A 115,343-nucleotide genomic window follows, 5' to 3' on the forward strand; every position below is an offset into this window, starting at 1 on the left:
GCCAATCACGATCTGCGACTGAAGTGCAACATCCCTGACATTTTTCATATCGTCCCCATTGCATTCCCCCATCCTCACGGTAATTGTCAGAGTATAGATAGGCCCAATCAAGGGCCTGATCGGGGAGAGTTTCATGGTCGTCAGGGCCGGGATGCTGGTGTCGGCATCTGCAATCGCTTTGTTCCTTGGCATGCCCGCCTATGCGCAGGTGACCGGTGCAACGCCCGGCGTCCCCGCCGATGGCCCGGAACAGGCCGGCGACGGCACCGTTTCGCGCGACCCCGCCACCGACGAAGGCGACGAGATCATCGTCACCGGCGTGCGGGCATCGATCCTCGGTGCGCTGAACGTAAAGCGCAACGCAACGCAGGTCGTCGACTCGATCGTCGCCGAAGATGTCGGCAAACTGCCCGACAATAATGCGATCGAAGCGTTGCAACGCGTCAGCGGCGTGCAGGTGACGAACCGGGCGGGCGGTGAAGCCGCCGCGATCTCGATCCGGGGTCTGCCCGATGCGTTGACGACGATGAATGGGCGCAACATATTTACCGCGTCGGGGCAAAATTTCTCGCTGGCGGATATTCCCGCGAACCTGGTCAAGCGGATCGACGTGTACAAGACGCGCGCCGCCGACCAGATCGAGACCGGCATCGCCGGCCAGATCGACGTGTTCACCCGGCGTCCGTTCGATTTCAACGGCTTCGCGCTTTCGGGCGTCGCGCGCGGCATCTATAACGAACAGGCCGACAGCATTAATCCCAACGTGTCGGGGCTGATCAGCAATCGCTGGGAAACCGGGATCGGCGATATCGGCGTGTTGGTGAGCGGCAGCTATGCGCGCACCAAATATCGCGACATGAGCGTGACGGCGGGTGCGATGGTGCCGTTCGCAACGACCGCCAATCTGCCGCGCGGCAGCGGCGCGGCCAATGTTTGCGTGCCGTCCAATCCGAACGGCTGGACCGTGCTCGAACGGATTGCGCCGACGGATTGCCGTGCTCCGGGGCAATCGCTTTGGCAGCCGGGTCTCGAACGCGGGTTGCCAACCGCGCCCGGATCGACATTGCGGATCAACGGGCAGGACGTCCCCTATTATCTCTCGCGCGACGCGGTGTTCAGCCCCGACGTCGCGGGCACGCGCGAACGTCCGGCGGTGAACGCCGCAGTGCAATGGTCGCCGAACAGCAGTTCGACTTACACCGCCGAATTCTTCTGGAACCAGTTCCGCGCGACGACGCAGAACAGCCTGTTCTTCAGCTTCGTCGACTGGTGGGGCGGGCTCGGCGCCAATCCGGCCTCGACGATCGAACTCTATCCCGACACCAACATCGTCAAGGCGCGCTCGGTCGGCGACGTGTTCGGGTTCAACAGCGGCGACTATACCCGGTCGAAGACCGACAGCTTCGTCTATGCGCTCAACGCCGACTGGAAAGTGGGCGATAACGGCCGGATCACCGCCGATCTGTCGTATCAGAACAGCCAGTTCGACACCCAATTCCTCGCGATGCGCCTGAACCGCGTCGCCAGCCGGATCGATGTCGATTTCAATACCCGGGGCGGCATCCCCGCCTATAATTTCGACAATAACGACCTGCTGGTCGATCCGACCCGGTGGACCGTCGGCGAATTCTACGACAATGCCAACCGGTCGAAGGGCGATGCCAAGACGCTGCACCTCGACGGTGAGAATAAGTGGGACGAAGGTTTCCTGCGCCGGGTGAAGGCGGGCATCCGCGTCGACGATCGCAACGCCGTCGATTCGGTGCGGTCGCAGGATGCGGGCGCATTGGGGCGGCGCTTCTCCGATCTCGATCCGGGCCTGCAACTGACCAACAAGGACTTTTTCGACGGGCGTGCCAGCGTGCCGACGTCGTGGCTGGTCCCCAACGGCACCTATATCTACGAAAATGCCGACGCGATCCGGCAGTTGTACAAAAGCACCGTCGCCCCCAATTTCCTGCTGTCGGATCAGCTGCGCCTGACCGACGTGTTCGACATCAACGAAATCACCATGAGCGCCTATGCCATGGCCGATGGGCAGTTCGACCTGTTCGGACGGCCGTTCCATGTGCAGGCCGGCCTTCGCTACACCGATGTCGACACGAATTTCGTGTTCACCGACCGCTATAACGGCACCGTCACCCGCGCATCGAACGGCACCGCGCGGTTCCTGCCGAGCGCCACGTTGCGCTACGACGTGGCCGACGATTTCCGCATCCGCTTCAACTATGGCGAGACGCTGCGCCGGCCGGCGTTCGGCGATCTCAACCCCAATCCCAATCTGGTCGGCGACCTGACCAATATCGGTCGCGGCAGCGGGTCGTCGGGCAATCCGAACCTGCGCCCGACCATCGCCAAGAATTACGACCTGTCGGCCGAATGGTTTTTCGAACGGGGCAGCGCGATCTATGGTACGCTGTTCCGGCGGGAGATTGACGGGCTGGTCGTGCCGCTGACGTCGGTGCTGACCATTCCCAATACCGGGCTGAACACCAACGTCTTCGCCGTCACCCGTCCCGAAAACGCCTCGAACGGCGTGCTCAAGGGGATCGAGCTGGGGCTGACCTATTTCCCGACCTATCTGCCCGCGATCCTCGACGGGTTCGGGTTTCAGGGCAGCCTGACGCTGCTCGATTCGAACCAGAACATCCCGCTGACCGACAGTGCCGGCAATGTGACCGGCGAGACGCAGTCGGCCTTCTTCGGCGTGTCCGACCTGTCGTACAATGCGACGCTGGCCTATGAGAAGGGCGGCCTCGGTGCGCGTCTGTCCTATGTCTGGCGCAAGGCGTTCCTCGCCAACAACGAAGCGCGGCTGTTCGCCAATCCGATCGGCGTCTGGCGGCGTCCCGAAAGCAGCCTCGACTTTCAGCTGACCTATGCGGTCACCAACCGGCTGGGGCTGACGCTCGACGCGGTCAATCTGACCAGCCAGACGCAGCAGAATTATTACCGGTTCGAGGATGCCGGCAATGCCGACCAGTTCAACCTCGGCACCACCCTGCTCTCGCGGACCTTCGCGGTCGGGCTGCGCTACTCGTTCGACTGACGCGCATCGCCCGCTGTGATCCAATCCCTTTCTGACGGAGTGACCCCCATGATCCGGTCCACGCTTCCGCTCGCCGCCCTCGTCCTGCTCGCCGGTTGCAACGGTATTTCGGGTACCGATGCCAGCGGCAATATCTCGGCACCGGTCGCACCGGCTCCGACTCCGACTCCGACGCCGACTCCCACGCCGACCTCGACCGCGACGTCGGGCCTGCTGGCGCTGACCGGCGACACGATGCCGGTCCATGACCCGGCCATCCTGAAGGACGGCAACACCTATTTCCTGTTCGCGACCGGGTCGGTCACCGATCGCGAAGGGTTGCTGGCGACGCGGACCTCGACCGATCTGACCGCATGGACGTGGCGCGGTCCGGCCTATACCGCGCTGCCGGCATGGACCGCGACCGCCGTGCCCGGCACGTCGGGTATCTGGGCCCCCGACATCGTCAAGCGCGGCGGCGAATATCGGCTGTATTATTCGGTCTCGACCTTCGGCAGCAACCGGTCGGCGATCGGCCTGACCGTCAACAACGCGCTGAGCGTCAACAGTCCCGCGACCGGCTGGGTCGACAAGGGGGCGGTGATCCAGTCGAACACCACCGACAATTTCAACGCGATCGACCCGGCGGTCTTCACCGACGCCGATGGCGGCGAATGGATGGCGTTCGGCAGCTTCTGGTCGGGCATCAAGATGGTCCGGCTCGATCCCGCCACCGGCCTGCGCCTTGCCAGCGACCAGACGATCTATCCGCTGGCGACGCGCCCGGCACCGGGTGCGATCGAAGCGCCGTTCGTCGTCCGCCACGGCGACTATTACTATCTGTTCGCATCGTTCGACGCCTGTTGTCAGGGGGCGGCCAGCACCTACAACACCGTCGTCGGCCGGTCGCGGACGCCGACCGGGCCGTATCTCGACAAGAGCGGCAAATCGATGCTCGACGGTGGCGGTTCGCTGGTGCTGGCATCGGGGCAGGGGACCGATTCGCGCTATGTCGGGCGCGGCCATGTCGCGGTGCTGCAGGAGGCGACCGGCGATCATATCGTCTATCACGCCTATGACCGCGAACGGAACGGCGCACCGACGCTACAGATCCAGCGGCTGACATGGGATGCCGATGGCTGGCCGGTGGCGCAGTAACATGGGGTTCGCGCGCATGCTGTCGTCGTTCGCGGCGGTGTTGCTCGCCGGGGCGGGGGTCGCACAGACCGCCGCCCCGGAAGGCGATATCCGACCGGTCCATGATCCGGTGCTGATCCGGCAGGGGGCGACGTGGCACGTCTTTTCGACCGGCATCGGGCGCGACGGGCAGGGGGTGCTGTCCGAGCGGACCTCGCCCGATCTGGTCCATTGGCAGGCGGGCACGCCACCCTTCGCCAAGCTGCCCGACTGGGCGACGCAGGCCATTCCCGGCGCACGCAATCTGTGGGCGCCCGACATATCCTTCGTGAACGGCCGCTATCGCCTGTATTATTCGGTCTCGACCTTCGGATCGAACCGGTCGGCGATCGGCCTCGCCACCAACGCGACGCTCGACCGCCAAGCACCCGGCTATGGCTGGCGCGACGAGGGCATGGTGCTGCGATCGATGCCGGGCGATGCCTATAACGCGATCGACCCGGCGTTCATCGCCGACAAGTCGGGCCGCCACTGGCTGTCGTTCGGCAGCTTCTGGAGCGGGCTGAAACTGGTCGAGCTGAACCCGCGGACCGGCAAGCCGCTGAACCCCGACGCCAAGCCGCTCGCGCTGGCCAGCCGTCCGGTCCCGGCGGGCGCGCCGTCGATCATCGAGGCACCCTATATCTTCGAACGCGGTGGCACTTACTGGCTGATCGCCAGCTACGACTATTGCTGCAAGGGCGTGAACAGCACCTATTACACGGTCATCGGCCGGTCGAAGACGATCACCGGGCCGTATCTGGGCAAGGACGGCAGTTCGATGCTCGCCGGTGGCGGCACGGTGCTGCTGCGGGCCGATCTGGAGGAAAAGGGCCGGTTCCGCGGGCCCGGCCATGCCGGCCACAGCCGGGGGGACGACGGCATCGACCGCATCGTCTATCATGCCTACGACAAGGAAAATGCCGGTGCGCCGACCCTGCGCGTCGCGACCCTGCAATGGGGCAGCGATGGCTGGCCGACGGCCCGGTGAAGGAGAGAATGACCATGAACGACGCCCTGTCCCGCCGCCTGTTCCTCGGCGGGGTTGCCGCCGCCGGTGCCGCGACGGCCATGCCCGCATGGGCGCAGCGACGGCGCGGGGCCGCGACCGGCATCGTCAACCCGCTGGTCAAGAACCGCGCCGATGCGCAGGTGTTTCGCCACACTGACGGCTGGTATTACCTGACCGGGTCGGTGCCCGAATATGACCGGCTGGTGCTGCGCCGGTCGAAGACGATCGGCGGCCTGACCACCGCGCAGGAGAAGGTCCTGTGGCGGCACGAGGCGTCGGGGCCGCGATCGGGGTTCCTGTGGGCCCCCGAACTGCATCAGATCGACGGCAAGTGGATCATGTATTTCGCCGCCGGTCCCAGCGGCGGCGGCGAGGACGTGTTCCGCATCCGCACCTATGCGGTGGTGTGCGACGGTCCCGATCCGATGACGGGCAACTGGTCGGTGCTGGGCCAGCTCGAAACGCCGTGGGACAGCTTCAACCTCGATTCGACCAGCTTCGTGCACCGCGGCACCCGCTATCTGGCATGGGCGCAGCGCGAGCCGGGGGTCGAGACCAATTCGAACCTGTATCTCGCCCCGCTCGCTACGCCGCTGACGCTCGCCGCCAAGCCCGCCCGGCTGACCGTGCCGACGCTGCCATGGGAGATTCGCGGCTACAAGGTTGCCGAGGCCCCGGCGCTGCTGGCGCGAAACGGGCGGCTGTTCCTGACCTATTCGGCCAGCGCCACCGATGCGCGCTACTGTCTGGGGATGCTGACCGCGCGCGACGATGCCGATATCATGGACCCGGCGGCATGGACCAAATCGCCGCTGCCGGTGATGCAGACCGACGCCGCGCGCAAGATCTTCGGCCCCGGCCACAACAGCTTCACCGTCGACGAACGCGGTCGCGACATGTTGGTCTTCCATGCGCGCGATTATGAGAAGATCACGGGCGACCCGCTGTTCGATCCGAATCGCCATACCCGCGTACAGCCGGTGCGATACGATGCCGCCGGCGTACCGCAGTTCGAACCGCCCGCAGCGAACGGGCCGCTGCGAATCTGAGCATCGAGTAATTGGTCCGTATTATCACGGGCGCGAACGAGGTCATCGATCGACTGTCGGAAACGGCAGCCGGTCGACCGGTGACATCGTTTCGCGCCCGTATTGCATCTACCGCAACTTGCGGCTTTTTTGATTACCTCTCTCCGGCATTAACTATCTGGTATCCGATACCCCCCTATTGCTTCGTTTCTGATGCTATTGGCGCGGACGGGGGTTGGAATGCGGAAATCGGGCTATCTGCTGGCGGCGACCGCGTGCGTCGTGGTCGCTTGTCCGGCCGCGGCGCAGGGGCTGCGCGGCGTGGTGACCAAGGCCGGCGAGAAGCCCGATGCCCCTGCCAGCGAGGAAGCGTCGGCGAATACCGCCGACATCGTCGTGACCGCGACTCGGCGGTCGCAGCGTTTGTCGAACGTGCCGATCGCGGTCAGCGCCTACAGCACCGCCGCGCTCCAGAATTCCGGCGCGACCGACATTCGCCAGATGGCGCAATTGTCGCCGTCGCTGATCGTATCGTCGACCGGGTCCGAAGCCAATGCGTCGGCGCGCCTGCGTGGCATCGGCACGGTCGGCGACAATCCCGGCCTCGAAAGCTCGGTCGCGGTGTTCATCGACGGCGTCTATCGCAGCCGGACCGGTTCCGGCCTCAACGATCTGGGCGAGGTCGAGCGAATCGAGGTGTTGCGCGGGCCGCAGGGTACGTTGTCGGGACGCAATTCGTCGGCCGGCGCGATCAGCATCTACACCAAATATCCCTCGTTCGACTTTGGCGGCTATGGCGAGGCGAGCTATGGCAATTTCAACGCGGTGCGCCTTGCCGGTGCGCTGACCGGGCCGATCGTTGCCGACAAGCTGGCGTTTCGCGTCGACGGCGTTTTCGGCAAGCGCGACGGCTTCTATCGCGATGTCGTCAACGACACCGACTACAACGACCGCAACCGCTATTTCGTGCGCGGACAGCTGTTCTTCAAACCGGTCGACAATTTCTCGATCCGGTTGATCGGCGACTATACGCACCGCGACGAAAAGTGCTGCGGCGCGGTCTATGTCGATACGCAGGAAAAGGTCGATCCGACCCCGGGCGTGGCGGGCGACTATGCCCCCTCGGCGCAGAACCGGATCGTGTCGATCCTGCAAAGCCTTGGCAGGGTGCTGCCCAGCGACGGCAATCCGTACAACCGCCGCATCGCCAATACGCGCGGCCGGGCCTACAGCAATGTCACGACCGATTATGGCGGCTCGGCACGGATCGGCTGGACCCTGTCCAACCTCCAGCTCATTTCGATCAGCGCGTATCGCGAATATAAGTCGGGCGGTGCCGCCGACGTCGATTACGGCAATGTCGACATCGCCTACCGTCCCGATGACGGCAACGCCTATCGCCAGTTCCATACCTTTACGCAAGAAACGCGGCTGAGCGGCGGGCTGTTCAACAACCGGCTCGACTGGATGGTCGGCGGTTATTACGCGCACGAAAATCTTACGGTCGCCGACAATATCCGCTTCGGCACGCAATATGGCGCGTTCGCCGCGTGCCGGGTCGTCGCGACGATCAACCCGCTGGCGGCGCTGCGCAATCCGGCGGCCGCCGGGTGCCTGAGCGCCACCGGCCGCGCCGCGCTGACCCCGGCGGTCGGGCCGCAGATCATCGGCGGCATCGACCGGCTGAGCACGCTCAACGACCTCGGCAGCATCCGCGACCTGTATGACCAGACCAGCAGCAACTATGCGTTCTTCACCCACAATATCTTCAAGGTGACCGATGCGCTCAGCCTGACCGGCGGGCTGCGCTATACGCATGAACAGAAGTCGCTGGACGCCAGCTTCCTGAACAACAACACCGTGTGCCCGACGCAGCAGGCGGCGATGGCACCGTTGCTCGGCAGCAGCAACGCGACGCTGCGTTCGCTGGCGGCCGGGATCGTCACGTTGACCTGCACCGGCAATTCGACCGCCGCCCTGACCGGCGTGCCGATCCGCGACAAGCTGAGCGAAGGGCAGGTCACCGGCACCACCGTGCTGTCGTGGAAACCGGTGCCGAGCACGCTGCTCTATGCGTCCTATGCGCGCGGGTACAAGGCGGGGGGCTATAATCTCGACCGTTCGGACCTGTCGGTGACGGTGTTCGCCACGCCGACCGCCGCATCGGCGCGCAATCTGCGGTTCGACCCCGAAACCGTGCAGGCGCTGGAAATCGGCGTCAAATACAGCTCGGCGAAATTCACCGCGAACCTTGCCGCATTCCGTTCGGCCTTCCGCAATTTCCAGCTCAATACCTTCAACGGCACCAACTTCATCGTCCAGAACATCAGCGCATGCGCCCAGTCGCTGGCCGGTGCCGATCGCGACAACAATTCGGCGACCGGCGCATGTTCGGGCAAGGTCGGCGCGGGCGTCGTCACCCAGGGGTTCGAATTCGAAGCGGGCGCCTATCCGGCACGCGATGTCGCGTTCAACATCGGCTATACCTATGCCCACACCCAGTATCGCGACAATCTGGTCGGCAGCGAGGCGGGCGAGCCGCTGAACGCGGCATTGTTCCTGTTGCCCGGCAACCAGATGTCGAACGCACCGCGCCACACCATCACCAATTCGGCGGTGTGGACCCCGCCGGTCGGTCGCAACCTAAGCGCGCTCTTCTACATCGATAGCCGCCTGACCAGCGACTATAACACCGGATCGGACCTATTCGCCGAAAAGCGGCTCGACGGATTCTTCCTGATGAACGCCCGCATCGGTCTGCGCGGACCCGAACAGCGCTGGGCGATCGAGTTCTGGGGGCAGAACATCCTCGACACCGACTATCAGCAGGTCGCGTTTGCCGCGCCGTTCCAGGGGGCAGGAAGCGTGTCGCAGGTGACGCGCTTCGGCGCACCCGCGTTCGGCGTCGGCAACGCCGTCACCTCATCCTTCCTGGCCGAACCCCGCACCTATGGCATCACGCTGCGGTCGCGGTTCTGATCATGCCATTCCTGCCTGCAACGGATGACCTGAAACCATGAAAATTCCACGCAAGCTGGGGCTGTCGTTCCTTGCCGTCATCGCGTCGGCGGCGGTGGTGATGCTGGTGTTCTTCACCAGCATCATGATGATCGCGCGGTCGGCCGAGCGGAACAACCACAGTCGCGACGTCTATGCCAAGGCGCTGACGCTCGAAACGTCGATCCTGCGGCAGAACAGCCAGTTTCGCGGGTTTCTGGTGACCGGCGACCCGACCTATCTGAAGTCCTATGACGAGGGGCGGCAGGAGTTCGACGAGACGGCGGCCGCGCTGGCGGAGATGCTGACAATCGCATCGGAGAAGGACCAGCTGGAGGAAGCGCGGCGCGAGACGCTGGCGTGGCGCAAGAACTGGGGCGACCGGCTGATCGCGAAGGTGAAGGCTGGCGAACGCGACGCGGCGCAGGAGGAAGTGCGCGGCGCGGGGCAGAAGGTGCTGGTCAGCAAGGTCGCACTGCCGCTGCGCTCGTTGCGCGCAACCGAGACCGGGGAGATGGAGGCGAATACCGCGGCGCAGGAAAGCGCGATCACCACCGCGCTGATCGCGCTGGCGATCGGCGGCGTCGCGCTGATCGGGATCGCCGTCGCACTGTCGATCATGCTCAGCCGTCAGATCGCGCGACCGATCACCGCCCTGACGCAGGCGATGGCCGATCTGGCCAATGGCCGGCACGATATCGCCGTCGATGCGGCGGGCCGCAGCGACGAACTGGGCGACATGGCGCGCGCCGTGCTGGTGTTCCGCGATACGGCGGCGGCGAAGGTCACCGACGATCGCGACCGGGCGGCGGCGATGACCGCGATCGGTGGCGGTCTGCGCAGCCTGTCGCAGGCCGATCTGACCGCCCGCGTCGCCGATGTGCCTGACGCGTTCCGGGCGCTGTCGGACGACTTCAACAACGCGACGTCCAGCCTGAACCGCGTGCTGGGCGAGGTGCGCGGCACCGTCGACAGCATCAAGCATAATTCCGATGAAATCTCGCAGGCCGCCATGGACCTGGCGGAGCGGACCGAGCGGGAGGCGGCGGCATTGCAGCAATCCTCGTCGGCGCTCGACGAGGTCACCCGGTCGATCCGCGAGGGTGCGGGTGCCGCGACCGGTGCCAGCAGCGCGATGGTCGATACGCGGAACGAGGCCGAACGTGGCGACGCGATCGTCCGGCAGGCGATCGGCGCGATGCACGGCATCGAACGCGCCAGCAACGAAATCGCCGAGATCATCAGCCTGATCGACGGGATCGCGTTCCAGACCAATTTGCTGGCGCTGAACGCCGGCGTCGAGGCGGCGCGTGCCGGTGAGGCGGGCAAGGGTTTTGCGGTCGTCGCGTCGGAAGTCCGCGCGCTGGCGCAACGCTCCGCCAACGCCGCGACCGAGGTCAAGACGAAGGTGCAGGCGGCATCGACCCATGTGAAGGCCGGCGTCGAACTGGTCGAGCAGACCGGCGAGGCGCTGGGCCGGATCATCGAACGGGTCGCATCGGTCGGCGGGTCGATCGACGCGATCGCGCGCCAGTCGGATCATCAGGCGACCAGCCTTGGCCAGATCAACGTCGCCATCGCCGAGATGGACGCGATGACGCAGCAGAATGCGGCGATGGTCGAACAGACGTCGGCGGCGGCCCGGCAGCTGGTGTCGGAGGCGGAGGCGCTGGCCGGATCGGTCGCGACCTTTGCCATCGATGGCGGCGCGGCGTCGAACGTGACGCCGTTCACGCCCCGCCGGCAGCAGCGCCGCTGGGTCGCGCCGCCCGAGCCGGCTCCGCGCCGCGCCGTGAATGCGAGCGACGACTGGGACGCGTTCTAAGGACATGCCGGGTCCATTGGGGCAATATGCGCTGGTCGTTCGCGACCTGGGCTCGGCGTTCGTCGCGGCGGTACTGGGGGCGGGGGAGCGACAGCTGTCCCGCGCGCCCCTGACCGCGGCGCTGATCGCCGACTGGCCGGGCGATGCCGCGGCGGATGCGCTGGCGATGCGGTTCAACGGTGCGCTCCACGCGCTGGCGCGGCGGGGCGACGATCCGATGCTCGGCGCGCTCTATGCCACCCGGACCGGTGATTTCGATACGGTGATCGGCGACGCGATGGCGGCGGCGGACGGCTTCATCGCCGACTGGATGCAGCAGCCGCCGCAGACCAACGAGGTCGGGCGCGCCGGCGCGGTCATGGCGGCGCTGATGACACTGCGCGGATTGTACGACCTGCCGGTCGAGTTGCTCGAACTGGGCGCGAGTGCCGGGCTGAACCTCAATCTCGGCCATTATGCCTATGATCTGGGCGGGGTGCGGGTCGGGCGCAGCGATTCGCCGGTGCGGATCGCGCCCGAATGGTGCGGGTCCCCCCCGGTCGCGCGGCCGGTGGAGATCGTGGCGACGCGCGGCGTCGACCTGCGTCCGCTCGCCGCCGCCGATCATCAGGCGCGCGAACGGCTGATGGCCTATGTCTGGGCCGACGAACCCGAACGCGCCGAACGGCTGCGCCATGCGCTGGCGATCGCCAGCGACGTGCCGCCGCAGATCGCGTGCGACGACATCCTGCGCTGGCTGCCGGCCGAACTGGCCCGTCCGCCTGCAAATGGGATGTGCCGGGTCGTGATTCACACGATGGCGCTGCAATATTGCAGCCCGGCGACGCGGGCGGCGGTGACCGAGGCCATGGCGACCACCGACTATCCGCTGGCGCGCATCGGGTTCGAATGGACCGACGCCCGCGATGCGGTGCATCTGACGCTCACCACCTATCCCGACGGCATTGTCCGGCATCTGGCGACCTGTCATGCCTATGGCCACTGGATCGACTGGCACGGTTAGCCCGCCGCGAACTGCTCCGCGCTGAGGCTGTACAACCCGCCGGCACCCGCCATCGCCGCCATGCCGAGGCCACGCGCCTCCGGAACGATCCGGTCGAGGTAGAAGGTGACGGCGGCCCGCTTGCGCGCGGCGAAGTCGGCGTCGTCCACGCCGGCCAGCGCACGCCCCTGCCGCTCCAGCAGCCAACCGCTGACGCAGGTGGAGAGCATCGTCAGGAACGCATAGCTGCCCGCCAGCCGGTCGTCGACGCTGGCCTCCAGCATCCAGCGTGCCACTGCCTGCGTATCGCCGAGCAGGTCGCCGAGCGCGGCATGTTCAACGTCGCCGCGCATGTCGGCGAACAGCGCGTCGATCGCGGCACCGCCGTCGCCCGACAGCTTGCGCCCGACCAGATCGGCGGCCTGGATGCCGTTGGTCCCTTCGTAGATCGGGGTGATCCGCACATCGCGATAATGCTGTGCCGCGCCGGTTTCCTCGACATAGCCCATGCCGCCATGCACCTGCACGCCGAGGCTTGCGACCTCGCAACCGATATCGGTGCCGTGTGCCTTGGCCAGCGGCGTCACTAGATCGAGCCGTGCCTTCGCGCCGACGATGCCCAGCGTCGCGCCATCGACCTGTCCCGCCGCATAATAGACCAGCGCCCGCCCCGCCATGGTCTGCGCGGTCATCCGCAACAGCATCCGCCGCACATCGGGATGCTCGATGATCGCGACCGGCGCGCCGCCCGACGAGGCCCGCGCCGACTGGACGCGATCGCGGGCATAGGCGACGGCGCGCTGGGTCGCCGCCTCCGCCACCTGCACCCCCTGCAGACCGACATTGAGGCGGGCGTTGTTCATCATCGTGAACATCGCGCGCATCCCCGCGCCCTCCGCGCCGATCAGTTCGCCGATGCAATCGCCGGTATCGCCGAACGACAGCACGCAGGTGGGCGAGGCGTGCAGCCCCATCTTGTGTTCGATCGACACCACGCGGATATCGTTCGGCTCCCCCGGATGGCCATCGGCGTCGAGCCGGAATTTGGGCACGAGGAACAGCGAGATTCCGCGGGTCCCCGCCGGCGCGCCGGGCGTGCGGGCCAGCACCAGATGGACGATGTTATCGGCCATGTCGTGGTCGCCGAACGAGATATAGATTTTGGTGCCGCGAATCCGCCAGTTGCCGTCGCCGACCGGATCGGCGCGCGTCGTCAGCGCGCCGACGTCCGATCCGGCCTGCGGCTCGGTCAGGTTCATCGTGCCGGTCCATTCGCCGGTCGCCAGTTTCGGCAGATAGCGCGCCTGTTGGTCGGCGCTGCCGTGATGGGTCAGCGCCTCGATCGCGCCGACCGTCAGCGTTGGGGCCAGCGCGAAGCCGAGATTGGCGGTGCCGAGCGTCTCCAGCACGGCGGTCGCGACCGCGAACGGCATCGCCTGCCCCCCGACATCGGCGGGCGACCCGATCGTGCCCCAGCCACCCGCGACATAGGCCTGATAGGCGGCGCGATAGCCGTCGGGCATCACCACCCCGTCGGGGGTCCAGCGCGCGCCGACGGTGTCGCCGATCCGGTCGAGCGGCCGCCATTCGCCGGCGGCGAATTCGCCGATCCCGGTCAGGATCGCATCGAGCATGTCGGGGGTCGCATCGGCAAATCGCGCGTCGGCGGCCAGTTCCTCGATCCCGGCGGCATGGGTCAGCACGAAACGCTGTTCGGCGGTGGCGGGGATCAGCTCCATTTGCCCTCTCTCGATTACGTGTTTTTGCCGGTATAGCGCCCAAATCATGACCGCTTCAAACGCCCGCATCGCCACCGTCACCTTACCGTACGGCATCGCGGCGATCGACGCGGCGGCGGCGGTGATCGCCGACGGCGGCTGCGTCGCGGTACCGACCGAGACGGTCTATGGCCTCGCCGCCGACGCGACCGATTCGCACGCGGTCGCCGGCATCTATGCCGCAAAGGGGCGGCCGGGCTTCAACCCGCTGATCGTCCATGTGCCGACGATGGCGGCCGCGCAGGCGCTGGCGGTGTTCGACGACCATGCGCTGCGGTTGGCCCGGGCGCTCTGGCCGGGACCGCTGACGCTGGTGCTGCCGATGCGCGACGGGGCGGGGATCGCCGCGCTGGTCACCGCCGGACTGCCGACCGTCGCGATCCGGGTGCCGGCGCATGATGCGATGCAGGCGTTGCTCGAAAGGACCGGGCGGCCGCTCGCTGCGCCCTCGGCGAATGCCAGCGGATCGATCAGCCCGACCCGTGCCGACCATGTGCTGCGCAGTCTGAACGGGCGCATCCCGCTGGTCATCGATGGCGGAGCGACGCTGCGCGGCATCGAATCGACGATCATCGCCTGTGTCGGCGGGCAGGTTCGCGAATTGCGCCCCGGCCCGGTGACGCGCGCCGCGGTCGCCGACCTGCTGGCCATGCCGATCGGCGGGGCGGGGGCGGAGATCGAGGCACCGGGACAACTCGCCAGCCATTATGCCCCGTCGAAGCCGGTCCGGCTGAACGCGACCGATCGTCGGTCCGGCGAATGGCTGATCGGTTTCGGTCCGGTCGCGGGCGACGATACGCTGTCGGCGAGCGGCGATCCGGTCGAGGCGGCGGCGCGGTTGTTCGACCTGCTGCACATTGCCGATGCGTCGACGGCGAGGGAAATCGCGGTCGCGCCGATTCGGGACGACGGACTGGGTGCCGCGATCAACGACCGGCTGCGCCGTGCCGCGACACCGGTGTGAGATTCGTCGAGAAATCTTAGAATTACCGGGACTTGGGCAACCTATCGGGATTTCAGGCTACGCGACGTTAACCTTCGATCGTTAGCTGTTTCGGTACGGGAGGGTACCGACAGTGAGCGCAACCGACGAGATCGACTTCGACAAGAGACTGGCCGCCTTTGCCTATGACGAACGCAGTTACGGTGCGTTCCCCAGGGTCAAACGTGCGATCGAACGGCATGCGCCCGCTGCGCTGACCGGCCTGTACCGGCACATCGCGGCGACGCCGTCGATCCGTGTCATGTTCCAGTCGCAGGCCCGGATGGACCATGCCCGCGACAAGCAGCTCGAACATTGGCGCAAGCTGTTTTCGGGACCGATCAACCGCGACTATGCCGCCGCCGCATCGAACATCGGGCAGGTCCATGCCCGGATCGGGCTGGCACCGACCTGGTATATCAGCGGCTATGCGCGGATGCTGGAGCATGTCCTGCCGCGACTGGTGCTGGGACCGATCGGCTGGCCGTTCGGGGCGCGGGCGCGCGCCCGGGCGGCGACCGCGCTGGTCAAGGCGTCGCTGATCGACATGGACATCGCGCTTGCCGCCTATTTCGAGGCGGAGCAGGCCGGACGGCGGGCCGTCATCGAACGCTGCGGCGTCGCGTTCGACCGGATGGCGCAGGGGGATCTGACCGTATCGCTGAGCGGACTGCCGCGCGAATATCAGGCGCTGGCCGACAGTTTCGAAGCGATGCGCCAGCAGATGTGCGAGACGCTGGGCATGGTCACCCGGTCGGGCGAGCAGATCCGCATCGGAACGGGCAATATCCGTCAGGCGTCCGACGACCTGTCGCAGCGTACCGAACAGCAGGCGGCGAGCCTTGAGGAAACCGCTGCGGCGATGGACCAGATCGTCAGCACCGTTCGCGAAACCGCCGAAGGCGCGTCGCGCGCCGATCGCATCGTCGGCGAGGCGCGGGGCGAAGCGGAGGAATCGGGCAAGATCGTCCGCCGCGCGGTCGACGCCATGGGCGGTATCCAGCGGTCGTCGGCCGAAATCAGCGAGATCATCAGCGTCATCGATGGCATCTCGTTCCAGACGAACCTGCTGGCGCTGAACGCCGGTGTCGAGGCGGCACGGGCGGGGGAGGCGGGCAAGGGCTTTGCCGTCGTCGCATCCGAAGTCCGCGCGCTGGCGCTGCGTTCGGCCGAAGCGGCCAAGGACGTGAAGACCCGCATCCTCGCATCGTCCGAACAGGTCGATGTCGGCGTCGATCTGGTCAATGCGACGGGGCAGGCGCTGCAACGGATCATCGGGCGAATCGGGGAGATCAGCAGCCTCGTCTCCGGCATCGCCACCTCGGCCTCGCAACAGTCGACGGGCTTGCAGCAGGTCAATACCGCCGTCTCCGAAATGGACAATGTGACCCAGCGCAACGCCGCGATGGTCGAACAGGCCACCGCCGACGCCCGCGCACTGGCGCAGGAGGCCGAGGTGCTGGCGAACGAGGTGGCCCGGTTCCGGCTCACCGGTCCGGGCGAGAGCGGCACCAACGAAGTCCATCGGATGCAGCAGCGGCTGGCGGCGGCGTAAAGCCGGAGCGGCTCCCTCCGTGAAAGGGAGGGGGCGGGGGTGGGTTGGCCCGTTAGCGAGCGTGGCTTTCTCCAAGGCCGATCGACATTCAGCGATACCCACGGAATTTCGTCATTCCCGCGCAGGCGGGAATCCATAGACGCCGAGGGCTTGGCTGGATCCGCGACGCTGGCGTCTATGGACTCCCGCCTGCGTGGGAGTGACGAACAGGGATCGAACGCTATTCCTGCGTCCAGCGAACTGAATGTCGATCCCGCCTGACAGCCCGACCGCCTCCATCCTCTCCCTTCCAGGGAGGGGAGGAAGAGGTCCGTCGATCACCTGATGCACGGAGAAACCCTTCGCATCCGCACCCATCCCCGCAAACCGGTTGCACCCGCGCCGCCCGCGTGCTTGGGAATGGTGGGGATTTGGGAAACGCTATGGCCAGCAGCGCGATCAACGGACGGTTCGATGCCGGCGCGACGAGTGGGCGCTGGCTGGACGAATATCGCGCCCGCGCGCCGCACGGCGACATGCTGTCCGCCGCCACCGATGGCGACCGCGCGGCATGGGAGGTCGCGTTCGAGGAACTGGCCGGGCTGCCGGGCAGTACCCTCGCCGCCGCGCGCGAACGGGCGCAGCGCCATGCCGACGATATCGGCACCGCCTATCGCGCGGCGGGTGAGAGCGAGGAACGCCGCTGGCCGCTGTCGCCGGTCCCGCTGCTGATCGGTGCCGACGAATGGCGGACCATCGCCGAGGGGATGGCGGAACGCGCCGACCTGTTCGAAAGCGTGATCGCCGATATCCATGGCGATCAGCAGCTGGTCGCCGACGGTATCTTGCCGGCGATGCTGGTCACCGGATCGCCGCTGTTCCTGCGGCCAATGGTCGGGGTCGTGCCGCCGGGCGGGCATCAGCTGCATTTCGTCGCCGCCGATCTGTGTCGTGGCCCCGATGGGTGCTGGCGGGTGCTGGCCGATCATGTCCGCGTGCCGGTGGGGGCGGGCTATGCGCTCGAAAACCGGCTGGCGATGGGGCGGACGCTGGGCGGGCTGCCGTCGCGACTCAACATCGAACGCCATGCGCCTTTCTTCGCGGCGATGCGGGCGGGGATCGCCGCTGCCTGTCGCCGGGCCGAACCGCGAATCGGACTGCTGACGTCGGGCAAGCTCAATCCAAGCTATCCCGAACAGGCGCATCTGGCGCGGTACCTCGGGTTCCTGCTGGTCGAGGGGGCCGATCTGGCGGTGCGCGACGACCAGCTCTATGTCCGCACGATCGCCGGCCTGAAACGCATCGACGCGCTGTGGCGGCGGATCGATCCGCGGCTGATCGACCCGCTGGCGTTCGATGCCAATTCGACGATCGGCGTGCCCGGCCTGATCGACGCGATGGCGGCGGGCAATGTCGTGATCGCCAATGCGCCGGGGGTGGGCGTGCTCGAATCGCCGGCCTTCGCCGCGTTCCTGCCGGCACTGGGCGAAAGGCTGCTGGGACGGGCACCGCGTCTGTCGTCGATCGGAACGTGGTGGTGCGGGCGCGCGGCGGACCGCGATCACGTGCTGTCCTCGCTCGACCAGCTGGTGGTCGGACCCGCCTTTGCCGGGACGACCCCCGAACTGGCGGGGCCGGTACTTGGTGCCTCGCTCGACGCCGATGCCCGCGCGCGGCTGGCGGCGGCGATGGTGCTGCGTCCGCAGGATTATGTGGGGCAAGAAGTTGCCGAACTCTCGACCATGCCGACCGCGTGCGGGGAAGGGCTGCAGCCGCGCCCCTTCTCGCTGCGGGTCTTTGCCGCGCGTGGTGCCGATGGCCGCTGGGTGGTGCTGCCCGGCGGGTTCGTCCGCATCGGCGACCAGCCCGATGCCCGCGCGGCGGTGATGGGCGAGGGGTCGTGGTCGGCGGACGTGATCGTCCACGGCCCCGATCCGGTCGCGCCGGTGTCGCTGCTGCAACGTGCCGACAGCGTCGAACTGCGCCGCAATCCCGGCACGCTGCCCAGCCGGGTCGCCGACAATCTGTTCTGGCTGGGCCGGTATCTGGAGCGGGGCGAGGCGTTGCTGGGCGTCATCCGCGTGCTGTTCGGCCATTCGATCTCGGCCGATACCGGCGCGGCGCTGGCCCCGGAAACCGTCGAGCGGCTGGTGAAGATCATCGCCGACACCGGTGCCGCCGCGCCGCCGCCCAGCCACCGCCGCCGCGATCTGGTCGATTTCGGGCGCGAGGCGATGGAGTCGGTCGACAGCTGGGGCAGCGTCCGCGCGATCAACCGCATGGCGACCGGTATCGGCGGCGTCTCGCGCGACCGGTTGTCGGTGGACATGGTGCGCCTGCTCGATGCGCCGCATCCGACCACGGGCACGCTGCTCGACCGTGCGGGCACGTTGCAGCGTCGCTATGCCGCGCTGGCCGGGCTGTCGGCCGAACATATGGGGCGGACCGATGCGTGGCGGTTCCACGATCTGGGCCGGCGGATCGAACGGGCGATGGCGACGACGCGAACGCTGCTGGCCGTCGATCTGCGCCGGGCGAGTGCCGAGGATTTGTCGACGCTGCTGGACCTTGCCGACAGCCAGATCAGCTATCGCCAGCGCTATCTGATCGGCTTTGCGCGGGTGCCGGTGATCGACCTGATCGCGCTCGACCCCGGCAATCCGCGCGGGATCGCGTTTCAGGTGGATACGATCGTCCAGCATCTGTGCAAGCTGCCAGTCCTGAACGATGCCGGCATCGCCGAACCGCAACAACGCATCGCGGCCCGGTTGACCGCCGGCATCGCCATGGGCTCCGCCAACCGCCTCGACCGCGGCTGGGTTTTGGAAATAAATCAGCAATTGCAATTACTTTCGGATGCGATCGCCACCCGCTATTTCCTGCAGGGTGCGCAGGCGTTGCGCGAAGCCGGGTTGACCCTCGCATGATGCGCTATGCCATCCGCCACATCACGCGCTTCGATTATGCCGAGGCGGCAGGGTTCGCGCGCTGCAACCTGCGGCTGCGGCCGATCCTGTGGTCGGGCCAGGAACTGGAGGACTATGCGCTGCTGGTCGAACCGGGCGGTCGGACCGCCCCGGCACGCGCGCAGGCGGGGCTGGCCAACGTCACCCGGCTGGAAGTCGATCGCCCCGAACGCACGCTGACGATCGAGAGCCGGGCGACGGTTCGCGTCGAGCGACCGATCCCGTTCGCATCGCCGGGCGACCCGACGCTGGCCGAGATCCGCACGCTGGCGGCCGGGGTGAACGATGCCGGCCCGGCCAGTCCGGTGAGCTATCTGTTCCCCTCCGCGCACGTTCCGATCGTGCCCGACATCGCGGCATGGTGTGCCGAGGACCTGTCCGACGATCGCGGTATCCTCGACGCGGCGATCGCGCTTGCCCGGCGTATCCAGCGCGACTTTGCCTTCGATCCGACCGCGACGCTGGTCGATACGCCACCCGCCGAAGCCTTCGCCAAGCGCGGCGGGGTGTGTCAGGATTTCGCCCAGATCATGCTGTCGGGCCTGCGCGGCGCCGGGCTGCCTGCGGCCTATTGCTCGGGCTATCTGCGCACGCTGCCCCCGCCGGGGCAGGAGCGGCTGGTCGGGGCCGATGCGACCCATGCGTGGGTGCTGGTATGGGCCGGGCCGGTGCTCGGCTGGGTCGGGGTCGATCCGACCAACGGCATCTGGATGGCGGAGGATCATGTCGTCATGGCGATCGGTCGCGACTATGCCGACATCGCGCCGATCGACGGCGTGGTGCTGGGGTCGGGCGCGCAGACGATGCACGTGTCGGTCGACGTCGAGCCTCTGCCGGTCGGGTAACCAAGTACCCGCGAACATGCCAAGAAAACCCTTTTACGTGGCACCTTCGTCAACATCGTGCCCAACCGGATTGACGACTCCATAGCGGTTGGGGGATATAGAACAAATCATGAACGCAGAGTCGCCCATCCTGTCCGCGCTGAAGCGTCAAGTCGCCGCCATGGAGCGGCGCGCGCCGACGGGCAAGGCGGTGCGAGTCGCGACCGGGCATGGCGATATCGACGCCGCGCTGGACGGTGGAGTCGCGCGCGGGCGGCTGCACGAGATATTCGCGGTTGAGGCAGGCGATGCCGGCAGCGCCACCGGTTTTGCGGGCATGCTGTCGATCCGGCTGGGCGGCGGCATCGTCTGGCTGCGCGAGGAATCGGCGGTACGCGGCGGCGGGCACCTGCATGCGCCGGGCCTGGTCGAGATCGGGCTGGACCCGGCGCGGCTGCTGCTGGGGTTGCTGCCCGACGCGCTGTCGGTCCTGCGCGCCGCCGCCGATGTCGTGCGCTGTGCCGGAGTCGGGGTGGCGGTGATCGAATTGCACCGCGATCCCAAGGTGCTCGACCTGACCGCCAGCCGCCGCCTCGCGCTGGCGGCGGAGGAAAGCGGGGTGGCGGCGCTGTTGCTGCGCATCGCGGCGACGCCGGTGGCGAGTGCCGCCGATACCCGCTGGGCGGTGCGGTCGTGCGCGTCGCAACCCTTGCCCGCCAACGCGCCGGGCCACCCGACCTTCGACCTCGAATTATTGCGTCAGCGCGGCCGGGGTGCCGATGGCCGCTGGCAAGTGGAGTGGAACCGTGAGCAAGCCGTCTTCACCAGCCCGACCCAGCGGTCGGCGCCATCTGGCGCTGTGGTGGCCGTTCCTGCCCGCCGACCGGCTGCTGCGCCAATCCCCCTGCGCCGTACCGGATGATGCGCCGTTCGTCTGTGTCGAAATGGTGCGCGGCGCACTGCGCATCGCCTCGGTCGATCGTCAGGCACTGGACAAGGGGATCGCCCCCGGCATGGCGCTGGCCGATGCGCGGGCACAACTGCCCGAACTGGCGGTGGTCGATGCCGATCCGTTCGCCGATCATGGCTGGCTGGAGCGGATCGCCGATGCCTGCGACCGGTTCACGCCGCTGGTCGCCCTCGATGGCGGTGACGGGGTGACGCTCGACATCACCGGCTGTGCGCATCTGTTCGGTGGCGAAGGCGCGCTGGTCGCCGAGGTCGAGGCGCGGCTTGCCCGGTTCGGCGCGCTGCGCCACGCGCTGGCCGACACGCCCGATGCGGCGCAGGCACTGGCCCGGTTCCAGAGCGCACCGGCGGCGAGCGAGGCGGCGGCGATCCGGCGGCTGGGGGTGGCGGCGCTCAGGCTGGACGACGAGATCGCGGTCGCGCTGCGCCGAGCGGGCCTGCGCACCATCGGCGATCTGGCCAGCCGCCCGACCGCGCCGATCGCGGCACGTTTCGGCGAGGAGACGGTGGCGGCGCTGGCCCGGTTGCTGGGCGATGCCGATCAGCGGCTGCGGCCGCGCCGGGCGTTGCCGGCGTTGTTTTTCGAACGGCGCTTCGTCGAACCGATCGCGCGCGATGCCGATGTGCTGGCGACGATCGGCGAACTCGCGGCGCAGGCGGAGGCGGAACTGACCGCGCGCGACCGCGGCGGGCGGCGTTTTGCGGTACGGCTCTACCGGGCCGATGGCGCGCTGCGCGATCTGGCGGTCGAAAGCGGACTTCCCTTGCGCGATCCGCCGTCGATCGTGCGGCTGTTCCACGAACGGATCGATGCACTGGCCGACCCGATCGATCCGGGGTTCGGTTTCGACATGATCCGCATGAGCGTTCCCGCGCTCGAACCGCTGGCACCCACGCAATTGCAGCTGGAGGGCGGTACGGTCAGCGAGGAGGCGATGGCGGCGCTGGTCGACCGGCTGACCACCCGGCTGGGGCGCGGGCGGATCGCACGGGTCTGTCCGGGCGACAGCCATCTGCCCGAACAGGGGGTGCTGACAATGCCGGCGATCGATACGCCGGCCCCGATCACATGGGACACGCCCGAAATCGGCGAGCCGCCGCTGCGTCCGATCCACCTGTTCGACCCGCCGCAGCGGATCGAGGTGATGGCCGAAGTTCCCGACGGCCCGCCGCACCGCTTTCGTTGGCGGCGGGTGCTGCACGACGTGATCCGTTTCGAAGGGCCGGAGCGGATCGCGGCGCAGTGGTGGCGGCGTGGACAGGCGAAGGTACGGACGCGCGACTATTACCGGGTCGAGGATGTGCGCGGGCGGCGGTACTGGATTTTCCGGCACGGGTTGTACGATCGCGAGACGCCCGATCCGCTGTGGTATGTGCACGGGGTATTCGCGTGAGCGGGTGTCTCGCCGCCCTTCGTCCTCTCTTCGTCATCCCGGCGCAGGCCGGGATCCAAGGTTCCGCAAGCGCCGAAGCCATCGGATATGCGGGCCGGTGGATCCCGGCCTGCGCCGGGATGACGAAGATAGGGGCGGAGTGTCATTCCTCGTCCGTCACCCCGTGACATGCCCTTCGCCGAACTGATCGCTGCGACGCATTTCTCGTTCCTGCGCGGGGCGTCGCCGCCGTCCGACATGGTGGCGCAGGCGAACGAGCTGAAGATGGCCGGGATCGGGATTGCCGATCGCAACACCGTGGCGGGGGTGGTGCAGGCGCATCTAGCGCTGAAGAAAGCGAAGGACAAACGGTGCGAGGCGGGGCTGCCTGACTATCCCTTCGACCTCGTCGTCGGTGCGCGGCTGGTGTTCGCCGACGGCACGCCGGACATCGTCGCCTATCCCATCGACCGGGCAGCATGGGGACGGCTGACGCGGTTGCTCAGCGGCGGTAATCTCAAGGCGAAGAAGGGCGACTGTCACCTCGAACTGGCCGACCTGTTGGAATGGCAGGAGGGATTGCTGCTGATCGTCACCGCGCCCGATGGCGCGCTGCTGGCGCGGCTGCGCGATGCCTGTCCGGGGCGGGTCTGGCTGGCGGCCACGATGCCGCGCGGCGGGCGCGACCGGCGGCGGCTTGCCGGCCGGATCGCGCTGGCAGCACAGATTGGCGTGCCGCTGCTGGCGACCAACGATGCGCTGTACGCAACGCATGAACAACGCCCGTTGCATGACGTGCTGACCTGTATTCGCGAAGGAACGACGATCGCCGCTGCCGGCAAGCGCTTGGCCGCCAATGCCGAACGCCACCTGAAATCCCCCGAAGAGATGGTCCGGCTGTTCCGTGATTGTCCGGAGGCGGTCGCGGAAAGCATCACGCTGCTCAAGCGCATCACCTTTCGCCTGACCGACCTGAAATATGAATATCCGCACGAACCGGTGCCGGACGGTTGGGCGGCACAGGACTGGCTGGAGCATCTGGCGACGACCGCCGCGCACGAACGGTACGGTCCCGATCTGCCCGATGGCGTGCGGCGGCGGCTGGACGAGGAATTCGCGCTGATCCGTCAGCAGCAATATGCCCATTATTTCCTGACCGTCCACGACCTCGTCCGGTTCGCGCGCAGCTGCGACCCGCCGATATTATGTCAGGGGCGCGGATCGGCGGCCAATTCGATCGTGTGCTTCCTGCTGGGCGTGACCTCGGTCGATCCGAGCGAGCACGATCTGCTCTTCTCGCGCTTCGTGTCCGAGGAGCGCGACGAACCGCCCGACATCGACGTCGATTTCGAACATGAACGGCGCGAGGAGGTGATCCAGTATATCTACCGCCGCTATGGCCGCGAGCGGGCCGGCATCGCCGCGACCGTCATCCATTACCGGCCGAGAAGCGCGGTGGGGGAGGTCGGCAAGGTGCTGGGCCTGACCCGCGACGTGACGCAGCGGCTGGGCAGTACCGTATGGGGCAGTTTCGCCGGGCAGATGGAGGCGCGGCGCTATACCAGTGCCGGGTTCGACATCGACAATCCCGACATCGCGCAGCTGCGCTGGCTGGTCGACCAGATCCTCGAATTTCCCCGGCACCTGTCGCAGCATGTCGGTGGGTTCGTGCTGACGCAGGGGCGGCTCGACGAAATGGTGCCGATCCACAACGGCGCGATGGAGGGGCGGACCTTCATCGAATGGGACAAGGACGATATCGACGCGCTGGGGCTGATGAAGGTCGATGTGCTGGCGCTCGGCATGCTGACCTGCATCCGCAAGGCGTTCGACCTGCTCCGGCAGCATGGGTTGGGCGATCACGACCTGACCGTCGACCTGAAGGCCGATGACGAGGACGTTTATGCCATGCTGCACCGGGGCGACAGCGTGGGCGTGTTCCAGGTCGAGAGTCGCGCGCAGATGAACATGCTGCCGCGGTTGAAGCCGATCAGTCTCTACGACCTGTCGGTGCAGGTCGCGATCGTGCGACCGGGGCCGATCGAGGGGGACATGGTCCATCCCTATCTGCGGCGGCGGTCGGGGGTGGAAGCGGTGACCTATCCGTCGCCCAAGCCGCCACACGATCCGGACGAACTGCGCATCCTGCTCGGGCGGACGTACGGCGTGCCGCTGTTCCAGGAACAGGTGATGAAGCTGGCGATCACCGCTGCCGAATTCACCCCGAACGAGGCGAATGCGCTGCGCCGCGCGATGGCGACCTTTCGCAATCCGGGCACGATCGACCGGCTGCGCGACAAGCTGATCTTGGGCATGACCCGGCGCGGGTACGAACCCGATTTCGCCGAACGCTGTTTCCGCCAGATCGAGGGGTTCGGCAGCTATGGCTTTCCCGAAAGCCATGCGCTGTCGTTCGCGCGGCTGGTCTATGTGTCGTCGTGGATCAAATGCCATCATCCGGCGGTGTTCGCCTGTGCGCTGCTCAATTCGCAGCCGATGGGGTTCTATGCCCCGGCGCAGATCGTCCGCGACGCGCGCGACCATGCGGTCGAGGTGCGCGGTATCGATGTGAATGTCAGCGATTGGGACAACAAGCTGGAGGGATGTGCCTATGATCGTCACCCCGGACTTGATCCGGGGTCCCGCTTTCCTGCCGGTGCCGCAAAAGAAGCAGGACCCCGGGGCAAGCCCGGGGTGACGAAGGAAGGGATGCGTCTCGCCCTCCGGCTGGGGTTTCGGCAGATGGACGGGTTTCGCGAACGCTGGGCCGAGGCGATCGCCGAGACGCGGCCGTTCGCCAGCGTCGAGGAACTGGCGCGGCGGGCGCGGTTGCCGCAGCGCGCGCTGCGACTGCTGGCCGATGCCGATGCGTTCCGGTCGATCGGGTTCGACCGGCGCGAGGCATTGTGGGAGGTGCGGCGCACGCCCGATGCCGAATTGCCGCTGTTCGCCCATGCCCGCGCCGCCGAGCTGGGCGCGGAGCCCGACATGGCGCTGCCAGCGATGCCCGCGGTCGAGCATGTCGTGACCGATTACCAGACGCTCCGCCTGTCGCTGCAAGGGCATCCGATGCAGTTCCTGCGCGTGCCGTTGCAACGCATGGGGGTAACCAGCTGCGCCGATATCATGGCGGCGAAGGCGGGGGCGAAGGTCGTCGCGGCGGGCCTCGTCCTCGTCCGGCAACGACCGGGCAAGGGCAATGCGATCTTCGTCACGCTGGAGGACGAGGGCGGCATCACCAATGTCGTGCTGTGGGCGCGGCTGTTCGAGGCGTATCGGCGCGAGGTGATGGGTGCGCGGCTGATGCTGGTCGAGGGTGAGGTGCAGCGTACCCGCGAAGGCATCGTCCACCTGATGGGTTCGCGGGTCCATGACCGCAGCGACCTGCTCGACATGCTGGGCGAGACACCGCCGCCGGTGCCGTCGTCGCGTGGCGACGAAGCGGTCCGCCCGGTCGCCTCGCGCCATCCGCGCGACGTGCGGCTGGTGCCCAAGTCGCGCGATTTTCACTGACAGCCTGTCCCTGCCGCGCGTAGGACGGCGATCAGGATTTCCTCGTCACCCCGGGCTCGACCCGGGGTCCCGCTTCTTCTCTACGGTGGCAAAGAAGCGGGACCCCGGGTCGAGCCCGGGGTGACGGAAAAGGCGACGGTTGCGCTTCAACGGCTTGCCGTGGGAGTTCTCAGGTCGATCGCTGCAGGCGGGAGGGTCGGCATGAACGGATTGCTGCTGTTCGCGGTCGCGATCGGATATGCCGCATCGCTGTTCGCGGTGGCATGGGCTGCGCGCCGGCGCGGATGGACGCCGCGCGACCGGCGGCTCGTCTATACGCTCGGGCTGGCGGTCTATTGCAGCAGCTGGACGTTCAACGGCGCGGTCGGCAGCGCCGTCGCCGATGGCTGGGCGTATCTGCCGATCTATCTGGGGCCGATCCTGATCTTTGTGGTGGGCGGGCGGTTGCTGGTGCGGATGGTCGCGGCGGTGCAGGCCGATGGCGCGACGTCGATCGCCGACTTCATCGGGTCGCGCTTCTCGCGCAGTCGGGGGGTGGCGGCGCTGGTCACGCTGATCGCGCTGACCGGCACCATTCCCTATGTCGCGCTGCAATTGCGGTCGGTCGCGACCAGCTATGCCGCGCTGGCGGGGATGGCGGACGTCACGCGGCCGGTCGTCGTCACGGCGCTGGTGCTGGCAGGCTTCGCCATCGCGTTCGGACCGCGCGGCGATGCCGAGCCGCGCGCCGAATCCGGGCTGCTGGCGGCGGTCGCGATCGAATCGGTGGTCAAGCTGGCGGCATTCGCCGGCGTAGCGCTGTTCGCGATGCTGCTGGTCGCGAAGGCGGCACCCGATGCGCGCAGCGCCGGACTGGCACGGCTGTCGGCAGGGTTTGCGTGGGCACCCGACGCCGCCGATTTCGTCGTCGCGACGCTGCTGGCCGCCGCCGCGATGCTGTGTCTGCCGCGCCAGTTCCAAGTGACGGTGGTCGCCGCGACCGAACCGGCCGATCCATGGCGCGCGCGCTGGCCGTTCGCCGCCTATTTGATGCTGACCGCGTTGCTGGTGCTGCCGATCACGCTGGCGGCGCTGGTGCAGGGCGGGATGGCGCGCCCCGATCTGCTGGTCATCGCGATGCCGCTGGCGGCGGGGGTGCCGGCGGTGGCGCTGCTCGGTTTTCTGGGCGGGTTTTCGGCGGCGACGGCGATGGTCGTGGTCGAGACGGTGGCGCTGGCGACGATGGTGTCGAACGACCTGATCGCGCCGCTGCTGCTGCGCAGCCCGCGCCTTGCCGCCGCCGAGCATCTCGGGCGGACCCTGGCATGGGTGCGGCGGGGGGTGATCGCCGGGATCATCGGCGTGGCGACCGCCTGTGCGCTGCTGATCCCGCTGACCCGCGGGCTGGCCGCGATCGGGCTGGTCGCGTTCGCGGCGATGGCGCAGTTCGCGCCGGCGCTGCTGCTGGCGATCGCGCGCGGCGGTCGCGATCCGCTGGCGGCGAAGGCGGGGCTGACGACCGGGCTGATCGGTTGGACGGTCCTGCTGTTCTTCCCGACGCTGACCGGCGCGCCGTTGCCGGTGTCGGGGGTGCCGGGACTGGGGCCGCTGTCGGCGGCGGCGGTGGCGACGCTGGCGGCGAACGTGATCGTCCATGCCATCGTCGCGTTGTCGCGGGCACCGCGCCTGCCCTTCGCCCGTGACGAGCGGGTGCCGCCGGTACGCGATCTGGGTGAACTGACCCGGCTGGTCGCGCGCTTCGTGGGCGAGGAGCGGGCGGTCGCCGAACTGGGCCAGGGCAGCCATGTCGACGCCCGCGCCGCGCGCCGTGCCGAACGGCTGGTGGCGCAGGTGGTCGGGGTGTCGTCGTCGCGGCGGCTGATCGCATCGGCGCTGTCGGGCGCGGCGTTGCGGGCCGAAGACGTCGCGCGGATGCTGGATGAAAGCGGGCAGAGCCTGCAATTCTCGAAAGGGCTGCTGGCGGCGACGCTGGAACACATCGATCCGGGCGTCAGCGTGGTCGATGCCGAACTGAACCTCGTCGCGTGGAATCAGCGCTATCTCGACCTGTTCGGCTTTCCGCCGGGCATGATCCGGGTCGGTGCGCCGATCGCCGATGCGATCGCGTTCAATGCCGTGCGCGGCGACTGTGGCCCCGGCGAGGTCGACGACCATGTCGCCCGGCGGCTGGCGCATATGCGGCGCGGCACGCGGCATAGTTTCGAACGGGTGCGCGACGACGGACGGGTGCTCAAGACCATCGGCGGGCCGATGCCGGGTGGCGGCTATGTCATGTGCTTTTCGGACATCACCGTCGAGGCGCAGGCGCTGCGCGCGGTGGAGACGGCGCGGGCCGAGCTGGAAGCGCGGGTCGCGGAGCGGACACGGGCGCTGACCCATGCCAACGCGGCGCTGGCGCGGGCGACCGCCGACAAGACGCGGTTCCTCGCCGCCGCCAGCCACGACCTGTTGCAGCCGCTCCATGCCGCGCGGCTGTTCACCGCGGCGCTGGCGCGCGGCGCGGACGATCGGGCGAGGCCGCTGGTCGAGCGGATCGACCAGTCGATCGCGGCGGCGGACCAGTTGCTGCGCGCGCTGCTCGACATATCGAAGCTGGATGCCGGCGGGATCGTGCCGGTGCCGACGCGGTTTGCGGTGCACGGGTTGCTGGGCGAGCTGGTCGACGGCTTTGTCGATCAGGCCGGGGCCAAGGGGCTGACGCTGCGGCTGGGGCCGGGCGATGCGGTGGTCGAGACCGACCCGGTGCTGCTGCGTTCGATCGTACAGAATCTGCTGGGCAATGCGGTGCGCTATACGGCGCGGGGCGGCGTGGTGATCGGGGTGCGGCGGCGTGGTGACATGGTGCGGATCGAGGTCGTCGATAGCGGACCGGGGATCGCGCAGAGCGACCGGGCGCGCGTGTTCCGCGAGTTCGAGCGGCTGGCCAATGCCGAGGATGCCGGGCTGGGGCTGGGCCTTGCCATCGTCGCGCGGACGGCGGCGTTGCTGGGGGCGGCGGTGACGCTCGACAGCCGGATGGGGCGGGGGAGCCGCTTTGCGGTGACGCTGCCGATGGCGGCGGGTGCGGTGGCAACCGCGCCGGTGCGGGCGGTGGCGCAGGCGGTGCGGCCGATCGAATGCCTGATCGTCGACGACGATGCCGGGGTGCGGCGGGGGATGGCGGCGCTGGCCACCAGCCGGGGGCATGGCGTGCGGGTGGCGGTTACGGTCGAGGAGGCGCTGGCGCAAGCGGAGGGTGTGGCGGTGGCGTTCGTCGACCATGATCTGGGCGGGGCGGTCGACGGGCTGGCGCTGATCGCGATGCTGCGGGAGGAGGTGCCGGGGTTGCGGGCGGCGCTGGTTACGGCGGATGCCGGGCGCGCGCTGGCCGAGCGGGCGCGGACGGCGGGGGTGGCGGTGTTGCTGAAGCCGTTGTCGGGGGAAGCGTTCGACGCGTGGCTGGCCGCGCCGGGCAAGGCGTAGCAAGGCTACGCCGAGCCAAAAGGTGCGGCCGGCCGACGGCGCGAAAAGCGCCGTCCGACGACGCGGGCTTTGCCCGTGGCCAGTCCTGAAACCCGCGGAAAACCGCCAAAGGTCACGAAAGTCACACTCGCCACGCTTTGCGCCATGTCGCGTTTCGATGGTGTCGTGCGCGGCAGGTTGCAGCGGGCAGGAAAACCCAAGGAAAACCGCCAAAGGTCACGAAGGTCACATTCGCCACGCTTTGCGCTGCGTCGCGCATCGGTGGCGTGGTGTGCAGTAGGTTGCAGCGGGGAGAAAGAGCCGGAGGTGAGGGTGGCAGAGGATGCGGCTGTAGGAAAGGGACGGGAGGATGGTTGGCGGTCGCCATCTTCGGAGCAGTGATCGGCGAGTGAGATCGGTATTCCTGCGGCTCCCGTCGTTCCCGTTTCGCCATGGTGGCATGGTGGTTTCGGGAATTTTGAATCGGAAACAGATTTCGGGAAAACGACACCCGCAGGCGTCCGTCAACGCGATCGGTGCGGCCGGATTCTCGCCACAGCTTCCCAAACGGTAAAGGACTTGCCGTCAGACATACGGCAAGTGTCTCACACTCAAGCCCTTGCTTTGACTGGCATTGTCGAGGCCGTGCTACACAGCCCTTGCTTCACAAGTGCGAGAGCGCAACAATATGCCGATCGATTACAGAAGGGGAGGAGTTTTTGCGTATTAACGTACTTGCCTCATTGGTAGCGCTGTCCTCAGCGGCTAGTCTTCAGGCACAGGCTCCAGTTCAGCAAGCCACTTCACCCCGTAACCCCTCGGTTTCCCACTTTGAGCATACCGTTAACATATTGCCGGTTCAGCAATCAGCACCGACGCCGTTCCATAGTTTCAAGGGTATTATTTTACTTGAGGTCAAAATAAACGGGCGGGCCGGTTGGGCCATGCTCGACAATGGTTTCGCGCACACCGTAATCGACCTCGGTTTTGCCAAGACTGCCGGTTTAAAGATCGGACCTGTCGTAAACAATATTGATCTTGGCCCAGTATCGGCTTCGGAACGGCTTGTTGAGGGTATGAGGATTGATGTGCCAGGTCAGCTCATACTGTCTGGGGCGGCTATGTCAGTTGATCTAAAGTCATTTTCGAATACCGTAGGTCATCCAATTGATGCCGTTATCGGAGGAGACTATCTCGACAAACTTTGCGTATTAGTCGCATTTAGTAACAAGACACTCATTTTCGCGAAAACTGGAGACATAACTCCGAAGGGCCGGGCTGCGATTATTCCATTGGAAAGTGGGGCTCAATTGACGGCCGAGGTCAACGGCAAGCCCGTGATTCTGTCTATCGACTTGGGTTTCAATGGTGTCGTACAGCTTAAGGAAGAAGCGTGGAAAAGGGTGATCCCATCCGGGTCGCCAAAAAATGAGGGCATGATAAGTTCTGCTGATGGGGTCCTACGTCCAAGCCGATCCGTACAAGACGCCACTCTAAAGGTCGGTCAGATCAGCGCCGATGGCGTTGGTGTTGCTGTTGGTGACCGTATTGCTACAGGCGCAGACGGCCTCTTGGGAACCGGATTTCTCGGTAAATTCGATTTCATCCTTGATGTTGGAGCAAGTCGGCTTGTTGCAATACCCTTTGGCTAGTTGCGGATAGGCCAATCGAGCAATCGCAAAATTCCCGTTTCTCGATCCCAAGGAGAACGCCTCGGCTGTCTCGCGTGCCGTTTGTTTTCGACAACCCGTTCGCCGACCCTATCCCGCCACCTCCAGCCCGAGTGCCCGCGCTGCTACGGCCGCCTGTGTGCGGTTGCCGACGTCGAGCTTGCGCAGCACGGCGGTCATGTGGACCTTCACCGTGGCTTCGGCCATGCCGAGCTCGTGGGCGATCTGTTTGTTGAGGCGGCCGGCGAGAACGCCGAGCAGGACGCGTAACTGGGTCGGGGTGAGCGCGGCGACGCGGGCGGCGATGTCGTCCTGCGGGCCGTCGTCGGGTGCCATGCGGTCGCCGGACAGGGCGGCGGCGATGGCGTTTTCGATCTGCTCGAGCGGGGCGTCCTTGCCGACGAAGCCGACCGCGCCGAAGCGCGCGACCTGTGCGTAGGCGACGGTCCGGTCGGCGCCGGAGATGACGAGGATCGGGACGGCGGGTGCCTCGGCATGGAGCAGCGCCACGCCGCTATAGCCGACCGCGCCGGGCATGTTCAGGTCGAGCAGGACGAGGGCGAGGTCGCCTGCGTCGCGGACCGCCTGTACTGCGCGGTCGAGCGAGCCGGCTTCGAGGATGCGGGCGTCGGGGCGGACCTGCGTGACGGCGAGGGTCAGGGCCTGCCGGAACAGCGGGTGGTCGTCGGCGATGAGGATGGTGGGGGCGGTCATCACATCCTTTCGGGTCGTCGTGCCGTCACCCTCACCCTTCCCACCCGGCTGCGCCGGGCGGGTCCCTTTCCTGTCCCAGTGGGAGAGGGAGGGAGCGGCAACGCCGCGGAAGGGGCAGGGTGATTCTAGGCGGGATCGACATTCAGTTTGCTGGGCGCAGGAATAGCGTTCGATCCCCTTTCGTCACTCCCGCGCAGGCGGCAGTCCTTATACGCCAGCGTCGCGGATCGAGCCAAACCGTCGGCGTTTATAGATTCCCGCCTGCGCGGGAATGACGAAATTTCGTGGTTATCGCTGAATGTCGATCGGTTCTAGGGTACTTCGATCCTCATGCCGGCCGGATACGCTCTGCGACCAGCGTGTCGACGACACTCGGATCGGCGAGCGTCGAGGTGTCGCCGAGGTTGGACGTGTCGTTCTCGGCGATCTTGCGCAGGATGCGGCGCATGATCTTGCCCGAGCGGGTCTTGGGCAGGCCCGGCGCGAATTGCAGCGCGTCGGGAGTGGCGACAGGGCCGATTTCCTGCCGGACCCATGTCCGCAGTTCGGCGCGCAGGTCGTCGGACGGTTCCTCGCCCGAATTCAGCGTGACATAGGCGTAGATGCCCTGGCCTTTGATGTCGTGGGGCATGCCGACGACCGCGGCTTCGGCAACTTTTTGATGCGCGACGAGGGCGCTTTCGACTTCGGCGGTGCCCATGCGGTGGCCGCTGACGTTGATGACGTCGTCGACGCGGCCGGTGATCCAGTAATAGCCGTCGTCATCGCGGCGCACGCCGTCGCCGGTGAAGTATTTGCCGGGATAGGTGGTGAAATAGGTCTGGAAGAAGCGGTCGTGATCGCCCCACACCGTCCGCATCTGTCCGGGCCAGCTATCGGCGATGCATAGATTACCTTGCGCTGCACCGTCGAGCACCTTGCCCTCGGCATCGACGATCACCGGCTGCACGCCGGGCAGCGGTTTGGTCGCGCTGCCGGGTTTCAGGTCGGTGGCGTAGGGGAGCGGCGAGATGAGGATGCCGCCGGTCTCGGTCTGCCACCAGGTATCGACGATCGGGCAGCGGCGGTCGCCGACGACGCGGTGATACCAGTCCCATGCCTCCGGATTGATCGGTTCGCCGACGCTGCCGAGCAGGCGCAGCGACTGGCGGCTGGATTTGGTGACCCAGCTGTCGCCCTCGCGCATCAGCGCGCGGATCGCGGTGGGGGCGGTGTAGAAGATGTTGACGCCCAGCCGGTCGATCGTTTCCCAGAAGCGGCCATGGTCGGGATAGTTGGGCACGCCGTCGAACATGACCGTGGTCGCGCCGTTCGAGAGGGGACCATAGACGACATAGCTGTGGCCGGTGACCCAGCCGATATCGGCGGTGCACCAGAAGACCTCGCCGTCGCGATAGTCGAACACGTCGCGGAAGGTGGCGTGCGCCCATACCAGATAGCCGCCGGTGGTGTGGAGCACGCCCTTGGGCTTGCCGGTCGAGCCACTGGTGTAGAGGATGAACAGCGGGTCTTCGGCGTCCATCGGTTCGGGCGGGCAGTCAGGCGAGGCGTCGGGCAGCAGGTCGTGCAGCCAGTGGTCGCGGCCCGCGACCATCGGTACGTCGGCACCGCTGCGGCGAATGACGATGACGGTCTCGACGCCGGGGGCGTTGGCCAGTGCCTTGTCGACATTGGCCTTCAGCGGGATGCGCTTGCCGCCGCGACAGCCTTCGTCGGCGGTGATGACCAGCTTGCTGTCGCAATCGACGATGCGGTTGGCGAGGCTGTCGGGGCTGAAACCGCCGAACACGATCGAATGGATCGCGCCGATGCGGGTGCAGGCGAGCATCGCCGCCGCCGCTTCGGCCATCATCGGCAGATACAGGGTGACGCGGTCGCCCTTCTTCACGCCCTTTGATTTCAGGACGTTGGCGAAGCAGCAGACCTGTTGGTGGAGTTCGCGATAGGTGACGTTGCGCGTCTCACCCGGTTCGTCGCCTTCCCAGAGGATCGCGGTCTGATCGCCGCGGGTGGCGAGATGGCGGTCGAGGCAGTTGACCGAGACGTTGGTCTGGCCATCGGCGAACCAGCGGATGCGGAAATCGACTTCGTCGAACGAGGTGTCCTTGACCTCGGTATAGGGCCGCGACCAGTCGATGCAGGTGCCGCCCTCGCGCCAATAGCTTTCGGGATCGGCGACCGACGCGGCGTAGCGCGCTTCGTACTCGGTCGCGTCCACGCGCGCGGCATCGTCGTGCGGGGCGGGGTGAATCGTCTGGGTCATGTCTCTCTCCTATGCCCTTGATCCGTGGTCGAGGGGGCGGGCGTCAACCCGTATACCGCTACGACCAAGGTCGTACTGGCCGCCATGGCCCGTGCAGATGACACTGGCGCGGCAGGGAGATGCGGCGAACGATCGCGCCCCGGCACCGGGTTGGTTTCCTCCTTACTCCCCTCCTTGGATAAGGGAGGGGCGGGGGCGGGTGGGCCCGCGAGGGAGGGGTGGGCGCGCTACAACGGGCCTACCCACCCCCAGCCCCTCCTTTGTCAGGGAGGGGAGTGAAACGCGTGGATCGGACAACGGTCGGGCAAAAGAGAGGATGCCGCCATGGCGGGAACAAGGACGGCCGGGGCGACCCCCAAGGGCCAGAACGAGAAGCTGGTGATCGCCGCGTCGTCGCTGGGCACCGTGTTCGAATGGTATGATTTCTACCTGTACGGGTTGCTGGCGACGTACATCTCCAAACAGTTCTTCTCGGGCGTGAACGAGACGACGGGGTTCATTCTCGCGCTCGGCGCCTTTGCCGCCGGTTTCGCGGTGCGGCCGTTCGGGGCGCTGGTGTTCGGGCGGATCGGCGATCTGGTCGGGCGCAAGAACACGTTTCTGGTGACGATGGGGATCATGGGCCTGTCGACCTTCGCGGTCGGCCTGCTGCCCTCCTATGCCAGTATCGGTGTCGCGGCACCGGTGATCCTCGTCGCGCTGCGCATCCTTCAGGGGTTGGCGCTGGGCGGCGAATATGGCGGCGCGGCGACCTATGTCGCGGAGCACGCGCCCGACGGGAAGCGGGGGCTCTACACCAGCTTTATCCAGACGACGGCGACGATGGGGCTGTTCGCGGCGCTGCTGGTCGTGATCGGGTTCCGGACATTGCTGGGCGAGGAGACGTTCGGCGGGTTCGGGTGGCGGTTGCCGTTCCTCGTGTCGATCCTGCTGCTGGCCGTATCGATGTGGATCCGGTTGCAATTGTCGGAAAGCCCGGTGTTCCTGAAGATGAAGGAAGAGGGCAAGACGTCGAAGGCCCCGCTGACCGAGGCGTTCCTGCGCTGGCCGAACCTGAAGCTGGTGCTGATCGCGCTGTTCGGCGCGGCGATGGGGCAGGCGGTGGTGTGGTACACCGGGCAATTCTATGTCCTGTTCTTCCTCGAAAAGATGATGAAGGTCGACGGCGCGACGGTGAACGTGCTGCTGGCGATCTCGCTGGCGCTGGGGACACCGTTCTTCGTGTTCTTCGGCTGGCTGTCGGACAAGATCGGGCGGAAATGGATCATCATGGCCGGCTGCGCGCTGGCGGCGCTGACCTATTTCCCGCTGTTCGGGGCGCTGACCAACGCCGCCAATCCGGCACTGGCGGCGGCGCAGGCGGCGTCGCCGGTGCGCGTCACCGCGCATGACGATGATTGTTCGGTGCAGTTCGATCCGATCGGCCGCAACAAGTTCGACGCGAAAAGCTGTGACATCGCCAAATCCTATCTGGCGAAGAACGGCATCAGCTACACCAATGTCGAGGCACCGGCCGGCACGATCGCCAGCGTGGCAGTAGGCAACCGGATGCTGGTCGCCCCCAATCCGGCGGAGGTGGCCGGGCCGGCGCGGGCGGCGGCGATCACCGCCTATCAGGGCGAGGTCGCAGCGGCGCTGGCGGAGGCCGGCTATCCGGCAAAGGCCGATCCGGCAGCGATCGACAAGCCGCTGGTGATCCTGATCCTGTGGTTCATGGTGCTGCTGGTGACCATGGTTTATGGCCCGATCGCGGCGTTGCTGGTCGAACTGTTCCCCAGCCGCATCCGCTATACGTCGATGTCGCTGCCCTATCATATCGGCAATGGCTGGTTCGGCGGGTTCCTGCCGACCACGGCCTTCGCAATGGTCGCGGCGACCGGGGATATCTATTACGGCCTCTGGTATCCGGTGGTGCTGGCGGTGGTGACGCTGGTGCTGGGCGTGCTGTTCCTGCCGGAGACGTTCCGGCGGAATATCCGGGATTAGAGCGGTCGTTGAAGCAGGTGCGCCCCCCGCGCACGCGGGGGCCAGAGCCAGGCATGACCACCGCCTGTGCCCGGGACCCTGTACCCCCGCCTGCGCAGGGGTACGCTTGGGGTTTGCGGCGGGGGCCGGAGCTGGTCAGGGCACCGGGGTTAGCGGGTCGGGCGGACCGTTGCGTTGGGCAGCGGCGGCGTTGCTGTCGGTGCCGTGCCTGCCGCCGGGGGCGGCGGGAGCTGGCCGTTGGCCGGGGGCGGCGGCGGGGCTGCGCCGTCGGCGGGCGGGGGCGGGGGCATTGCGCCGGGGACACAGGGAGCGCCCGGTCCGCCGGGGCCACCCGGACCACCCGGACCACCGGGACCGCGTGCGCCCTCGGGGCCGTGCTTCGGGCCGTGGCCGGGACGCGGCGGGGGTGGGCCGACCGGAGTGACCTTGCCATTCGCGTCGACCAGATAGGAGGCGCGGAGCTGACCGTTGTCGTAGCGACCCTGCACCTGCACCGGTGCGCCCTTCGTCACCGAGGCGTCGCGCCCGGCGTCGACCATCGTCCGGCCGGTGCCGTCCTGTACCACGAAGCGGTCGCCGAAGACTTCGGCGACGCGGCCCTTGACCGTGACGACGCCGTTGCCGCGCGCCAGTTTCGCGACCGGGGTGGCGATAGTCGGGGCCATTTCGACCGCCGGCCGGGTCAGCGACACCGCGCTCGCCCCGCCCGCCGCGCCGATGGCGAGGCCGATCGCCACGCCCAGACCCAGCTTGCCCGGACCGCCGAGAGAAAATTTCGCCATGTGTTTCGCTCCATTCGTTGTTCGATGAAGCCGTTCTAGCGATTCGCCCCCTCGCCACGCTGAACCCCGCGGTTCAGTTTCGGTTTAAGCGCGGTCGGCATGGGCGGTACGGTTCGTGCCGGTGCCGTCGGGCCTGTCGAAGAATTTTCGCGCCAACTGCTTCGATACGGGTCGTCGACGTCGTCCAGCCCCGGCGCAGCGGGAACGGGTGTCGCCGGGAAGGAGAGTGAACGATCATGCGTATCCTGCTTGTCGAGGACGATCCCGATCTGGGGCCTGCCATCGCGCGGGCGCTGCGCGCGGAGCATATCGCGGTCGATCTGGTGGCGAGCGGGATCGACGCGCAGCATCTGGGCGATACCGAACGCTATGACGTGGCGGTGCTCGATCTGGGGCTGCCCGATCGTGAGGGGACGGCGGTGCTGAAGGGGTGGCGCGAGGGTGGCCGTGACCTGCCGGTGCTGATCCTGACCGCGCGCGACGGATGGTCGGACAAGGTCGCCGGGTTCAAGGCGGGGGCCGATGACTTCCTGACCAAGCCATTCCGGGTCGAGGAATTGATGATGCGGCTGCGCGCGCTGGTGCGGCGGGCGGCGGGGCATGGCGCGACGCGGGTGACCTGCGGTCCGCTGGCCTATGAGACGCAGACCGGGGTGTTCGAGCTCGACGGGCTGCCGATCAAGCTGACCGCGCTCGAATATCGGGTGCTGGCCGCGTTGATGCTGGCGAAGGAAGCGGTGATCGAACGGCTGGATTTGATGGAACGGGTCTATGAGGGCGATGCCGATGTCGATTCGAACAGCCTCGAAGTCATTATCGGGCGACTGCGCAAGAAGATCGGCGCGTCGCTGATCGAGACGGTGCGCGGGCGAGGATACCGGCTGACGGCGGGCGCGGCGTGAGGCTGGCCCGGTCGATCCCCCGTTCGATCCATGGCCGGATGCTGGCGCTGTCGGTGGCGACGACGCTGGTCGCGCTGCCGGTGGCGGGGTTCGCGATCGGCGGGGTGCTCGACCATTTCGTGACGCGCAATATCGACGCGCGGCTGGGTGACCGGTTGCGGTTGTTGCGCGCGGTGGTGCGCGAGGACGGGACGATCGACCGGGCGCTGCTCGACCGGTCGGGACTGGCGACGGCGATCGGCGCGGATGCGGTGTGGCGGATCGATACGCCGGGCGGCACGGTCGGCGTGGGTCTGCCGATACTGGATGCGGTGCCGGCACGCGGGCCGCCGGGCCGACCGGAGCGCGGACCGCCGCCGGGGTGGGGGCCGGGATTCGGCGCGCCGTTCGACCTGACCCTGCCCGATGCGACGCGCGTGCATGGGCTGATGCTCGACCTGCCCGGCGATGGCGGGCGCGTGGCAGTGGCGGTTCCGCGCCGTCAGATCGACCAGCCGTTGCGCGGGGCGATGCTGCCGTTGCTGCTGACGCTGGCGATCGTGGCGGTCGTGCTGGCGGTGGCGACCTTGGTGCAGTTGCGGCTGGGGTTGCGACCGCTGCGGGCGCTGCGCGACCGGGTGGCGGCGGTGCGCGGCGGGGCGGCGGCGGATGTGCCCGAGGATCAGCCCGACGAATTGCGCCCGCTGGCGATCGAGCTGAACGCGCTGGTCCGCGACAATGCAGCGGCGCTGGCGACGGCGCGGGCGTCGGCGGCGAACCTTGCCCATGCGCTCAAGACGCCGGTGGCGACGCTGGCGATCGAGTTGGGCAATGACGCGCGCGCAAGTCAGGTGGCGCGGATCGATGCGACGATCCGGCACCATCTGGCGCGCGCGCGCGGCGGGACGGTCGACCGGCGGGCGGCGACCGCGCTGCAACCTGCGGTCGAGGGGTTGGTGGCGGTGGTGGCGGCGCTGCACCGGGATCGCGGGCTGACCATAGGCACGGATGTGCCGGCCCTGTCGGTAGCGGTCGATGCGGCCGATCTGGACGAACTGGTCGGCAATCTGATCGACAACGCCGCGCGCCATGCCCGGTCGCGCGTGCGGCTGTCGGCGGCGGTCGAGCGGGGCATGGCGGTGCTAACCGTCAGCGACGACGGCCCCGGCATCGCCGCCGCCGACCGGGTGCGGGCGACCGATCCCGGCGTCCGGCTGGACGAGCGCGGCGACGGCCATGGCTTCGGCCTTGCCATCGTCCGCGATCTGGCGGCGCTCTATGGCGGGGGCCTGACGCTGGGGGAGGCGGACGGCGGCGGGCTGGTCGCCACCGTCACCCTGCCGCTTAGCCGGGAAGCTGGAACCGGAATCGCTGGATATTAGCCGAACAGGCGGTGTTGCCTTCGGGGCGGAAGCTGCTGCGATAGCGGGTCGCGCCGACCATCTTCTGCGCGGCATCGCCGAAGACGAACGGCGGATAGGCGGCGATGGTCCGCTGGGTCATGGTCCGGCCGTCGGCGGCGATGTCGAATTCGACCTGCGCCCAGCCCTGGAATCCCATCTGCACCGCTTCGGTCGGGTAGAGGCTGCTCATCGCGCCGCTGCGCTGCACGACCGGGCTGGGCGCGATCAGCGCGCACTGGTCGCTGGTCAGCCCGGTGCGATCGAATACGGCTCGCGCCTGCGCCACGTCGCCACGCTGCGCCAGCAGATCGGCCTGCCGCAGCAGTGCCGCGACCTTGAGCGGATGATTCTCCGGTAGCGGCGAGGCGATGACGGCGGCGAGCAGTTGCTCGGCCTCGCCCTTCGGCGCGGGCGGGTAGGAGCGGTTGGCGAGCATCATCCGGATCGTCGCGGCCGACAGCGGGTCGCCGTTGATTTCCGGGCGGGTCAGCAGCGCGGTCCGCCTGCGCACGCTCTGATCGTACTGGCTGCGATCGGCGTCGATCTCGATCAGCGCGAGAAAGGTGGTGACGGGCGCGGGGGCCTGCATCGTCCGGGCCAGCGCGACCGCTTCGGTGGCGGCGGCCATGCGCTCCGCCTCGGTCGGGAGCGACGAATTGGCGATCCACGCATCGGCGGCGAGCAGCGCACCCTTGTCACCGGCGGCGCGGGCGCGGGTCGCCTCTGCCCGGACCAGCGGGTAGGCGCGCGCCGGGGCGACGTCCGACCAGTCCTGCCGATGGCCCCGGGTGCGGACCCAGGCGTCGAACGCGTCGCTCAATGGCTGACCGAGCCATGGCCGGTCGGCCGCGGTCGAGCATTTCAGTTCGATGCGGGTCGCGTTGCGGAAGAAGGCGGGAATCTTGACCGATTCGGTCGGCGACCATGACCAGTCCGACACGGCACGGGCAAAGGCCACTGCGACGTCGCGCCCGCCGGTGGTATAGATCGGGTTCACCGCCTCGACGGTGCCGGTGTCGCTGACCGAAAATTCGACGACCGCGAAATCGTCGGGCTTGAGGCCGGTCGCCGATCCGCATGGCGCGGATTTCATGTCGATCGCGGCGGCGAAGGCGTCGTCCTTCATCCGGCCGGCACCGGTATAGGCCATGTAGACCTGCGCCTGTTGCCGGTCGCCGTTGAGCAGCGCCGCGAGCGCGAGGTCGGCGCGGGTGGCGACTTCGGAGGAACTGACCCGCTGGTCGAGACCGCCCTGCTTGCGCAGCGAATCCTTCAGGACGGTATAGGCTTCCGCCTTCTTGCCTTCGTTCAGCAGGACGCGGGCGTAGCGCGTCTGGATCAGCGCCAGCACGTCCTTGCCGACGCCGGGCGTTTTGGTCGCCAGGTCGCGCGCTTCCTGCGCATAGGCCAGCGCCTTGCCATCGCGGTCGAAGGCGAGCGTCCGCGTCAGCGCGAGCAGCGGGGCGACCCGGTCGATGCCGGTCGCGAGCGCCAGCGCGTCGCGGTACGACGCTGCCGCCGCGTCATAGTCGAACGCATCGGACGCGGCGGTGCCGAGCGCCAGATGGGCGTCGCGCAGGTCGGCGGTGAATTCGGCACCGTTCTTCGTCAGCGCGGGCAGGCCCTGCCGGATGAGCGCCGCGCCGCCCTGCGTATCGCCGTTGCGGGTGACGCAGATGCCCTTGCGCACCTTCACCGCGCCGACCAGCAGCGCGTTCGTCGACCCGGCGGTGCGTGCCTCGATCGCGTCGTACAGCTTGATCGCGTCGCTGCACCGACGGGCTTCATAGGCGGCGTTGGCGGCGTCGAACTGTGCCTGCAGCGTTGCCGGTTTGGCCGGCGCGGCGGGTGCGGCGGGCGCGGTCGCCTGTGCCACTGCCATCAGCCCGTGCAAAATCGCGTCGATCATTCGTCATCCCCTTGTCCCCCGGCAACAAAGCACGCCAATGTGACAGCGTCGATGGGCGGGATGGACGAATGCGACGATATCGGACCTTGATCGCCGGCGCGCTGCTGCTGACCGGAGCCGCCCCGGCCGAACCGGCGCGCTATCCCCCGCGATCAATCCTGCTGTTCGTCGCCTCCTGGTGCGCGCCGTGCCACGGCGAGTTGCGGCAGTTGCCGGCGATCGCGGCCGGTGCGGGGGCGTACCGCGTGCTGGTGGTGCCGATCGATCGCGGGCGCGCGACCGACGCGATGCTGCGCGCGGTGCCCGCCGAGCAACTGTGGCGGCCCGACATGGAGCGACTGACCGAACTGCGTGGCGATTTGCTGGCGAAGACGGCGGGGCTGCCGTTCAGCGTCGCGATCGGCGGCGACGGGCGGGCGTGCGCGATGCATCGCGGCGGGATGACGGCGGCGAGTGCGCGGGCGATGCGCGTGGAATGCGAGGGGTAAGGACCTGCGCGAACCCTTCGCCGTTGCCGCGTGTGCGGGGGCTGTGGGAGAGCCGTTTTGCCCGTAGCCCCGCGCTGGCGGGGGGGGGGAACACGAAACCGTTGTTCTGCCTGGCTCTGGGCCCCCGCCTGCGCGGGGGTACGGCCGGGTTTCGCGGTACTGCCCGATTTATCGTCATTCCCGCGCAGGCGGGGAATCCATGGACGCTGCCGCTTGGGCAGGAGGGGCGACGTCAGCGTGTATGGACTCCCGCCTTCGCGGGAGTGACGGGGGCGGTGGTTACAGCGTCACACTACCCGTGCCCGCGCCGCGCAGGGTCAGCGATTTCACCGTGTTACCCTGCCGGACGTTCACCTGATTGACCTGTCCGCGATAGACGTCGGTCAACACGCTCGAGCGGACTGCGACCGACTTCGGCTTGCGCGGTGCGCGGCCGGTATAGTCGATGCGGACTTCGGCGTGCGACAGGTCGGTGGTGGCATAGGTGAGCGGGACCGGCTTTCCGTCGATCATCAGGACGAAGCGGCGCTGGATATAGGCGCGCAGTGCCGCCATCGCTTCGGGATCGTCGAGGCTGGTCTGCGCCTTCGGCGCGATCTTTGCCAGCGCCGGTTCGATGTCGTGCGCTTCGAAGCGGTGCGACACGGTGACCGTGCCATCGGCCAGCGTCACGACACTGAGCGAGTCGTGGCCGCGATGCGCCTGTGCCGGGGCGATCACCGCGACGACAGCGAGGAGCGCGAGCGCCCCCCTCATTTCGCCACCGGCGCGGGATAGGTACGCAGCGAGCCGGGTTTCACCTGCACGTCGAAGTCCTTCATGCGGTTGGCCAGATCCTCGATATCCTCGATCTCCAGCACCGCCGGGCGGATGGCACCGCGATAGACATTGTTCGACCGGTCGGCATCGGCGATTTCGAGTAGCGGATCGACCTCCGCCCCGGTGATCGTCTTGGCCGTAACATATTGCCACGTCACCGCCTTCGGATCGTAGCGCCATACTTCGGCAGGAATGCGGACGATCGCGTTGCTGCCGTCGCTGAAGGTCAGTTTCAGCGGGATCGGCATGACCAGCCCGCCGAGGTTGCGGAACGAGAAGCGGTAGAATTTGTCCTTCACGTCGAATGCGGCGCGTTCCTCGGGCGTCAGCTTGTCGAGCTTTTCGGCAAGGTCGCGGCGCTGCTGCGGGCTGACGGCCAGGTCGTCCTGCTGGTCGTAGAAATCGCGGGTCGACGGATCGCGTTCGGTGACGGTGCGCTGCCCGGCATTGTTGCGCACGGTCAGCGAGGTGTTCTCGGCATCGCGCAGTGCGCGGCGTTCGCGGGCATTGGCGTCCAGATCGCGCCCGGCGATGCGGCCCTCGACCACCTTGTCCAGCGCGATGTCGACATGGTCGGTCGAATAGAACCAGCCGCGCCAGAACCAGTCGAGATCGACGCCGGAGCTTTCCTCCATCGTGCGGAAGAAGTCATAGGGTGTCGGCCGCTTGAAGCGCCAGCGCGTTGCATATTCGCGGAAGGCACGATCGAACAGCTCGCGGCCCAGCACCGTCTCGCGCAGGATGGTGAGCGCGGTGGCGGGTTTGCCATAGCCGTTGGCACCGAATTGCAGCACCGAATCCGACTGCGTCATCAGGGGGACCTGATTGTTCGACAGCATATATTCGGCGATGTCCTTCGGCTCGCCACGGCGCGACGGGAAGTCCTTGTCCCACAGCTTTTCGGCCTGGAACTGGAGGAAGGTGTTCAGGCCCTCGTCCATCCATGTCCATTGGCGTTCGTCGCTGTTGACGATCATCGGGAACCAGTCGTGGCCGACCTCGTGGATCACCACGCCGATCAGCCCGGTCTTGGCGCGTTCGGTATAGGTCAGCTGGCCGGTCTTGGCGTCCTTCACCGGGCGCGGCCCGTTGAAGGTGATCATCGGATATTCCATGCCGCCGACCGGTCCGTTGACCGACTGCGCCACCGGATAGGGGTAGGGGAAGGCGAACTTGCCATAGACGTCGATGGTGTGGGCGATCGCCTTGGTCGAATACGCGTCCCAGAGCGGACGTGCTTCCTTTGGGTAAAAGGACATTGCCATGACGTTGGGATTGGCGGCGAAATCCTGTCGCACGTTCATCGCGTCCCACGCGAACTTGCGCGACGATGCCCAGCCGAAGTCGCGGACGTTCTGCGCGGCGAAGGTCCATGTCTTGCTGCCCGATGCGCGGCCGCGTTCGGCGGCGGCGGCTTCGTCGGGGGTGACGATGTACATCGGCGCGGTTGCCGATTTCGCCGCTTCGAGCCGTTGGCGCTGCGTCGCGGTCAACACCTGATCGGCATTCTGCAACACGCCGGTCGCCGAGACGACGTGATCCGACGGCACGGTCAGCGCGACCTTGTAATCGCCGAATTCGAGGGTGAATTCGCCGGCGTCGAGAAACGCCTTGTTATGCCAGCCTTCATAATCCGAATAGACGGCGAGGCGCGGGAACCACTGTGCCCCTTCGAAGATGCAGTTGCCGTCCTCGCCGGCCCCGGTGAAGCATTCATAGCCCGAGCGGCCGTCGACGACCTTTTGTTCCGCCATCGGGAACGACCAGTCGATCGATAGCGTGACCTCCCCGCCATTGCCCGCGACCGGGGTCGGCAGCTCGATGCGCAGCAGCGTGTCGGTGACGCGGTGGGCGAGCGGCTGTCCGTCCGGCCCGCGGACGCCGGCGATGGTGAACCCGCCTTCCCATTTCTGCATCGCTTCGGCGCGGCGGATGTCGCCGATGCTGATCGTCGTGGCGTCGGGCACGGTCTGCGACATCTGCGCGATCGAGCTGCGCTTATACTGGTTCTGGTCGAGCAGCAGCCAGAGATAGGGCAGCGCGTCGGGCGAGTTGTTGCGATAGCGGATCGTCTCCGTCCCGGTCACGACCTTGGTCGCTTCGTTCAGCGATACCTTGACGTCGTAATCGACCTTTTGCTGCCAGTAGCGATAGCCCGGTGCGCCCGATGCGCTGCGATAATCGGTCGGGGTCGGCCAGTCCTCGCCCTCCAGCTGGCGGAACTTGTCCTGCCAGTCGCCCTTGGTCTGGCGGATCGGATCGGCGAAAGCGGGCGTCGAGGCGAGCAACAGCGCGACCAGCGCGAGACGGGATACGGCGGGCAAGGGGTGGCCTTTCGAACGGACGGACGGGTGATCGTTGCCCGTGATACGATGCGCGTCAACCGTGCGGGGTACGAATACCGGCCATGCTGTGACATTGGCGCACCGATGGTTGCGGTCGACCCCCGACTGCGGCAATCGTGCCGTTCGACAGGAAAAGGACGAGTGCGCGCATCATGCGATTGAACCGGCGGACGATAATCGGCGCGCTTGCTTCCCTGCCGATCGCGTCGGGGGCATTGGCCGCGCGCAAGGACGATCCGCTGCTCTTCGCCTATTTCGGGACCGGCAAGGGCGAGGCGACGGGCCTGAAGCTCGCGATCAGCGACGATGGGTTCACCTTTCGCGAACTGGGCGGCGGGCAAAGCTATCTGGCACCGATGGTCGGCGAGGCGAAGCTGATGCGCGATCCGTTCGTGTTTCGCGGGGCCGGGCGCGACGCCGCGTGGCACATGGTGTGGACGACCGCATGGGACGGGGTGACGATCGGTCACGCCACCAGCCGCGACCTGCGCCACTGGTCGCCGCAGCGCGCGCTGCCGGTGATGGCGGGCGTGCCGGGCACGCGCAATTGCTGGGCACCCGAGGCGATCTGGGACGCGCGCAGCAAACGCTTCGTGATCTTCTGGTCGAGCACGGTCGCCGGGCGGTTCGCGGAGACGGCGGGAACGTCCGAATCCGGGTACAACCACCGGCTATGGTACGTGACGACGCGCGATTTCGTGACGTTCAGCGAAGCGGCGGTGCTGTACGATCCGGGGTTCAGCGTGATCGACGGGACGTTCGCGACCGGGCCGGGCGGCAAGTTGCACCTGATCGTCAAGGACGAGACGCTGACCCCGCCGCGCAAATATCTGCAGGTCGCATCGGCCGCGTCGCCGACCGGGCCGTTCGGGAAGCCGGACACGCCGTTCACGCCGTCCTGGGTCGAAGGACCGATGACGACCGCGATCGATGGCGAGACGGTGTGTTACTGGGACGTCTATCGCGACGGCAAATGGGGCGCGGCGGCGACGCGCGATTTCGTGCAGTGGCGCGACGTCAGCGCCCGACTGTCGATGCCAGCGGGCGCGCGGCACGGGTCGCTGGTGCGGATACCTCGGGCGACGGCCGTTGCGCTGGCGCAAGGGCCGGCATGACGATCGCGCCGTTCCTGAACGGCGGCGGCCGCGCGGCGGAGATGGTCCGCGCCCGCGATTGGTCGGATCATCCGCTGGGGCCGCCGGAGGGATGGCCCGACGCGCTGTGCAGCGCGCTCAGCCTGGTCGTCAATTCGCCCGAATCGATGATCCTGTGCTGGGGACCCGAGCTGTGGTTCTTCTTCAACGACGCCTATTTCCCGTTGCTGGGGCCACGGCTCGACTGGGCCATGGGCGAACGCTTCGACCGGGTCTGGGCCGATGGCCTCGAACAGGCGATGCCGATCATCGAGGCGGCCTTTGCCGGCAACAGCCCGCGCTATGTCGATCTGCCGTGGAAGCTGGATACCGATCGCGGGGCGGCGGATACGTGGTGGAGCTTTTCCTATTCGCGCATCCTCGACCGGCAGGGCGATATCGCCGGGCTGTTCATCTTCACCAACGAGACGACGGCGCGGGTGCTGTCCGATGCGGCGCTGAAACGCAGCCAGGCCGAGCTGACTACGGCGCTGAACGACCTGCGCCAGTTCAACCGCACGCTGGAATTGCGCGTCGATCAGCGGACGGCCGAGCGCAACCTGCTGGCCTCGATCGTCGAGACGACCGATTCGATCGTCAACGTCATCGACCTCGATTATCACTGGATGGCGATCAATCGCGCCGGGGCCGAGGCGTTCGAGGCGCTGTTCGGCAAGCGGCCGCAGGTCGGCGACAATATCCTCGATCTGCTCGCCGACCTACCCGATCAGCAGGCGGCGGTGCGGGCGGCATGGGACCCGGCGCTGGCCGGCGAGGAATATACCGCGACGGCCGAGTTCGGTGACGATGCGCTCGGCCATATGCGCCGCGTGTACGAGATGAAGTTCAATTCGGTCCGCGACGGTTCGGGGCGGCAGATCGGCGCGTTCCAGTTCGTCACCGACGTGACCGAGCGCCGCCGGGCCGAAACCGCGCTGGGCGAGGCACAGGCCGCGCTGCGCCAGGCGCAGAAGATGGAGGCGATGGGCCAGCTGACCGGGGGTGTCGCGCATGATTTCAACAATCTGCTGACCCCGATCCTCGGCAGCCTCGACCTGTTGCAGCGGCGCGGCAGCCTGTCGCCGCGGGAGGCGCGGCTGGTCGACGGTGCGCTGCAATCGGCGGAGCGGGCGCGGACGCTGGTCCATCGGCTGCTGGCGTTCGCGCGGCGGCAACCGTTGCAGTCGGGACCGGTTGATCTGGCCGCGCTGGTCGGTGGCATGGCCGATCTGATCGGCAGCACCGTCGGGTCGCCGGTCGCCGTCCGGACCATGATCGCCGACGATCTGCCGCCAGCGCTCGCGGATGCGAACCAGCTGGAAATGGCGATTTTGAATTTGTGTGTGAATGCGCGCGACGCGATGGCCGATGGCGGCACGCTGACCATCGCCGCCGATGCGCCCGATCCGCAAGCGACGGCGGCGGCGGGGGTCGAGCCGGGCCGGTATGTCCGGCTGTCGGTGATCGATACCGGCACTGGCATGGATGCGGAGACGGCGGCGCGCGCGGTCGAACCGTTCTTTTCGACCAAGGGCATCGGGCGCGGCACGGGGTTGGGCCTGTCGATGGTCCATGGGCTGGCGCTGCAATTGGGCGGCACGATGGCGATCGTCAGCGCGCCGGGCCTCGGCACGCGGATCGACCTGTGGCTGCCGGTCAGTGGCGAGGTCGCGCGGCCGGCGGAGGCGAGCGACGACGAGGTCGGCGGCGAGACCGGGTTCCGGGGTCGGGCGCTGGTGGTGGATGACGAGGCGCTGGTGCGGATGACGACCGCCGACATGCTCCAGAGCCTCGGCTACGAAACGGTCGAGGCCGACAGCGCGACCGAGGCGGAACAAATGCTGGCCCAGCGGCGCTTCGACCTGGTGGTGACCGATCATCTGATGCCCGGCCGGACCGGGGTGTGGCTGGCGCGGGCGATCGAGGATCGGCATCCCGGACTGCCGGTGCTGATCGTATCGGGCTATGCCGATATCGACGGCCTCGCACCCGACCTGCCGCGCCTGACCAAGCCGTTCCGCGAGGCCGAACTGGCCCGTGCGATCGCCGGGCTGGCGGGCACCCCCACCGATCGTTGAAGGAACTTGCGATGACCCGACCCGAAGGGACCGAGGGCTTTACCCTCAACCAGACGATGCTGCGCGTCCGCGACCCGAGCGCCAGCATCGCCTTCTATCAGGACGTGCTGGGTATGACGTTGTTGCAGAAGCTGGATTTCGAGGAGGCGGCGTTCTCGCTCTATTTCCTCGGTTTCCTGCGCGATGGCGAGACGGTGCCGGCCGATCCCAAGGAACGCGCGCGGTTCGTGTTCAGCCGCGAGACGACGCTGGAACTGACCCATAACTGGGGGACCGAGGACGATCCCGATTTCGCGGGCTATCACAACGGCAACGACGATCCGCGCGGGTTCGGGCATCTGGGCATCAGCGTGCCCGATGTCGTCGCTGCGTGCGCGCGGTTCGAGGAACTGGGCGTCGATTTCCGCAAGCGGCCCGACGAGGGGCGGATGAAGGATATCGCGTTCATCGCCGATCCCGATGGCTATTGGATCGAAATCCTGTCGCCGAACGGCATGACGCAGGCGGTGGTCGATGCCGCGGGAGACGACGCATGAAGGCGGTCGAACTGCGCGCGCCCGGCGGGCTCGACCGGCTGGAACTGGTCGATCGCGCCGACCCGGGGCAGCCGGGGCCAGGCCAAATACGGGTGAAGCTGCATGGCAGCTCGCTGAACTTCCACGACTATATCGTTGCCAGTGGCAAGTCGCCCGCCGAGAACGGTCGGGTGCCGATGGCCGACGGGGCGGGCACGGTCGAGGCGGTGGGTGAGGGCGTCCGCGACTTCGCGGTCGGCGATCTGGTCGTGTCGTGTTTCTTCCCCGACTGGCAGGACGGCGCGCCGTCCATCGGTGACTTTGCGCGGACGCCGGGCGACGGCATCGACGGGTTCGCGCAGGAAGTGGTCGTGCTGCCTGCGACCGCCTTCACCCTAGCGCCCAAGGGCTGGGACGCCGTCGAAGCGGCGACGATCACCACTGCCGGACTGACCGCGTGGCGCGCCTTGGTCGTCGATGGCGGGCTGAAGGCGGGCGACCGGGTGTTGCTGCTCGGCACCGGTGGCGTGTCCATCTGGGCATTCCAGATCGCCAAGGCGATGGGTGCGAAGGTCGCGATCACCTCGTCGAGCGACGACAAGCTGGCGCGCGCGGCGGCGATGGGCGCGGATTTCACCGTCAATTACCGCAGCGATCCCGACTGGGGTGCGACCGTCGCCAAATGGGCGGACGGGCGTGGCGTCGACCATGTCGTGGAGGTCGGCGGCCCGGCGACGCTGGCGCAGTCGATCGCGGCGGTGCGGGTCGGCGGGCATATTTCGCTGATCGGCGTGCTGACCGGGCGCGGCGGCGAGGTGCCGACCGCGGCGCTGATGGCCAAACAGGCGCGGTTGCAGGGGCTGATCGTCGGCAGCCGGCGCGAGCAGCAGGACTTCGTCCGCGCGCTGGAAGTGACCGGGATACGGCCGGTGGTGGACCGGCGCTTCGGGTTGGGCGAATTGGCCGAGGCGTTCCGGTATCAGGAGGGTGGCGATCATTTCGGCAAGATCGGGGTGGCGTGGTAGGGTTTCGATCTTCGCCACTTGCAACCGTTCGTGCTGCGTAGGGCCTGAGCGAAGTTGAAAGGCGTATCGAAGCCTCTTTCGCGGTCCTCCGATACGCCGTTTCGACAAGCTCAATGGGTACTCAGGACGAACGGTCGCGGGATGTTTTCGAGTCTTTCCTCATTCCCCCGTTTGCTTCGAGCGGGGGTTCGAGCCTCTCGAGAACCGTAGTCGAGAAGGGGGTGCCCCAAACGACCGAGTTCTCGACGGACGCTTCTCGACAGGCTCGAAGCTGCTCGAACCGAACGGGGTTTGGGGAAGCGGTGCGTCCGTTTTTTGGTCACCGCCCCCGCATCTCCGATGCCAACGACAATAGTCGGCTAGTCAGACCAGCACCTTCTCCGGCGTCGGCACCGCGCCCAGCGGCGTCGTCGCGTCGATTTCCATCAGCGGCTTGAGCAAGCCGTCGCGCAGGTCGTAGACCCATCCATGCAGTTCCAGCGGCTGGCCCGCAGCGAACGCCCGTTGCACGATATCGGTCTTGGCGAGGGCCACCAGTTGATCGCGGACGTTCAGTTCGACCAGCCGGTTGGCGCGCTGTTCGGCGGGAAGCGCGTCCAGTTCCTCGCGGTGGCTGTAGATCACGTCGCGGGCGATCGCCAGCCAGTCATGGACATGGCCCTGCACGCCGCCTTCCAGTGCCGCGTGGATGCCGCCGCAGCCATAATGGCCGCAGACGATGATGTGGCCGATCTTCAGCACCTCGACCGCGAATTGCACCACCGACATCAGATTCTGGTCCTCGGGATGGATCAGATTGGCGATGTTACGGTGCATGAACATGCCGCCCGGCTCGGTGTTGGTCAGCTGGTCGGGGGCGACGCGGCTGTCCGAACAGCCGATCCACAGAAACTCGGGCTGCTGGCCGGCGGTCTGGCGCGCGAAATAGTCGGGATTTTCCTCGAGCCGTTCGGCGGCCCATGCCTTGTTGGCGAGGAGCAGATGCTTGTATTCCCTCATGCGTAGGCGACCTCCTTGCGCGGCGCCATGATCTGCGGCGCGGTCTTTTCACCGATATCGCCGCGCACCAGTACGTTGATCCCGCGATACTGGGCATTCTTGATGAAGCCGTTGATGATATCGATATTGTCGAGATCGACATAGCTGGTCGCCGACAGATCGATCACCACGGTGCACTCGTCGGGCACCTTTTCCAGTTCGCGGGTCAGTTCGACCTTGTGGATGAAATACAGGTTGCGCTTGGCGCGGACCATGCAGCTGGCACCGGGACCTTCGCCGTCCTGCACGAACGTGACCGCCGGGCGGAAATTGCGGGCGATGACGAACACGAAACCGACGACCAGCCCTACAACGATGCCCTTTAGCAGATCGGTGAACAGGATCGCGACGATGGTGACGACGAACGGCACGAATTGGGTCATGCCCTGTTTCCAGCGTTTGGCGAAAAGTTCCGGCTTGGTCAATTTATAGCCGGTCTGGATCAGCACCGCGGCGAGCGCCGACAGCGGGATCAGGTTGAGGAGGAACGGGATCAGCAGGACGCTGAGCAACAGCCACGTGCCGTGCAGGATCGTCGACAGTTTCGACGCGGCGTTCGAATCGACATTGGCCGACGACCGGACGATCACCGACGTGACCGGCAGGCCGCCGATCAGCCCCGAGACGATGTTGCCGGTACCCTGTGCCAGCAATTCGTGGTTCTTGTTCGTCACGCGGCGCTTGGGATCGAGTTCGTCGACCGCCTTCACCGACAGCAGCGATTCGAGGCTGGCGACGATCGCCAGCGTGACCGCGACCGTCCACACCGTCGCGTTGCCGATCTGGCCGAAGTCGGGCAGGCTGAACAGCTTCACGAACCCGCCGATCCCGTCGGCGATCGGCACGCTGACCAGATGGGTCGGCTTCACCTGAATGGCGGGGGCGACCAGCCCGAGCAGCGCGTTGATCGCGATCGATCCGAGGACGACGACCAGCGGGCCGGGAACGAAGCGCAGCGGCCCGTCCTTCGGCTTGTTCTTGTCCCACCAGAACAGGAAGGCGATGCTGATCGCGGCGATGATCGTGGCACCCCACACGACCTGTTCGCGCGCGACGAAGAGGATGGTGTTGAAGGTGTTCAGCCCGTCCCCCTGGCGAAAGGCGAAATCGCCGCCGGGATCGCCGTCATAGCCGATCGCGTGCGGCACCTGCTTCAGGATCAGGATCAGGCCGATCGCCGCCAGCATGCCGGTGATGACCGACGACGGCACGAATTCGCCCAGCACGCCCGAGCGGGAAAAGGACAGCAGGATCTGCAGGCAGCCGGCAAGGAACACGGCGAGCAGGAACGCCTCGAAGCTCGGCAGCTTGGTGATCGCGTCGAGCACGATCACGGTCAGGCCGGCGGCGGGGCCGCTGACCGACAGCGGCGACTTGCTGATCGCCCCGACGACGATGCCGCCGACGATCCCGGCGATCAGCCCCGAGAACAAGGGCGCGCCCGATGCCAGCGCGACGCCCAGACACAGCGGCAGGGCGACGAGCGCGACGACGATCGAGGCGGGAATGTCCTGGCGCAGATTGGCGAGCAGGGATGGTTGCGACATGGCAGGCATTGCCTTGTTCTGAAACGTGGTGCGCCGGGCGCGCTTGGGGGAAGCGCGCCCGGCGCGGTGCCCGGGATCGACGGAACGGGGGAGGGAAGGTTCGCCCCGCCGATCTCGCGGGAACGGCTATTCGGCGGCTTCCGCCGTCACGAAATCTGCGGCCAGCCGCTTGGCGGCGGGCAAGGCCACCGGCAGGGCCCGATCCGGGTTGATCGGCGCGAACCGGCCAGTCGTGCCGTCGAGCGCGAGGATCGAGCCGGTATGGATATCGACGAACCAGCCGTGCAGCGTCAGTTCGCCCCTGGCGATGCGCGACGCGACCGCCGGATGGGTGCGCAGGTGCGAAATCTGGACCACGACATTTTCAAGGCTGGCGGCGCGAACCGCGGCGGCATCGTCGAGATCGGGATAGCTGTTTTCGACCACCGAGTGGGCGGCGTGGCTGTGGCGCAGCCATGCGGCGACGCTGGGCAGTCCCTCCAGCGTCTCGGGCTTCATCAGCGCGCCCATCGCGCCGCAACCCGAATGGCCCGACACGATGATGTCGGTGACGCCGAGCACGGCGACCGCATATTCGACGGTCGAGGTGGTGCCGCCATTCTGCTGGGTGAAGGGCGGGACGATGTTGCCGGCGTTGCGGATGACGAACACGTCGCCCGGCTTTGCCTGAAGAATATGTTCGGGCACGACGCGCGAGTCGGAACAGGAGATCATCAGGACCTTCGGGCTCTGCCCATCGGTCGCGAGTTTCGAATAGAGGTCGGCATCGCTGCCGAACACGTCCTTTTCGAACCCGAATACCCGGCCGATCACGTCGTTCACGCTCGTCTCCCTCAAACTTTCGGCCGGTCGCACGCTTGCGCCCTTCGGAACTTGTATAGCCGGGAGATTCTTGCTGCGTTCGCCTGCTGCGTAACGAATTATTGCTGAACGTTGAACGGGGCGGGCAGGATGATGGCGGCGCACAGCCCGCCGCTTTCGCGGTTCCGAAGCTCCAGCCGCCCGCCTTCGCCGTCCACCGCGCGCTGTACGATCGACAGGCCGAGACCGAAGCCGACCGTGTCGCGTTTGCGTGCGGTGTCGAGCCGGACGAACGGTTCGAGGACGTCGCCCAGCGATTCGTCGGGAATGCCGGGGCCGTCATCCTCGACCCGGACGACGGTCGCGCCATTCTCCACCGCCAGCGATACGGTGACGCTGCCGCCATAATGGATCGCGTTTTCGACCAGATTGACGACGGCGCGGCGGAAGCCGGAGCGTCGCACGGCACGCTCGAAATGGTCGGGGCCGGTATAGCGCGCGTCATGGCCATGGTCGGCGGCATCGTCGACGATGCTGGCGCACAGCACCGCGAGGTCGACCAGCACCGGGCGTTCGGGCTCGCTCTCCCCGCCGAGGAACGCGAGCAGCGAGGTGATCATCGCCTCCATTTCGGCCAGATCGTTCTGCACCGTGTCGCGGACGTCGCGGTCGGGAATGGCATCGGTGCGCAGCCGCAACCGGGCGAGCGGGGTGCGCAGATCGTGGCCGACCGCCGCCAGCGCGCGGGTGCGTTCGTCGATCAGGCGGTGGATGCGCGCCTGCAACCCGTTGAACGCGACGACGAGGCGGCGCACCTCGCTCGGCCCCGCTTCCTCGACGATCGGCAGCGACGATCCGCTGCCGGGGCCGAACCGGTCGACGGCATCGGCCAGTTGCCGCATCGGGCGCAGCGTCCGCCGGATCAGCAGCCCGCCGACCACCATCAACGCGATCGCCGGGATCAGCGCCAGCAGGATGCGGCCGATGGCAAGGTCGAAGGCGCGCAGCGGTTCGAGCGTACGGAAATACAGCCAGCTCTTGTCATCGAGCCGCAGCGCCCCGCTGACCACCGATCGGCGACCCTGTCCGATCAGCGTCAGGTGCAGGCCGGTGGGGGCCAGCGTCGGTTCCCACGCCACCACCTGCTGTTCCATCTCGCGCAGTTCGGTGCCGCTGGCCGGCAGTTCGGGCGCGGTCGCGCGCCATTGGACGGCATAGCGTTCGGTGGTCAGTTCGGCCGCCATGCCGGCGCGTTCGCCGACCGTGCGTTCCTCGACGATCCGCCGCGCGATCACCAAATGTTCGGCCAGCCGGCGGGCTTCGTCGTCGCGCACCGAAAACTGGCTGGCGCGTTCGTACAACAGGACCGACACGCCGAATTCGATGACGATCGTCAACAGCAGGATCGCGACGATCCGCCCGATCAGGCCGACGGGAAGCGTCGGTATCCGCCGCGCCGGCACGGCGTCAGCGCCGCTCGACCGGTACGTTCAGCATATAGCCGACACCGCGCACGGTGACGATCGGCGGGGTGCCGCCCGCCGTCGACAGTTTCCGGCGCAGGCGGCTGATGAGCACGTCGATGCTGCGGTCCGACGAATCGCCCAGCCGGGTGCGCGACAATTCGATCAGCCGTTCGCGCGCGATCACCCGCTGCGCATGGTCGAGCAGCACGACCAGCAGGTCGAATTCGGCACCCGTAAGGTCGACGGCGGCACCGGTCGGCGAGGTCAGTTCGCGACGCGGCAGGTTCGCGGTCCAGCCTTCGAAGCTGTAGATGCCTTCCTCGCGCTGGGCCGCCTGCGCGTTCAATTCGCCCCGGCGCAGCACGGCGCGGACGCGGGCGATCAGCTCGCGGGTGCCGAACGGCTTGGGCAGGTAATCGTCGGCACCGAGTTCGAGGCCGATGACGCGATCGACCTCGCTGCCCTTGGCCGATACGAAGATGATCGGCACGGCGCTGTTCTGGCGGATCTGGCGGCACAGGTCGATGCCGCTGGTGCCGGGCAGCATGATGTCGAGCAGGATCAGGTCGACCGGTCCCTGTTCCAGCGCCAGCCACATTTCGGGGGCGGCGGAGCAGGTGCGGACGAGATAGCCATTTTCCTGCAACGCGCGGGCGGTGAGGGTGCGGAGCGCGGGATCGTCCTCGACGACGATGATCGACGGTGCGGTCATGCGGGTTGGCTTGCGAAGGGGATTGCGCGAAGGCGGATCATCATGGGCATCCCGGCAGGGTTGAGGCGGTATAAAGCCCCTCCCTGACAAGGGAGGGGTTGGGGTGGGTAGGGTCGGGGCGGATGTTACCGGCCCTCGCAGGCCGACCCACCCCCGGCCCCTCCCTGTCAGGGAGGGGAGATCAGCTTGGGCTAAGCACTGGCCGGCGTCCGGTCAATTCTCACGCCCGATCGGATACAGCAGGTAGCGCGCGTCATAATAGGGCGTGCGGGCATAGAACCATTGCAGCCGCGCGGTGGCATCGCTGGCAAAGGCGGGGTCGGCGGCGAGTTTGGCGTCGAATTCGGCCTTCAATTTCGGATCGGTCGCCAGCATCCGGTCGGCGAGCGGGGCGATCGCATAGCCTTCGATATATTCGGTGCGGGCGAGCATCGCCGGGGCCATGTTCCATGCCAGCACCCCGTCCTCGCTTTCGGGTTCGAGCAGGAAGGCGGCGAGCAGCCCCAGCGGCTGGTCGGCGGGGACGCGGACCGATCCGGGCGGCATGGTTTCGCGGCGGCGTTCGTGGACGATCCTGGCGTCCAGCGGGACATGGCCTTCGCTGGCGGCTTGCAGCTTCGGTTCGGTCGCACGCGCCATGTCGAGGTCGAGCGTTCGCGGCGCGTCGACGGTTTCGTAGCGGATGCCGTGCAGCTTCAGCAGGTCGATGACATGGGGCAGGGTGGCGGGCACCCACCATGCCGCCGGCAGGGTCACCACCTTGTCGGGCAGGCTGCCGAACACCGGCATCCTGAAGGTCACGGGCTTGGGCAGCCAGCGCAGTTCGTCGCGGCCCGACGCGGGCGACCGGTAGCTGTCGTGCGCCAGCCCGAGAAAGTCGACGCTGTAGAGCGGGGTCGGGTTCGCCCGCCACGTCATCGTCGCGGTCGCCGGGCGGTCGGCGCGGTCGGTATCGATCGCGGTGCGCAGTGCCGATGCCTGTCCGGCGGCGATGCGCAACGCTTCCTCGACAAAGACATAGGTGCCGAGCACGCGCTGGCGATAGGGTTTCAAGGAATGCGTTTCGACCAGCACGGTCGGGATGTGGGCGATGTCGCCATAGCCGGTCGAGAAGCGCGGCGTGTCGACGTCCTGGCTCATGCCCTTTTCGGGCTCGCGATTGTCGAGCGTGCTGACATAATAGCCGGGCGTATGGCCGCCGCGTTTGAGCGCGGCATCCATCGCCGGGCGCAACCGCGTGTCGAGGAACCGGCCGATCGCCGCCGACCGCGCATAAAGCCCACGCCAGCCGGAAAAGGCATAGGTCACGTCATAGCGATGGTCGATGCCGTCGGTGACGTGCAGATCGAGATACAGCACCGGGTCGAGCCGCCGGATCAGGCCGATCATCGCCTGCGTCTCCGGCGCATCGGCCTTCAGATAGTCGCGGTTGAGGTTCAGATTCTGCGCGGTGGTGCGCCAGCCCATGTCCCGGGGCCCGCGCTGGTTCGGACGGTTATAGGGGCCGGAGCGTTCGTGGCCGTCGACATTGTAGATCGGCACGAACACCAGATCGACCTTGTCGAGCAGGCCGTCCTTGCCGCGCAGCGCAATGTCGCGCAGCAGCATCAGCCCGGCGTCCTTGCCCTCGATCTCGCCGGCATGGATGCCCGCCTGCACCAGCACGACCGGCTTGCCCGCTACGCCCCTGCCCACCGCGCCCTTGTGCGCGCGGACGGCGTAGAGATCGCGGCCCTGTGGGCTTTTGCCGAAAGTTTCGATGGTCAGCAGCGGCGAGGCGGCGACCAGCCTGTCGAGCCACGCGCGGGTTTCGGCGTAGCTGGGGGTGGTGACGAAGGCGCTGGCCTCGGCCGGGGTGATCCACGGGTCGTTCGGCTTGGCGACCAGCTTCTCGCTGGCCCCGTGCCATGGGCGGACCGGGGGCAGCGGCGCTTCGGGCGGGGTCTGGGCGGTGGCGGTGGTGGCGAGAAGGGCGGCGGCGAGGAACAGGGTGCGCATGGCACCATGGTAGCGGATGCGGAGGAGGACGCCAGCTTTCTCCCCTCCCTGACAAGGGAGGGGGCGGGGGTGGGGGCGGGGTGGGTTGGCCTGCGAGGGAGCGGTAGTGTGCCGCAACCGACCTACCCACCCCCAACCCCTCCCTTGTCAGGGAGGGGCGCAGGGCCGCCGTCCATTCCTCAACCGGAACGATCCGTTCCGTTACAAGTTGTTGCCGAGCAATATCCCGATATGGAGCCACGGCGATCGCCACGGCCTATGAATTCAAGCCGCACGAACGGCCGTTCCTGCCCGGTTCGCCCGCCACGCCCGAGCACCCGTTCGCGCGTCGGATCGGCTATTTCGCGATCGGCATGCTGCTGGGGATCACCGGCGGGTTCAACAACGGACTGCTGATCGCCAACCTGCCGCAGATTCAGGGGTCGTTGGGGCTGACGCCGGTCGAGGGCGGGTGGCTGACCGCGATCTATTCGATGACCAGCGTGTGCATGTCGATGCTGCTCATCAAGTTCCGCCAGCAATTCGGGTTGCAGCGCTTTACCCGCATCTTCCTGATCGCGTTCCTGATCCTGAACGTGTTGCAGGTGTTCGTGCACAGCTATGGTGTGCAGTTGCTCGTGCGCGGTGCGGCGGGTGTCGCGGGCAGCGCGCTGACGACGCTGTGCTTCCTGTATATCATGCAGGCGCTGCCTGCCGCCGCGCGGCTGTCGGGGATGATCATCGGCTTCGGCGCGTCGCAGGTGGCGTTGCCGCTCGCGCGCACCCTGTCGCCGCTGTTGCTGGCCGATGGGCGGATCGAGGCGCTGTTCCTGTTCGAACTGGGGCTGACGCTGATGTGCCTCGCCTCGGTCGCGCTGCTGCGGTTGCCGCCGTCGGACCGGACGCCGGCGTTCGAACGGATCGATTTCCTGACCTTCGCGCTGTTCGCGCCGGGGATCGCGCTGTTGTGCGCGGTGCTGGTGCAGGGGCGTATCCAGTGGTGGTCGACGCCGTGGCTGGGCTATGCCACCGCCGCCGCGATCCCGCTGATCGGGGCGGCGCTGCTGGTCGAGCATAACCGCGCCAATCCGCTGCTCAACACCCGCTGGATGCTGGGGCGCAACATCGTCCGCTTCGCGATCGTCGCCGCGTCGCTGCGCATCCTGCTGTCCGAACAGACGTTCGGCACGGTCGGGCTGCTGACCGTGGTCGGCATGGGCAACGACCAGATGGTGACGCTCAGCCTCGTCATGACGCTGGCGTCGATCGCCGGGCTGGTCGTCTGTCTGAAGACGCTGAACATGCAGGACCTGTACAAGCCGGTGGTGATCGCGATCGCGCTGATCGGGTTCGGCGCGTGGATGGATTCGGATTCGACCAACCTGACCCGCCCGTCGAGCCTGTATGTCAGTCAGGCGATCATCGCCTTTGCCGCGCTCTATTTTCTGGGGCCGATGGTGATGATCGGCATCTTCCGCGCATTGGCGCGGGGGCCGAGCCATATCATCAGCTTCTCGGCGATCTTCAGCATTTCGCAGACGATGGGCGGCCTTGCCGGCACCGCGCTGCTCGGCTCGTTCCAGATTGTGCGCGAGAAGGTTCATGCGTTCGAACTGACCCAGAGCCTGACCGTCACCGACCCGCTGGTCGTGCAGCGTATCCAGCAACTGGGTGGTGCCTATACCCGCGTCCTCGGAGATCCGACGCTGCGACAGGCGTCGGGCGCGGGGCTGCTCGGGCAACAGGTGACGCGGGAGGCCAATATCCTCGCCTATAACGACGTGTTCCTTGCCGTCGCCATCCTGTCGGCGGCGATGGTGGTGTGGCTGGGGGCGCTGTGGTTGCGCTTCCGGTGGAAGGGCGTGAACCCGCTCGCCGCCGATCTCGCCGCCGTTCAACGCATGCGACAGCAGCAGATGTCATGACCGATACGAAACTCTCCGAAGACGAAAAGCAGCGACTGATCGATCCGGTCGAGGTGCCGAGCGAACCGGCGCGCGCGCGCGGATGGGCACCCCCGCGCGGGTCGCTGAAATCCACGATCGGGTTCGTCGCGCTGCTGCTGGGCGGCATCGCGCTGGCGCTGTACGCGTGGGGGTTGTGGCCGTTCGGCAGCGCCATTCAGGCGACCGACAACGCCTATGTCCGCGGGCAGACGACGATCATCGCGCCGCAGGTGAACGGCTATGTCACGCAGGTGCTGGTCCGCGATTTTCAGGACGTGAAGGCGGGACAGGTGCTCGCGCGGATCGACGACCGCATCTATCGCCAGCGCGTCGATCAGGCGCAGGCCGGGCTGGCGGCGCAGCAGGCCAACCTCGCCAATTCGCAGCAGAGCGAGCGGTCGAGCGAGGCCAGTCTGGGCGGACAGGCGGCAGCGGTCGTCAATGCGCAGGCGCAGTTGGCGCGGGCGCAGGCCGATATGGCGCGGGTCAACGATCTGGTGGCGCAAGGTTCGGTGTCGCTGCGCGAACGCGACCAGACGCTGGCGGCGCTGCGCGCCGCACAGGCGGGCGTGTTGCAGGCACAGGCGCAACGCAGCGTGGCGCAGGAACAGGTGCGCACGGTGACGGTCGGACGCGGCGGGCTGAACGCGGCGGTCGAGAATGCCCGCGCGGCGGTGCGGCTGGCCGAGATCGATCTGGCCAACACGATCATCCGCGCGCCGCAGGACGGGCGGCTGGGCGAGGTCGGGGTGCGGCTGGGGCAATATGTCACGGCGGGGACACAGATGATGTTCCTCGTGCCGCCGACCGTCTGGGTCACCGCCAATTTCAAGGAAGCGCAGACCGCGCGCATGGCGCCGGGCCAGCCGGCCCGCGTCCGGGTCGACGCGCTCGACCGCGCCGAATTGCGGGGGCGGGTCGAACGCATCGCGCCTGCCGCCGCCAATGAGTTCGCCGTGATCCGCGCGGACAATGCCACCGGCAATTTCGTGAAGGTCGCGCAGCGCATATCGGTGCGCATCGCCATCGATCCGCGCGATCCCCTGTTCGGGCGTTTGCGGCCGGGCATGTCGGTCGAGGCGCGGGTCGATACCCGCAGCGGCGTGTCGCCGGCAGCGCGATGAAGCGGCGGATAGCCTTGGCAGTGCTGGCGATGCTGGCCGCGTGCGCCCCGGCCGAACGTCCCCGGCCGGAGGCGGCGGCGGTTGCGCCGCCGGCGGGGTGGCGGACGCCGCTGCCGGGCAGCGCGCCGATCACCGCGACCTGGTGGCAGGCGTTCGGCGACCCCGAACTGACCCGGCTGGTCGAGGCGGCGCTGGCCAATAATCCCGACATTGCCATCGCCGCCGCGCGGGTCGCGGAAGCGCGCGGGCAAGAGCGGGTGGCGCGGGCGGCCCGCTTCCCGACTCTCGATGCCGGCGTCGGCCTGATCGAACAGCGCGCGCTCAACGCGTTCGGGACGGCATCGACCGGTACGTCGCTGCAACCGGTGTTCCAGTCGGCGTATGAGATCGACCTGTTCGGACGGGTCGGGCAGACGATCGAGGCGGCGCGATTGACCGGCGATGCCGCTGCGGCGGCCGCCGACAGCGTCCGGCTGGCGGTCGCCGCCGCCACCGCCAGCGGCTATGTGACGTTGCGCGGGCTCGATGCCCGGATCGCAACGGTGCGGGCGACGATCGCGTCGCGCGGCGAGGCGCTGCGGATCGCCCGGTCGCGCGCGGAGGCGGGCTATACGTCGCAACTCGAACTGCGACAGGCCGAGGCGGAATATGCCGGGGTGACGCAGACGCTGCCGCAGCTCGAACTGCTGGCGCGGCGGCAGGAAAACGCGCTGTCGCTGCTGACCGGAACGCCGCCGCGCGCGATCGATCGGGGGCGTTCGCTCGACGCGCTTGTCCCGCCGCCGATCCCGGCGGGGCTGCCCTCCGATCTGCTCCGCCGTCGGCCCGACATCGCGCAGGCCGAAGCGACGCTGGCGGCGAGCGATGCGTCGCTGGCAGTGGCGCGGGCGCAATTCCTGCCGTCGCTGCGACTGACCGGATCGACCGGCGAGGTGCTGTCGAGCGCCTTGCCCAACCCGGTCGGCATCTGGTCGATCGGGGCGAGTGTGCTGGCCCCGCTGTTCCGGGGCGGGCAGTTGCGCGGCAATTACGACGCGGTGACGGCGCGGCGCGATCAGGCGGCGTTCGCCTATCAGCGCAGCGTCCTGACCGCGTTCCGCGAGGTCGAGGATGCGCTGGCCGCGGTCGATCGGCTGGCGGTGCAGCGGCGCGCGCTGGAAACGCAGCGGACCGCGACCGCCGAAGCGTTGCGCCATGCGACCAATCGCTACCGTGCGGGATACAGCCCGTATCTGGAGCAACTGGACGCGCAGCGCGCGTTGTTCAGCGCCGAACTGTCGCTGGAACAGGTGCGCGCCGATCAGCTGACCGCGCTGGTCGCGCTGTATCAGGCGATGGGCGGCGGCTGGGGGGCGGAGACATGATCCGCGTGGCGACGGCGGCCGATATTCCGGCGCTGCACGATCTGGTCGAATCGGCGTTTCGCGGGGATGCGGCGCGGGCCGGATGGACGCACGAGGCCGATCTGCTCGACGGACAACGCACCGATCGCGCCGCGCTGACGGACGTGATCGCCGATCCCGACCGGACGATCCTGATGACCGGCGACGCGACCGGTTGCGTTCAGGTATCACGCATCGCGCCGGGGCTGTCGGCACTGGGCCTGCTGGCGGTACGTCCGGACGTGCAGGCCGGCGGGCTCGGGCGACGGCTGGTGGCGGCGGCGGAAAACTATGCGGGGCGCGTTCAGGGTGCCGGGCGGATCGAGATGACGGTCATCGCCGCGCGCGGCGAGCTGATCGCATGGTATGAACGGCAGGGCTATGTCAGGACCGGCGAAAACCGGCCGTTCCCGATGGACGACGTGCGGTTCGGCCTGCCGCGCCAGCCGCTGTCGTTCGTGGTGTTGCAACGCGACCTGTCGCGATGATGCCCCAAACGACAAGCCCCGCCCGGGGGACCGGACGGGGCCTGCGACGGCAGCGCAAGGGAGTGCGCCGGACCGGTTTAGTCCACTGCAACAAATCCGCAATGGTTCTTTTGGAGACTTGGGTACGTCCGACTGTCCAACAATTGGTCAACCCAGCGCTCTACCAGCGTCGTCAGCCGACGATAGGCCGTCGCGTCATCGAAATCGGGGTCCGCGATACGGCGATGCATGATCCCCGCGCCGATGGTCATGATCATTTCGGCCAGTTCGGCGCGCGACTCGGCCTGCTCGGGACGGGGGGCAAGGCCGGTCAGCGACCGCAACAGCGCCTGCTTCACCCGGCGGTTGACGTCATGCGCGATGGTTTTGATGCGGTCGTTGCGGGCGGCCTCGGCGATGATCTCGGGCATGAGTTGCCGCGACTCGAGGTCCCTGCCGCATTGCAGGAACATCTGGAGCCAGTGGCGGATCGCCGCGATGTCGCCGCTTTCGACCGCCTGCTCGATTTCCGCCTCATGCAGAAAGGTCGCGAGGTCGCCCTCGACGATCGCGGCGACGATCGCTTCCTTGTCGGCAAAGTCGCGATAGATCTGCCCGACCTTAATCCCGGAAACCGCCGCGATCTGCGCGACTCCAGTACCGTGAAAGCCATGTTCGGCGAACAGCGTCCGCGCGACCGCCACCAGTTTTTCGCGCCGGGCCGTTGCTTTACTCGCCCGACATGCGACTTCGCACTGCAACAAATTCACGTCAGATTCACCTGTAAGCCCTTGCCAGTTTCCACCGGGCGGCGTACGCGCAGCCAATGTGTGAGTGATCGATCACTCACGTTTAGCACATCCGTTGAGGACGTTCATGAAAAATCGCATGGCCCCATTGGCACTGGCGCTCATTCTTTCGGCCTGTGGCGGGGGTGGCGGCGAGTCGCAACAGCAACAAGGGGCGCCGCAGGGTCCGCCGCAGGTCGGCTTCGTGACCGTGCAGGCACAGCCGGTGACGTTGACCACCCAGTTGCCCGGTCGCACAGCGGCCTATGAGACGTCGGAAGTCCGGCCGCAGGTCAACGGCCTGATCCTCGCCCGCCTGTTCCAGGAGGGCGACACGGTCCGGCAGGGGCAGCCGCTCTATCGCATCGATCCGGCACCCTATCAGGCCACGGTGGCGAGCGCGCGTGCCGCCCTGTCGCGGGCGCAGGCATCGATCGCGTCCACCCGCAATCTGGCCCGCCGCTATGGCGAACTGGTCAAGATCAACGCGATCAGCCGGCAGGAATATGAGAATGCGGTGACCGGCGCGCAGCAGGCGCAGGCGGACATCGCCGCGCAGCAGGCCGCGTTGCGGCAGGCGCAGATCGACCTGTCGCGCACCACGATCACCGCGCCGATTTCGGGCCGGATCGGCCGGTCGGTGTCCACGACCGGCGCGCTGGTGTCGGCGGCGCAGACCGAGGCGCTGACCACGATCCAGCGCCTCGACCCGATCTATGTCGATATCCAGCAGTCGAGCGCCGACCTGTTGAAGCTGCGCCAGCAGATCATGGACGGCGACCTGTCGCGCGGAAGCGGCGCGGCGCGGGTCCGGCTGAAGCTGGAGGATGGCAGCACCTATCCGATCGAGGGGACGCTGAAGTTCACCGACGTGACCGTCGACCCGGCCACGGGGACGCAGGCGATCCGGGCGGTCTTCGCCAATCCGCGCGGTCTGTTGCTGCCGGGCATGTATGTCCGCGCCGAACTGGCGCAGGGGACCAAGGCGAACGGGATATTGGTGCCGCAGCGTGCGGTGACCCGCGATCCCAAGGGCAGCGCGACGGTGCTGGTCATCGGGGCCGACGGCAAGCTGGCCCCGCGTCCGCTGACCACCGACCGGACCATCGGCGACGCATGGCTGGTGACCGGCGGGTTGCAGCCCGGCGACAAGGTCGTCGTCGAAGGCGCGCAGATGTTGCAGCCCGGCACCCCGGTCAAGGGCTATCCATGGACTCCGCAGACCGCCGGCGCGGCACCGCAGGGCGCTGCCCCCGGTGCTGCGGGCGGTCCGCAGGCACAGGCGAAGTAACCGCTGATGTCCCGTTATTTCATCGACCGGCCCATCTTCGCATGGGTCATCGCCGTCGTCATGATGCTGGCCGGCGCGATCGCGATCCGCAGCCTGCCGATCGCGCAGTTCCCCGAAATCGCGCCGCCCGCGGTGGCGATCACCGCCACCTATCCGGGTGCCGATGCGGAGACGCTGGAGCGCACGACGACCCAGATCATCGAGCAGCAGCTCAAGGGCATCGACAACCTTCGCTATTTCTCGTCCTCGTCCTCTTCGGCGGGGACGGTGTCGATCACGTTGACCTTCGAACAGGGCACCGATCCCGACATCGCGCAGGTGCAGGTCCAGAACAAGTTGCAGGCGGCGACCCCGCTTCTGCCGCAGGAGGTCCAGCGGCAGGGGATTCAGGTCACCAAGTCCGCCGCCAGCTTCCTGGTGGTCGTCGGCCTCGTGTCGACCGACGGATCGCACAGCAACAACGACCTGTCCGACATGGTCGTCTCGCAGTTTCAGGACCCGATCAGCCGCGTATCCGGCGTCGGCGAGTTGCAGGTGTTCGGCGCGCAATATGCGATGCGCATCTGGGTCGATCCGCTGAAGCTGAACAGCTATCAGTTGACGATCGGCGATGTCACGGCAGCGGTGCAGGCACAGAACGCGCAGGTTTCCGCCGGGCAGATCGGCGCGTTGCCGGCGCCCAAGGAGCAGATGCTGAACGCCACGGTCAGCGTCCAGTCGCGCCTGCAAACCCCCGAACAATTCGCCAATATCCGGCTTAAGACCAATGCCACCGGCGCGGTCGTCCGGCTGGGTGACGTCGCGCGGGTCGAGATCGGGGCCGAGAATTACGGCTTCGACGTGCAATATAATGGCAAGCCGGCATCGGGCTTCGGTGTCCGGCTGGCGGCGGGTGCCAACGCACTCGACACGGTCGAGCTGGTCAAGGCGCGCGCGCAGGAAATCGGCCGGACGCTGCCGAGCGACGTCAAGGTCATCTATCCCTATGATACGACGCCGTTCGTCCGCCTGTCGGTCGAACAGGTCATCCACACGCTGATCGAGGCGGTGGTGCTCGTCTTCCTCGTGATGTTCCTGTTCCTGCAGAACTGGCGGGCGACGATCATCCCGACCATCGCGGTGCCGGTGGTTCTGCTCGGCACCTTCGGGGTGATGGCGGTCGCGGGCTTTACCATCAACACATTGACGCTGTTCGGCATGGTGCTGGCGATCGGCCTGCTGGTCGACGACGCGATCGTCGTCGTGGAGAACGTGGAACGCCTGATCCAGACCGAAGGGCTGTCCCCGCGGGAGGCCGCGCGCAAGTCGATGGACGAGATCACTGGTGCGCTGGTCGGTATCGGCCTGGTCCTGTCGGCGGTGTTCCTGCCGATGGCGTTCTTCGGCGGGTCGACCGGCGTCATCTATCGCCAGTTCTCGATCACGATCGTATCGGCGATGGTGCTGTCGGTGGTGGTCGCGCTGATCCTGACACCCGCCTTGTGCGCGACGATCCTGAAGCCGCATGATCCGCACCAGCACGAACAGGGCAATGGCCTGCTGGCGCGTTTCTTCCGCTGGTTCAACGACCGGTTCGAACGCGGGCAGAACAAATATGAAGGCGGCGTCCGGCGCACCACGCGCAACTGGAAACGCTCGATGCTGGTCTATCTGCTGATCGTCGGCGGCATGGTGTTCGTGTTCACGCGCCTGCCTTCGGGCTTCCTGCCCGACGAAGATCAGGGCACGGTGCTGGCGCTGGTGCAGGGTCCGGCGGGTTCGACCAGCGGTCGTACCGAAAAGGGCCTGAATCTGGTGCGCGACCATTTCCTGAAGCAGGAAAGCGCCAACGTCGCAGGTGTCTTCACGATCAACGGCTTCAGCTTCGCGGGGCAGGGACAGAATGCCGGTCTGGTATTCGTCAACCTGAAGCCGTGGGACGAGCGCAGCGGGGCTGAGAACAAGGCGCAGTCGATCGTCGGTCGCGCCATGGGCACCTTTGCCGGGTACAAGGACGGGCTGATCTTCGCACTGGTTCCGCCGGCGGTACAGGAACTGGGCAACGCTACCGGGTTCGACGTGCAGCTGGTCGATACCGGCGGCATCGGCCACGACCGGCTGCTGCAGGCGCGCAACATGATGCTCGGCATGGCCGCGCAGGATGGCCGCTTGGCACAGGTGCGTCCGCTCAGCCTCGACGATGCGCCGCAGCTGAAGGTCAATATCGACGAGGACAAGGCGCGCGCGCTGGGTCTCGACCTTGCCGACGTCAACTCGACGATCGCGACCGCATGGGGCGGCGGCTATATCAACGACTTCATCGACCGTGGTCGCGTGAAGCGCGTCTATATCCAGGCCGATACGCCCTATCGCTTAAGTCCGGAGGATATCGGCGACCTGTACGTGCGCAATGCGACCGGACAGATGGTGCCGTTCACCGCCTTCTCGACGCTCGAATGGGCCAATGCGCCGGTACAGCTGACCCGCTATAACGGGCAGTCGGCGATGCAGCTGCAGGGTTCGCCGGGGCCTGGCCTGAGCACCGGTGCGGCGATGGTGGCGATGGAGGAAATCCATGCCAAGCTGCCGCCGGGCACCGCGCTCGAATGGACCGGCCTGTCGTTCGAGGAACGGCTGTCCGGGGGACAGGCACCGGCGCTGTACGGGTTGTCGCTGCTGATCGTGTTCCTGTGCCTTGCCGCGCTGTACGAAAGCTGGTCGGTGCCGATCTCGGTCCTGCTGGTGGTGCCGCTGGGCATTCTCGGTGCGCTGCTGGCGGCGTGGCTGACGGGGCTGAACAACGACATCTACCTTCAGGTGGGTCTCATCACCACGATCGGCGTGTCGGCGAAGAACGCGATCCTGATCGTCGAATTCGCCGAAGAGCGGATGGCCGACGGCATGAACCCGATCGACGCGGCGGCGGAGGCGGCACGGCTGCGCCTGCGGCCGATCCTGATGACCTCGCTCGCCTTCGTCTTCGGCGTGCTGCCGCTGGCGCTGTCGACCGGTGCTGGTGCCGGCGGACAGAATGCGATCGGCCGCGCGGTGGTCGGCGGCATGTTGTCGGCGACGATCCTCGCCATCTTCTTCGTGCCGATGTTCTTCGTCGTCGTCCTGCGCCTGTTCGGCCATGGCGGCGACAAGGGCACCCCGTCCGCCAACCGGGACGTTGAACCCGATGGCGGCAACCGGTCCTCCGATGGCGGCGAACCTGCGCCGCAGGGGGCATGACCATGAGCAACCATGTGATGACGCTGCGTAGCCTGATCCTCCTTGCCGCCACCACCGCGCTGGCGGGATGCAACCTCGCGCCGGGCAATGTCCGGCCGGAGGGGGCGATCCCGCTGACCCTGCCGCAGGGCGGGGCGTATCCGCCGCTCGGTGCCGAACAGGCGGACGTGACCGCGATCGCCTATCGCGATTTCTTCACCGATCCGCGGTTGCAGGCGGTGATCGCCACCGCGCTCGACAATAACCGCGATTATCGCGTCACGGCCGCCAACGTACTGGTCGCCCGCGCGCAGTATCGCGTGACCCGCGCCAGTCAGGTGCCGTCGACCGGCGTCAATGGCGGCGTCACCTATACCAACAACCCGTTCGGCGCGCTGGGCGGGGCGGGGGGTGCCACCGGCGGGACCGGGACCGGCGGTACGGGTGGAACCGGCGGCGGTACGGGTGCCGGCGTCGGCGGCGTGCCGGCGCAGACGAGCAACCTCGAAATCTATCAGGCGTCGGTCGGCTTTTCGGCGTTCGAACTCGACCTGTTCGGCCGGGTCCGCAACCTGAGTCAGGCCGCGCTGCAGGAATATTTCGCGACCGAGGAAGCACAGCGGGCGGCGCGCATTGCGCTGGTCGGCGAAGTGGCGACGGCTTGGCTGACGATGGCGGCCGATCAGGATCAGTTGCGGCTGTCGCGCGAAACGCTGAACAGTTTCGGGCGGACGCTCGAACTGACGCGTGCGCAGTTTCGCGTCGGCGTCATCTCCGAACTGGAGGTGCAGCAGGCCGAAACCACGTACCAGCAGGCGCGCAACGACATCGCGGCGCTGACCGCACAGATCGCGCAGGACCAGAACGCGATCAACCTGCTCGCCGGCACGACCATCCCCCTCGAACAGCTGCCGACCGAACTGGGCGACCGCGATCCGGTGCTGACCGATCTGCCGACCGGCGTGTCGTCGGCGGTGCTGTTGCGGCGACCCGATGTGTTGCAGGCCGAACGGCGGCTCTATGCGGCCAACGCCAATATCGGCGCGGCGCGTGCGGCACTGTTCCCGACCATCTCGCTGACGGCGACGCTGGGCACGATCAGCACCGCGCTGGGCGGGCTGTTCGGTGCGGGAACGCAGAACTTCTCGATCTCGCCGGCCGCCTCGCTGCCGTTGTTCGATGGCGGGCAGCGGCGCGGCAATGTCGAGGTGGCGCGCGGCCAGCAGCTGGCGGCGGTCGCGACCTATGAAGGGACGCTCCAGACCGCGTTTCGCGAGGTCGCCGATGCGTTGGCGACGCGCGGCACGATCGGCGAGCAATTGTCGGCCCAGACCGCGCGGGCACGGGCGGCGGCGACCGCCGAACGGCTGTCCGATGCGCGCTATCGGGCGGGGATCGATTCGTTCCTCAACACGCTCGATGCGCAGCGGACCAGCTATGCCGCGCGGCAGACGCTGGTGCAGACGCGCCTCGCCCGGGCGACCAATCTGGTGACCCTGTATCGGACATTGGGGGGTGGGCTGAACTAGGCCCACCCGCTTGCATCGTCGCCCGATCGGCATATGCTCTCCCGCATAACATAAAGGAGAGGAACGATGAATCCGATCGAACCGGGCGATGCCGCCGGCGAGAAGAGCATGGTGATCCTGCAAAGCCTGCTCTGCCTGCTGCGCGAGAAGAACCTGCTGTCGCGCGCCGATATTGAGGAACTGGCGGCCAAGGTCGCGAGTCGGGCGGCCGAGCATGATCGCGATCCGCTGCCGTGTCAGTCCGATGCGGTCGTCGCCGCTGCGAGCGAGATGAACCGGCTGGGGGCGTATATCGGCGGGCGCTATGGCGGAAAGCATCGTCGGATGTGATCCGGCGGCCGCCACTGTAATCACCACGTCAGAATTTGCAGCGACAGGCATCCCTCGCAGCCGCCGAGCGTTTCAGTCGGGTCCGGTTGCACCGGGCGAGTATGATAGACGGGCGGCAAACGCCCTTGAGAGGTTGTCGTGTCTTTGATCGGACCGGACGAAATGTCCTATTTTGTACGCCGTGCGGAGCAGCAGTTGGAACTGGCGCAGCAGGCCGACCATGAACAGGTTGTGCATGCGCATTACGAACTCGCCAACCTCTATCTCGACAAAGCCTATGCCGATGCTGCTGTCGTGGTGGAGGTCGCTGCGCAGGCGGCTTGAACGGTGGTCGATGGTGGTTGTTGATCGACTGTCGCAGTGGACTGGGCGGCGGTGATGCGTTCCGCCCGGAAGGGTGGGGACTGGCTGATAGGTGGTCCGCGTTGACGGCTTGGTGAAGGCTGATCCGTCTGCGGTCACGTACGAACCATGCTGCAAACACCGCATCCATTCCGAACCACGCAATGCCTGCCGCAAACAGGAAGCAGCGTCAGGGAACGAGTTGGATGGCGTCGAAGCGTTTGGAAGAACGTGTGGCCGGCTCCCGATCTAGGTTTGGCTATCTGGCTAGCGAACTGCTCCCCTACCTGACAAGGGAGGGGCTGGGGGTGGGTCGGCCTGGGGCTGGCGAGCCGCTGCCTAACAGGACAACCCACTCTCGACCCCTTGTCAGGGAAGGGAGCGGTCGAAACCTTACTGAATGTCGATCGGTCCTCGGGGCCTTTGCAAACGTCTCGCGTTCCACCGTACGCTCGCAGACCCCGCAATCCCGGTACAGGCCATGCGCATGGCCTATACCGAAACCTCACTGATCTTGCTGGTTCGACATCGCGTCGTCGACCGGGGCATCCGCAGCATCGTCCGCCGCCTTGTCCTCGCCCCGCGAGGAGCGTGACGTCATGCCCGTCGCCGATGCGTCGTCGAGCACCTGCTGATCGGGCTCGATCGGCGGGGGCGGGGGGAGTTCCTCGGCCGGCGCGACCGCGCTCAGATTCTCCATCACTGGCGGAGCGGCTTCGTAATTTTCCTCGGGCAGAGGCGTCGGGGGCGGCGCTTCCTCATCGAACGCGCTGTTTTCGATCGGTGCCTCGTCGACATTGTCGTTCGAACAGGCCGCCAGCCCCGCCGTCAGCAACAGGCCGCTGCCTGCCAGCAGCATCGCACGCCATCCGCTCTTCATCGCCATCCCCTTATCGTGCCGCCAACTGGCTGGCTTCGGCGCGGGCGGCGATCTTGTTCGCCAGCACGCCGTCCCATTTATACGGATCCTCGCGGAAGCTCATCGTGCCGTTGGGCGTCGCGAACGCGGTCCAATACAGCAGATAGACCTTTACGGGGTCGGCAACGCGCGCGCGTACCGTCTTGCCCGACGCCAGCGTCGTATCGATTTGCCCGGCCGACCAGTCGGGGGTGGTCCGCAACAACAGCCGCGCCAGATCCTCAGGCTTTTCCAGCCGTACGCAGCCATGGCTGGCCAGCCGGTCGAAATTGGCGAAGCCCGACTGGGCCGGCGTGTCGTGCAGATACACCGCGAACGGATTGTCGAAATCGAACTTGAACCGGCCCAGCGCGCTCCGCTCCGACGCCTGTTGCAGGCGACGCCCGCCGCCTTCGGTTTCGATGACGCGGAACCCGTTGCGCTTCAGATAGCCGGGATTGGCGCGTTCCTTCGGCCACAATTCCTTGTCGGCGATCGACGATGGCACGTTCCATGGCGGATTGAGCACGATCGAATGGATCGTCGAGGTCAGCATCGGCGTCTCGTCGCCCGGTCGCCCGGTTACCGCCTTCATCGATGTCACCGGCTGATCGCCGTCGAACACTGTCAGCACCGCCGCGGCGATGTTGACCTGAATGCGGTTCTTTTCCAGCTCGGTCGGCAGCCAGCGCCACCGTTCCATATTTGCCTTGATCTGCTTGATCCGCTCCCCGACGGGGACGTTCAGCGAAGCGATGGTCTGCGCACCGACCTGTCCGGCAGGGTTCAGGCCATAGCGGCGCTGCGCCCGGCGGACGGCGTCGAGCAGCGCCGGATCGAAGCTGTCGCCGCTGGCCGACAATTCGGAATCCTCGACTGCCAACCGCTTGCGCAGCGCCGCGACCTGCGGACCACGTCCGCCCATGCGCAGGTCGGAACCGGCGGCGACGATCGGCCAGCCGCCATTCGCGGCGATCTTGCGATAGCGCGCAAGGCCCGCGACCAGCGTGTCATATCCGGCATAGGGCGGCGGCAGCGACGCGACCCACGCCGCCAGCCGGTCCTTCGCCACGGCATCGCGAAACGCGGGCAGCGGGTCATAGGATTGCGGGCGCATCGCCCAGTCCTTCTGGAAATCGGCGGTGTCGAGCCGACCGGCGCGGACCGCATGGGCATGGTCGAGCGCCGCCTGCACCAGCGCCGGTCCGCTCAGCGCACCCAGCAGCGGCTCGCGGTCCTTCAGCCCCTGCGCCACTGCATCGCGCGCGAGCAGCCGGGCAAGCTCGCTCTCCTGCGCGGCGGTCAGCGTCGGCAGCGGCAAGGGCGCGAGGATCGGTTGTACCATCGGCGCGGCCATCGGGACGGTCGGCACGACCGGCGGCGGCAGGACCTGCGCCGAAGCGACGTTCGCGAGCGTCAGGCCCGCGCCGGCGAACAGGGCACGCCGCAGCGCACGGGCGAAACATAGGCGGTGATCGGTAATCGCTTTCATCCCAGACTCTGTTGGTACGGTGGTCGTCCTATACGGATCCCAACCTTCCGCACGATGAACCGTTGCCCCCTGGCGACCTGTTACCACAAGCGGGGAACGGTTTCGAACCCCCATGGGTCAGGAAAGATGCCGTTTGTCCAGTTTCCGGGCAAGCGTCCGGCGATGCATGCCCAACCGGCGCGCCGCTTCGGAGATATTGAAGCCAGTATCGGCCAGCGTCTGATGGATGTGTTCCCATTCCAGCGTCTTGATCGAGGTCGGCGCGGCGGTCAGGTCGGCTTCGGGGTTGCCGTCGACCTTGGCGAAGGCCGCCTCGATTTCGTCGGTATTCGCGGGCTTGGTCAGATAGTTGGTGGCCCCCAGCTTGATCGCCTCCACCGCCGTCGCGATGCTGGCGAAACCGGTCAGCACCACGATCCGCATGGTCGGGTCGATCGCCGACAGCGCGGAGACGCAGGCGAGGCCCGATGCGCCGCCCAGGCGCAGGTCGACGACGGCATATTCGGGTTCGAAGCCGCGCGCGACATCGTCCAGCCGGTCGGGACCGCCGATCACCTCCACCGCATAGCCGCGCCGTTCGAACGAGCGGCACAGCGTGCGCGCGAACGTCGCATCATCCTCGACGATCAGCAGGCGACGGTCGGTCATTTCGTCTTCTCCAGCGCCAGCGACTCGATCGGCAGGATCAGCGTCGTCTCCGCGCCGCCACTGTCGCGGTTGACGGCTTCGATCGTCCCGCCGAGCGGCCGCAGCACGTTTGTGGCGAGATACAAGCCAAGGCCGGCACCCTGCCGATCCTTGCTGGTATTATAGGGCTTGCCCAGGCTGGAAAGAATACGGTCGGCGAAGCCGTTGCCGTCGTCGCGCACCGTCAGCCGCAGCATCGCTCCGTCGCGCAGCGCGACCAGCGCGATATTGCGCCCGCCGGCCTCGACCGCATTGTCGAGCAGGTTGGTCAGCGCCTGCGCCAATGCGCGATCGGCGACGATCGGCACGTCGGGACCCAGCCGGTCGTCGAACGCGGCGCGGGCGGGATCGGTGCCGCGCCAGCGGTCGAGTGTGGCGGTCAGGAAGGTGCGCAGCGTCGTTCGCGTCGGGGCCTCGCCCGTCACTTCCCCGGCTGCGAACAGGATGCCCGACACGATCTCCTTGCAGCGCGCGACCTCGGCCCGCATGTCGTCTACCTCGGCGGCGAAGCGCGGGTCGCGGCGGACCGCCGGTTCGTTCTTCCAGTCGCCCAGCAGCACCGAGATCGACGATAACGGCGTGCCCAGTTCGTGCGCCGCGCCGCTCGCCAGCAGGCCCATGCGGACGATATGCTCTTCCTCGACCGCGCGCTGGTGAAGCTGCGCGACCTTGGTATCGCGGTCGCGCAGATTGGCGGCGATCCGCGTCACGAACGCGACCAGCAGCGTCGCCGCCAGCACGAAATTGATCCAGTTGCCGAGCAGGAACGCGTCGGACAGGCTGCTGGCATAGGTGGGGGGCAGTTGCAGCGGACGGTGGAACGGTCCCATCAGCGCAAAGGCGACGCTGGTGATCGCGACCAGTGCCCAACTCGACCAGACGTTGAGCAGGATCGCGCCGATCACGACCTGCAACAGGTATAGCGACACGAACGGATTGCGTGCCCCGCCCGACAGATAGAGTTGCGCGGTCAGTGCGGCGACATCGAACAGCAAAGCCGCGAACAGCGGCAGGTTGGTGTCGCTCCACCGCGATCGACGCGCGAGGGTCAGGAGGTTGAGCAGCACCAGCGCCGCGAGGACCCCCGCCATCGGCACCAGCGGCAGACGGATGCCCAACAATCCGTCGACGACGAGGATCGTCGCCAGCTGTCCCCCGACCGCCAGCCAGCGCAGCTGAACCAGCAACAGCATGTTGCGGCCGACGCCTTCGGTCGGCGGCACATAGGGAGTCGGGGCGGCGGCGGGCTGCATCGGGCGCATGTTACGCCCGTTTGTTCGGCCGCGCGACAAACCACGTCATGCCCGCCAGCAGCGCGGCGAGACCGAACCAGGTCAGCGCATAGACCAGATGGCTGTTGCGGAACTTCACCACCGTCAGGCCGCCGCGCGGCCATGCCGTGCCCGGTGTCGCGGCGGCATCGATGAAATAGGGGGCGACGCCGGACAGGCCGCGGCTGGTCGCGATCGCGGCAACGTCGCGCGAATACCACCGGTCGGCGGCGGGATCGTTGCTGCGCAGGAAGCCGCCGCCGGGTTCGGTGACGCGCAACAGGCCGCGGACGGTGATGGTGCCTGCGGGTGGCGGAACCTTGCCGCGCTGATCGGGGGGCACGAAGCCGCGATTGACCATGACGATGAAACGCCCGGTATCGAGCGGGGTCAGCACCCAGAAGCCGCCACCAAGCGCGGTCGCGGCCTGGGTAAAGGTATCGGCGTTGCGACGATAACGACCGGTGACGGTGACCGGCCGGTAGACGTCGTCGGTGCCGATCCGGCCCCATGCCGATGGCGGCGGGGCGGGGACGGGGAGGGAGCGCAGCATCGCTTCGGTTCGCTGGATCAGGTCCAGCTTCCATGTCCGACGCTGCAACTGCCACACCCCCAGCGCGAGGAGGCCGGTGATGACGCATCCGATCAGCGTGCCGATCAGGATGCGTCGCATGCCCCCCGGCCGGGTCACATCCCGCTCATTTCCCCGGACATCTGCGGCATCATGTTCAGGTTCATATGGTACATGACCCACAACGACCCCGACAGCACGATGACGACGAGGATGGCGGTGAAGATCAGCGCCATCAGCGTCCAGCCATTTTCCGACTTCGTGTTCATGTGCAGGAAGTAGATCATGTGCACGACGATCTGCACGATCGCGCAGATCATGACGATCGCGGCGGTGATCCGGGTATCGGCGAAGGCGTTGGTCATGACGAGCGCGAAGGGGATCGCGGTCAGTACCACCGACAGCAAGAAGCCGATGACATATTCGCGGCGCGAGCCGTGGGCGGGCGCATGGCCATGGCCGCCATGGCCATGTCCGTGCGCATCGTGATGTGCGTGGCCGGCCATTACAGCACTCCCAGCAGATAGACGAAGGTGAAGACGCCGATCCAGACGACGTCGAGGAAGTGCCAGAACAGCGACAGACACATCAGGCGGCGCATATTGGCGGCACCCAGCCCGAACTTCGCGACCTGTACCATCAACGTCACCAGCCAGACGATGCCGAAGGTGACGTGCAGGCCGTGCGTGCCGACCAGCGTGAAGAAGCTGGACAGGAACGCGCTGCGCTGCGGACCGGCGCCTTCGTGGATCAGGTGGCTGAACTCGTAGAGTTCGATGCCGAGGAAGCACAGGCCGAACACGCCGGTGATGGCGAGCCAGCGCAGCGTCGCCGCCTTCTTGCCCTCTTCGGCGGCGATCATCGCGAAGCCGTAGGTGATCGACGAGAACAGCAGCATCGCGGTGTTGAGCGCGACGAGCGGCAGGTCGAACAGCTCCTTGGCGTCCGGGCCACCCGCGGTGCTGCCCGAATAGACGCCATAGGAGGCGAAGAGCATGGCGAAGATGAGACAATCGCTCATCAGGTAGAGCCAGAAGCCGAGCATCGTGCTCGACCCGGCTTCATGCTCATGCTCCTCCGCCAGATGGAAGGCGCGTTCGGACGCGCCTGCGGGGACTTGAACCGACGAACCCATATTCCTTACGCCCCCGCGGCCTGGAGGTCGGCGGTACGCCGGCGCTCCGTCTCGATGACTTCCTCGACCGGAATGTGGAAGTCGCGCTTGTAGTTGAAGGTGTGGAAGATGGCGACGCCGATCACCGCGACGAACGACAGTGCCGCCAGCCACCAGATGTACCAGACCATCGCCAGACCGAACACGGTCGACAGGCCGGCAAGCACGATCCCCGCCCAGGTGTTGCTCGGCATGTGGATGGCGGTGAAGCCTTCGGTCGGCCGGGCGTACTTGTGGCTCTTCATGTCGTACCATGCGTCCATGTCGTGGACGACCGGCGTGAACGCGAAGTTATAGTCGGGCGGCGGCGACGAGGTGGCCCATTCGAGGCTGCGGCCGCCCCACGGATCGCCGGTGAAGTCGCGCAGCTTGTCGCGGTTCATGATGCTGACCGCGATCTGGATCAGGAAGGCGGCGATGCCGACCGCGATGATCGCGGCACCCACGGCGGCTATCACGAACCAGATCTGGAGCGACGGATCGTCGAAGTGGCGCAGACGCCGGGTGATGCCCATCAGGCCCAGCACATAGAGCGGGGTGAACGCGACCCAGAAGCCGACGAACCAGCACCAGAAGCTGACCAGACCCCATTTCTTGTCCAGCTTGAAGCCGAACGCCTTGGGGAACCAGTAGTTGATGCCGGCGAACATCCCGAACACCACGCCGCCGATGATGACGTTGTGGAAGTGGGCGACGAGGAACAGCGAGTTGTGCAGCACGAAGTCGGCGGGCGGAACCGCCAGCAGCACGCCGGTCATGCCGCCGACCGTGAAGGTCAGCATGAATGCGATCGCCCACAGCATCGGCAGTTCGTAGCGGATGCGGCCACGATACATGGTGAACAGCCAGTTGAAGATCTTCGCGCCCGTCGGGATCGAGATGATCATCGTGGTGATGCCGAAGAACGAGTTCACGCTCGCCCCCGATCCCATGGTGAAGAAGTGGTGCAGCCACACGAGGTACGACAGGATGGTGATGACCAGCAGCGCGTAGACCATCGACGTATAGCCGAACAGCCGCTTGCCCGAGAAGGTCGACACGATTTCCGAGAACACGCCGAACGCCGGCAGGATCAGGATGTAGACTTCCGGGTGGCCCCAGATCCAGATCATGTTCACGTACATCATCGGGTTGCCGCCCAACGTGTTGGTGAAGAAGTTGGTGCCGACATAGCGGTCGAGCGACAACAGCGCGAGCACGGCGGTCAGCACCGGGAAGGCGGCCACGATCAGGATGTTGGTGACAAGCGCCGACCAGGTGAAGATCGGCATCTTCATCAGGCCCATGCCCGGCGCGCGCATCTTGACGATGGTCGCGATCAAGTTGACGCCCGATAGCAACGTGCCGACGCCGGCGAGCTGTAGCGCCCAGATATAATAATCGACGCCGACGTCGGGCGAATAATCCAGCCCCGACAGCGGCGCGAACGCCAGCCAGCCGGTGCGCGCGAATTCGCCGACGAACAGGCTGGCCATCACGATCACGACGCCCGACGCGGTCATCCAGAAGCTGAAATTGTTCAGGAACGGGAACGACACGTCGCGCGCGCCGATCTGCAAGGGCACGATGTAGTTCATCAACCCCGTGACCAGCGGCATCGCCACGAAGAAGATCATAATGACGCCGTGGGCGGTGAACACCTGGTCATAGTGATGCGAATTCAGAAAGCCTTCGTTCTGGCCGAAGGCGATCGATTGCTGGGCGCGCATCATGATCGCGTCGGCGAAGCCGCGCAGCAGCATGACGATGCCGAGGATCATGTACATGATCCCGATCCGCTTGTGATCGACCGTGGTGAACCACTCTTTCCAGAGATAGCCCCACAGCTTGAAATAGGTCAGCGCGCCGAGCACCGCCGCGCCGCCGATGGCGACCGCCGCGAAGGTCATGACGATGATCGGTTCGTGGATCGGGAAGCTTTCGATCGTGAGACGACCGAAGATCAGCTTGGTAAGGGTATCGGACATGATGTTTCTCAGCCTTGCGCCGAAGCGGGGCGGCCCGGGATCGCGGGCGGTGCGATGCGGGTCATGTTACGGTTGTTGGCGCTGCCGGGTTTGTTGCTGCCGGGTGCGGCCTTCGATCCTTCGGGGGCGTCGCCGCTGCTGTGCGGGCTGACGCCGTATTCGGACGGGGCCTTTTCGAGCGCGCCCTTGATGTTCTGACCCTGCGGCGGCAGGCGGTTGTTGGTCGGCCCGCCCAGCGCGCCGTCGGGGCCGCCGTGGTGCATGCTTTCGGTCATGCACGGCGTGCCGGGCTTCACGCACATCTGGACGATGCGGGTGAACAGGCCCTGCTCGACGCCGCTGAAGCCCATCGGCGCGACCTTCTCGCTCGGCCGTTCCAGCACCAGATAGCGGCCGGTGTCGAGCCGGTTGGGCATCGCCTTCACGCCCGCGACGAACCGGTCGAAGCCGGCCTGGTCGGTGCTGGTCGTCTTGAAGTTCATATAGGAGAAGCCGGCACCGCTGTAATGCGCCGACATGCCGTCATAGGTGCCCGCCTTGTTCATCACCGCGTGCAACTTCGTCTCCATGCCGGGCATCGTGTAGATCATGCCGGCCATCGCGGGGACGTAGAAGGTGTTCATCACCGACGACGACGACAGGCGGAAGCGGACCTGGCGGTCGACCGGCAGGACCAGCCGGTTGACGGTCGCAATGCCCTGTTCGGGATAGATGAACAGCCATTTCCAGTCGAGCGACACGACCTGGATTTCCAGCGGCTGCTGGTTTTCCGGTACCGGCTTGCCCGCCGAAATCTGGCCGATCGGCCGATACGGATCGAGCAGGTGGGTGCTGATCCACGTGAGTGCGCCGAGCGCGATGACGATCAGCAGCGGACCCGACCAGATGACCAGTTCGAGCGCGGTCGAATGGTCCCAATCGGGTTTGTACGTCGCCTTTTCATTGGTCGCGCGATATTTCCATGCGAACCAGACGGTCAGTGCCATCACCGGAATGATGATCAGCAGCATCAGGCCGACCGAGATCATCAGGACGTCGGCTTGCTGGCGCGCGACGTCGCCGGCGGGATTGAGCACGACCATGTTGCAACCGCCGACCAGCGGCAGGGCCGCGAGGGGCAGGAGCGAGCGCAGTGGCCGATGCCACGGAATCGAGCGGGGCAGGATCATGGGGGCGACCTATGCCGAGCGATGCTGCACTGCGATAGGACATTTTGTCCTATCCCCGCGTTTGGTGCATTGCGATAACGGGCGAGCAATCAGTCTTACCGCGCCTTCGTCCGCGCAACGTTTGGAGTCCCTATGGCCGAGGCCTTCGTCCATTCTCAAGAAATCGAGGCCGATGCCCGGGCCGTCAACGCATCCCCGAACGGCGAGGCGCAGATCAGCGTCCAGTCCGAAGAGATCGCGATCGGCGTCATCATCGGGCGCACGTCGGAATTTTTCGACTTCTTCGTGTATGCGATCGCATCGGTCATCGTGTTCCCGCAGCTGGTCTTTCCGTTCGTCGATCGACTGACCGGCACGCTGTATTCGTTCGCGCTGTTCCCGCTGGCGTTTTTCGCCCGCCCGCTCGGCACGCTGTTGTTCATGTGGGTCGATCGCCGGCATGGCCGCGGTACGAAGCTGACCATGGCGCTGTTCCTGCTAGGCACCGCGACGGTGGCGATGGGCTTCCTGCCCGGCTATGCCGCGGTCGGCGTGTGGTCGGCGATCCTGCTGGCGGCATTGCGCATCCTGCAGGGCATCGCGCTCGGCGGCGCGTGGGACGGTCTGGCGTCGCTGCTCGCGCTCAACGTGCCGCAAGACCGGCGCGGCTGGTACGCCATGATCCCGCAGCTCGGTGCGCCGCTCGGTTTGATGGTCGCCAGCGCGCTGTTCGCGTTCTTCACCGCCTATATGAGCGCCGAGGATTTCATCAGCTGGGGCTGGCGCTATCCGTTCTTCGTCGCGTTCGCGCTGAACGTCGTCGCGCTGTTCGCCCGGCTGCGGATCGTCGTGACGCCGGAATATACCGCGCTGTTCGAGAATCGCGAGCTGAAGGCGTCGCCGGTGCTGCCGACGGTCGGCCGTGAGTGGAAGACGATCGTGATCGGCGCGCTGGTGCCACTGGCCAGCTTTGCGCTGTTCCACATGGTCACCGTGTTTCCGCTGTCGTGGATCCTGCTGTTCACCGAACAGGAGATTGCGCGCTTCCTGTGGATCGAGACCGCCTGCGCCGTCTTCTTCATCTTCGCGATCATTATTTCCGGCGTGCTGGCCGACCATATCGGTCGCCGGACGCTGCTCGGCATCGGTGCGGTCGCGATCGCGCTGTTCTCCGGACTGGCGCCGTTGCTGCTGAACGGTGGCGATGCCGGCGAAATCGCGTTCATGATCACCGGCTTCATCCTGCTGGGCCTGTCGTTCGGCCAGTCGTCGGGCACGGTCGCGGCGAACTTCGCCAAGGATTCGCGCTACACCGGCGCGGCGCTGACCTCGGACCTTGCATGGTTGTTCGGTGCCGGATTCGCACCGCTGGTCGCGCTGGCGCTGGCCGACAAGCTGGGGCTGATCGCGTCGGGGCTGTACCTGTTGTCGGGTGCCGTCGGGACGCTGGCGGCGCTGGCCCTGAACAAGGAACTGGCGCGCAGGCTCGACTGACGGCCATGATGCGCTGGATGGTGGCGGCGCTTGCGCTGGTGGCGGGACATCCCGTCGCGGCGCAGGACGCCGCCACGGTCGTTTTGGGCGAGGCGGCGTTGGCGCAGGATGCCGCCGAGGTCGCGCGCCTGCGCGGTATCGACCCGGCGACCGCGCTGGTCCTGCTGCGCAAACAGGTCGCCAGCATCGCCGCGACCGACTGGATCGAAGGCCGCTATCGCGATCGACTTGCCGGTGTGGCGATCGAGCCGGACGGTGCGGTATCGGTGCTGCTGACCGGCAATCGACCGGTCGCCGATGGCGAGGTCCGGGCGGGCGATCTGATCGTTCCGGTCCGCTTCCGGATCGGGGCGAAATCAACCCGTATCGAGCTACTCGACGCCCTCACCCGGCATCAGGCGGCGATCCGCGCGATGCTGACCCGCCCGCCGGCGATCGGCGTCGATGTCCGACAAGGGGCGTTGCTAATCCAGATCGCGGCCGCCGATGCTGCCGGCGATGTCGCGGCATTGCGGCGTCGGATCGCCGATCTGACCGGTGTGCCGATCCGGATCGCGACGACCGGGCGGCCCGATCTCGACCTTGCCGGGGAAGTGATCGGCGGATCGCGGTTGATCGGGCCGGACCCGGTCACCGGTCGCCGCTTTTATTGCACGACCGGCTTTGTCGTCACCGACGGCGCGCAGACCGGCATCGTCACCGCCGCGCATTGCCCCGATCAGCTCGACCATATCGGCCCCGACCGATCGGTCACGCCGACGACGTTCGTCGGGCAATGGGGCTGGGGCTTTCACGACGTACAGGTCAATGCGACGCCGCAGGCGGCCCGCCCGCTGTTCTTTGCCGACGCGGCCCGGACGCAGATCCGGACGGTCGAAGGGCAGCGCAGTCGCGCCGCGACGCGGGTCGGCGATATCGTCTGCCACCGGGGGGAGAATAGCGGCTATAGCTGTGCCGAGGTGATGATGGTCGATTTCGCGCCATCGGGCGATCTGTGCGGTGGGCCGTGCCTGCCGACGTGGGTCGCAGTTGCCGGGCCGGGATGTCGTGGTGGCGACAGCGGAGGGCCGGTGTTTCTGGGCGGCATCGCGATCGGGTTGTTGAAGGGCGCGAGCTATCGGCCCGACCGGTCGTGCGTCTTCTATTACTATATGTCGCTCGACTATCTGCCCGAGGGCTGGCGGTTGCTGGTCGCGCCGCCGATCGTGCCGCCGAACTGACTTCACATCGCATCCGCCGCTTCCCAAATCGGGGTGGATGATCGCTGCCACCCCTGCTGCCATTCCCGCCGCCACGCTGATCGTCCTGCGCGACCGATCCGACGGCCCGCCCGACATCCTGATGGTCGAACGCGCGGCAACGATGGCGTTTGCCGGCGGGGCGCTGGTGTTTCCCGGTGGCCGGATCGACGCCGGCGACCATGCGTTGGCACTGGCGATGGGCGATAGTGATCTGGCACCGCGACTGGCCGCGATCCGCGAAACGATCGAGGAGGCGGGGATCGCGATCGGCATCGCCGGCGAGGTCGAGTCGATGCGGGCCGCGCTGGCGGACGGTGCCGCGATTGCCGACCTGGGACCGGTCGATCCGACGCCGCTGATGCCCTATGCGCGGTGGCGACCGACGCACGTGCCGGTACGGGTGTTCGACACGCATTTCTTCCTGGCGCGCTTGCCGGACCATGCGCCCGAGGCGCGTGTCGACGCGACCGAGAATAGCCGCGTGCTGTGGACGACGGCGGCGGCGGCCCTCGCGGCGGCCGACCGGGGAGCGGCGACCCTGTTGTTTCCGACCCGGCGGGTGCTGGAGCGGCTGGCCGAGCATGCCGATGCCGATGACGCCTTCGCATCAGCGGCGCGCTGGCCGGTGCGGACGATTTCGCCATGGGTCGAAACCCGTGCGGACGGCGACTGGGTTTGTATCCCCGACGATCTCGGCTATCCGGTCACCGCCGAACGGGCATCGCGCACGGTGCGGGGGTGAAGACGCTGTCGGCAAGCATCCGTGCGCTGGTGTGGTTCGCGATCCTCGCCGCGATCGGCTTCGCACTCTACGCATTTGCCCGCAGCCGGCCGCAGGACGTGCCATGGACGCCGCTCGACCTGTCGCAACCGGTCGGCATGTTCACCCGGGGCAAGATCGGTGCGTTGCGTGACGACTTCGCCGGCTGCCGGGCGCTGCTCGATGGGGCGGGGGTGCGCTATACCGCGCTGCCGCCGCGCGAGGGATCGGCGCAATGCGGCTATGACGATGCCGTGCGAATGCGTAGTGGCGGATCGCGCACCATCGCCATCACCCCCGATGTCGGTGTCTCGTGCCGGGTGGCGACTGCCATGGCGCTGTGGGAATGGCAGGTCGTACAACCTGCCGCGCAGAAGCATTTCGGATCGCCGGTCGCCCGGATCCAGAATTTCGGCAGCTATAATTGCCGCCGGCTCTATGGCCGCGATACCGGCGCGTTCAGCGAGCATGCGACGGCGAATGCGCTGGATATCGCCGCCTTCGTGCTGGACGATGGTCGCCGGATCAGTGTCGTCGGCGACTGGATGGCGGGGAAGGGGCGCGACGACGCGGCGAAGGCGGCGTTCCTGCGGGAGATTCGCGACGGGGCGTGCGACGTGTTCTCGACGGTGCTGTCCCCCGATTACAACGCCGCCCACCGCGACCATTTCCACTTCGATCAGGCGGCACGCGGGTTCGGCGGCGCGTGCCGCTGAACCCGCCGGTCGATCAGTGCATCGGTGCGCCGGCTTCGACCTTTTCGACCCATGCCGGATAGAAGGCAGGCTGGCGAAGCGACCAGCCCGATGCGGTCGCCGCCGCTTCGCTGAGCGACTGTAACAGCTTGCGCCGTAGTTCGGGATGCAGATGCGGCAGCGCCGCCGAGGCGCAGAAGGCAGCGGGCAGCCATGGCCGCGCCTCCGCGCCGACCAGCCGTTCGTACAGGAAGCGATAGGCGCCGAACGTCGTCAGCCGTCCCTGACCCAGATCGAAGGCGGTGACCATCAACAGCGGCGTCATGAACGGCTCGGTTGCATCAAGGCCGCTGTCTTCGGGGATGCAGGCACGGATATCGGGCAGGCGGTCGTAAATGCGGGCCTGTGCGCGGATGCTGGCGGCCTCCACGACGTCGCGCGACCAGCGCCGCATCGCGTCGTCCCGGTCGAGGCCGATGTCCAGCGAGCGACGGATGTACCGCTGCGTCGCCGACGAAAACGTCGCGAATTCCTTCATCTCGGCCAGCGTCATCGCCCCTTCGGCTGGTCTGCGTGCAATCGCCATCATCAACTCCCCGCCCAATTAGCCAACGACCGGATGTTACGCGGAAACGGTTAACAGCTTGCTGAACGAACGTGTCGTAACCCGGCCGACGACACATCCGATCATGTCGGGTGCTGCATTGCAACATCCTTGTCATGCGGTTCGTCGCATCGGCGCGAACCCGACGAAGCGTTGAAATGGTAAACGGCGGAGCAGGAAATTGCCGTGCAGATCGGTTCATCTGCCAGTCATCGCCGCCGCAACACGCTTCGTCCGAATTGGTTCCCGATCGGCCGGGCATGGGGTTTCCGTGGCCATCAAACCCTGCTTCATGCCGCTCACGACATTCGTTGGGCCGTGGGGATCAGATGAATTTTGGTGCTTTGGCAGCGCGTTTTGCGCTGGTGGTTTCGTGCGCCCTGGCGATGGTGGCCCCGGCGCAGGCCCGGTTCTGGCAATGCGCCCCCTATGCCCGCGAAATCTCCGGCGTCGAAATCTTTGGCAACGCCCATACCTGGTGGGGTCAGGCCGCGGGCAAGTACGAACGCGGCCATGCCCCGAAGGAAGGCGCGGTCCTGTCGTTCGCCGCCACGTCGAAGATGCGTTTCGGTCATGTCGCCATGGTGTCGAAGGTCGTCAGCGACCGCGAAGTGCTGCTCACCCATGCCAACTGGTCGCAGCGCGGGGGCATCGAACGCGACGTCCGCGCGATCGACGTGTCGGCAGCGGGGGACTGGAGCGAAGTGAAGGTGTGGTTCGGTCCGCTGGGCGGGCTCGGCACCTCCGCCTATCCGGCCAACGGCTTCATCTATGCCGGCCATGCCCCTGTCCCCGCCGAATTCGCCGCGCCGATGGAAATCGCCAAGGTCGATCCGCCGGCCCCGACCGGTGGCGCGAGCATCCAGCCGCAGCATGCTCGGCAGGTCGTCGCCCTCAACGACTGATCGCTTCGGCCGAACTGCTACGAACGGCCCGCCATACCGACCGGTATTGCGGGCCGTTCGTCGTTTCAGGCCGGGCGGAACGTCATCGCCACGCCGTTCATGCAATAGCGTTTGCCGGTCGGTTTGGGGCCGTCGTCGAACACATGGCCGAGATGCCCGCCGCAGCGCGCGCACGACACTTCGGTCCGGGTCATCAGCATCGAACGATCGGTCGCGGTCGTCACTGCGCCGTTCAGCGGTGCGTAGAAGCTGGGCCAGCCGGTTCCGCTTTCGAACTTTGTGCTCGACGCGAACAGCGGGTGGCCGCAGCCGGCGCAGGCAAACTGTCCCTTGCGCTTCTCGCCGTTCAGCGGGCTGCTATAGGGGCGCTCGGTCCCTTCCTCGCGCAACACATTATATTGCGCGGGTGTCAGACGGGCCTTCCATTGCGCATCGGTCAGCTTGAACGGAAAACCGGGCGCGGCCTCGCTTGTCTCGGGCGCGCAGCCGATCAGGGCGGCAAGTCCCGATAATCCGGTCAGTTCCAGCAGGCGGCGGCGATCGATCGACATGGAAATTCCTTTCGAAACACCGATGTGGGTGGCCGCGCCGGGGCCGGCAACGCCCCGCGTACGCTTCCCGACCGAACCGGTGGCGCTCCCGAATTTGCACGTCACGCTACATGCATTGGTGTGAAGCCGCCGTCTTGGCCTTGTAGTGGCCGCAATTTGGGGCCATTTGGCGCATTATGCCTTTTTCGACGTTGCCCGATCCGTTAGCTGCGGCCCTTTCCGCGCGCGGCTATGAAGCCCCGACCGCCGTGCAGGCGGCCGTCCTGACCCCCGAAGCCGAGGGACGCGACCTGCTCGTGTCCGCCCAGACCGGATCGGGCAAGACCGTTGCCTTCGGCCTTGCCATGGCGCGCGACCTGCTCGACGCCGACGAAAAGATGCCGCGCGCCGGCGCGCCGCTCGCGCTGGCCATCGCCCCGACCCGCGAACTCGCGTTGCAGGTCGCGCGCGAATTGCAGTGGCTGTATGGCGAGAACGGCGCGCGCATCGTGTCGTGCGTCGGCGGCATGGACGCGGCGCGCGAACGCCGCAACCTGAGCCACGGCACGCATATCGTCGTGGGGACGCCGGGCCGGTTGCGCGATCATATCGAACGCGGGGCGCTCGACCTGTCGAGCCTGAAGGTCGCGATTCTCGATGAAGCTGACGAGATGCTCGACATGGGCTTTCGCGAGGATCTCGAAGGGATTCTCGACCGCACGCCCGCCGAACGCCGCACGATGCTGTTCTCGGCGACGCTGGCCAAGCCGATCGTTGCGCTGGCCAAGCGGTACCAGAAGGACGCGTTCCGCATCGACACGCGCGAGGCGGAGCGGGGCCATGGCGACATCAGCTATCAGGCGATGACCGTCGCCCCGAACGATATCGAGAATGCGGTCGTCAACCTGCTGCGCCTGCACGAACCGGACACCGCCTTCCTGTTCTGCGCGACGCGTGAAGCGGTACGACATCTGCACGCCAATCTGGTCGAGCGCGGCTTCGATGCGGTGGCGCTGTCGGGCGAGCATTCGCAGTCGGAGCGCAACCATGCGTTGCAGGCGCTCCGCGACCGCCGCGCCCGTGTCTGTGTCGCGACCGACGTCGCCGCGCGCGGGATCGATCTGCCGTCGCTGAGCCTGGTCGTCCATGTCGAATTGCCGCGCGATGCCGAGGCGTTGCAGCACCGCTCGGGCCGGACCGGTCGCGCGGGCAAGAAGGGGATCGCCGCGCTGATCGTGCCGTTCCAGCGCCGTCGCCGGGTCGAAGGGCTGTTGCGCGATGCCAAGATCAACGCCGAATGGATCGGCGTACCGACGCCCGAGGAGATTCATGCCGCCGATCGCGAGCGTCTGCTCGCCAAGCTGGCCGAGCCGGTCGAATTCGACGAGGCCGATGTTGAACTGGGCGCGCGGTTGCTGAGCGAGAAGTCGCCCGAGGATATCGCGGCGTTGCTGGTTCGCGCCTATCGTGCCAAGCTGCCCGCGCCCGAGGAATTGTCGGCGGGCGGGGTGCCCGAGCGGCGCGAGCGTCCGGAAGGGCCGCGTCCGGGCTTCGAGGATACCGTGTGGTTCCGCATGAATGTCGGCCGTCGCCACAATGCCGATCCGCGCTGGTTGTTGCCGCTGCTGTGCCGTCGCGGTCACATCACCAAAAGCGAGATCGGTGCGATCCGCATCGGTAACGACGAATCGGCGTTCGAAATTCCCAAGGCGATCGCCGGCAAGTTCGTCGCATCGGTCAAGCGGACGGCGACACCCGACGACGATCTAATGTTCGAACAGATGGCAGGCCCGCCGGCAGCCCCTCAGCGCCGCACGAACAGCGCACCGCCGCGGCATTCGGCCAAGCCTTATCGACCGGGTGCGCGGCGGAGCTGAGCCTGGTTTCACGCGAAGGCGCGGAGGCGGGACGGTAAGGGGGAGAAGGTAGATTTCGCGCAGAGGCGCGGAGGCGCAGAGAGGTTGCGATTAAGGCGACGTTCTGCCGCACCAGCGGCCGTCATTGATAATTGCAGCGATATGGAAAGGCTGCGCCGAACAATCATCAGCGTCCAGCACGCAACCTCCTCTGCGCCTCCGCGCCTCTGCGCGAAATCTAACCTTCTCACTTCTGCTCCGCGTCTTCGCGCCTTCGCGTGAATCAATCCTTCCTTCACCCGCCGCTGCGACCCACCAACCGTTGCGCGCTACCGCCAAAAGGCGTAAGGCGCGCCGGTTCGACGAGCACAGACTCGCGAAGGCCGGGCGTACGCGCCCTTTCCGCATAGCCGGGTCATGCCTTTCGTGACGACATGGTCGCCGGATGCCGCGTGTCGCATTCGGCGCACGGGGCACTCCCGGTCAAAGACCGCCGGATTCAACCGGCCGGCCGGAAAATAGTACGATCAGGAACCAAGATTTATATGGCCAGCATGGCAAATCCCACCCGTGACGATTTCGCGTCGATGCTCGACGACATGTTCGGTGCCTCGGAAAGCTTCGAGGGCCGCGTTGTCATCGGCACCGTCACCGGGATCGAAAACGACCTCGCCGTCATCGACGTCGGTCTGAAGTCGGAAGGCCGCGTGCCGCTGCGTGAATTCGCCGCGCCGGGCCAGAAGGCCGATCTGAAGGTCGGTGACGAAGTCGAAGTCTATGTCGACCGCGTCGAGAATTCGAACGGCGAAGCGATGCTGAGCCGCGACCGCGCCCGTCGCGAAGCCGCGTGGGACAAGCTGGAAACCGAATTCGCCAAGACCGCCCGCGTCGAGGGCGTCATCTTCGGTCGCGTCAAGGGCGGCTTCACCGTCGACCTGTCGGGTGCCGTGGCGTTCCTGCCGGGTTCGCAGGTCGATATCCGTCCGGTGCGCGACGTCACGCCGCTGATGGACATTCCGCAGCCGTTCCAGATCCTGAAGATGGACCGCAAGCGCGGCAACATCGTCGTGTCGCGTCGCGCGGTGCTGGAAGAAACCCGCGCCGAGCAGCGTTCGGGCCTGATCCAGAGCCTGGCCGAAGGTCAGGTCATCGACGGCGTCGTCAAGAACATCACCGATTACGGTGCGTTCGTCGACCTCGGCGGTATCGACGGCCTGCTGCACGTCACCGACCTGTCGTACAAGCGCGTCGGTCACCCGTCGGAAGTCCTGAACATCGGCGACACCGTCAAGGTTCAGATCATCCGCATCAACCGCGACACGCAGCGCATCTCGCTCGGCATGAAGCAGCTTGAGAGCGATCCGTGGGATGGTGCCGGTGCCAAGTATCCGGTCGGCGCGAAGCTGTCGGGCCGCGTCACGAACATCACCGAATATGGTGCGTTCGTCGAACTGGAGCCGGGCATCGAAGGTCTGGTCCACGTGTCGGAAATGAGCTGGACCAAGAAGAACGTTCATCCGGGCAAGATCGTGTCGACCTCGCAGGAAGTCGATGTGATCGTCCTCGAGGTCGATCAGGACAAGCGCCGCATCTCGCTGGGCCTCAAGCAGGCACAGGCCAATCCGTGGGAGAAGTTCGCGGAAGATCACCCCGTCGGCTCGACCGTCGAGGGCGAAGTCAAGAACGCGACCGAATTCGGCCTGTTCATCGGTCTGGACGGCGACGTCGACGGCATGGTTCACATGTCGGACATCGCATGGGGCATTTCGGGCGAAGACGCGCTGAACCTGCATCGCAAGGGCGAGACGGTTCAGGCCGTTGTGCTCGCGATCGAGCCCGACAAGGAGCGTATCTCGCTCGGCATGAAGCAGCTTGAGCGTGGCGGCCCGGTCGCGGCGCAGGCGGGCGACCGTCTGAACAAGAGCGCGATCGTGACCGTGACCGTGCTCGAAGTCCGCGATGCGGGCCTCGAAGTGCAGCAGGGCGACGATGGCGCGACCGGCTTCATCAAGCGCACCGATCTCGGCCGCGACCGCGACGAACAGCGTCCGGAGCGTTTCCAGGTCGGCCAGAAGTTCGACGCGATGGTCACCGGCTTCGATCGTTCGAAGAAGCCGACCTTCTCGATCAAGGCGATGCAGATCGCCGAGGAGAAGCAGGCCGTTGCACAGTACGGCTCGTCGGACTCGGGTGCGTCGCTTGGCGACATCCTCGGCGAAGCGCTGAAGGCTCGCGGCGAGCAGAAGTAAGCTTCTCCTTCCTGTACAGGACGATCGACGGGGTGCTCCAAAGCGGAGCGCCCCGTTTTTCGTTCATTCGAAAGGCGGATTGTGGCGGCAAATAAATTCAGGTTAGGCGTGCGCTGCCCAGCCGATATAATTTTGGCGTAGATATCTGGATTGCCGAGGAAAAGATGATCCGATCCGAACTGGTTCAAAAGGTTGCGCAGGATAATCCGACACTGCCACTGCGCGATGTGGAGCGGATCGTCTCGATCTTTTTCGACACCATCACCGAACGGCTGCATGCCGGCGGGCGCGTCGAACTGCGCGGCTTCGGTGCCTTTTCGACCCGTGCCCGCGATGCCCGCACCGGCCGCAATCCGCGCACCGGCGAAGCCGTCGAAGTCGATGCGAAACGCGTGCCCTATTTCAAGCCCGGCAAGGAAATGCGCGCGCGGCTGAACGTCTGATCGCGGGTTGCGGCGGGATGGCGACAGTGCTGATTTAGCACTTCCGTCTACCGCCGCGGCGGCGCATGTCGGGGCCGATATTGTCGAGGCCCAACCGATGAACGCTCCTATCGTATCGCCCCTGCTCCTGCTGCTAGCCGCCGCGTCGCTGCCGGCGCAGGAGCGCGCCGCGCCGTTCGTGATCGAGCAGACCGGTGTCGGCTATCCGACGATCGATGCTGCGGTGACGGCGGTGCGCGACGACACGGCGACGATCCTGATCGCACCGGGCACCTATCGCGACTGCACCGTTCAGACCGGTGGCGACATCACCTATCGCGCGCGCGTGCCGGGCACCGTGATCTTCGACGGCGGCGCGTGCGAGGGGAAGGCGACGTTCGTCCTGCGCGGGCGGCGGTCGACAATCGACGGCATCATCTTTCGCGGCATTCGCGTGCCCGATGGCAATGGTGCAGGTATTCGGACCGAGATCGGCGACTTGACGGTCACCAACTCGACCTTCCTCGACAGTCAGGAAGGAATACTCGGCGGCAATCCCGATGGCCAGCAACGGATCGTGATCGATCGGGCGACCTTTGCCGGGTTGGGGCAATGCGACGAGACGGTCGATTGTTCGCATTCGGTCTATCTGAGCAACAACGGCTTGATCACGATCCGGCGATCGCGCTTCGAACGCGGCACCGGCGGCCATTATGTCAAGATCCGTGCGCCGCGCATCGATATCGTCGATTCGAGCTTCGACGACAGCCGCGGCTCCAAGACCAACTATATGATCGACCTGCCCGAAGGCACCACCGGGCTGATCGCGCGGAACACCTTCGTGCAGGGCAACGCGAAGGAGAATTGGACCGGCTTCATCGTCGTGGGGGCGGAAAAGCGGACATTTCCGGCCAATGGCTTGCGCGTCGAGGAGAATGACGCGCGACTGGCCCCGGGGATGACGAAGAGCCCGGCGTTCGTCGCCGACTATACCGGCGACGGCGTCGCGGTCGGTGCAAACCGCCTGGGACCGGGGGTGCGCACGTTCGAACGGCGGTGACCGCTGGCACCGTCTGGGCACGTTCGACGATGCTTTCGCCTCGACTTCGGTCCGATAGCCAATAGGTATGGCGCATGCGTATACATTTTCTGCTCGCTCCGTTGCTCTTCGTCACCGCACCGGTCGCGGCTTCCGCCGAATCGCCGCCGGCCCAGTCGTTGAACGCGCTGTCCGACTGGCTCACCGGTGCGGGCAAGCGGAGCGCGGACGCGCCCGCGTTGCAGCGGCCGCTGTCGCGACGCGAAGCGGAGACGGCGATCGACCTGATCGCGGCGGCCCGGGCGCGGGAAGTGGCCGCTTCGGCCAAGGCAGCGGTGGAGGCGAAGGCGATCAGGATTGGTGAGCGGATGCTGCGCTGGGAAAGTAACGCGTTCGGCAACGCGCCGTTCGGCAAGCGCAGCCTGTGGATATCGATGCACGGCGGTGGCAACGCGCCACCGGCGGTCAACGATCAGCAGTGGCGCAACCAGATCGGCCTGTATCAACCGGCGGAGGGCATCTATCTCGCGCCGCGAGCGCCGACCGATACGTGGAATTTGTGGCATGAGCCGCAGATCGACCCGCTGTTCCAGCAACTGATCGATGCGCAGGTCGCGATCAACGGAGTCGATCCCGATCGCGTCTATCTGATGGGCTATTCGGCGGGGGGCGATGGCGTGTGGCAGCTGGCACCGCGCATGGCCGATCGCTTCGCGGCAGCGGCGATGATGGCGGGGCATCCGAACGAGGCGGGGGTCGCGTCGCTCCGCAACCTGCCGTTCGCGATCTTCATGGGTGGGGCGGACAGCGCCTATGATCGCAACCGGATCGCCGCCGAGCGCGGGACGGAGCTGGAACGGCTCCATGCCGCCGATCCGGGCGGTTATGTGTCGATGACGCGCATCTATCCGGGACTGCCGCACTGGATGAAGCGGAAAGATGCGGAGGCGCTGCCGTGGATGGCGCAGTTCACCCGCAATCCGTGGCCGAACCGGATCGTGTGGGTGCAGGACGATGTCACGCACGACCGCTTCTACTGGCTTCGCATTCCGAATGCGGCGGCGGCGAAGGCGGGTGATCGGATCGAGGCCGTGGCAAAGGGACAGACGATCACCCTGACCGGCAGCGTCCCGACCGGAACCGTCGTCCGCCTGTCCGACCGGTTGCTGAATCTCGACCAGCGGGTGCGGGTGGTCGTCAATGGCCGCAAGGCGTTCGACGGCCGGGTACAGCGGACGGCGGCGGCGATCGTCCAGTCGTTGCAGGACCGGCTCGATCCGTCGTCGGCAGCGACGGCGTCGGTGACGCTGCCCTGATCGAAGCATCCGTCGGGTATCGTCCCCGACGGATGGTCCTCCGATGCCGGCCGATTACCGGCAGGTCGTTCCTTCGCCCGGATCGAGGTCGAGGCAGCGGCCGTCGATCTCGTTTTTGGGTACCGGCAGGCGGATCGTCGCGGCCAGCGTCGGCAGGATGTCGACGGTTTCGACGCCGAACGGCTCCTCGAACCCGCCCTGACCCTTTCGCCAGAACAGGATCGGCACGCGGCGGTCATAGTCCCAGAAGCTGCCATGCGTGGCGACGGAGGTGCCGGCGACCGGATGCGGGACGGTCAGCACGCGCGGCTTCATCGCGACCAGCAGATCGCCCGAGCGCGCCGGATAATAGGATGCGCGCGCCCGTTCGATCAGCGACCATGTTTCGGGCGGCGTGTTCGGCACCGTCGTCGCGAGGATCTGCGCGCGGGTGAACACCGCCTGCGTCTGCGGATGGGCGGAGAACATCGCGATCGCTTCGCGTTCGACCGCGACCTTCTGCGCCGCCGTCAGTTTGATGTCGTACCAGACATCGCCGTTCACCCCGCCGAACAGCACCGGACCGGCGATCTTCAGCCTATCGCCGATGGCCTTGCCGATGCGGTCGACGGTCAAGTCGCCGTCGAGGCGCACCGCGTCGGGTACGGCGTGATGCGCCAGCCGTTCGCTGGCATCGCTGCCGCCATGATCGGCGGTCAGCACGACCTGATAATCGACGCCGGTCGCGTCGACCACGCGGAAGAATTCGCCGAGGCTCTGGTCGAGCGAGGTCAGTTGCAGGCACATCTCGCTGCCCTCGGTGCCATAGCCATGGCCGACATAGTCGGTGGCCGACGCGCCGATCGAGATGATGTCGGTCTGCGGACCCTGACCCAGTTTCATGTCCTGGATCAGCCCGGCGGCAAGTGCCAGCACCGCCGCGTCATATTCGGGCGACCGCCGGAAATTGGCGATATCGCCCGCCGCGCGTTCGAACCGGCCGGTGCCGATGGTCTTGTCACCGACCCGTACCGCGCGTGCCAGCGGCTGGCAGAAGGTGGGTAGCGTCATCGCCGGCTGCGCGGTCGCGATCCGCGTGGCGACGGCGGCGTTGGCTCGGGCCACGACCGGCGGCATTGCCCGGCCGGCATAGCTGACGAAGCCGTCCTTGCCGAACCACCAGAGTTCGTCGACCTTGTGGCCGCCCATCATCACCGCCGCGCGGTCCTTGCCCGCGACCGACACGACGCGGGTGCGGGGATCGGCGGCCTTCATCCGTTCGCCGAGCGTCGGCACCATCAGGTGGGCGTCGGACACCGTATAGTTGTCGAAGGTCGACCCGGAGACGCGTTCGTCTTCCGCGCAATAGACCTTGAACCCCGGACGGGTGTTGCTGCGCTGGTCGATCCAGTCGTTGGCGATGATGCCGGTGCGCGACGGACGCGATCCGGTGAGGATCGTCGAATGGCCGGGACAGGTCTCGGTCGCGGCATGGCTCTGATATCCCGACGGGAATACCACCCCCTGCATCAACCGGGCGAAACCGCCGGTGAAGCGACCGCGATATTCGGCGAACAGATCGGCCGAGAATTGATCGACCGAGATCGCGACGATCAGCCGGGGCGGGGTCGCCGGATAGGTCGGCGGGGCCGGATCGGCGGCGGCGGGCGCGGCGGTCTGCGCCAGCGCGGGGGTAGCGGTTGCCAGCAACAGCGCGGCAAGGGAAACGAGGCGCATCGGGTACTCCGCGGACGGTGCATCCGTCCTCGAACTCCGCTACTCCCCGACCATGACAGCAGCAAGAATAGTATCGGGTCGAATCGCCTTGTTGCTCACCGGGCTGCTGGCGCTGTTGCTGGGTAGCGGGCCGGCGGCGGCGCAGGTTCCGGGGCAGCGGCACGTGCAGATGCGGATCGTCGCCGAAAGCGACGCGCCCGCTGCCGGATCGCGCGTCGCGATCGCGCTGGTGTCGGTGCCCGATGCCGGCTGGCACGGCTATTGGCAGAATCCGGGTGCGGTAGGGACCCAGCCCCGGCTCCACTGGACGTTGCCGGCCGGTGCGAGCGTCGGCGACCTCCGCTATCCGGTGCCCGAACGGCTGACCGTCGCGGGCATCATGAACTATGTCTATGAACGCCCGTGGACGTTGCTGACCGAGTTGCGGGTGCCGGCGGGACTGGCCGTCGGTACGAGGCTGCCGATCCGGCTCGCGATCGATTATCTGGTCTGCACTCGGGAAATCTGCGTGCCGGAAAAGGCGGTGCTGACCGCCGATCTGACCGTCGGTGACGGTGCGATCGATCCGGCACGGCGCGCGGCATTCGATGGCTGGCGGCGTGCCCTTCCCAGACCGATCGGATCGCCGGCCGTGTTCCAGCCCGGCGAGCAGCTGCGGTTGCGCGTGCCGTTCCCGGCCGATGTCGCGATCGGCAACGCCTATTTCTTTCCGCTGACCGAAAATGCCGTCGAGTACGATGCGCCGCAGACGATCCGGCGCGACGGCGACGCGATCGTCGTCGCGACGAAGGGCACCGGGCGTCCGGCGGTCCTCGAAGGCGTGCTGGCGACTGGACAAGGTCAGGGGTTCGCCATTCGCGCGACACCGGGAGTCGTCGCCGCGCCCGCCGAACCGGCACCGGTCCGCGCCGCGCTGATCGCGTTTGCCGGGGCGCTGCTGGGCGGGTTGCTGCTCAACATCATGCCGTGCGTCTTTCCGATCCTGAGCCTGAAGGCGTTGAGCCTTGCCCGATCGGGCGAGTCGGCGGCCCATGCGCGCGCGGAGGGGGTGGCGTACACCGCCGGTGCGGTGGCGATGTGCCTGCTGCTCGGCGGTGCGCTGCTGGCGATCCGCGCGGCGGGGGTGGCGGCGGGCTGGGCGTTTCAGCTGACCGATCCGCGGGTCGTGCTGCTGTTGCTGGTGCTGACCGGCGGCATTGCGCTGAACCTTGCAGGGCTGTTCGAACTGCCGACGCCGCAGGTGGGCGCGCGCAGCGGGCGGGGCGGGGCGTTCGCGACCGGGGCGCTGGCCGCGTTCGTCGCGACGCCGTGTACCGGGCCGTTCATGGGCGCGGCGCTGGGATCGGCGCTGGTCCTGCCGCCGGTCGCGGCGATGGCGGTGTTCGCCGGGCTGGGCTTCGGGCTGGCGCTGCCGTTCCTGCTGCTCGGCTTCGTGCCTGCGCTGCGCCGTCGCCTACCGCGACCGGGCGCGTGGATGGACGTGTTCCGCAAATGCCTGTCGGTGCCGATGTTCCTGACCGCGCTGGCGCTCGCATGGATATTGGGGCGGCAGGCGGGCGTCGACGGGATGGCGATGGGACTGGCCGCGCTGCTGGTGGCGGCGCTCGGCCTGTGGTGGACCGGCCGGCGGCAGTTGCGCGGGCGCGATCGGCCATGGTGGCCGGGGCTGGCGGCGCTGGTGCTGGCGATCGGTTCGGCGATGCTGGTCGACCGCGCGCCGCCCGCCGGAGCCGCGCCGACCGGCATCGCCGGGGCCGAACCGTTCAGCGAAGCGCGGCTGGCGGCACTGCGCGCCGAGGGCAAGCCGGTCTTCGCCTATTTCACCGCCGACTGGTGCCTGACGTGCAAGGTCAACGAACGTGCCGCGATCGAGACTCGGGCGGTCGCCGATGCGTTCGGCAAGGGCGGGGTGAAGGTGCTGGTCGGCGACTGGACCGATGGCGACCCGGTGCTGGGCCGTTTCATCGAGGCGCATAACCGCGCCGGGGTGCCGCTCTATCTATATTATGCGCCGGGCAGCGGCGATGCCCGGGTTCTGCCGCAGGTACTTACGCCGGCGACGCTCACCGATCTCGTCGCCTGACCCCGAACGCGCTTGCCAGCGCGCGCTTCGCAACGCAGCATAGGGAGAAATTAGCGGCAGGCGGCGTTGGGGGACGAATGGGGCAAGCATTCGACGAGATCTGGGGACATGGTGGGCCGGACAATCCGCGCACCGACCTTGCGGCACTGGCGCGGTGGATGCGCGAGGTGCCGCCGCACGAGTTGAAACGACGTCTGCAATCGGCCGAGGCGACCTTCCGCCAGCTCGGCATCACCTTTGCCGTCTATGGCGAGAGCGAGGCGGCGGAGCGGATCATCCCGTTCGACATCGTGCCGCGCGTGTTCAAGGCCGACGAGTGGACCCGCCTGTCCAAGGGGCTGATCCAGCGGACGCAGGCGATCAACGCGTTCCTCGACGATATCTATGGCGAACGCCGTATCCTGAAAGCAGGCGTGCTGCCCGCCGACCTGATCTTCGGCAACGCACAATTCCGTCCTGAAATCGCCGGCATCCGGCCGCCGCACGGGGTGTGGGCGCATATTTGCGGCATCGATCTGGTGCGGACCGGGCCGGACGAATTCTTCGTGCTGGAGGACAATGCCCGTACGCCATCGGGTGTGTCGTACATGCTGGAGAATCGCGAGGCGATGATCCGGCTGTGCCCCGAACTGTTCCGCAATTTCCGGGTGGCGGCGGTCGACAGCTATCCCGACCTGCTGCTCGAAACGATGCGGTCGGTCGCACCGCCGGGTGCCGGTGCCCATCCCAATTGCGTCGTGCTGACGCCGGGGCATTTCAATTCGGCCTATTACGAACATAGTTTCCTCGCCGATTCGATGGGAATCGAACTGGTCGAGCCGGCCGATCTGGTCGTCGACGGCGATGTGGTGTGGATGCAGACCATTGCCGGCCGGGTCCGGGTCGACGTGATCTATCGCCGGATCGACGACGACTTCATCGACCCCGTCGTGTTCCGCCCCGATTCGCTGTTGGGCGTACCGGGGCTGATCGCCGCCTATCGCGCGGGCAACGTCGCGCTGGTCAACGCGCCGGGCAACGGCATTGCCGATGACAAGGCGATCTACAGCTACATGCCCGAGATCGTGAAATTCTATGCGGAGAGCGAGCCGCTGCTCCCCAATGTCGAGACGTGGCGCTGCCGTGAGCCCGACGCGCTGAAATATGTCCTCGATCATCTGGACGAAGTGGTGGTGAAACTGGTCGATGGCTCCGGCGGCTATGGCATGCTGGTCGGGCCGACCGCGTCGAAAGCGGAGATCGAGGATTTCCGCCGCGCGCTGATCGCCGAGCCGCAACGCTACATCGCGCAGCCGACGCTGGCGCTGTCGACGGTGCCGACGCTGACCGATACGGGGCTGGCACCCCGCCATGTCGATTTCCGTCCGTTCGTGCTGACCGGTGCCGACAAGATACAGGTCGTACCGGGCGGCCTGACCCGCGTCGCGCTGAAGGAAGGGTCGCTGGTCGTCAATTCGAGCCAGGGCGGCGGGACCAAGGACAGTTTCGTGCTGATGGACGATCCGCCCATGCAGTCGCAGACGATGGGCGGCATGACCCAGTCGCAGGGGGGACGCTGACATGGCGATGCTTTCCCGCACGGCTGCCTCGCTCTACTGGCTGGGCCGCTATGTCGAACGCGCCGATTTCCTCGCCCGGCTGGTCGAGGCGACGGTGCGGCTCGACGCACTGTCGTCGCGCCCGGCGGGCGATGCGGCATGGGCCAGCGCGCTGGCGGTCAGCTATACCGAGGACAGTTTCGCCGCGACGGACCAGCCGGTGGGGCAGGCGACGGTCGCGCAGTTCCTGACCCATGACCGCAGCCATCCGGGGTCGATCCTGTGGTGCCTCGACGCCGCGCGCAACAATGCGAAGGCGGTGCGCACCGCGCTGACCCGCGACGCATGGACCGCGATCAATCGCGCATGGATCGTCTTCAACGCGCCGCGGGGCGAGGAGGGCGAGGACATTCTCGACCTGGTCGAGGCGATCAAGGCCGAGGCGCGGGGCTTCGAAGGCGCGGTACAGCGCATGATGAAGAACGAGGCGACGTGGTTCGTCCAGCTGGGCGCGGCGATCGAGCGGGCGGACAACACCGCGCGGCTGATCGACGTCAAATATCATCTGCTGCTGCCCGAGGGGGAGCGGATCGGCGGTGCGATCGACCGCGATCAATGGACGACGATCCTGCAGACCGTATCGGCGGTCACCGCCTATCGCTGGCTCTACAGCGACGGGTTGAAGCCGGCGAGCGTCATCGAGCTGTTGCTGTCGCGGGGCGAGGTGCCGCGCAGTCTGGCGGCGTGCGTCGATGAAACGGTCGAGATGCTCAACATGCTCGGCAAGCGCACCGGCTTTCAGGGTGAGGCCGATCGCATGGCGCGTGCCCGGCTGGCGCGGATGCAGAAGACCCGCGCGCATGAGGTCATCGTCAACGGCCTCCACGAATATCTGACCGCTTTCATCCGGGAGAATGCGATGCTCGACGCCGCGATCGCCCGCCAGTTCCGCTTCATCTGATGCGGCTGTCGGTCCAACACGAAACGCAGTATCGCTTCAGCGAACCGCAGGCGCGCGTCGTCCAGCTGCTGCGCCTGTTTCCCGGCGATACCAGTCAGCAGACGGTGGTGAACTGGCGGATCGACGTCGACTGCGACGCGCGGCTGCGCGAGAGCATCGACGGCTACGGCAACCGGACGCGCATGTTGTATGCCGAGGGGCCGGTCGAGACGCTGAACCTGATCGTCACCGGCGAAGCGCTGTTGAGCGAGAGCGAGGGGCCGATCGAGGGCACCGACGAACCGTTTCCACCCGATCTGTTCCTGCGGACGACGCCGCTGACGATCGCCGACGATGCGATCGCCGCGCTGGCGACGGGCAATGATCTGGCGGCGATGACGGCGCTGGCGGCGGCGATCCACGCGCGCTGGCCGCTCGACCGGCGACCCACGCCGACGATTCGCAGCGCGCTCGACGCGACGGCGGACGACCGGCTGTCGCCGCGCGACATGGCGCAGATCTTCGTCGCCGCTGCCCGCGCGCAGGGCGTTCCGGCGCGCTATGTGTCGGGGTACAGCCTGTCAGGCGATGACGCGCGCCGTACCGCCGCCCCGCACGCCTGGGCGGAGGCGTTCGTCGCGGATGGCTGGTATGCGTTCGACCCGGCAGTGGGTGGCCGGTCGGGCCTCGACCATATCCGCGTCGCGGTGGCGCTCGACGCCGCTGCGGCCGCGCCGATTGCGGGCGTGCGGATGGGCGCGGGCGAGGAAGTGCTCGACGTCGATGTGCGGGTAGAAGAGGCGTAGACTCCGCCGCGGCAGGGGGGCGTCGCGAAAGGCGATGGCGGAGGGGACGCTTCACGAGCGGTTCGTGCGCTGAGATCCCCCTCCACCAGCTTCGCTGGTCCCCCTCCCCGTGCCGGGGAGGAGCTAGGGCGTTACGCCTCGTCTTTCTTGTAGTTCTTCAATTCGTCGCCGACGATCTGCACGACGTGCAGCACGTTGGTCGACCCCGGCGTCCCGAACGGCACGCCCGCGCAGACGACGACGCGGTCGCCGGCACCGGCGATATTGTGGCGCAGCACCATGCGCTTGGCCTTTGCCACCATTTCCTCGAACGACGCGACGTCGCGTGTATGGACGGCGTGGACACCCCACAACAGTCCCAGCCGGCGTGCGGTATCGATCTGCGGGGTCAGCACCATGATCGGCACCGCCGGACGCTCGCGCGCGATCCGGCGCGCGGTCGACCCCGATTTGGTGAAGCACAGGATCGCCTTCGCATCGACCGTCGCCGCAATGTTCTTGGCAGCTTCGGCCAGCGCGTCGGCGGTGGTCGGATCGGGACGCAGCACGGTGAAGTGGACGCGGTCGCCATGCGCCGGGTCGCGTTCGACGGCGTGCGAGATGTCGTTCATCATCGTGACCGATTCGACCGGCCAGCTGCCCGCCGCACTTTCCGCCGACAGCATGATCGCGTCGGCACCGTCATAGACGGCGGTGGCGACGTCGGACACTTCCGCGCGGGTCGGCGAGGGCGAGGTAATCATCGATTCGAGCATCTGCGTCGCAACGACCACCGGGCGGCCGAGGCGGCGAGCGGTCTCGACGATGCGCTTCTGCAGCGGCGGCACCGATTGCGGCGGCAATTCGACGCCCAGATCGCCGCGAGCGACCATCACGCCGTCGCACTGCTCGACGATCTCCTCCAGTCGGGCGACGGCCGAGGGCTTTTCGATCTTGGCGAGCAGCGCCGCCTTTCCCTGGATCAGCTTGCGCGCCTCGGCCAGATCCTCCGGTCGCTGCACGAACGACAGCGCGATCCAGTCGACGCCCTGTTCGACGGCGAAGTGCAGGTCGGAAATATCCTTGGGCGTCAGCGCCGCCATCGGCAGCACCACGTCGGGGACGTTCAGCCCCTTCGAATTGGACAGCGCGCCGCCGACCACGACCTCGGTCACGATCTTCTGATCGTCATGGTCGAGCACGCGCAGCACCAGCTTGCCGTCGTCCAGCAGCAGGCGGGCATCGCGCGCGATCGCGGCAAAGATTTCCTGATGCGGCAATTCGACGCGGGTCGCATCGCCGGGCTCGTTCGACCGGTCGAGCGTGAAACGCTGCCCGGTTTCCAGCATCACTTTGCCCTCCGCGAAGCGGCCGACGCGCAGCTTGGGTCCCTGAAGATCGGCGAGGATCGTGGTCGGGCGGCCATATTGGCGTTCCAGTCCGCGAATCGCCTCGATCACCGCGATTTTCGACTGCTGGTCGCCATGGCTCATGTTCACCCGGAAGGCATCGGCACCGGCTTCATACAATTTCGCGATCATTTCCGGCGTGTTGCTGGCGGGACCGAGCGTGGCGAGAACGCGAACCTTGCGCGAACGGGGGCTAATGGCCTTGGTCATAATCACTCTCCGGGCGTTGCGCGCCTGCCTCTAGCCCTTATTCACAAACGATCAACCTTGGAGGCCAATGTCGTGGCAACAATCGATTCAATGAGCGAACAGGCACAGGCCGCGGCATTCCGCCGTCTGGTGCGTCACCTGCAACATCGCACCGACGCGCAGAATGTCGACCTGATGGGACTGGCCGGTTTCTGCCGCAACTGCCTTGGCGACTGGCTGGGCGAAGCGGCGGGCGTGTCGAAGGAGGAAGGACGCGAGGCAGTGTACGGCATGCCCTATGCCCGGTGGAAGGTGACGCACCAGCTTCCCGCCACGCCGGACCAGATCGCGAAGATGGAGGAAAGCGTCGCGCGGAACCGGACCGAGGCCGCGCTCGACGAGGCGCTGGACGACAGTTTCCCGGCCAGCGATCCGCCGGCGATGACCGAACCCAAGCTGATCGGTTGAGGCCCGGGCACGGATCGGCTAGGCGCGCCCGTTCCCTATTCGCGTGAAATTCGAGGACCGCATGACCGACAATGTTTCGGCGGAACAGCTCCGCCTGCTGATCGAACGTATCGAACGGCTGGAAGAAGAAAAGAAGGGCATCAGCGACGACATCAAGGATGTCTATGGCGAAGCCAAGTCGACCGGGTTCGACGTGAAGACGATGCGCAAGATCATCAGCCTGCGCCGGATGGAAAAGCATCACCGCGACGAAGCGGACATGCTGCTCGAAACCTACAAGCAGGCACTCGGTATCTGAACGCCGGACAAGGGGGCAGCGACATGGCCAGCGTCTTTCACTTCGCGACGCGCCTGCTCAAGGGGCATGGCGATCCGCATGGCGAAGAAGAAGCCCATGTCCTGTCCGCGATCGAACGCGGCGCGCCGATCTCGCGCGATGCGGCCGACGAATCGGACCTGCGCTCGACGGTCGGCGACCGGCTGGCGGACCGGGTGGCGGCGGTCGGCGGGTCGTGGGGGTTCATCATCGCCTTCACAGCGGTGCTGCTCGGGTGGATGCTGCTCAATTCCGACGTGCTGTCGCATTTCGGGCTGGCGTTCGATCCGTACCCCTACATCTTCCTGAACCTGATGCTGTCGACGCTGGCCGCGATCCAGGCACCGGTCATCATGATGAGCCAGAACCGGCAGTCGGAAAAGGACCGGCTGGCGGCGCGGCTCGACTATGAAACCAACCTGCGCGCCGAGATCGACATCCTCGCGCTGCATGCCAAGCTGGACGTCGACGTGATCGACCGGCTGGCGGCGCTGGAGGCGAAGATCGACGCGCTGGCGCGAACCGCGCCGTCCGCCTAAGAGCGGACACAGAACATAAAGAGGCACCGATGGCAGGCCATAGCAAATTCAAGAATATCATGCACCGCAAGGGTGCGCAGGATAAGAAGCGGTCGGGCATGTTCAGCAAGCTCAGCCGCGAAATCACCGTCGCGGCGAAGATGGGCCTGCCCGATCCCGACATGAACCCGCGCCTGCGCGCGGCGATCAACGCCGCCAAGGCGCAGTCGATGCCCAAGGACAATATCCAGCGCGCGGTCGACAAGGCGTCGAAGGGCGATCTCGAAAATTACGAGGAAATCCGCTATGAAGGCTTCGGCCCGGCCGGTGTTTCGCTGATTATCGAGGCGTTGTCCGACAACCGGAACCGCACCGCGACCAATGTGCGGACCGCCGTGTCGAAGAATGGCGGCAACCTCGGCACCGCCGGTTCGGTCAGCCACGGCTTCGACCGGGTCGGCCTGATCAACTATCCGGCCAAGGCCGGCGACGCCGAAAAGGTGTTCGAAGCCGCACTGGAAGCCGGGGCCGAGGACGTGACGTCGAGCGAGGACGGCCACGAAATCTGGACGGCCGTGGGCGACCTGCACGAAGTCGCCAAGGCGCTGGAACCGGTGCTGGGCGAGGCGGAAGGTGCCAAGCTCGCATGGCGGCCGCAGACGATGGTCGCGGTCGGCGAGGACGATGCGGCGACGCTGTTCAAGCTGCTCGACGCGCTCGACGACGACGACGACGTCCAGACCGTATGGGGCAATTACGAAGTATCCGACGAGGTCATGGAGAAGCTGGGTTGACCACGCGATTCCTCCCCGCTGCGCGGGGAGGGGGACCAGCAAAGCTGGTGGAGGGGGGCTTCCGCAGACGCTGCGCTGGGTGGCCATCCCCCTCCACCACCGCTTCGCGGCGGTCCCCCTCCCCGCAGGCGGGGAGGAGTTTTTCATGCTGATCCTCGGTCTCGACCCCGGTCTCGGCACCACCGGCTGGGGCATCATCCGCGCCGATGGCAACCGCCTGTCGCACATCGCCAACGGCCAGATCCGCACCGACCCGTCGATGCAGCTTCCCCGCCGCCTTGCGCTGCTGTTCGGTGCGCTGGGCGAGGTGATCCGCACCGAACGCCCCGATGGCGCGGCAGTCGAAGAGGTGCTGGGCAACAGCAACGCGCAATCGACGCTGAAGCTGGGGCAGGCGCGCGGCGTCGTGCTGCTGTCCGCTTCGACCGCCGGGCTTCCGATTGGCGAATATCATCCGAGCATCGTCAAGAAGGCGGTGGTCGGCACCGGCGGCGCGGACAAGAAGCAGATCCAGGCGATGGTCGGCCATTTGCTGCCCGGCGTGAAGCTGTCGGGTCCCGACGCCGCCGACGCGCTGGCGGTGGCGATCACCCATGCGCACCACCTTGCCAGCGCGCAGGCAAGGGCAAGGCGGTCGACGGGGATCGGGGCGTGACCCTCGCCGCGCCCGTATCCCTGTGCAGACGGGGGATCCAGAGCCACACAGAACCGGCGTCAATTGTTGCCCTGGATCCCCGCCTGCGCGGGGATACGGCGTATTGAGAGAAATCCCGCATGATCGCCCATCTCAAAGGCACGCTGTCCGTTTCCGGTATCGACCACGCGGTGATCGACGTGAACGGCGTCGGTTATCTGGTCGGCGCGTCGTCGCGGACGTTGCAGGCGCTGGGGCCGGTCGGCGGCAGCGTGACGATCCATACCGAGATGCTGGTCGCCGAGGATTTCATCCGGCTGGTCGGCTTCGCGAGCGCCGACGAGCGCGACTGGTTCCGGCTGCTGACCGGGGTGCAAGGCGTCGGCGCGCGCGTCGCGCTGGGCATCCTGTCGACGCTGGCACCCGAGGAAGTCCGCACCGCGATCGCGCGCGGCGACAAGGCGAGCATCGCTCGCGCCAATGGCGTCGGGCCGAAGCTGGCGCAGCGCATCGCGATGGAGTTGAAGGACAAGGTCGGCGGCATCGCCATCGGTCCGGGCGTGGTGGCACCTGCGGCGGGCGGTGACGGGGTCGAGGGTGACGCGGTGTCGGCGTTGCTCAACCTCGGTTTCCGTCCGGCCGAAGCGGCGACGGCGGTCGGCAAGGCGGCGGAGGAACTGGGGGCTGGTGCCAGTCTCGACGCGATGGTGCGGCTGGCGCTGCGCAAGGCGTCCCGCACCTAAAATCCTCCCCGGCACGGGGGAGGGGGACCAGCGAAGCTGGTGTAGGGGGTTGTCCTCATGCGGACCGGTCGCGCTGGCGGTAAGCCCCCTCCACCATGCTTCGCTGGTCTCCCTTCCCGTGCCGGGGAGGAGCTTTAAATGCGGCACGCGAACAGCTAGGGAACACGGGTGACCGACGACCGCATGACCACCCCCCTTCGCCGTCCCGAGGATGTCGACGCAGCCCTGCGCCCCAAGGCGCTCGACGAATTCGTCGGGCAGCAGGCGGCGCGCGAGAATCTGCGCGTGTTCATCGATGCCGCGCGCGGGCGGGGCGACGTGCTCGACCATGTGCTGTTCTTCGGGCCGCCCGGCCTCGGCAAGACCACGCTGGCGCAGATCGTCGCGCGCGAAATGGGCGTCGGCTTTCGCGCCACCTCCGGCCCGGTCATCGCCAAGTCGGGCGACCTTGCCGCGCTGCTCACCAATCTGGAGGACGGCGACGTCCTGTTCATCGACGAGATCCATCGCCTCAATCCGGCGGTCGAGGAAGTGCTGTATCCGGCGATGGAGGACCGTGCGCTCGACCTGATGATCGGCGAGGGGCCGTCGGCCCGCAGCGTCCGCATCGACCTGCCACGCTTCACGCTGGTGGGGGCGACCACGCGGCAGGGGTTGCTGACCACCCCCTTGCGCGACCGGTTCGGCATCCCGGTCCGCCTGCAATTCTACACCGTCGACGAATTGACCCGCGTCGTCGTCCGCGCGGCCGGGTTGCTGGGGCTCGGCATCGCGAAGGACGGCGCGACCGAGGTCGCCCGCCGGGCGCGGGGTACGCCCCGGATCGCCGGTCGCCTGCTGCGCCGGGTCCGCGACTTCGCCAATGTCGCGGGGGTCGAGACCGTCGATGCGCGTACCGCCGATGCCGCGCTCAACCGGCTGGAGGTCGACGCGAAGGGGCTCGACGCGATGGATCGCCGCTATCTGACGATGATCGCCGATGTGTATCGCGGCGGTCCGGTCGGCGTGGAGACGCTGGCGGCCGGCCTGTCGGAGCCGCGCGACACGATCGAGGAAGTGATCGAACCCTATCTGATCCAGATCGGCATGGTCGCCCGCACCGCGCGCGGGCGCTGTCTGAACGCCGGCGGATGGAAGCATCTCGGCTTCGAACCGCCGGCGGGCGTGCAGGATGGGTTGTTCGATTGATGGAACGCAACGGCAAGCATCGCGGCAATTTGCTGACATCGGCGGCGATCGGTCCGCGACAGGCCGGGCGGGTTGCCGCCGCGGCGGACGCGCTGGTGATCGACGTCACCTTCGCGGCGGACGCGAGTTGTTCGGCGACCATCGCCGACACGAACTTCGTCCTGCCGGACGCGGCAACCGCCTTCGTCGCGGCGCTTCGTGCGTTGCCCGACCGTGACCGGCCGGTGACGCTGTCGGTCCGCGGCGGTGCCATGGCATCGCCGCGTCAGATCGGGGTCGTTCTCCAACTGATCCGCTCTGCCGGTTTTGGCAACGTCACCGTTATTCGGGCGGACTGATCGGTTCCGTCGTGCTGCCATAGCGTCGGGTTCATCCGGTCACCCCTTTCCCCGTCCGGCCGCAATGGTTAAAGCGGACAAATGACCGACCCCGTCCTGCCGGCCGGCGGCCGCTTCACGGGCGGTACGCATCGCTTTCCCGTCCGTATCTATTTCGAGGACACCGACCTGTCGGGCGTCGTCTATCACGCGAATTATCTTCGGTATTTCGAACGCGCGCGCAGCGACATGCTGATGATCGCCGGCATCGACCAGCGTGCCGCGCACGAAACGGGCGAGGGGGCCTATGCCGTCCGGTCGATGCAGCTCGACTGGCGGGCCCCCGCGCGACTGAACGATGCGCTGGTCGTGGTCAGCACCGTCGAGCGCGTACGCGCGGCGGCGGTCGATATTCATCAGACAGTCATCCGCGACACACTCTTACTGGCGTCGGCCCGGGTCGAGGTTGCGTTCGTGGCCCCGAACGGGCGTCCGCGTCGTCAACCGGCCGCGTGGGTCGACACCTTCCAGCGCCTGGTCGCAACCGAAAAAGGGGCATGATGGACGTACTCGTGAACACCGACGCCGCGACCATGTCGCCCGTCGCGCTCTTCCTCGCCGCGGACTGGGTGGTGAAGGCGGTGATGCTGGGGCTGCTGGCCGCCAGCATCTGGACCTGGGCGATCATCATCGGCTTCCTCGTCCGCTCGCGAAAGGTGCGCCGCGACATCGACCGGTTCGAAACCGAGTTCGAACAGGCCGAGGATATCGACGCCTTCCACCGGTTGCAGGGGACGCGCGACACCGCCATCGCCCGCATCTTTTCGTCGGGGGTGCGCGAATGGCGCCGCTCGACCGCATCGAAGCAGATTGACCGCGACGGCACCCGCGAACGGCTCGCCACCGCCATGGCGTCAAGTGTTGCGGACGAGAGCGAGACGCTGGCCGACCGGCTGAACGTGCTGGCGACGATCGGGTCGGTCGCACCGTTCGTCGGGTTGTTCGGCACAGTGTGGGGCATCATGCGGTCGTTCACCGCGATCGCGTCCGAACAGAATACGTCGCTGGCCGTCGTCGCGCCGGGCATCGCCGAGGCATTGTTCGCCACCGCGATCGGCCTGTTCGCCGCCATCCCCGCCGTCATCGCTTATAACCGCTTCAGCCACAGCGTGAACCGGATCGAGTCGCGGCTGAACCGCTTTGCCGACGCGTTCCATGCCACGCTGTCGCGTCAGCTCGAAGGGGTCTGAACGATGGGCATCAACCTGCCGTCCGCGAAGGGTAAAGGGCGTCGTGCGCCGATGGCGGAGATCAACGTCACGCCGCTGGTCGACGTGATGCTGGTGCTGCTCATCATCTTCATGGTCACCGCGCCACTGATGACCGCGGGCGTGCCGGTGAACCTGCCCGACAGCCGCGCGAAGGCGGTCGAACAGACGCAGCAGCCGGTGACGCTGTCGATCGATGCCGATGGCCGGACCTATCTCGACGATGTCGAAGTGTCGGCCGACAATCTGCCCGGCGAACTGGAAAAGATCGCGGCGGCGGGTGCCGGGGCGACCGAACCACGACAGGTGATGCTGCGCGCCGACCGCGCGCTCGATTACGGCCGGGTCAACGGCGTACTCGGCGAACTGAACCGCGCGGGGCTGAACCGGGTGTCGCTGATCAGCGTGGCGCAGTAACGCGATGCAGAAGGCGGAGAAGATCGGGCTCGGCGTAGCGGTTGCGGGACATGCCGTCCTGTTCGGCCTGCTGTCGGTCGGTTTTCTCGCCACGCCGAACCCGGTGAAGTTGAAGAACGAGCCGATGGACGTCAGCTTTGCAGAGGACGTCGCCGCCGAACAAAGCGCACCGGCGCAGACCGACGCTCCGGCGATCAGCCAAGCCCCCGACACCGGACCGCCGGAGGATGCCGCGCCGCCCGAGGCGGTGGAAGAACCGGCCCCGGAACCCGCACCCGCGCCGCCCGCACCGGCTCCGCGTCCGCAGCCGGCACCGCGCCCCGAACCAAAGCCTGCGCCGAAGCCGGTTCCGGCTCCCAAACCGGTGCCGAAACCGGTTCCCAAGCCTGCGCCAAAACCCGCCCCCGCGCCGAAGCCGGAGCCGAAGCCTGCCCCGGCCAAGCCGGCGCAGCGTCCTGCGCCGGCACCGGCACGGCCCGCACCGGCGGCGAAAGCTCCGGCAAAACCTGCCCCGGCCAAACCCGCGGCGACCAAGGGGCAGGGGACCAACGCCCAGGCGACCGCCCCCCGGCCGCGCGGCGGGCGTCTGGGCGACAATTTCCTGAAAGGGATTGCCGACACGCCCAAGCCGGGCAAGGCGGAGGCACCGCGCGGTACGGCAGTCACCGCGCAGTCGGTCGCCGGTCTTGCCAGCGCGATCCAGCGGCAGGTGCAGCCCTGCGCGAACAAGATTCCCAATCCCGGCCCCGGCGCGAACCAGATCCGATCGAAGATCCGCTTGCAGATGCGCGCCGACGGCACGCTCGCCGCGCGCCCGCAGTTGCGCGGACAGACCGGGGTCGATGGTGAGAATGAACGCTATGCCCAGCGCGTGTCCGAACTGGCCATCGCCGCGCTGATCCAGTGTGCCCCCTATGAACTTCCGGCGGACCTGTACGAGGGCGGCTGGAAGGATATCATCATCAACTACAAACTGCCCGGCTGACCGGAGAGGATTTATGCGGAAACTGACCCTGGCTCTTGGTGCGGCACTCGCCAGCGTGCTGGCCGCGCCCGCCGCATTCGCGCAGGTCGAGGTGGATATCGAGGGCGGTATCTCCGAACCGCTGCCGATCGCGGTGCCAGTGATGCCGACGCCGCAGGTCGCCTCGACCCCCGCCGGGTCGACCGATGCGCTCGGGCGGCAACTGGCGGAGATCGTCGCGGGCGATCTGCGCAATTCGGGACTGTTCAAGCCCGCGGGCCCCGCCGGGCTTCCCGCCGTGGCGATGGCGCAGGTCCAGTCGCCCGATTATGCGGTGTGGAGCGGCGCGCAGGCATTGGTGCAGGGCTATGTCCGTGCCGAGGCGAACGGCACGCTGACGATCGGCTGCTATCTCTACGACACGTTCGGCCGCACCGAACTGACGCGGCAGGGGTTCAACGTGCCCCCCGCCGAATGGCGTCGCGCCGCGCATAAATGCGCCGATGCCGTCTATACCCGCCTGTCGGGCGAAGGTCCTTATTTCGACAGCCGCATCGTCTATGTCAGCGAAACCGGGCCGAAGGGCAAGCGGATCAAGCGGCTGGCGATAATGGATCAGGACGGGGCCAATCACCGCTTCCTGACCAACGGCCAGTCGATCGTGCTGACCCCGCGTTTCGCGCCGGGCCAGCAGTCGATCGTGTATATGAGCTATGTCAACGACCGGCCGGCGATCTACATCCTCGATCTCGGCACCGGACGGCAGCGGTTGCTGGTGCAGAATGCGTCGCTGACCTTCGCGCCGCGCTTCTCGCCCGATGGCCGATATGTCCTGTTCTCAATGGCGCAGGCCGGCAATACCGATATCTACCGGGTGCCGGCAGCGGGCGGCAGTCCGCAGCGGCTGACCAATGCGCCCGGCATCGATACCGGCGGGAGCTATTCGCCCGACGGGTCGAAGATCGTGTTCGAAAGCGACCGCTCGGGCACGCAGCAACTCTACGTCATGAACGCCGACGGATCGAACCAGCAGCGGATCAGCTTTGGCGGCGGACGCTATGCGACGCCGGTCTGGAGCCCACGTGGCGACCTGATCGCCTTTACCCGGCAGGGTGGTGGATCGTTCCGCATCGGCATCATGTCGCCTTCGGGTGGCGGCGAGAAACTGCTGAGCGACGCGTGGGGCGACGAAGGGCCGAGCTGGTCGCCCAATGGCCGCGTGCTGACCTTCTTCCGCAGCGCACAGGGGTCGGGCAAGACGCAGATCTGGTCGGTCGACCTGACCGGATCGAACATCCGCCGGATTCCGACTGCGCTCGACGGTTCGGACCCGAGCTGGGGCCCGATCCGGTCCTAAGGCTTTCACCAACAGGGGCAATTCCGGTACAGGGGCATTGTAGCGGGTGCGATACGACCAAGGGAGGTTTTGATGACCAAGTTTTCGACCACGCTGATCGTCGGCGCGGCGCTGCTGGCGACCGCCGGCTGCGCCAAGAAGCGACCCGAGGTGCTGCCGCCGGCACCGGGCCAGACGGTCGATCCGAACGCCGGTACCGGCAACACCGGGACGGGTACGGGCACCAACGGCGTCGTGCCGGGATCGCGCGCCGATTTCCAGCAGTCGGTGGCGAGCGACACGGTCAATTTCGGTCTCGACCAATATGATATCGACGCATCGGCCCGCGCGGTCCTCGACAGCCAGGCACAATGGCTGGCGCGCTATCCCAATGTGCGCGTGACGATCGAGGGGCATTGCGACGAACGCGGCACCCGCGAATACAATCTTGCGCTGGGCGATCGCCGGGCCAATGCGGCGTCGAGCTATCTGGCGACGCGCGGCATTTCGCCGTCGCGCATCACCACGATCAGCTATGGCAAGGAACGCCCGCTGGCGCTCGGTTCGGACGAAGGTGCATGGGCACAGAACCGTCGCGCGGTGACGGTCGTGCTTCAGTAAAGCGATTGCCCCTGCCCGGTCGAATGACGATCGGGCAGGGGATCAACCCGCCACCTTCAGCCGGCCGCGACCCTCCGCCTTTGCGGCGTAGAGCGCGTGGTCGGTGCGGGTATAGACGGTCGACACGCTATCGTCGGCGCGGACCATGGTCATGCCGGCGGAAAAATCGATCCGGAAGTCCGGCTGCGTCGCGATCACTCGATCGGACCGCGCCGATGGGCATGATTGCGACGCATCATCGACACCCAGTCGATCCGCTCGTCCGGTCCGAGAAAGAAGGCGCGCCGGAACGCGGGATTGGCGAACAGGATCAGTCCGGCCGGGTCGTAGAGCGCGATCATCGCGTCGGCCTGACCGACCCCTTCGATGAGTTTCGCGACGGTTGCGGACACGATGCTGTTCCGTACGGAGTAACAGGCAGGCCGGTCGAGCGGTCCACTCGATCGGCCAGACGTTTCGTTGTCGATCCGTACCAGAGCTCTACGATAGAATGCGTAAGATTTGCCCGCCGCCAGTCGGGACTGGCGGCGGGACAACAGAGTTATGCTTCGGCTGGAGCCTTGGCCTTGCCGCCCTTGCGCGGCTTCTTGGGAGCGGCTGGCGTTATTTCGAATGCCAGCGCGTTGTCCTTGAGCGTCACGCCGACCTCGCCGCCATGGACCAGCTTGCCGAACAGCAGTTCCTCGGCCAGCGGCTGCTTGATCTTGTCTTGGATCAACCGGCCCATCGGACGTGCGCCGTACAGCTTGTCATAGCCCTTTTCGGTCAGCCACGTCTTGGCCGCTTCGTCGAGGCGGATATGGACGCTGCGATCGGCTAGCTGCAGTTCGAGCTGGAGGATGAACTTGTCCACCACCCGCGCGACGACTTCCGGCGGCAGGTAACCGAACGGCACGATCGCATCGAGCCGGTTGCGGAATTCCGGCGTGAACAGCTTGCGCACCGCCTCTTCCTGCACGTCCTCGCGATCGATCTGGCCGAAGCCGATCGATTCCTTGGCCATGTCCGACGCGCCCGCATTGGTCGTCATGATCAGGATGACGTTGCGGAAATCGACGGTCTTGCCGTGGTGGTCGGTCAGCTTGCCGTTGTCCATCACCTGCAACAGGATGTTGAACAGGTCGGGATGCGCCTTCTCGATCTCGTCGAGCAGCAGCACGCAATGCGGCTGTTGGTCGATCGCGTCGGTCAGCAGGCCGCCCTGATCGTAACCGACATAGCCCGGCGGGGCACCGATCAGCCGGCTGACCGAATGGCGCTCCATATATTCGGACATGTCGAACCGCTGGAGCGGAATGCCCATGATTTCCGACAATTGCCGCGCGACCTCGGTCTTGCCGACGCCGGTGGGGCCGGTGAACAGATAGTTGCCGATCGGCTTGTCGGGATCGCGCAGACCCGCGCGCGACAGCTTGATCGCCGAGGACAGCGCCTTGATCGCATCATCCTGCCCGAACACCACCCGCTTCAGGTCGAGTTCGAGATTGGCGAGCGCGCGCGTATCGTCGGTCGACACGGTCTTGGGCGGGATGCGCGCCATCGTCGCGATGACCGCCTCGATCTCCTTCGAGGTGATGGTCTTCTTGCGCTTGGGCGCAGGCACCAGCATCTGCATCGCGCCGACTTCGTCGATCACGTCGATCGCCTTGTCGGGCAGCTTGCGGTCGTTGATGTAGCGCGCCGACAGTTCCACTGCCGACTTGATCGAATCGGGGGTGTATTTGACCTTGTGATGCTCCTCGAACGCGGTGCGCAGGCCGGTCAGGATCTTGATCGTATCCTCGACCGTCGGTTCGTTCACGTCGATCTTCTGGAACCGGCGCAGCAGCGCGCGATCCTTTTCGAAGTGGTTGCGGAACTCCTTGTAGGTCGTCGAGCCGATACAGCGGATCTGTCCGCCCGACAGCGCGGGCTTGAGCAGGTTCGATGCGTCCATCGCCCCGCCGCTGGTGGCACCAGCGCCGATTACGGTGTGGATCTCGTCGATAAACAGAACCGCGTGCGGCAGCTTTTCCAGCTCGGTCACGACCTGCTTCAGCCGTTCCTCGAAATCGCCGCGATAGCGGGTGCCGGCGAGCAGCGCGCCCATGTCGAGCGAATAGATGACGGCGGGCAACAGCACTTCGGGTACGTCGCCCTCGACGATCTTGCGCGCCAGACCCTCGGCAATAGCCGTCTTGCCGACGCCCGGATCACCGACATACAGCGGATTGTTCTTCGACCGGCGGCACAGGATCTGCACCGTGCGATCGACTTCGGCGGTGCGACCGATCAGCGGGTCGACCTTTCCGATCTTCGCCTTTTCGTTCAGGTCGACGCAGAACTGCTTGAGCGCGCTCTCGCCCTTGCCCTTGTCGGCGGCCTTCGGCGTTTCCTTTTCCTCGGCACCCTTGGGGCTGGGGGTTTCGGTGGCGGTCGATCCGCCCTTGCCGACGCCGTGGCTGATGAAGCTGACCGCGTCGAGCCGGCTCATGTCCTGCTGCTGCAGGAAATAGACGGCATAGGTCTCGCGCTCGCTGAACATCGCGACCAGCACGTTGGCCCCGGTCACTTCGTCGCGGCCCGACGACTGCACGTGCAGGATCGCGCGCTGCACGACGCGCTGGAAGCTGCTGGTCGGCGACGGATCGGTCGCGGCGTCTAGTTTGAACGTGTCGAGTTCGGTGTCGAGATAATGGGCGACGGTGGTGCGCAGCTCGTCGAGCTCGACGCCGCAGCCGGTCATCACCTTCGCCGCATCGACGTCGTCGGTCAGCGCGAAGAGCAGATGTTCGAGCGTCGCATATTCGTGCCGGCGCGAGGATGCGGCCTCGAGCGCCTTGTGCAGCGTAGATTCCAATGCGGATGCGAAGGATGGCATTCAATTCACTCCGGTCGGCCGGCGGGAACGCGCCGGCCCTGCGTCCCGGTGTCCCGGGTCTTCCACCATGTCGGTATGCCGCCGCCCGGCATCAAGCGGGGGGGCGGAACATCTCATGACCGGAACAGCGCGTCGGCGCTGGACCGGTGGCTGCGCGCGGCATCGATTCGCGCGCGGCATCGCAGGATTTCGCCTTCCAGCGCGGCGATTCGCGCGGTCAGCTCGTCTTGTGACAATGGGTCGAGATCCTCGCGCAACAGCATGGCGAGCAGGTTGCCACGAACATGGTTAACATTTTCGTCGGGTTCCATTGCGAGCAGCGTTGACCCTGTGGCCGACGATGTCAATAACGCGCCGGTGCAGGGGGAAGACTATATGGACGTGCCAGCGGCGATGCGTGCGATCGATCCGGCCGAACCGGGTGGTCCGGAAGTGCTGACGATCGTCGAACGCCCGACGCCGCACCCGGCGCAGGGCGAGGTGCTGATCCGCATCGCCGCCGCCGGCGTCAACCGGCCTGACGTCCTGCAACGCACCGGCGGCTATCCGCCACCGCCCGGCGCATCCTCGATCCCCGGTCTGGAGATTGCGGGCGAGGTCGTAGGCTTGGGCGAGGGCGTCGAGCCGCACTGGCTGGGGCAGTCGGTCTGCGCGTTGCTGGCGGGCGGGGGCTATGCCGAATATGCCGTGGTCCCGGCGGGACAGTGCCTGCCCGTTCCGCAAGCGTTGTCGATGGTCGAGGCGGCGGCGCTGCCCGAAACGCTGTTCACCGTGTGGACCAATTTGTTCGAACGCGGGTACGCGGCGGAGGGCGACACGGTGCTGGTCCATGGCGGCACCAGCGGTATCGGCACGATGGCGATCCTGCTCGGTCGCGTCTTCGGTCTGGAGGTCATCGTTACCGTCGGCAGCGATGCGAAGGCGCGCGCCGCACTAGACCTGGGGGCGGCGCATGCGATCAACTATCGCACCGAGGATTTCGTCGAGCGCGTCGCCGACATCACCGGCGGCAAGGGCGTCAGCGTCGTGCTCGACATGGTCGGCGGCGACTATGTCCCACGCAACATCAAATGCCTTGCCGAGGATGGTCGCCATGTCTCGATCGCGGTGCAGGGCGGGGCGAGCGCCACCGTGCCGTTGTGGGATATCATGCGCCGCCGGCTGACGCTGACCGGGTCGACGCTGCGCGCCCGCGATGCCGCGTTCAAGGAAATGGTCGCCGACGAACTGTCGCGCACGGTATGGCCGCATATCGAGGCGGGGCGGCTGCGCCCGGTGATCGACAAGACCTTTCCGCTGGACCAAGCGGCCGATGCGCATCGGCGGATGGAGGCGGGCGATCGTGTCGGAAAGATCGTGCTGACGGTGGGATAACCCCTCCCTCGCCCCTTCGGGAGAGGAATACCGAAGCTTGCCAGCTCGCTGGCTAGCGCAGGTTGGGAGAGGGGAAAAGCGAGCCAGAAGGCTCGCGCGCTCGCATGCGAGCGCCGACCCCTCTCCCAGCTCCGACTAGGTCTTTGCCATGCAAGGCCCAAGTCTGCGCATCCCTCTCCCCTCTACGGGGGAGAGGGAGACAAGGGTAGCCGAACACCGCCCCGGCAGGTGCTTGCCCTTTGCGGCGACCTGCCCTAAGTCCGTATCTAACGTGGCCGCCCGGTTTGGGCGGCCCTTTCTATTTCGGAGACCCGTCGTGGCCCAGCCGCTGATGCCGCACGCGACCGCTTCCTGGCTGGTCGACAACACCGCCTTGTCCTTTCCGCAGATCGCCGATTTTTGCGGCCTTCACGTTCTTGAAGTGCAGGCGATTGCCGACGATACCGCCGCGACCAAGCTGACCGGTCGCGATCCCGTCCGCGCGCACGAACTGACGATGGACGAAATCGAGAAGGGGCAGAAGAACCCCGATTACCGTCTGGTAATGATGAAGGGACCCGATCAGGTCCGCCGGACCAAGGGCCCGCGCTATACCCCGGTGAGCAAGCGGCAGGACAAGCCGGACGGCATCGCGTGGATCATCCGCAACCATCCGGAAATCAGCGACGGCGCGATCGGCAAGCTGATCGGCACCACCCGCACCACCATCGCCGCGATCCGCGACCGTACCCATTGGAACATCGGCAACATCACGCCGAAGGACCCGGTCACGCTGGGCCTGTGTTCGCAGCGCGAACTCGACGCGCTGGTCGGCAAGGCCGCGAAGGCTGCCGGGATCGAAGCCCCCGCCGACACCCGTCTGGAGGGCGATCGCGAGGCGCTGATCGAGCAGCTCCGCAACGAACGTACGCAGGCCGCCCGCGACGCCGAACTGGCCGAACGCGGCGAACTGCCCGAAACGTCGGGCTCGTTCTTCGATCCGTTCAAGCGCTGAACCACTAAAGCGCATCTGCGCGTAGAATGGCCCGGTCGCTCGTATCGAGCGGCCGGGCCATTTGCGTAAACCGACCAGTCGGTTAGGTTGCCCACGTCCCCAGTGGAGTGAGCAGCCATGTCCGACCTTCGTGCCCGCGCGATCGCGCTTTACGACGCCTTCACCCACGAACATCGCGACC

General features: G+C 66.9%; 94 protein-coding genes and 1 pseudogene (1 of these 95 running past the window's edge). 64 read left to right on the plus strand and 31 right to left on the minus strand.

The genetic code is table 11. The annotated features are described in order from the left end of the window. The first annotated feature begins 133 nt into the window (after window positions 1-133). The 7 genes and pseudogenes from ASE50_RS00530 to ASE50_RS00560 all read left to right on the plus strand — a co-directional run bounded on the left by ASE50_RS00530 (window position 134) and on the right by ASE50_RS00560 (window position 12,069). Window positions 134-3,049 carry a TonB-dependent receptor gene (locus ASE50_RS00530; protein WP_056394297.1) on the plus strand — a complete coding sequence of 972 codons (2,916 nt, stop codon included), beginning with the start codon at window positions 134-136 and terminating at the stop codon, window positions 3,047-3,049. 48 nt (window positions 3,050-3,097) lie between these two features. Continuing rightward, a complete protein-coding gene (locus ASE50_RS00535; protein ID WP_056394300.1) occupies window positions 3,098-4,186 on the plus strand; it encodes an arabinan endo-1,5-alpha-L-arabinosidase in 1,089 nt (362 codons plus the stop codon). 16 nt (window positions 4,187-4,202) lie between these two features. Then, window positions 4,203-5,195, plus strand: a complete 993-nt coding sequence (locus ASE50_RS00540; protein WP_082438749.1) for an arabinan endo-1,5-alpha-L-arabinosidase — start codon at window positions 4,203-4,205, stop codon at window positions 5,193-5,195. A gap of 14 nt (window positions 5,196-5,209) precedes the next feature. Beyond that, window positions 5,210-6,256 (plus strand): annotated as a pseudogene (locus ASE50_RS00545) (glycoside hydrolase family 43 protein); the annotation flags it as partial. A gap of 228 nt (window positions 6,257-6,484) precedes the next feature. Next, a complete protein-coding gene (locus tag ASE50_RS00550) occupies window positions 6,485-9,223 on the plus strand; it encodes a TonB-dependent receptor (protein ID WP_056394306.1) in 2,739 nt (912 codons plus the stop codon). 37 nt (window positions 9,224-9,260) lie between these two features. After that, window positions 9,261-11,066: a methyl-accepting chemotaxis protein gene (locus ASE50_RS00555; protein WP_056394309.1), complete on the plus strand. Its 1,806-nt coding sequence runs from the start codon at window positions 9,261-9,263 to the stop codon at window positions 11,064-11,066. Window positions 11,067-11,070: 4 nt separating this feature from the next. Next, complete coding sequence (locus tag ASE50_RS00560; protein ID WP_235512067.1) at window positions 11,071-12,069, plus strand: DUF2332 domain-containing protein; 999 nt, start codon at window positions 11,071-11,073, stop codon at window positions 12,067-12,069. Here ASE50_RS00560 and ASE50_RS00565 read toward each other — a convergent pair. Then, the gene (locus ASE50_RS00565) at window positions 12,066-13,787 is read right to left on the minus strand and encodes an acyl-CoA dehydrogenase (RefSeq protein ID WP_056394315.1); all 1,722 of its coding nucleotides are present in this window, start codon (window positions 13,785-13,787) and stop codon (window positions 12,066-12,068) included. The genes ASE50_RS00560 and ASE50_RS00565 overlap by 4 nt on opposite strands. A 46-nt stretch (window positions 13,788-13,833) precedes the next feature. Between ASE50_RS00565 and ASE50_RS00570 the strand changes: the two genes are divergently transcribed. From ASE50_RS00570 to ASE50_RS18065, 9 genes are all read left to right on the plus strand, one after another. Next, complete coding sequence (locus ASE50_RS00570; protein ID WP_200909432.1) at window positions 13,834-14,790, plus strand: L-threonylcarbamoyladenylate synthase; 957 nt, start codon at window positions 13,834-13,836, stop codon at window positions 14,788-14,790. A gap of 112 nt (window positions 14,791-14,902) precedes the next feature. Beyond that, window positions 14,903-16,363: a globin-coupled sensor protein gene (locus tag ASE50_RS00575; protein ID WP_056394318.1), complete on the plus strand. Its 1,461-nt coding sequence runs from the start codon at window positions 14,903-14,905 to the stop codon at window positions 16,361-16,363. Window positions 16,364-16,785: 422 nt separating this feature from the next. Further along, window positions 16,786-19,269, plus strand: a complete 2,484-nt coding sequence (locus tag ASE50_RS00580) for a circularly permuted type 2 ATP-grasp protein (RefSeq protein ID WP_056394321.1) — start codon at window positions 16,786-16,788, stop codon at window positions 19,267-19,269. Continuing rightward, window positions 19,269-20,153 (plus strand): transglutaminase family protein, encoded by an 885-nt coding sequence (locus ASE50_RS00585; RefSeq protein ID WP_056395555.1) that lies wholly within the window; start codon window positions 19,269-19,271, stop codon window positions 20,151-20,153. The genes ASE50_RS00580 and ASE50_RS00585 overlap by 1 nt, the downstream gene beginning before the upstream one ends. A gap of 109 nt (window positions 20,154-20,262) precedes the next feature. Next, window positions 20,263-21,054: an ImuA family protein gene (locus ASE50_RS18060; RefSeq protein ID WP_082438703.1), complete on the plus strand. Its 792-nt coding sequence runs from the start codon at window positions 20,263-20,265 to the stop codon at window positions 21,052-21,054. Beyond that, the gene (locus ASE50_RS00590; RefSeq protein ID WP_056394324.1) at window positions 20,939-22,495 is read left to right on the plus strand and encodes a Y-family DNA polymerase; all 1,557 of its coding nucleotides are present in this window, start codon (window positions 20,939-20,941) and stop codon (window positions 22,493-22,495) included. Before ASE50_RS18060 ends, ASE50_RS00590 begins: the two co-directional genes overlap by 116 nt. 168 nt (window positions 22,496-22,663) lie before the next feature. Continuing rightward, window positions 22,664-25,987, plus strand: coding sequence for an error-prone DNA polymerase (locus tag ASE50_RS00595; RefSeq protein WP_056394328.1), 3,324 nt, complete (start codon window positions 22,664-22,666; stop codon window positions 25,985-25,987). Window positions 25,988-26,188: 201 nt separating this feature from the next. Continuing rightward, a complete protein-coding gene (locus ASE50_RS00600; RefSeq protein ID WP_056394331.1) occupies window positions 26,189-29,449 on the plus strand; it encodes a PAS domain-containing hybrid sensor histidine kinase/response regulator in 3,261 nt (1,086 codons plus the stop codon). Between the two features lie 698 nt (window positions 29,450-30,147). Further along, window positions 30,148-31,080, plus strand: coding sequence for an aspartyl protease family protein (locus ASE50_RS18065; protein WP_156347239.1), 933 nt, complete (start codon window positions 30,148-30,150; stop codon window positions 31,078-31,080). Between the two features lie 108 nt (window positions 31,081-31,188). Here ASE50_RS18065 and ASE50_RS00605 read toward each other — a convergent pair whose 3' ends face one another. Together ASE50_RS00605 and acs are read right to left on the minus strand one after the other, a co-directional pair. After that, complete coding sequence (locus tag ASE50_RS00605; RefSeq protein ID WP_056394334.1) at window positions 31,189-31,812, minus strand: response regulator transcription factor; 624 nt, start codon at window positions 31,810-31,812, stop codon at window positions 31,189-31,191. A 328-nt stretch (window positions 31,813-32,140) separates the two neighbouring features. Continuing rightward, entirely contained in the window at window positions 32,141-34,075 is a 1,935-nt protein-coding gene (gene acs, locus ASE50_RS00610) for an acetate--CoA ligase (protein ID WP_056394338.1), read from the minus strand. 324 nt (window positions 34,076-34,399) lie between these two features. Between acs and ASE50_RS00615 the strand changes: the two genes are divergently transcribed. Further along, entirely contained in the window at window positions 34,400-36,061 is a 1,662-nt protein-coding gene (locus ASE50_RS00615) for an MFS transporter (RefSeq protein ID WP_056394341.1), read from the plus strand. 149 nt (window positions 36,062-36,210) lie between these two features. On the opposite strand, the gene ASE50_RS00620 is transcribed toward ASE50_RS00615, so the two are convergent. Continuing rightward, window positions 36,211-36,843 (minus strand): hypothetical protein, encoded by a 633-nt coding sequence (locus tag ASE50_RS00620; protein ID WP_056394344.1) that lies wholly within the window; start codon window positions 36,841-36,843, stop codon window positions 36,211-36,213. 236 nt (window positions 36,844-37,079) lie between these two features. Between ASE50_RS00620 and ASE50_RS00625 the strand changes: the two genes are divergently transcribed. Together ASE50_RS00625 and ASE50_RS00630 are read left to right on the plus strand one after the other, a co-directional pair. After that, the gene (locus ASE50_RS00625) at window positions 37,080-37,745 is read left to right on the plus strand and encodes a response regulator transcription factor (RefSeq protein WP_056394346.1); all 666 of its coding nucleotides are present in this window, start codon (window positions 37,080-37,082) and stop codon (window positions 37,743-37,745) included. Continuing rightward, entirely contained in the window at window positions 37,742-39,106 is a 1,365-nt protein-coding gene (locus ASE50_RS00630; protein ID WP_235512069.1) for a sensor histidine kinase, read from the plus strand. Before ASE50_RS00625 ends, ASE50_RS00630 begins: the two co-directional genes overlap by 4 nt. Here the strand turns inward: ASE50_RS00630 and ASE50_RS00635 are convergent. Further along, complete coding sequence (locus ASE50_RS00635) at window positions 39,069-41,036, minus strand: energy transducer TonB (RefSeq protein WP_056394350.1); 1,968 nt, start codon at window positions 41,034-41,036, stop codon at window positions 39,069-39,071. The two genes, ASE50_RS00630 and ASE50_RS00635, sit on opposite strands and share 38 nt — an antisense overlap. Window positions 41,037-41,104: 68 nt before the next feature. Here ASE50_RS00635 and ASE50_RS00640 point away from each other — a divergent pair, with 68 nt between their 5' ends. Continuing rightward, complete coding sequence (locus ASE50_RS00640; RefSeq protein WP_056394354.1) at window positions 41,105-41,524, plus strand: hypothetical protein; 420 nt, start codon at window positions 41,105-41,107, stop codon at window positions 41,522-41,524. Between the two features lie 279 nt (window positions 41,525-41,803). Here ASE50_RS00640 and ASE50_RS00645 read toward each other — a convergent pair whose 3' ends face one another. Beyond that, on the minus strand, window positions 41,804-42,280 hold the full coding sequence (locus tag ASE50_RS00645; protein ID WP_056394357.1) for a DUF6702 family protein: 477 nt from the start codon (window positions 42,278-42,280) through the stop codon (window positions 41,804-41,806). Beyond that, on the minus strand, window positions 42,277-44,667 hold the full coding sequence (locus ASE50_RS00650; protein ID WP_056394361.1) for a M1 family metallopeptidase: 2,391 nt from the start codon (window positions 44,665-44,667) through the stop codon (window positions 42,277-42,279). Before ASE50_RS00650 ends, ASE50_RS00645 begins: the two co-directional genes overlap by 4 nt. Window positions 44,668-44,840: 173 nt before the next feature. On the opposite strand from ASE50_RS00650, the gene ASE50_RS00655 reads away from it, so the two are divergent. From ASE50_RS00655 to ASE50_RS00670, 4 genes are read left to right on the plus strand one after another with little or no spacing between them, the layout of a single operon-like run. Further along, window positions 44,841-45,803, plus strand: coding sequence for a glycoside hydrolase family 43 protein (locus ASE50_RS00655; RefSeq protein ID WP_056394365.1), 963 nt, complete (start codon window positions 44,841-44,843; stop codon window positions 45,801-45,803). Then, entirely contained in the window at window positions 45,800-47,899 is a 2,100-nt protein-coding gene (locus ASE50_RS00660) for a PAS domain-containing protein (protein ID WP_056394371.1), read from the plus strand. The genes ASE50_RS00655 and ASE50_RS00660 overlap by 4 nt, the downstream gene beginning before the upstream one ends. Window positions 47,900-47,910: 11 nt before the next feature. After that, window positions 47,911-48,435: a lactoylglutathione lyase gene (gene gloA / locus ASE50_RS00665; RefSeq protein ID WP_056395557.1), complete on the plus strand. Its 525-nt coding sequence runs from the start codon at window positions 47,911-47,913 to the stop codon at window positions 48,433-48,435. Continuing rightward, window positions 48,432-49,439, plus strand: a complete 1,008-nt coding sequence (locus ASE50_RS00670; protein WP_056394375.1) for a zinc-dependent alcohol dehydrogenase family protein — start codon at window positions 48,432-48,434, stop codon at window positions 49,437-49,439. The genes gloA and ASE50_RS00670 overlap by 4 nt, the downstream gene beginning before the upstream one ends. A gap of 363 nt (window positions 49,440-49,802) precedes the next feature. On the opposite strand, the gene ASE50_RS00675 is transcribed toward ASE50_RS00670, so the two are convergent. The 6 genes from ASE50_RS00675 to ASE50_RS00700 form a co-directional block, all read right to left on the minus strand. Continuing rightward, window positions 49,803-50,438: a carbonic anhydrase gene (locus ASE50_RS00675; RefSeq protein ID WP_056394378.1), complete on the minus strand. Its 636-nt coding sequence runs from the start codon at window positions 50,436-50,438 to the stop codon at window positions 49,803-49,805. Continuing rightward, entirely contained in the window at window positions 50,435-52,024 is a 1,590-nt protein-coding gene (locus ASE50_RS00680) for a SulP family inorganic anion transporter (protein WP_200909433.1), read from the minus strand. The genes ASE50_RS00675 and ASE50_RS00680 overlap by 4 nt, the downstream gene beginning before the upstream one ends. A gap of 126 nt (window positions 52,025-52,150) precedes the next feature. Next, on the minus strand, window positions 52,151-52,846 hold the full coding sequence (locus ASE50_RS00685; protein ID WP_056394386.1) for a carbonic anhydrase: 696 nt from the start codon (window positions 52,844-52,846) through the stop codon (window positions 52,151-52,153). Between the two features lie 98 nt (window positions 52,847-52,944). Continuing rightward, a complete protein-coding gene (locus ASE50_RS00690) occupies window positions 52,945-54,288 on the minus strand; it encodes an ATP-binding protein (protein ID WP_235512071.1) in 1,344 nt (447 codons plus the stop codon). 4 nt (window positions 54,289-54,292) lie between these two features. Continuing rightward, window positions 54,293-55,003, minus strand: coding sequence for a response regulator (locus tag ASE50_RS00695; RefSeq protein ID WP_056394389.1), 711 nt, complete (start codon window positions 55,001-55,003; stop codon window positions 54,293-54,295). A gap of 213 nt (window positions 55,004-55,216) precedes the next feature. Next, window positions 55,217-57,001, minus strand: a complete 1,785-nt coding sequence (locus tag ASE50_RS00700) for a M14 family metallopeptidase (protein WP_056394396.1) — start codon at window positions 56,999-57,001, stop codon at window positions 55,217-55,219. 353 nt (window positions 57,002-57,354) lie between these two features. Between ASE50_RS00700 and ASE50_RS00705 the strand changes: the two genes are divergently transcribed. From ASE50_RS00705 to ASE50_RS00720, 4 genes are read left to right on the plus strand one after another with little or no spacing between them, the layout of a single operon-like run. Next, window positions 57,355-58,905 carry an MFS transporter gene (locus ASE50_RS00705; protein ID WP_235512073.1) on the plus strand — a complete coding sequence of 517 codons (1,551 nt, stop codon included), beginning with the start codon at window positions 57,355-57,357 and terminating at the stop codon, window positions 58,903-58,905. Next, window positions 58,902-60,050 carry an HlyD family secretion protein gene (locus ASE50_RS00710; RefSeq protein ID WP_056394403.1) on the plus strand — a complete coding sequence of 383 codons (1,149 nt, stop codon included), beginning with the start codon at window positions 58,902-58,904 and terminating at the stop codon, window positions 60,048-60,050. Before ASE50_RS00705 ends, ASE50_RS00710 begins: the two co-directional genes overlap by 4 nt. Then, window positions 60,047-61,414 (plus strand): efflux transporter outer membrane subunit, encoded by a 1,368-nt coding sequence (locus tag ASE50_RS00715; protein ID WP_056394409.1) that lies wholly within the window; start codon window positions 60,047-60,049, stop codon window positions 61,412-61,414. Before ASE50_RS00710 ends, ASE50_RS00715 begins: the two co-directional genes overlap by 4 nt. Continuing rightward, window positions 61,411-61,920, plus strand: coding sequence for a GNAT family N-acetyltransferase (locus tag ASE50_RS00720; protein ID WP_056394412.1), 510 nt, complete (start codon window positions 61,411-61,413; stop codon window positions 61,918-61,920). The genes ASE50_RS00715 and ASE50_RS00720 overlap by 4 nt, the downstream gene beginning before the upstream one ends. A gap of 77 nt (window positions 61,921-61,997) precedes the next feature. Here ASE50_RS00720 and ASE50_RS00725 read toward each other — a convergent pair whose 3' ends face one another. Then, complete coding sequence (locus ASE50_RS00725) at window positions 61,998-62,726, minus strand: TetR/AcrR family transcriptional regulator (RefSeq protein ID WP_162235974.1); 729 nt, start codon at window positions 62,724-62,726, stop codon at window positions 61,998-62,000. Window positions 62,727-62,787: 61 nt separating this feature from the next. On the opposite strand from ASE50_RS00725, the gene ASE50_RS00730 reads away from it, so the two are divergent. The 5 genes from ASE50_RS00730 to ASE50_RS19080 all read left to right on the plus strand — a co-directional run bounded on the left by ASE50_RS00730 (window position 62,788) and on the right by ASE50_RS19080 (window position 69,353). Then, window positions 62,788-63,978: an efflux RND transporter periplasmic adaptor subunit gene (locus ASE50_RS00730; RefSeq protein WP_082438753.1), complete on the plus strand. Its 1,191-nt coding sequence runs from the start codon at window positions 62,788-62,790 to the stop codon at window positions 63,976-63,978. 6 nt (window positions 63,979-63,984) lie between these two features. Further along, window positions 63,985-67,191, plus strand: coding sequence for an efflux RND transporter permease subunit (locus tag ASE50_RS00735; RefSeq protein ID WP_056394421.1), 3,207 nt, complete (start codon window positions 63,985-63,987; stop codon window positions 67,189-67,191). A 2-nt stretch (window positions 67,192-67,193) separates the two neighbouring features. Continuing rightward, window positions 67,194-68,699: an efflux transporter outer membrane subunit gene (locus tag ASE50_RS00740; protein ID WP_414881548.1), complete on the plus strand. Its 1,506-nt coding sequence runs from the start codon at window positions 67,194-67,196 to the stop codon at window positions 68,697-68,699. Between the two features lie 66 nt (window positions 68,700-68,765). Beyond that, window positions 68,766-69,029, plus strand: coding sequence for a hypothetical protein (locus ASE50_RS00745; protein ID WP_056394428.1), 264 nt, complete (start codon window positions 68,766-68,768; stop codon window positions 69,027-69,029). 162 nt (window positions 69,030-69,191) lie between these two features. Continuing rightward, entirely contained in the window at window positions 69,192-69,353 is a 162-nt protein-coding gene (locus ASE50_RS19080; RefSeq protein ID WP_200909434.1) for a hypothetical protein, read from the plus strand. Between the two features lie 523 nt (window positions 69,354-69,876). On the opposite strand, the gene ASE50_RS00750 is transcribed toward ASE50_RS19080, so the two are convergent. The 9 genes from ASE50_RS00750 to cyoA form a co-directional block, all read right to left on the minus strand. Beyond that, complete coding sequence (locus ASE50_RS00750) at window positions 69,877-70,251, minus strand: hypothetical protein (protein WP_200909435.1); 375 nt, start codon at window positions 70,249-70,251, stop codon at window positions 69,877-69,879. Window positions 70,252-70,261: 10 nt separating this feature from the next. Next, window positions 70,262-71,761 (minus strand): L,D-transpeptidase family protein, encoded by a 1,500-nt coding sequence (locus ASE50_RS00755; RefSeq protein ID WP_082438706.1) that lies wholly within the window; start codon window positions 71,759-71,761, stop codon window positions 70,262-70,264. Window positions 71,762-71,878: 117 nt separating this feature from the next. Beyond that, a complete protein-coding gene (locus tag ASE50_RS00760) occupies window positions 71,879-72,409 on the minus strand; it encodes a response regulator transcription factor (RefSeq protein WP_056394433.1) in 531 nt (176 codons plus the stop codon). Next, complete coding sequence (locus tag ASE50_RS00765; RefSeq protein WP_056395565.1) at window positions 72,406-73,701, minus strand: ATP-binding protein; 1,296 nt, start codon at window positions 73,699-73,701, stop codon at window positions 72,406-72,408. Before ASE50_RS00765 ends, ASE50_RS00760 begins: the two co-directional genes overlap by 4 nt. Before the next feature lie 10 nt (window positions 73,702-73,711). Further along, window positions 73,712-74,392: an SURF1 family protein gene (locus ASE50_RS00770; RefSeq protein ID WP_056394436.1), complete on the minus strand. Its 681-nt coding sequence runs from the start codon at window positions 74,390-74,392 to the stop codon at window positions 73,712-73,714. 14 nt (window positions 74,393-74,406) lie between these two features. Next, entirely contained in the window at window positions 74,407-74,796 is a 390-nt protein-coding gene (gene cyoD / locus ASE50_RS00775) for a cytochrome o ubiquinol oxidase subunit IV (protein WP_056394439.1), read from the minus strand. Beyond that, window positions 74,796-75,425, minus strand: coding sequence for a cytochrome o ubiquinol oxidase subunit III (gene cyoC, locus ASE50_RS00780; protein ID WP_055996231.1), 630 nt, complete (start codon window positions 75,423-75,425; stop codon window positions 74,796-74,798). The genes cyoD and cyoC overlap by 1 nt, the downstream gene beginning before the upstream one ends. A gap of 5 nt (window positions 75,426-75,430) precedes the next feature. Then, window positions 75,431-77,431: a cytochrome o ubiquinol oxidase subunit I gene (cyoB, locus tag ASE50_RS00785; protein ID WP_056394442.1), complete on the minus strand. Its 2,001-nt coding sequence runs from the start codon at window positions 77,429-77,431 to the stop codon at window positions 75,431-75,433. An 8-nt stretch (window positions 77,432-77,439) separates the two neighbouring features. Next, complete coding sequence (gene cyoA / locus ASE50_RS00790) at window positions 77,440-78,600, minus strand: ubiquinol oxidase subunit II (protein WP_200909436.1); 1,161 nt, start codon at window positions 78,598-78,600, stop codon at window positions 77,440-77,442. Window positions 78,601-78,732: 132 nt separating this feature from the next. Here cyoA and ASE50_RS00795 point away from each other — a divergent pair, with 132 nt between their 5' ends. The 4 genes from ASE50_RS00795 to ASE50_RS00810 are packed head-to-tail and all read left to right on the plus strand — an operon-like array spanning window position 78,733 to window position 82,790. Then, complete coding sequence (locus tag ASE50_RS00795; protein WP_056394448.1) at window positions 78,733-80,073, plus strand: MFS transporter; 1,341 nt, start codon at window positions 78,733-78,735, stop codon at window positions 80,071-80,073. Between the two features lie 5 nt (window positions 80,074-80,078). Then, window positions 80,079-81,293, plus strand: coding sequence for a S1 family peptidase (locus tag ASE50_RS00800; RefSeq protein ID WP_235512075.1), 1,215 nt, complete (start codon window positions 80,079-80,081; stop codon window positions 81,291-81,293). 37 nt (window positions 81,294-81,330) lie between these two features. Beyond that, complete coding sequence (locus ASE50_RS00805; RefSeq protein ID WP_056394451.1) at window positions 81,331-82,056, plus strand: NUDIX domain-containing protein; 726 nt, start codon at window positions 81,331-81,333, stop codon at window positions 82,054-82,056. After that, window positions 82,053-82,790, plus strand: a complete 738-nt coding sequence (locus tag ASE50_RS00810) for an extensin family protein (protein WP_056394453.1) — start codon at window positions 82,053-82,055, stop codon at window positions 82,788-82,790. Before ASE50_RS00805 ends, ASE50_RS00810 begins: the two co-directional genes overlap by 4 nt. Before the next feature lie 13 nt (window positions 82,791-82,803). Here the strand turns inward: ASE50_RS00810 and ASE50_RS00815 are convergent, their stop codons facing one another. After that, the gene (locus tag ASE50_RS00815) at window positions 82,804-83,355 is read right to left on the minus strand and encodes a hypothetical protein (RefSeq protein ID WP_056395575.1); all 552 of its coding nucleotides are present in this window, start codon (window positions 83,353-83,355) and stop codon (window positions 82,804-82,806) included. 347 nt (window positions 83,356-83,702) lie between these two features. Between ASE50_RS00815 and ASE50_RS00820 the strand changes: the two genes are divergently transcribed. Beyond that, a complete protein-coding gene (locus tag ASE50_RS00820; RefSeq protein ID WP_056394464.1) occupies window positions 83,703-84,278 on the plus strand; it encodes a CHAP domain-containing protein in 576 nt (191 codons plus the stop codon). 65 nt (window positions 84,279-84,343) lie between these two features. On the opposite strand, the gene msrB is transcribed toward ASE50_RS00820, so the two are convergent. Further along, on the minus strand, window positions 84,344-84,829 hold the full coding sequence (gene msrB, locus ASE50_RS00825) for a peptide-methionine (R)-S-oxide reductase MsrB (protein ID WP_056394467.1): 486 nt from the start codon (window positions 84,827-84,829) through the stop codon (window positions 84,344-84,346). Between the two features lie 176 nt (window positions 84,830-85,005). Between msrB and ASE50_RS00830 the strand changes: the two genes are divergently transcribed. The 5 genes from ASE50_RS00830 to ASE50_RS00850 all read left to right on the plus strand — a co-directional run bounded on the left by ASE50_RS00830 (window position 85,006) and on the right by ASE50_RS00850 (window position 91,690). Next, on the plus strand, window positions 85,006-86,685 hold the full coding sequence (locus tag ASE50_RS00830; protein ID WP_056394470.1) for a DEAD/DEAH box helicase: 1,680 nt from the start codon (window positions 85,006-85,008) through the stop codon (window positions 86,683-86,685). A 524-nt stretch (window positions 86,686-87,209) separates the two neighbouring features. Continuing rightward, complete coding sequence (gene rpsA / locus ASE50_RS00835) at window positions 87,210-88,913, plus strand: 30S ribosomal protein S1 (protein WP_055996208.1); 1,704 nt, start codon at window positions 87,210-87,212, stop codon at window positions 88,911-88,913. A 164-nt stretch (window positions 88,914-89,077) separates the two neighbouring features. After that, window positions 89,078-89,356 carry an integration host factor subunit beta gene (locus ASE50_RS00840; protein ID WP_056394473.1) on the plus strand — a complete coding sequence of 93 codons (279 nt, stop codon included), beginning with the start codon at window positions 89,078-89,080 and terminating at the stop codon, window positions 89,354-89,356. A 97-nt stretch (window positions 89,357-89,453) separates the two neighbouring features. Continuing rightward, the gene (locus ASE50_RS00845; RefSeq protein ID WP_056394476.1) at window positions 89,454-90,395 is read left to right on the plus strand and encodes a hypothetical protein; all 942 of its coding nucleotides are present in this window, start codon (window positions 89,454-89,456) and stop codon (window positions 90,393-90,395) included. 74 nt (window positions 90,396-90,469) lie between these two features. Then, window positions 90,470-91,690 (plus strand): hypothetical protein, encoded by a 1,221-nt coding sequence (locus ASE50_RS00850; protein WP_056394479.1) that lies wholly within the window; start codon window positions 90,470-90,472, stop codon window positions 91,688-91,690. A 54-nt stretch (window positions 91,691-91,744) separates the two neighbouring features. On the opposite strand, the gene ASE50_RS00855 is transcribed toward ASE50_RS00850, so the two are convergent. Then, entirely contained in the window at window positions 91,745-93,406 is a 1,662-nt protein-coding gene (locus ASE50_RS00855; RefSeq protein WP_056394482.1) for an alkaline phosphatase family protein, read from the minus strand. A gap of 52 nt (window positions 93,407-93,458) precedes the next feature. On the opposite strand from ASE50_RS00855, the gene ASE50_RS00860 reads away from it, so the two are divergent. The 4 genes from ASE50_RS00860 (at window position 93,459) to ASE50_RS00875 (ending at window position 98,773) form a co-directional block, all read left to right on the plus strand. Further along, complete coding sequence (locus tag ASE50_RS00860) at window positions 93,459-95,489, plus strand: protein-disulfide reductase DsbD family protein (protein ID WP_056394485.1); 2,031 nt, start codon at window positions 93,459-93,461, stop codon at window positions 95,487-95,489. Between the two features lie 77 nt (window positions 95,490-95,566). Continuing rightward, window positions 95,567-97,048 (plus strand): circularly permuted type 2 ATP-grasp protein, encoded by a 1,482-nt coding sequence (locus ASE50_RS00865; RefSeq protein ID WP_056394488.1) that lies wholly within the window; start codon window positions 95,567-95,569, stop codon window positions 97,046-97,048. Between the two features lie 7 nt (window positions 97,049-97,055). Next, the gene (locus ASE50_RS00870) at window positions 97,056-97,988 is read left to right on the plus strand and encodes an alpha-E domain-containing protein (protein ID WP_200909456.1); all 933 of its coding nucleotides are present in this window, start codon (window positions 97,056-97,058) and stop codon (window positions 97,986-97,988) included. Beyond that, window positions 97,988-98,773: a transglutaminase family protein gene (locus ASE50_RS00875; RefSeq protein WP_056394493.1), complete on the plus strand. Its 786-nt coding sequence runs from the start codon at window positions 97,988-97,990 to the stop codon at window positions 98,771-98,773. The genes ASE50_RS00870 and ASE50_RS00875 overlap by 1 nt, the downstream gene beginning before the upstream one ends. 131 nt (window positions 98,774-98,904) lie before the next feature. On the opposite strand, the gene pyk is transcribed toward ASE50_RS00875, so the two are convergent. Then, window positions 98,905-100,371, minus strand: coding sequence for a pyruvate kinase (pyk, locus tag ASE50_RS00880; RefSeq protein ID WP_056394498.1), 1,467 nt, complete (start codon window positions 100,369-100,371; stop codon window positions 98,905-98,907). 72 nt (window positions 100,372-100,443) lie between these two features. Between pyk and ASE50_RS00885 the strand changes: the two genes are divergently transcribed. The 14 genes from ASE50_RS00885 (at window position 100,444) to pal (ending at window position 109,934) form a co-directional block, all read left to right on the plus strand. Further along, entirely contained in the window at window positions 100,444-100,818 is a 375-nt protein-coding gene (locus ASE50_RS00885; RefSeq protein WP_235512077.1) for a DUF1244 domain-containing protein, read from the plus strand. A gap of 61 nt (window positions 100,819-100,879) precedes the next feature. Next, a complete protein-coding gene (locus tag ASE50_RS00890) occupies window positions 100,880-101,116 on the plus strand; it encodes a DUF2312 domain-containing protein (RefSeq protein ID WP_055997244.1) in 237 nt (78 codons plus the stop codon). 23 nt (window positions 101,117-101,139) lie between these two features. Beyond that, window positions 101,140-101,673, plus strand: a complete 534-nt coding sequence (locus ASE50_RS00895) for a DUF1003 domain-containing protein (RefSeq protein WP_056394503.1) — start codon at window positions 101,140-101,142, stop codon at window positions 101,671-101,673. A 29-nt stretch (window positions 101,674-101,702) separates the two neighbouring features. Then, window positions 101,703-102,446 carry a YebC/PmpR family DNA-binding transcriptional regulator gene (locus tag ASE50_RS00900; RefSeq protein ID WP_055996177.1) on the plus strand — a complete coding sequence of 248 codons (744 nt, stop codon included), beginning with the start codon at window positions 101,703-101,705 and terminating at the stop codon, window positions 102,444-102,446. Window positions 102,447-102,591: 145 nt separating this feature from the next. Then, window positions 102,592-103,101, plus strand: coding sequence for a crossover junction endodeoxyribonuclease RuvC (gene ruvC, locus ASE50_RS00905; RefSeq protein WP_056394506.1), 510 nt, complete (start codon window positions 102,592-102,594; stop codon window positions 103,099-103,101). Between the two features lie 119 nt (window positions 103,102-103,220). Continuing rightward, window positions 103,221-103,823, plus strand: coding sequence for a Holliday junction branch migration protein RuvA (gene ruvA, locus ASE50_RS00910; protein ID WP_056394509.1), 603 nt, complete (start codon window positions 103,221-103,223; stop codon window positions 103,821-103,823). 168 nt (window positions 103,824-103,991) lie between these two features. Next, on the plus strand, window positions 103,992-105,011 hold the full coding sequence (gene ruvB / locus ASE50_RS00915; RefSeq protein ID WP_056394513.1) for a Holliday junction branch migration DNA helicase RuvB: 1,020 nt from the start codon (window positions 103,992-103,994) through the stop codon (window positions 105,009-105,011). Continuing rightward, the gene (locus tag ASE50_RS00920; protein ID WP_056394517.1) at window positions 105,011-105,349 is read left to right on the plus strand and encodes a hypothetical protein; all 339 of its coding nucleotides are present in this window, start codon (window positions 105,011-105,013) and stop codon (window positions 105,347-105,349) included. The genes ruvB and ASE50_RS00920 overlap by 1 nt, the downstream gene beginning before the upstream one ends. An 81-nt stretch (window positions 105,350-105,430) precedes the next feature. Then, on the plus strand, window positions 105,431-105,889 hold the full coding sequence (locus ASE50_RS00925; RefSeq protein WP_056394520.1) for a YbgC/FadM family acyl-CoA thioesterase: 459 nt from the start codon (window positions 105,431-105,433) through the stop codon (window positions 105,887-105,889). Continuing rightward, window positions 105,889-106,578, plus strand: coding sequence for a protein TolQ (gene tolQ / locus ASE50_RS00930; protein ID WP_414881691.1), 690 nt, complete (start codon window positions 105,889-105,891; stop codon window positions 106,576-106,578). The genes ASE50_RS00925 and tolQ overlap by 1 nt, the downstream gene beginning before the upstream one ends. Before the next feature lie 3 nt (window positions 106,579-106,581). Beyond that, window positions 106,582-107,013, plus strand: a complete 432-nt coding sequence (gene tolR / locus ASE50_RS00935; RefSeq protein WP_055996157.1) for a protein TolR — start codon at window positions 106,582-106,584, stop codon at window positions 107,011-107,013. Between the two features lie 4 nt (window positions 107,014-107,017). Then, entirely contained in the window at window positions 107,018-107,998 is a 981-nt protein-coding gene (locus ASE50_RS00940; protein ID WP_056394528.1) for a hypothetical protein, read from the plus strand. 13 nt (window positions 107,999-108,011) lie between these two features. Continuing rightward, complete coding sequence (gene tolB, locus ASE50_RS00945; protein WP_056394531.1) at window positions 108,012-109,334, plus strand: Tol-Pal system beta propeller repeat protein TolB; 1,323 nt, start codon at window positions 108,012-108,014, stop codon at window positions 109,332-109,334. Between the two features lie 72 nt (window positions 109,335-109,406). Then, on the plus strand, window positions 109,407-109,934 hold the full coding sequence (pal, locus tag ASE50_RS00950; protein ID WP_056394534.1) for a peptidoglycan-associated lipoprotein Pal: 528 nt from the start codon (window positions 109,407-109,409) through the stop codon (window positions 109,932-109,934). 42 nt (window positions 109,935-109,976) lie between these two features. Here the strand turns inward: pal and ASE50_RS19325 are convergent, their stop codons facing one another. The 4 genes from ASE50_RS19325 to ASE50_RS00965 form a co-directional block, all read right to left on the minus strand. Continuing rightward, window positions 109,977-110,132, minus strand: coding sequence for a hypothetical protein (locus ASE50_RS19325; protein ID WP_156347240.1), 156 nt, complete (start codon window positions 110,130-110,132; stop codon window positions 109,977-109,979). Continuing rightward, window positions 110,129-110,326, minus strand: coding sequence for a PAS domain-containing protein (locus ASE50_RS00955; RefSeq protein ID WP_056394537.1), 198 nt, complete (start codon window positions 110,324-110,326; stop codon window positions 110,129-110,131). Before ASE50_RS00955 ends, ASE50_RS19325 begins: the two co-directional genes overlap by 4 nt. Window positions 110,327-110,475: 149 nt before the next feature. Further along, entirely contained in the window at window positions 110,476-112,794 is a 2,319-nt protein-coding gene (gene clpA, locus ASE50_RS00960; RefSeq protein WP_056394539.1) for an ATP-dependent Clp protease ATP-binding subunit ClpA, read from the minus strand. Window positions 112,795-112,907: 113 nt separating this feature from the next. Continuing rightward, on the minus strand, window positions 112,908-113,105 hold the full coding sequence (locus ASE50_RS00965) for a DUF1192 domain-containing protein (RefSeq protein ID WP_056394543.1): 198 nt from the start codon (window positions 113,103-113,105) through the stop codon (window positions 112,908-112,910). Between the two features lie 82 nt (window positions 113,106-113,187). On the opposite strand from ASE50_RS00965, the gene ASE50_RS00970 reads away from it, so the two are divergent. From ASE50_RS00970 to ASE50_RS00980, 3 genes are all read left to right on the plus strand, one after another. After that, entirely contained in the window at window positions 113,188-114,168 is a 981-nt protein-coding gene (locus ASE50_RS00970; protein ID WP_056395578.1) for an NAD(P)H-quinone oxidoreductase, read from the plus strand. A gap of 331 nt (window positions 114,169-114,499) precedes the next feature. Further along, complete coding sequence (locus ASE50_RS00975; protein WP_082438756.1) at window positions 114,500-115,162, plus strand: DUF1013 domain-containing protein; 663 nt, start codon at window positions 114,500-114,502, stop codon at window positions 115,160-115,162. 117 nt (window positions 115,163-115,279) lie between these two features. Then, window positions 115,280-115,343 carry the start of a dienelactone hydrolase family protein gene (locus tag ASE50_RS00980; RefSeq protein ID WP_056394549.1) on the plus strand. Its footprint extends 815 nt past the window's final position, so the window shows 64 of its 879 coding nt (coding positions 1-64); it begins with the start codon at window positions 115,280-115,282; the stop codon falls past the right edge of the window.

The organism is Sphingomonas sp. Leaf5 (genome assembly GCF_001421155.1).
Taxonomy (GTDB): Bacteria; Pseudomonadota; Alphaproteobacteria; order Sphingomonadales; family Sphingomonadaceae; genus Sphingomonas.

What these genes read in the sequence shown, in the direction of transcription:
- gloA (WP_056395557.1), top strand. Translation starts at nt 47,911, where the DNA reads ATGACCCGACCCGAAGGGACCGAGGGCTTTACCCTCAACCAGACGATG.
- msrB (WP_056394467.1), bottom strand. Translation starts at nt 84,829, where the DNA reads ATGTCGATCGATCGCCGCCGCCTGCTGGAACTGACCGGATTATCGGGA.
- ASE50_RS00925 (WP_056394520.1), top strand. Translation starts at nt 105,431, where the DNA reads ATGACCGACCCCGTCCTGCCGGCCGGCGGCCGCTTCACGGGCGGTACG.
- ASE50_RS00970 (WP_056395578.1), top strand. Translation starts at nt 113,188, where the DNA reads ATGCGTGCGATCGATCCGGCCGAACCGGGTGGTCCGGAAGTGCTGACG.
- clpA (WP_056394539.1), bottom strand. Translation starts at nt 112,794, where the DNA reads ATGCCATCCTTCGCATCCGCATTGGAATCTACGCTGCACAAGGCGCTC.
- ASE50_RS00550 (WP_056394306.1), top strand. Translation starts at nt 6,485, where the DNA reads ATGCGGAAATCGGGCTATCTGCTGGCGGCGACCGCGTGCGTCGTGGTC.
- ASE50_RS00580 (WP_056394321.1), top strand. Translation starts at nt 16,786, where the DNA reads ATGGCCAGCAGCGCGATCAACGGACGGTTCGATGCCGGCGCGACGAGT.
- ASE50_RS00975 (WP_082438756.1), top strand. Translation starts at nt 114,500, where the DNA reads ATGCCGCACGCGACCGCTTCCTGGCTGGTCGACAACACCGCCTTGTCC.
- ASE50_RS00615 (WP_056394341.1), top strand. Translation starts at nt 34,400, where the DNA reads ATGGCGGGAACAAGGACGGCCGGGGCGACCCCCAAGGGCCAGAACGAG.
- ASE50_RS00605 (WP_056394334.1), bottom strand. Translation starts at nt 31,812, where the DNA reads ATGACCGCCCCCACCATCCTCATCGCCGACGACCACCCGCTGTTCCGG.
- ASE50_RS00700 (WP_056394396.1), bottom strand. Translation starts at nt 57,001, where the DNA reads ATGCGCACCCTGTTCCTCGCCGCCGCCCTTCTCGCCACCACCGCCACC.
- ASE50_RS00760 (WP_056394433.1), bottom strand. Translation starts at nt 72,409, where the DNA reads ATGACCGACCGTCGCCTGCTGATCGTCGAGGATGATGCGACGTTCGCG.
- ASE50_RS00585 (WP_056395555.1), top strand. Translation starts at nt 19,269, where the DNA reads ATGCGCTATGCCATCCGCCACATCACGCGCTTCGATTATGCCGAGGCG.
- ASE50_RS00845 (WP_056394476.1), top strand. Translation starts at nt 89,454, where the DNA reads ATGAACGCTCCTATCGTATCGCCCCTGCTCCTGCTGCTAGCCGCCGCG.
- ASE50_RS00620 (WP_056394344.1), bottom strand. Translation starts at nt 36,843, where the DNA reads ATGGCGAAATTTTCTCTCGGCGGTCCGGGCAAGCTGGGTCTGGGCGTG.
- ASE50_RS00830 (WP_056394470.1), top strand. Translation starts at nt 85,006, where the DNA reads ATGCCTTTTTCGACGTTGCCCGATCCGTTAGCTGCGGCCCTTTCCGCG.
- ASE50_RS00680 (WP_200909433.1), bottom strand. Translation starts at nt 52,024, where the DNA reads ATGTCGCAACCATCCCTGCTCGCCAATCTGCGCCAGGACATTCCCGCC.
- ASE50_RS00770 (WP_056394436.1), bottom strand. Translation starts at nt 74,392, where the DNA reads ATGCGACGCATCCTGATCGGCACGCTGATCGGATGCGTCATCACCGGC.
- tolQ (WP_414881691.1), top strand. Translation starts at nt 105,889, where the DNA reads ATGGACGTACTCGTGAACACCGACGCCGCGACCATGTCGCCCGTCGCG.
- ASE50_RS00600 (WP_056394331.1), top strand. Translation starts at nt 26,189, where the DNA reads ATGAACGGATTGCTGCTGTTCGCGGTCGCGATCGGATATGCCGCATCG.
- pal (WP_056394534.1), top strand. Translation starts at nt 109,407, where the DNA reads ATGACCAAGTTTTCGACCACGCTGATCGTCGGCGCGGCGCTGCTGGCG.
- ASE50_RS00940 (WP_056394528.1), top strand. Translation starts at nt 107,018, where the DNA reads ATGCAGAAGGCGGAGAAGATCGGGCTCGGCGTAGCGGTTGCGGGACAT.
- ASE50_RS00820 (WP_056394464.1), top strand. Translation starts at nt 83,703, where the DNA reads ATGAATTTTGGTGCTTTGGCAGCGCGTTTTGCGCTGGTGGTTTCGTGC.
- ASE50_RS00555 (WP_056394309.1), top strand. Translation starts at nt 9,261, where the DNA reads ATGAAAATTCCACGCAAGCTGGGGCTGTCGTTCCTTGCCGTCATCGCG.
- ASE50_RS00895 (WP_056394503.1), top strand. Translation starts at nt 101,140, where the DNA reads ATGGCCAGCGTCTTTCACTTCGCGACGCGCCTGCTCAAGGGGCATGGC.
- ASE50_RS00705 (WP_235512073.1), top strand. Translation starts at nt 57,355, where the DNA reads ATGCTGCTGGGGATCACCGGCGGGTTCAACAACGGACTGCTGATCGCC.
- pyk (WP_056394498.1), bottom strand. Translation starts at nt 100,371, where the DNA reads ATGACCAAGGCCATTAGCCCCCGTTCGCGCAAGGTTCGCGTTCTCGCC.
- tolB (WP_056394531.1), top strand. Translation starts at nt 108,012, where the DNA reads ATGCGGAAACTGACCCTGGCTCTTGGTGCGGCACTCGCCAGCGTGCTG.
- ASE50_RS00710 (WP_056394403.1), top strand. Translation starts at nt 58,902, where the DNA reads ATGACCGATACGAAACTCTCCGAAGACGAAAAGCAGCGACTGATCGAT.
- ASE50_RS00860 (WP_056394485.1), top strand. Translation starts at nt 93,459, where the DNA reads ATGACAGCAGCAAGAATAGTATCGGGTCGAATCGCCTTGTTGCTCACC.
- cyoD (WP_056394439.1), bottom strand. Translation starts at nt 74,796, where the DNA reads ATGGCCGGCCACGCACATCACGATGCGCACGGACATGGCCATGGCGGC.
- ruvA (WP_056394509.1), top strand. Translation starts at nt 103,221, where the DNA reads ATGATCGCCCATCTCAAAGGCACGCTGTCCGTTTCCGGTATCGACCAC.
- ASE50_RS00805 (WP_056394451.1), top strand. Translation starts at nt 81,331, where the DNA reads ATGATCGCTGCCACCCCTGCTGCCATTCCCGCCGCCACGCTGATCGTC.
- ASE50_RS18060 (WP_082438703.1), top strand. Translation starts at nt 20,263, where the DNA reads ATGAACGCAGAGTCGCCCATCCTGTCCGCGCTGAAGCGTCAAGTCGCC.
- cyoC (WP_055996231.1), bottom strand. Translation starts at nt 75,425, where the DNA reads ATGGGTTCGTCGGTTCAAGTCCCCGCAGGCGCGTCCGAACGCGCCTTC.
- ASE50_RS00865 (WP_056394488.1), top strand. Translation starts at nt 95,567, where the DNA reads ATGGGGCAAGCATTCGACGAGATCTGGGGACATGGTGGGCCGGACAAT.
- ASE50_RS00795 (WP_056394448.1), top strand. Translation starts at nt 78,733, where the DNA reads ATGGCCGAGGCCTTCGTCCATTCTCAAGAAATCGAGGCCGATGCCCGG.
- ASE50_RS00715 (WP_056394409.1), top strand. Translation starts at nt 60,047, where the DNA reads ATGAAGCGGCGGATAGCCTTGGCAGTGCTGGCGATGCTGGCCGCGTGC.
- ASE50_RS00540 (WP_082438749.1), top strand. Translation starts at nt 4,203, where the DNA reads ATGCTGTCGTCGTTCGCGGCGGTGTTGCTCGCCGGGGCGGGGGTCGCA.
- ASE50_RS00640 (WP_056394354.1), top strand. Translation starts at nt 41,105, where the DNA reads ATGCGACGATATCGGACCTTGATCGCCGGCGCGCTGCTGCTGACCGGA.
- ASE50_RS00740 (WP_414881548.1), top strand. Translation starts at nt 67,194, where the DNA reads ATGAGCAACCATGTGATGACGCTGCGTAGCCTGATCCTCCTTGCCGCC.
- ASE50_RS00750 (WP_200909435.1), bottom strand. Translation starts at nt 70,251, where the DNA reads ATGAAGAGCGGATGGCGTGCGATGCTGCTGGCAGGCAGCGGCCTGTTG.
- ASE50_RS00675 (WP_056394378.1), bottom strand. Translation starts at nt 50,438, where the DNA reads ATGAGGGAATACAAGCATCTGCTCCTCGCCAACAAGGCATGGGCCGCC.
- ASE50_RS00755 (WP_082438706.1), bottom strand. Translation starts at nt 71,761, where the DNA reads ATGAAAGCGATTACCGATCACCGCCTATGTTTCGCCCGTGCGCTGCGG.
- ASE50_RS00530 (WP_056394297.1), top strand. Translation starts at nt 134, where the DNA reads ATGGTCGTCAGGGCCGGGATGCTGGTGTCGGCATCTGCAATCGCTTTG.
- ASE50_RS00900 (WP_055996177.1), top strand. Translation starts at nt 101,703, where the DNA reads ATGGCAGGCCATAGCAAATTCAAGAATATCATGCACCGCAAGGGTGCG.
- cyoB (WP_056394442.1), bottom strand. Translation starts at nt 77,431, where the DNA reads ATGTCCGATACCCTTACCAAGCTGATCTTCGGTCGTCTCACGATCGAA.
- ASE50_RS00730 (WP_082438753.1), top strand. Translation starts at nt 62,788, where the DNA reads ATGGCCCCATTGGCACTGGCGCTCATTCTTTCGGCCTGTGGCGGGGGT.
- ASE50_RS19080 (WP_200909434.1), top strand. Translation starts at nt 69,192, where the DNA reads ATGTCCTATTTTGTACGCCGTGCGGAGCAGCAGTTGGAACTGGCGCAG.
- acs (WP_056394338.1), bottom strand. Translation starts at nt 34,075, where the DNA reads ATGACCCAGACGATTCACCCCGCCCCGCACGACGATGCCGCGCGCGTG.
- ASE50_RS00560 (WP_235512067.1), top strand. Translation starts at nt 11,071, where the DNA reads ATGCCGGGTCCATTGGGGCAATATGCGCTGGTCGTTCGCGACCTGGGC.
- ASE50_RS00635 (WP_056394350.1), bottom strand. Translation starts at nt 41,036, where the DNA reads ATGATCGACGCGATTTTGCACGGGCTGATGGCAGTGGCACAGGCGACC.
- ASE50_RS00535 (WP_056394300.1), top strand. Translation starts at nt 3,098, where the DNA reads ATGATCCGGTCCACGCTTCCGCTCGCCGCCCTCGTCCTGCTCGCCGGT.
- ASE50_RS00655 (WP_056394365.1), top strand. Translation starts at nt 44,841, where the DNA reads ATGCGATTGAACCGGCGGACGATAATCGGCGCGCTTGCTTCCCTGCCG.
- ASE50_RS00890 (WP_055997244.1), top strand. Translation starts at nt 100,880, where the DNA reads ATGACCGACAATGTTTCGGCGGAACAGCTCCGCCTGCTGATCGAACGT.
- ASE50_RS00670 (WP_056394375.1), top strand. Translation starts at nt 48,432, where the DNA reads ATGAAGGCGGTCGAACTGCGCGCGCCCGGCGGGCTCGACCGGCTGGAA.
- ASE50_RS00695 (WP_056394389.1), bottom strand. Translation starts at nt 55,003, where the DNA reads ATGACCGCACCGTCGATCATCGTCGTCGAGGACGATCCCGCGCTCCGC.
- ASE50_RS00745 (WP_056394428.1), top strand. Translation starts at nt 68,766, where the DNA reads ATGAATCCGATCGAACCGGGCGATGCCGCCGGCGAGAAGAGCATGGTG.
- ASE50_RS00595 (WP_056394328.1), top strand. Translation starts at nt 22,664, where the DNA reads ATGCCCTTCGCCGAACTGATCGCTGCGACGCATTTCTCGTTCCTGCGC.
- cyoA (WP_200909436.1), bottom strand. Translation starts at nt 78,600, where the DNA reads ATGATCCTGCCCCGCTCGATTCCGTGGCATCGGCCACTGCGCTCGCTC.
- ASE50_RS00920 (WP_056394517.1), top strand. Translation starts at nt 105,011, where the DNA reads ATGGAACGCAACGGCAAGCATCGCGGCAATTTGCTGACATCGGCGGCG.
- ASE50_RS00855 (WP_056394482.1), bottom strand. Translation starts at nt 93,406, where the DNA reads ATGCGCCTCGTTTCCCTTGCCGCGCTGTTGCTGGCAACCGCTACCCCC.
- ASE50_RS00765 (WP_056395565.1), bottom strand. Translation starts at nt 73,701, where the DNA reads ATGCAGCCCGCCGCCGCCCCGACTCCCTATGTGCCGCCGACCGAAGGC.
- ASE50_RS00815 (WP_056395575.1), bottom strand. Translation starts at nt 83,355, where the DNA reads ATGGCGATTGCACGCAGACCAGCCGAAGGGGCGATGACGCTGGCCGAG.
- ASE50_RS00735 (WP_056394421.1), top strand. Translation starts at nt 63,985, where the DNA reads ATGTCCCGTTATTTCATCGACCGGCCCATCTTCGCATGGGTCATCGCC.
- ASE50_RS00565 (WP_056394315.1), bottom strand. Translation starts at nt 13,787, where the DNA reads ATGGAGCTGATCCCCGCCACCGCCGAACAGCGTTTCGTGCTGACCCAT.
- ruvC (WP_056394506.1), top strand. Translation starts at nt 102,592, where the DNA reads ATGCTGATCCTCGGTCTCGACCCCGGTCTCGGCACCACCGGCTGGGGC.
- rpsA (WP_055996208.1), top strand. Translation starts at nt 87,210, where the DNA reads ATGGCCAGCATGGCAAATCCCACCCGTGACGATTTCGCGTCGATGCTC.
- ASE50_RS00870 (WP_200909456.1), top strand. Translation starts at nt 97,056, where the DNA reads ATGCTTTCCCGCACGGCTGCCTCGCTCTACTGGCTGGGCCGCTATGTC.
- ASE50_RS00965 (WP_056394543.1), bottom strand. Translation starts at nt 113,105, where the DNA reads ATGGAACCCGACGAAAATGTTAACCATGTTCGTGGCAACCTGCTCGCC.
- ASE50_RS00645 (WP_056394357.1), bottom strand. Translation starts at nt 42,280, where the DNA reads ATGAGGGGGGCGCTCGCGCTCCTCGCTGTCGTCGCGGTGATCGCCCCG.
- tolR (WP_055996157.1), top strand. Translation starts at nt 106,582, where the DNA reads ATGGGCATCAACCTGCCGTCCGCGAAGGGTAAAGGGCGTCGTGCGCCG.
- ASE50_RS00800 (WP_235512075.1), top strand. Translation starts at nt 80,079, where the DNA reads ATGATGCGCTGGATGGTGGCGGCGCTTGCGCTGGTGGCGGGACATCCC.
- ASE50_RS00875 (WP_056394493.1), top strand. Translation starts at nt 97,988, where the DNA reads ATGCGGCTGTCGGTCCAACACGAAACGCAGTATCGCTTCAGCGAACCG.
- ASE50_RS00840 (WP_056394473.1), top strand. Translation starts at nt 89,078, where the DNA reads ATGATCCGATCCGAACTGGTTCAAAAGGTTGCGCAGGATAATCCGACA.
- ASE50_RS00850 (WP_056394479.1), top strand. Translation starts at nt 90,470, where the DNA reads ATGCGTATACATTTTCTGCTCGCTCCGTTGCTCTTCGTCACCGCACCG.
- ASE50_RS00570 (WP_200909432.1), top strand. Translation starts at nt 13,834, where the DNA reads ATGACCGCTTCAAACGCCCGCATCGCCACCGTCACCTTACCGTACGGC.
- ASE50_RS00720 (WP_056394412.1), top strand. Translation starts at nt 61,411, where the DNA reads ATGATCCGCGTGGCGACGGCGGCCGATATTCCGGCGCTGCACGATCTG.
- ASE50_RS00660 (WP_056394371.1), top strand. Translation starts at nt 45,800, where the DNA reads ATGACGATCGCGCCGTTCCTGAACGGCGGCGGCCGCGCGGCGGAGATG.
- ASE50_RS00625 (WP_056394346.1), top strand. Translation starts at nt 37,080, where the DNA reads ATGCGTATCCTGCTTGTCGAGGACGATCCCGATCTGGGGCCTGCCATC.